106 protein-coding genes and 1 tRNA gene (2 of these 107 only partly in view) are annotated in these 113,699 nt (G+C 72.0%); 52 read left to right on the top strand and 55 right to left on the bottom strand.

Annotated features, from left to right (window positions below; all coding sequences use genetic code 11):
* Together Nocox_RS31470 and groL are read right to left on the bottom strand one after the other, a co-directional pair.
* On the bottom strand, positions 1-633 hold the 5' portion of the coding sequence (locus Nocox_RS31470) for an aldo/keto reductase (RefSeq protein ID WP_020544581.1). 279 nt of this gene lie to the left of the window's left edge; only the first 633 of its 912 coding nucleotides appear in the window; the start codon lies at positions 631-633; the stop codon falls past the left edge of the window.
* Positions 634-731: 98 nt separating this feature from the next.
* Entirely contained in the window at positions 732-2,351 is a 1,620-nt protein-coding gene (gene groL / locus Nocox_RS31465; protein ID WP_219495523.1) for a chaperonin GroEL, read from the bottom strand.
* 174 nt (positions 2,352-2,525) lie between these two features.
* On the opposite strand from groL, the gene Nocox_RS31460 reads away from it, so the two are divergent.
* The gene (locus Nocox_RS31460; RefSeq protein WP_020542025.1) at positions 2,526-3,149 is read left to right on the top strand and encodes a TetR/AcrR family transcriptional regulator; all 624 of its coding nucleotides are present in this window, start codon (positions 2,526-2,528) and stop codon (positions 3,147-3,149) included.
* Between the two features lie 394 nt (positions 3,150-3,543).
* Here the strand turns inward: Nocox_RS31460 and lexA are convergent, their stop codons facing one another.
* Positions 3,544-4,251, bottom strand: coding sequence for a transcriptional repressor LexA (gene lexA, locus Nocox_RS31455; RefSeq protein WP_020542024.1), 708 nt, complete (start codon positions 4,249-4,251; stop codon positions 3,544-3,546).
* Positions 4,252-5,687: 1,436 nt separating this feature from the next.
* On the opposite strand from lexA, the gene Nocox_RS31450 reads away from it, so the two are divergent.
* The 5 genes from Nocox_RS31450 to Nocox_RS31430 all read left to right on the top strand — a co-directional run bounded on the left by Nocox_RS31450 (position 5,688) and on the right by Nocox_RS31430 (position 11,647).
* On the top strand, positions 5,688-6,053 hold the full coding sequence (locus tag Nocox_RS31450) for a LysM peptidoglycan-binding domain-containing protein (protein ID WP_157382919.1): 366 nt from the start codon (positions 5,688-5,690) through the stop codon (positions 6,051-6,053).
* Positions 6,054-6,760: 707 nt separating this feature from the next.
* Entirely contained in the window at positions 6,761-7,216 is a 456-nt protein-coding gene (gene nrdR, locus Nocox_RS31445; protein ID WP_020542022.1) for a transcriptional regulator NrdR, read from the top strand.
* 59 nt (positions 7,217-7,275) lie between these two features.
* A complete protein-coding gene (locus Nocox_RS31440; RefSeq protein WP_020542021.1) occupies positions 7,276-10,053 on the top strand; it encodes a vitamin B12-dependent ribonucleotide reductase in 2,778 nt (925 codons plus the stop codon).
* 755 nt (positions 10,054-10,808) lie between these two features.
* Positions 10,809-11,225: a hypothetical protein gene (locus Nocox_RS31435; protein WP_020542020.1), complete on the top strand. Its 417-nt coding sequence runs from the start codon at positions 10,809-10,811 to the stop codon at positions 11,223-11,225.
* 218 nt (positions 11,226-11,443) lie between these two features.
* The gene (locus Nocox_RS31430) at positions 11,444-11,647 is read left to right on the top strand and encodes a hypothetical protein (protein ID WP_020542019.1); all 204 of its coding nucleotides are present in this window, start codon (positions 11,444-11,446) and stop codon (positions 11,645-11,647) included.
* A gap of 330 nt (positions 11,648-11,977) precedes the next feature.
* Here the strand turns inward: Nocox_RS31430 and Nocox_RS31425 are convergent, their stop codons facing one another.
* On the bottom strand, positions 11,978-12,832 hold the full coding sequence (locus Nocox_RS31425; protein WP_020542018.1) for a glycerophosphodiester phosphodiesterase: 855 nt from the start codon (positions 12,830-12,832) through the stop codon (positions 11,978-11,980).
* A gap of 214 nt (positions 12,833-13,046) precedes the next feature.
* On the opposite strand from Nocox_RS31425, the gene Nocox_RS31420 reads away from it, so the two are divergent.
* Genes Nocox_RS31420 through Nocox_RS31400 form a run of 5 tightly spaced genes read left to right on the top strand, consistent with a single transcriptional unit; the run spans position 13,047 to position 20,491 of the window.
* Positions 13,047-16,757, top strand: a complete 3,711-nt coding sequence (locus Nocox_RS31420) for a nitrate reductase subunit alpha (protein ID WP_020542017.1) — start codon at positions 13,047-13,049, stop codon at positions 16,755-16,757.
* The gene (narH, locus tag Nocox_RS31415) at positions 16,757-18,520 is read left to right on the top strand and encodes a nitrate reductase subunit beta (RefSeq protein WP_020542016.1); all 1,764 of its coding nucleotides are present in this window, start codon (positions 16,757-16,759) and stop codon (positions 18,518-18,520) included. The genes Nocox_RS31420 and narH overlap by 1 nt, the downstream gene beginning before the upstream one ends.
* Positions 18,520-19,200, top strand: a complete 681-nt coding sequence (narJ, locus tag Nocox_RS31410; RefSeq protein WP_051112496.1) for a nitrate reductase molybdenum cofactor assembly chaperone — start codon at positions 18,520-18,522, stop codon at positions 19,198-19,200. The genes narH and narJ overlap by 1 nt, the downstream gene beginning before the upstream one ends.
* Entirely contained in the window at positions 19,197-19,931 is a 735-nt protein-coding gene (gene narI, locus Nocox_RS31405; protein ID WP_020542014.1) for a respiratory nitrate reductase subunit gamma, read from the top strand. The genes narJ and narI overlap by 4 nt, the downstream gene beginning before the upstream one ends.
* Positions 19,928-20,491 carry an HPP family protein gene (locus Nocox_RS31400; RefSeq protein WP_020542013.1) on the top strand — a complete coding sequence of 188 codons (564 nt, stop codon included), beginning with the start codon at positions 19,928-19,930 and terminating at the stop codon, positions 20,489-20,491. Before narI ends, Nocox_RS31400 begins: the two co-directional genes overlap by 4 nt.
* Here the strand turns inward: Nocox_RS31400 and Nocox_RS31395 are convergent.
* Together Nocox_RS31395 and Nocox_RS31390 are read right to left on the bottom strand one after the other, a co-directional pair.
* On the bottom strand, positions 20,455-20,937 hold the full coding sequence (locus Nocox_RS31395) for a TIGR03618 family F420-dependent PPOX class oxidoreductase (RefSeq protein ID WP_020542012.1): 483 nt from the start codon (positions 20,935-20,937) through the stop codon (positions 20,455-20,457). The two genes, Nocox_RS31400 and Nocox_RS31395, sit on opposite strands and share 37 nt — an antisense overlap.
* A 29-nt stretch (positions 20,938-20,966) precedes the next feature.
* Positions 20,967-21,365: an ester cyclase gene (locus Nocox_RS31390; RefSeq protein ID WP_020542011.1), complete on the bottom strand. Its 399-nt coding sequence runs from the start codon at positions 21,363-21,365 to the stop codon at positions 20,967-20,969.
* Positions 21,366-21,402: 37 nt separating this feature from the next.
* On the opposite strand from Nocox_RS31390, the gene Nocox_RS31385 reads away from it, so the two are divergent.
* A complete protein-coding gene (locus Nocox_RS31385; protein ID WP_026214097.1) occupies positions 21,403-22,614 on the top strand; it encodes an amidohydrolase in 1,212 nt (403 codons plus the stop codon).
* 58 nt (positions 22,615-22,672) lie between these two features.
* A complete protein-coding gene (locus Nocox_RS31380; protein WP_020542009.1) occupies positions 22,673-23,755 on the top strand; it encodes a PrsW family intramembrane metalloprotease in 1,083 nt (360 codons plus the stop codon).
* 11 nt (positions 23,756-23,766) lie between these two features.
* Here Nocox_RS31380 and Nocox_RS31375 read toward each other — a convergent pair whose 3' ends face one another.
* Positions 23,767-25,113 (bottom strand): MFS transporter, encoded by a 1,347-nt coding sequence (locus Nocox_RS31375; protein WP_063711608.1) that lies wholly within the window; start codon positions 25,111-25,113, stop codon positions 23,767-23,769.
* A 47-nt stretch (positions 25,114-25,160) separates the two neighbouring features.
* On the opposite strand from Nocox_RS31375, the gene Nocox_RS31370 reads away from it, so the two are divergent.
* Together Nocox_RS31370 and Nocox_RS31365 are read left to right on the top strand one after the other, a co-directional pair.
* Positions 25,161-25,682 (top strand): winged helix-turn-helix transcriptional regulator, encoded by a 522-nt coding sequence (locus Nocox_RS31370; RefSeq protein ID WP_026214096.1) that lies wholly within the window; start codon positions 25,161-25,163, stop codon positions 25,680-25,682.
* 32 nt (positions 25,683-25,714) lie between these two features.
* A complete protein-coding gene (locus Nocox_RS31365; RefSeq protein WP_020542006.1) occupies positions 25,715-26,335 on the top strand; it encodes a pyridoxamine 5'-phosphate oxidase family protein in 621 nt (206 codons plus the stop codon).
* Position 26,336: 1 nt separating this feature from the next.
* Here the strand turns inward: Nocox_RS31365 and Nocox_RS31360 are convergent, their stop codons facing one another.
* From Nocox_RS31360 to Nocox_RS31350, 3 genes are all read right to left on the bottom strand, one after another.
* A complete protein-coding gene (locus Nocox_RS31360; RefSeq protein ID WP_169577011.1) occupies positions 26,337-26,507 on the bottom strand; it encodes a hypothetical protein in 171 nt (56 codons plus the stop codon).
* 108 nt (positions 26,508-26,615) lie between these two features.
* Positions 26,616-27,059 carry a carboxymuconolactone decarboxylase family protein gene (locus Nocox_RS31355; RefSeq protein ID WP_020542004.1) on the bottom strand — a complete coding sequence of 148 codons (444 nt, stop codon included), beginning with the start codon at positions 27,057-27,059 and terminating at the stop codon, positions 26,616-26,618.
* Positions 27,060-27,141: 82 nt separating this feature from the next.
* Positions 27,142-27,591 (bottom strand): hypothetical protein, encoded by a 450-nt coding sequence (locus Nocox_RS31350; RefSeq protein WP_157382917.1) that lies wholly within the window; start codon positions 27,589-27,591, stop codon positions 27,142-27,144.
* A 168-nt stretch (positions 27,592-27,759) separates the two neighbouring features.
* On the opposite strand from Nocox_RS31350, the gene Nocox_RS31345 reads away from it, so the two are divergent.
* Complete coding sequence (locus Nocox_RS31345) at positions 27,760-28,014, top strand: hypothetical protein (RefSeq protein ID WP_020542002.1); 255 nt, start codon at positions 27,760-27,762, stop codon at positions 28,012-28,014.
* Positions 28,015-28,025: 11 nt separating this feature from the next.
* On the opposite strand, the gene Nocox_RS31340 is transcribed toward Nocox_RS31345, so the two are convergent.
* The 8 genes from Nocox_RS31340 to Nocox_RS31305 all read right to left on the bottom strand — a co-directional run bounded on the left by Nocox_RS31340 (position 28,026) and on the right by Nocox_RS31305 (position 39,957).
* Entirely contained in the window at positions 28,026-29,120 is a 1,095-nt protein-coding gene (locus Nocox_RS31340; RefSeq protein WP_026214095.1) for a DNA glycosylase AlkZ-like family protein, read from the bottom strand.
* 51 nt (positions 29,121-29,171) lie between these two features.
* A complete protein-coding gene (locus Nocox_RS31335) occupies positions 29,172-30,866 on the bottom strand; it encodes an ABC transporter family substrate-binding protein (protein WP_026214094.1) in 1,695 nt (564 codons plus the stop codon).
* Complete coding sequence (locus Nocox_RS31330) at positions 30,863-32,938, bottom strand: dipeptide ABC transporter ATP-binding protein (protein WP_020541999.1); 2,076 nt, start codon at positions 32,936-32,938, stop codon at positions 30,863-30,865. Before Nocox_RS31330 ends, Nocox_RS31335 begins: the two co-directional genes overlap by 4 nt.
* Positions 32,935-33,843, bottom strand: coding sequence for an ABC transporter permease (locus Nocox_RS31325; protein ID WP_020541998.1), 909 nt, complete (start codon positions 33,841-33,843; stop codon positions 32,935-32,937). Before Nocox_RS31325 ends, Nocox_RS31330 begins: the two co-directional genes overlap by 4 nt.
* Entirely contained in the window at positions 33,840-34,826 is a 987-nt protein-coding gene (locus tag Nocox_RS31320; protein WP_020541997.1) for an ABC transporter permease, read from the bottom strand. The genes Nocox_RS31325 and Nocox_RS31320 overlap by 4 nt, the downstream gene beginning before the upstream one ends.
* Positions 34,827-34,904: 78 nt before the next feature.
* On the bottom strand, positions 34,905-37,250 hold the full coding sequence (locus Nocox_RS31315; protein WP_026214093.1) for an AAA family ATPase: 2,346 nt from the start codon (positions 37,248-37,250) through the stop codon (positions 34,905-34,907).
* Positions 37,251-37,296: 46 nt separating this feature from the next.
* Positions 37,297-38,211 (bottom strand): haloalkane dehalogenase, encoded by a 915-nt coding sequence (locus Nocox_RS31310; protein ID WP_020541996.1) that lies wholly within the window; start codon positions 38,209-38,211, stop codon positions 37,297-37,299.
* A gap of 15 nt (positions 38,212-38,226) precedes the next feature.
* The gene (locus tag Nocox_RS31305; protein ID WP_020541995.1) at positions 38,227-39,957 is read right to left on the bottom strand and encodes a CHAT domain-containing protein; all 1,731 of its coding nucleotides are present in this window, start codon (positions 39,955-39,957) and stop codon (positions 38,227-38,229) included.
* A gap of 260 nt (positions 39,958-40,217) precedes the next feature.
* Here Nocox_RS31305 and Nocox_RS31300 point away from each other — a divergent pair, with 260 nt between their 5' ends.
* Positions 40,218-41,747: an MFS transporter gene (locus tag Nocox_RS31300; protein WP_020541994.1), complete on the top strand. Its 1,530-nt coding sequence runs from the start codon at positions 40,218-40,220 to the stop codon at positions 41,745-41,747.
* Between the two features lie 35 nt (positions 41,748-41,782).
* A complete protein-coding gene (locus Nocox_RS31295) occupies positions 41,783-42,568 on the top strand; it encodes a DoxX family protein (RefSeq protein ID WP_169577010.1) in 786 nt (261 codons plus the stop codon).
* Between the two features lie 10 nt (positions 42,569-42,578).
* On the opposite strand, the gene sthA is transcribed toward Nocox_RS31295, so the two are convergent.
* Positions 42,579-43,991, bottom strand: a complete 1,413-nt coding sequence (sthA, locus tag Nocox_RS31290) for a Si-specific NAD(P)(+) transhydrogenase (protein WP_020541992.1) — start codon at positions 43,989-43,991, stop codon at positions 42,579-42,581.
* A gap of 60 nt (positions 43,992-44,051) precedes the next feature.
* Between sthA and Nocox_RS31285 the strand changes: the two genes are divergently transcribed.
* Entirely contained in the window at positions 44,052-44,882 is an 831-nt protein-coding gene (locus tag Nocox_RS31285) for a PhzF family phenazine biosynthesis protein (RefSeq protein WP_020541991.1), read from the top strand.
* A 9-nt stretch (positions 44,883-44,891) separates the two neighbouring features.
* Here Nocox_RS31285 and Nocox_RS31280 read toward each other — a convergent pair whose 3' ends face one another.
* From Nocox_RS31280 to Nocox_RS31260, 5 genes are all read right to left on the bottom strand, one after another.
* The gene (locus Nocox_RS31280; RefSeq protein ID WP_020541990.1) at positions 44,892-45,740 is read right to left on the bottom strand and encodes a 5-oxoprolinase subunit C family protein; all 849 of its coding nucleotides are present in this window, start codon (positions 45,738-45,740) and stop codon (positions 44,892-44,894) included.
* Complete coding sequence (locus Nocox_RS31275) at positions 45,737-46,357, bottom strand: 5-oxoprolinase subunit B family protein (protein WP_020541989.1); 621 nt, start codon at positions 46,355-46,357, stop codon at positions 45,737-45,739. Before Nocox_RS31275 ends, Nocox_RS31280 begins: the two co-directional genes overlap by 4 nt.
* Positions 46,354-47,109 (bottom strand): LamB/YcsF family protein, encoded by a 756-nt coding sequence (locus Nocox_RS31270; RefSeq protein WP_020541988.1) that lies wholly within the window; start codon positions 47,107-47,109, stop codon positions 46,354-46,356. Before Nocox_RS31270 ends, Nocox_RS31275 begins: the two co-directional genes overlap by 4 nt.
* Before the next feature lie 66 nt (positions 47,110-47,175).
* Positions 47,176-48,666, bottom strand: a complete 1,491-nt coding sequence (locus tag Nocox_RS31265; RefSeq protein ID WP_033408498.1) for a hypothetical protein — start codon at positions 48,664-48,666, stop codon at positions 47,176-47,178.
* A 135-nt stretch (positions 48,667-48,801) separates the two neighbouring features.
* Positions 48,802-49,026, bottom strand: a complete 225-nt coding sequence (locus Nocox_RS31260) for a hypothetical protein (protein WP_020541986.1) — start codon at positions 49,024-49,026, stop codon at positions 48,802-48,804.
* A 154-nt stretch (positions 49,027-49,180) separates the two neighbouring features.
* Between Nocox_RS31260 and Nocox_RS31255 the strand changes: the two genes are divergently transcribed.
* The 3 genes from Nocox_RS31255 (at position 49,181) to Nocox_RS31245 (ending at position 53,965) form a co-directional block, all read left to right on the top strand.
* Entirely contained in the window at positions 49,181-49,750 is a 570-nt protein-coding gene (locus Nocox_RS31255) for an HhH-GPD-type base excision DNA repair protein (protein WP_020541985.1), read from the top strand.
* 217 nt (positions 49,751-49,967) lie between these two features.
* Positions 49,968-52,064 carry a SpoIIE family protein phosphatase gene (locus Nocox_RS31250; RefSeq protein ID WP_219495521.1) on the top strand — a complete coding sequence of 699 codons (2,097 nt, stop codon included), beginning with the start codon at positions 49,968-49,970 and terminating at the stop codon, positions 52,062-52,064.
* 242 nt (positions 52,065-52,306) lie between these two features.
* A complete protein-coding gene (locus Nocox_RS31245) occupies positions 52,307-53,965 on the top strand; it encodes an RNA polymerase sigma factor (protein WP_084685458.1) in 1,659 nt (552 codons plus the stop codon).
* 74 nt (positions 53,966-54,039) lie between these two features.
* Here Nocox_RS31245 and Nocox_RS31240 read toward each other — a convergent pair whose 3' ends face one another.
* Positions 54,040-54,777, bottom strand: a complete 738-nt coding sequence (locus Nocox_RS31240; RefSeq protein ID WP_026214090.1) for a YaaA family protein — start codon at positions 54,775-54,777, stop codon at positions 54,040-54,042.
* Positions 54,778-54,841: 64 nt separating this feature from the next.
* On the opposite strand from Nocox_RS31240, the gene Nocox_RS31235 reads away from it, so the two are divergent.
* Positions 54,842-55,540, top strand: coding sequence for a GNAT family N-acetyltransferase (locus Nocox_RS31235; RefSeq protein ID WP_026214089.1), 699 nt, complete (start codon positions 54,842-54,844; stop codon positions 55,538-55,540).
* A 110-nt stretch (positions 55,541-55,650) separates the two neighbouring features.
* Here the strand turns inward: Nocox_RS31235 and Nocox_RS31230 are convergent, their stop codons facing one another.
* On the bottom strand, positions 55,651-55,881 hold the full coding sequence (locus Nocox_RS31230; protein ID WP_020541980.1) for a DUF7455 domain-containing protein: 231 nt from the start codon (positions 55,879-55,881) through the stop codon (positions 55,651-55,653).
* 246 nt (positions 55,882-56,127) lie between these two features.
* Here Nocox_RS31230 and Nocox_RS31225 point away from each other — a divergent pair, with 246 nt between their 5' ends.
* Positions 56,128-58,194, top strand: a complete 2,067-nt coding sequence (locus Nocox_RS31225) for a DNA gyrase/topoisomerase IV subunit B (RefSeq protein WP_026214088.1) — start codon at positions 56,128-56,130, stop codon at positions 58,192-58,194.
* A 135-nt stretch (positions 58,195-58,329) separates the two neighbouring features.
* Here Nocox_RS31225 and Nocox_RS31220 read toward each other — a convergent pair whose 3' ends face one another.
* Entirely contained in the window at positions 58,330-58,824 is a 495-nt protein-coding gene (locus tag Nocox_RS31220; RefSeq protein ID WP_020541978.1) for a beta-class carbonic anhydrase, read from the bottom strand.
* Between the two features lie 158 nt (positions 58,825-58,982).
* Here Nocox_RS31220 and Nocox_RS31215 point away from each other — a divergent pair, with 158 nt between their 5' ends.
* Entirely contained in the window at positions 58,983-59,291 is a 309-nt protein-coding gene (locus tag Nocox_RS31215; protein ID WP_020541977.1) for a hypothetical protein, read from the top strand.
* Positions 59,292-59,397: 106 nt separating this feature from the next.
* A complete protein-coding gene (locus tag Nocox_RS31210; RefSeq protein WP_020541976.1) occupies positions 59,398-59,772 on the top strand; it encodes a VOC family protein in 375 nt (124 codons plus the stop codon).
* Between the two features lie 10 nt (positions 59,773-59,782).
* Here Nocox_RS31210 and Nocox_RS31205 read toward each other — a convergent pair whose 3' ends face one another.
* The 3 genes from Nocox_RS31205 to Nocox_RS31195 all read right to left on the bottom strand — a co-directional run bounded on the left by Nocox_RS31205 (position 59,783) and on the right by Nocox_RS31195 (position 66,801).
* Positions 59,783-62,800, bottom strand: coding sequence for a glycoside hydrolase family 3 N-terminal domain-containing protein (locus tag Nocox_RS31205; protein WP_020541975.1), 3,018 nt, complete (start codon positions 62,798-62,800; stop codon positions 59,783-59,785).
* Between the two features lie 117 nt (positions 62,801-62,917).
* On the bottom strand, positions 62,918-64,195 hold the full coding sequence (locus Nocox_RS31200) for an alpha-amylase family glycosyl hydrolase (protein ID WP_020541974.1): 1,278 nt from the start codon (positions 64,193-64,195) through the stop codon (positions 62,918-62,920).
* A gap of 92 nt (positions 64,196-64,287) precedes the next feature.
* Positions 64,288-66,801, bottom strand: coding sequence for a DNA gyrase/topoisomerase IV subunit A (locus tag Nocox_RS31195; RefSeq protein ID WP_020541973.1), 2,514 nt, complete (start codon positions 66,799-66,801; stop codon positions 64,288-64,290).
* Positions 66,802-66,913: 112 nt separating this feature from the next.
* On the opposite strand from Nocox_RS31195, the gene Nocox_RS31190 reads away from it, so the two are divergent.
* Positions 66,914-67,735, top strand: coding sequence for a TauD/TfdA dioxygenase family protein (locus tag Nocox_RS31190; protein WP_020541972.1), 822 nt, complete (start codon positions 66,914-66,916; stop codon positions 67,733-67,735).
* A gap of 3 nt (positions 67,736-67,738) precedes the next feature.
* Here Nocox_RS31190 and Nocox_RS31185 read toward each other — a convergent pair whose 3' ends face one another.
* The gene (locus Nocox_RS31185; protein WP_020541971.1) at positions 67,739-68,491 is read right to left on the bottom strand and encodes a hypothetical protein; all 753 of its coding nucleotides are present in this window, start codon (positions 68,489-68,491) and stop codon (positions 67,739-67,741) included.
* Between the two features lie 107 nt (positions 68,492-68,598).
* Here Nocox_RS31185 and Nocox_RS31180 point away from each other — a divergent pair, with 107 nt between their 5' ends.
* Complete coding sequence (locus Nocox_RS31180) at positions 68,599-70,686, top strand: RecQ family ATP-dependent DNA helicase (RefSeq protein ID WP_033408463.1); 2,088 nt, start codon at positions 68,599-68,601, stop codon at positions 70,684-70,686.
* 162 nt (positions 70,687-70,848) lie between these two features.
* Here Nocox_RS31180 and Nocox_RS31175 read toward each other — a convergent pair whose 3' ends face one another.
* A complete protein-coding gene (locus Nocox_RS31175) occupies positions 70,849-71,742 on the bottom strand; it encodes a carbohydrate kinase family protein (protein WP_020541969.1) in 894 nt (297 codons plus the stop codon).
* A gap of 168 nt (positions 71,743-71,910) precedes the next feature.
* Between Nocox_RS31175 and Nocox_RS43390 the strand changes: the two genes are divergently transcribed.
* The 4 genes from Nocox_RS43390 to Nocox_RS43380 all read left to right on the top strand — a co-directional run bounded on the left by Nocox_RS43390 (position 71,911) and on the right by Nocox_RS43380 (position 77,928).
* The gene (locus Nocox_RS43390) at positions 71,911-74,952 is read left to right on the top strand and encodes a GNAT family N-acetyltransferase (RefSeq protein ID WP_020541968.1); all 3,042 of its coding nucleotides are present in this window, start codon (positions 71,911-71,913) and stop codon (positions 74,950-74,952) included.
* Positions 74,953-75,166: 214 nt separating this feature from the next.
* Positions 75,167-75,760: a DUF5998 family protein gene (locus tag Nocox_RS31160; protein WP_020541967.1), complete on the top strand. Its 594-nt coding sequence runs from the start codon at positions 75,167-75,169 to the stop codon at positions 75,758-75,760.
* Between the two features lie 225 nt (positions 75,761-75,985).
* Positions 75,986-77,110 (top strand): alkaline phosphatase family protein, encoded by a 1,125-nt coding sequence (locus tag Nocox_RS43385; RefSeq protein ID WP_033408462.1) that lies wholly within the window; start codon positions 75,986-75,988, stop codon positions 77,108-77,110.
* Positions 77,107-77,928, top strand: coding sequence for a sulfurtransferase (locus Nocox_RS43380; protein ID WP_020541965.1), 822 nt, complete (start codon positions 77,107-77,109; stop codon positions 77,926-77,928). Before Nocox_RS43385 ends, Nocox_RS43380 begins: the two co-directional genes overlap by 4 nt.
* A gap of 49 nt (positions 77,929-77,977) precedes the next feature.
* Here the strand turns inward: Nocox_RS43380 and Nocox_RS31150 are convergent, their stop codons facing one another.
* The 4 genes from Nocox_RS31150 to Nocox_RS31135 form a co-directional block, all read right to left on the bottom strand.
* The gene (locus Nocox_RS31150; protein ID WP_157382916.1) at positions 77,978-80,482 is read right to left on the bottom strand and encodes a CHAT domain-containing protein; all 2,505 of its coding nucleotides are present in this window, start codon (positions 80,480-80,482) and stop codon (positions 77,978-77,980) included.
* A 78-nt stretch (positions 80,483-80,560) separates the two neighbouring features.
* Positions 80,561-81,019, bottom strand: coding sequence for a hypothetical protein (locus Nocox_RS31145; RefSeq protein WP_020541963.1), 459 nt, complete (start codon positions 81,017-81,019; stop codon positions 80,561-80,563).
* Positions 81,016-81,555 carry an RNA polymerase sigma factor gene (locus Nocox_RS31140; protein ID WP_020541962.1) on the bottom strand — a complete coding sequence of 180 codons (540 nt, stop codon included), beginning with the start codon at positions 81,553-81,555 and terminating at the stop codon, positions 81,016-81,018. The genes Nocox_RS31145 and Nocox_RS31140 overlap by 4 nt, the downstream gene beginning before the upstream one ends.
* Positions 81,556-81,629: 74 nt before the next feature.
* Positions 81,630-82,643 (bottom strand): S8 family peptidase, encoded by a 1,014-nt coding sequence (locus tag Nocox_RS31135; RefSeq protein WP_020541961.1) that lies wholly within the window; start codon positions 82,641-82,643, stop codon positions 81,630-81,632.
* A 176-nt stretch (positions 82,644-82,819) separates the two neighbouring features.
* On the opposite strand from Nocox_RS31135, the gene Nocox_RS31130 reads away from it, so the two are divergent.
* A complete protein-coding gene (locus Nocox_RS31130) occupies positions 82,820-83,314 on the top strand; it encodes a DUF3145 domain-containing protein (protein WP_026214085.1) in 495 nt (164 codons plus the stop codon).
* Positions 83,315-83,443: 129 nt separating this feature from the next.
* Here Nocox_RS31130 and Nocox_RS31125 read toward each other — a convergent pair whose 3' ends face one another.
* From Nocox_RS31125 to Nocox_RS31085, 9 genes are all read right to left on the bottom strand, one after another.
* On the bottom strand, positions 83,444-84,868 hold the full coding sequence (locus Nocox_RS31125; protein ID WP_020541959.1) for an acyl-CoA carboxylase subunit beta: 1,425 nt from the start codon (positions 84,866-84,868) through the stop codon (positions 83,444-83,446).
* Complete coding sequence (gene fabF, locus Nocox_RS31120) at positions 84,869-86,101, bottom strand: beta-ketoacyl-ACP synthase II (RefSeq protein WP_020541958.1); 1,233 nt, start codon at positions 86,099-86,101, stop codon at positions 84,869-84,871. It lies immediately after the preceding gene.
* A 45-nt stretch (positions 86,102-86,146) separates the two neighbouring features.
* On the bottom strand, positions 86,147-86,386 hold the full coding sequence (locus Nocox_RS31115) for an acyl carrier protein (protein ID WP_020541957.1): 240 nt from the start codon (positions 86,384-86,386) through the stop codon (positions 86,147-86,149).
* Between the two features lie 76 nt (positions 86,387-86,462).
* A complete protein-coding gene (locus Nocox_RS31110; RefSeq protein WP_020541956.1) occupies positions 86,463-87,419 on the bottom strand; it encodes a beta-ketoacyl-ACP synthase III in 957 nt (318 codons plus the stop codon).
* Positions 87,416-88,312 carry an ACP S-malonyltransferase gene (locus Nocox_RS31105; RefSeq protein WP_026214084.1) on the bottom strand — a complete coding sequence of 299 codons (897 nt, stop codon included), beginning with the start codon at positions 88,310-88,312 and terminating at the stop codon, positions 87,416-87,418. The genes Nocox_RS31110 and Nocox_RS31105 overlap by 4 nt, the downstream gene beginning before the upstream one ends.
* A gap of 103 nt (positions 88,313-88,415) precedes the next feature.
* Complete coding sequence (locus Nocox_RS31100) at positions 88,416-89,540, bottom strand: PucR family transcriptional regulator (protein ID WP_020541954.1); 1,125 nt, start codon at positions 89,538-89,540, stop codon at positions 88,416-88,418.
* Between the two features lie 117 nt (positions 89,541-89,657).
* Positions 89,658-90,089 carry a DUF350 domain-containing protein gene (locus Nocox_RS31095; RefSeq protein WP_020541953.1) on the bottom strand — a complete coding sequence of 144 codons (432 nt, stop codon included), beginning with the start codon at positions 90,087-90,089 and terminating at the stop codon, positions 89,658-89,660.
* A 28-nt stretch (positions 90,090-90,117) separates the two neighbouring features.
* Positions 90,118-91,263, bottom strand: a complete 1,146-nt coding sequence (locus Nocox_RS31090; RefSeq protein WP_020541952.1) for a glutathionylspermidine synthase family protein — start codon at positions 91,261-91,263, stop codon at positions 90,118-90,120.
* A 3-nt stretch (positions 91,264-91,266) separates the two neighbouring features.
* Positions 91,267-91,662, bottom strand: a complete 396-nt coding sequence (locus Nocox_RS31085; protein ID WP_020541951.1) for a hypothetical protein — start codon at positions 91,660-91,662, stop codon at positions 91,267-91,269.
* A gap of 100 nt (positions 91,663-91,762) precedes the next feature.
* On the opposite strand from Nocox_RS31085, the gene Nocox_RS31080 reads away from it, so the two are divergent.
* Entirely contained in the window at positions 91,763-92,806 is a 1,044-nt protein-coding gene (locus Nocox_RS31080; RefSeq protein ID WP_020541950.1) for a PHP domain-containing protein, read from the top strand.
* On the opposite strand, the gene Nocox_RS31075 is transcribed toward Nocox_RS31080, so the two are convergent.
* Positions 92,796-93,086 (bottom strand): hypothetical protein, encoded by a 291-nt coding sequence (locus Nocox_RS31075; RefSeq protein WP_020541949.1) that lies wholly within the window; start codon positions 93,084-93,086, stop codon positions 92,796-92,798. The two genes, Nocox_RS31080 and Nocox_RS31075, sit on opposite strands and share 11 nt — an antisense overlap.
* 264 nt (positions 93,087-93,350) lie before the next feature.
* On the opposite strand from Nocox_RS31075, the gene Nocox_RS31070 reads away from it, so the two are divergent.
* On the top strand, positions 93,351-94,079 hold the full coding sequence (locus Nocox_RS31070; protein WP_020541948.1) for a helix-turn-helix transcriptional regulator: 729 nt from the start codon (positions 93,351-93,353) through the stop codon (positions 94,077-94,079).
* 397 nt (positions 94,080-94,476) lie between these two features.
* Here Nocox_RS31070 and Nocox_RS31065 read toward each other — a convergent pair whose 3' ends face one another.
* The 5 genes from Nocox_RS31065 to Nocox_RS31045 form a co-directional block, all read right to left on the bottom strand.
* Positions 94,477-95,250, bottom strand: a complete 774-nt coding sequence (locus tag Nocox_RS31065) for a maleylpyruvate isomerase family mycothiol-dependent enzyme (protein ID WP_020541947.1) — start codon at positions 95,248-95,250, stop codon at positions 94,477-94,479.
* A 10-nt stretch (positions 95,251-95,260) separates the two neighbouring features.
* The gene (locus Nocox_RS31060; RefSeq protein WP_020541946.1) at positions 95,261-96,766 is read right to left on the bottom strand and encodes an alpha/beta hydrolase; all 1,506 of its coding nucleotides are present in this window, start codon (positions 96,764-96,766) and stop codon (positions 95,261-95,263) included.
* A gap of 175 nt (positions 96,767-96,941) precedes the next feature.
* Positions 96,942-99,689 carry a pyruvate dehydrogenase (acetyl-transferring), homodimeric type gene (aceE, locus tag Nocox_RS31055; protein ID WP_020541945.1) on the bottom strand — a complete coding sequence of 916 codons (2,748 nt, stop codon included), beginning with the start codon at positions 99,687-99,689 and terminating at the stop codon, positions 96,942-96,944.
* A 357-nt stretch (positions 99,690-100,046) separates the two neighbouring features.
* Positions 100,047-100,739, bottom strand: a complete 693-nt coding sequence (locus Nocox_RS31050) for a response regulator (protein WP_026214081.1) — start codon at positions 100,737-100,739, stop codon at positions 100,047-100,049.
* Entirely contained in the window at positions 100,736-102,271 is a 1,536-nt protein-coding gene (locus Nocox_RS31045) for a sensor histidine kinase (protein WP_020541943.1), read from the bottom strand. The genes Nocox_RS31050 and Nocox_RS31045 overlap by 4 nt, the downstream gene beginning before the upstream one ends.
* Before the next feature lie 76 nt (positions 102,272-102,347).
* Here Nocox_RS31045 and Nocox_RS31040 point away from each other — a divergent pair, with 76 nt between their 5' ends.
* The 15 genes from Nocox_RS31040 to Nocox_RS30975 all read left to right on the top strand — a co-directional run bounded on the left by Nocox_RS31040 (position 102,348) and on the right by Nocox_RS30975 (position 109,743).
* Positions 102,348-102,572 carry a DUF1918 domain-containing protein gene (locus Nocox_RS31040; protein ID WP_020541942.1) on the top strand — a complete coding sequence of 75 codons (225 nt, stop codon included), beginning with the start codon at positions 102,348-102,350 and terminating at the stop codon, positions 102,570-102,572.
* A gap of 54 nt (positions 102,573-102,626) precedes the next feature.
* Positions 102,627-102,989: a YjbQ family protein gene (locus Nocox_RS31035; protein WP_020541941.1), complete on the top strand. Its 363-nt coding sequence runs from the start codon at positions 102,627-102,629 to the stop codon at positions 102,987-102,989.
* Positions 102,990-103,106: 117 nt separating this feature from the next.
* Positions 103,107-103,535 carry a DUF3052 domain-containing protein gene (locus Nocox_RS31030; protein ID WP_020541940.1) on the top strand — a complete coding sequence of 143 codons (429 nt, stop codon included), beginning with the start codon at positions 103,107-103,109 and terminating at the stop codon, positions 103,533-103,535.
* Between the two features lie 56 nt (positions 103,536-103,591).
* The gene (locus tag Nocox_RS31025; RefSeq protein ID WP_020541939.1) at positions 103,592-104,056 is read left to right on the top strand and encodes a peroxiredoxin; all 465 of its coding nucleotides are present in this window, start codon (positions 103,592-103,594) and stop codon (positions 104,054-104,056) included.
* Between the two features lie 26 nt (positions 104,057-104,082).
* Positions 104,083-104,406 (top strand): hypothetical protein, encoded by a 324-nt coding sequence (locus Nocox_RS31020; protein ID WP_020541938.1) that lies wholly within the window; start codon positions 104,083-104,085, stop codon positions 104,404-104,406.
* 64 nt (positions 104,407-104,470) lie between these two features.
* Positions 104,471-105,454: an ROK family protein gene (locus Nocox_RS31015; protein WP_020541937.1), complete on the top strand. Its 984-nt coding sequence runs from the start codon at positions 104,471-104,473 to the stop codon at positions 105,452-105,454.
* A gap of 17 nt (positions 105,455-105,471) precedes the next feature.
* Positions 105,472-105,546 (top strand) — tRNA-Val (locus Nocox_RS31010).
* A 113-nt stretch (positions 105,547-105,659) separates the two neighbouring features.
* Positions 105,660-106,109 carry a hypothetical protein gene (locus tag Nocox_RS31005; RefSeq protein WP_026214078.1) on the top strand — a complete coding sequence of 150 codons (450 nt, stop codon included), beginning with the start codon at positions 105,660-105,662 and terminating at the stop codon, positions 106,107-106,109.
* Between the two features lie 252 nt (positions 106,110-106,361).
* Entirely contained in the window at positions 106,362-106,601 is a 240-nt protein-coding gene (locus Nocox_RS31000; RefSeq protein WP_157382915.1) for an FXYD domain-containing ion transport regulator, read from the top strand.
* A 301-nt stretch (positions 106,602-106,902) separates the two neighbouring features.
* Complete coding sequence (locus tag Nocox_RS30995) at positions 106,903-107,229, top strand: hypothetical protein (RefSeq protein WP_157382914.1); 327 nt, start codon at positions 106,903-106,905, stop codon at positions 107,227-107,229.
* Between the two features lie 132 nt (positions 107,230-107,361).
* Entirely contained in the window at positions 107,362-107,778 is a 417-nt protein-coding gene (locus Nocox_RS30990; protein ID WP_020541932.1) for a hypothetical protein, read from the top strand.
* 214 nt (positions 107,779-107,992) lie between these two features.
* Positions 107,993-108,481, top strand: coding sequence for a sigma factor (locus tag Nocox_RS30985; protein WP_343224312.1), 489 nt, complete (start codon positions 107,993-107,995; stop codon positions 108,479-108,481).
* A 106-nt stretch (positions 108,482-108,587) separates the two neighbouring features.
* Positions 108,588-108,920, top strand: a complete 333-nt coding sequence (locus tag Nocox_RS43375) for a hypothetical protein (protein WP_246649618.1) — start codon at positions 108,588-108,590, stop codon at positions 108,918-108,920.
* Positions 108,848-109,471, top strand: a complete 624-nt coding sequence (locus tag Nocox_RS43370) for an NAD(P)/FAD-dependent oxidoreductase (RefSeq protein ID WP_246649617.1) — start codon at positions 108,848-108,850, stop codon at positions 109,469-109,471. The genes Nocox_RS43375 and Nocox_RS43370 overlap by 73 nt, the downstream gene beginning before the upstream one ends.
* 62 nt (positions 109,472-109,533) lie before the next feature.
* Entirely contained in the window at positions 109,534-109,743 is a 210-nt protein-coding gene (locus tag Nocox_RS30975; RefSeq protein WP_157382913.1) for a hypothetical protein, read from the top strand.
* A 147-nt stretch (positions 109,744-109,890) separates the two neighbouring features.
* Here the strand turns inward: Nocox_RS30975 and Nocox_RS30970 are convergent, their stop codons facing one another.
* Together Nocox_RS30970 and Nocox_RS30965 are read right to left on the bottom strand one after the other, a co-directional pair.
* Positions 109,891-111,150, bottom strand: coding sequence for an ATP-binding protein (locus Nocox_RS30970; protein ID WP_033408479.1), 1,260 nt, complete (start codon positions 111,148-111,150; stop codon positions 109,891-109,893).
* A gap of 142 nt (positions 111,151-111,292) precedes the next feature.
* Positions 111,293-112,030, bottom strand: a complete 738-nt coding sequence (locus Nocox_RS30965) for a LysR family substrate-binding domain-containing protein (protein WP_157382912.1) — start codon at positions 112,028-112,030, stop codon at positions 111,293-111,295.
* Positions 112,031-112,084: 54 nt separating this feature from the next.
* Between Nocox_RS30965 and Nocox_RS30960 the strand changes: the two genes are divergently transcribed.
* A complete protein-coding gene (locus Nocox_RS30960; protein ID WP_020541927.1) occupies positions 112,085-112,471 on the top strand; it encodes a DUF5997 family protein in 387 nt (128 codons plus the stop codon).
* 384 nt (positions 112,472-112,855) lie between these two features.
* On the opposite strand, the gene Nocox_RS30955 is transcribed toward Nocox_RS30960, so the two are convergent.
* Both Nocox_RS30955 and Nocox_RS30950 read right to left on the bottom strand, forming a co-directional pair.
* Entirely contained in the window at positions 112,856-113,164 is a 309-nt protein-coding gene (locus Nocox_RS30955; RefSeq protein ID WP_020541926.1) for a hypothetical protein, read from the bottom strand.
* A gap of 67 nt (positions 113,165-113,231) precedes the next feature.
* Positions 113,232-113,399, bottom strand: a complete 168-nt coding sequence (locus tag Nocox_RS30950) for a hypothetical protein (protein ID WP_157382911.1) — start codon at positions 113,397-113,399, stop codon at positions 113,232-113,234.
* Positions 113,400-113,537: 138 nt separating this feature from the next.
* Here Nocox_RS30950 and Nocox_RS30945 point away from each other — a divergent pair, with 138 nt between their 5' ends.
* Positions 113,538-113,699 carry the beginning of a hypothetical protein gene (locus Nocox_RS30945; RefSeq protein WP_211212568.1) on the top strand. 1,785 nt of this gene lie beyond the right edge of the window, so 162 of the gene's 1,947 nt are visible here — the first part of the coding sequence; the start codon lies at positions 113,538-113,540; the stop codon falls past the right edge of the window.

Raw genomic sequence — 113,699 nt, 5'->3', positions numbered from 1 at the left:
GATCGAGCCGCGGGCGATCGTGCCCGCACCGGCGGCCGCGGCCGCGGTGATGAGGTCGCCGTGGGACAGGTCCAGCGGAGAGTACGGCACGAGGTACACGTCGAACACGTCCATGGCGATGTGGTCCGGAAGGTGCGGCAGCTCGCCCGACATCCCCGTGAAGCGGATCGTGCCTTCGGCCTGGAGGGCGAGCATCTCGGCGATGGTGTCCTCGCTCCGCATGACGGCGACGCTGGGGCTCATGTGGACCATCAGGATGTCGAGGTGGTCGGTGCGCATGCGGCGCAGGCTCCGCTCGACGCCGGCGCGGATGTTCGTTCTGCTGTAGTCGTGCGGTGGCTGCGCTCGCGGGTCGCCGCCCGCGGACACCGGGCAGCCGCACTTGCTGGACAGGACGAATTCCGCACGTCTGTGGGAGATCCAGCGGCCGACGTGCTCCTCGGCGTCGCCGTAATCGGGTGAGGTGTCGATGAGGTTGATCCCCGAGTCGAGGACGGTGTTCAGCAGCGTGCCCGCTCGGTCGTCGGTGACCGGCGGGCCCCACGCCCGGGGCCCGCGGAGCTCCATCGCTCCGTAGCCGAGGCGGCTGACCTGGAGTCCGGTCCTGCCGAGGCCGGTGGTGGGCAGTGTCACGTCGGCACCCTCTCTTTCGTCGAAGCCCTCTCCGGAAGCCCCGGCCGGCCGCGCCGCGACGGGGGACGCGGCCGGCCGCGGGCCGGCCGTGGACGGGCTCAGTAGTCCATGTCGCCGCCACCCGGCATGGCGGGAGCGGCAGCGGCCTTCTCGGGCTTCTCGGCGATGACGGCCTCGGTGGTCAGGAAGAGAGCCGCGATGGACGCGGCGTTCTGCAGCGCGGAGCGCGTCACCTTGGCCGGGTCGATGATCCCCGACTCGAACATGTTGACGTACTCGCCGCTGGCGGCGTTGAGGCCCTCACCCGGAGTCAGGTTGCGGACCTTCTCCACCACGACGCCGCCCTCAAGACCGGCGTTGACCGCGATCTGCTTGAGCGGCTCTTCCAGAGCCTTCATGACGATCGCGGCACCCGTGGCCTCGTCGCCGGACAACTCCAGGAACGCCTTCGCGCCGGCCTGCAGCAGCGCCACGCCACCACCGGGGACGATGCCCTCCTCGACGGCCGCCTTGGCGTTGCGCACGGCGTCCTCGATGCGGTGCTTGCGCTCCTTCAGCTCGACCTCGGTGGCCGCGCCCGCCTTGATCACGGCGACGCCACCGGCCAGCTTGGCCAGCCGCTCCTGGAGCTTCTCGCGGTCGTAGTCGGAGTCGGTGCGCTCGATCTCGGCGCGGATCTCGTTGACCCGGCCGGAGATCTGCTCGGCGTCACCGGCGCCGTCGACGATCGTGGTCTCGTCCTTGGTGACGACCACCTTGCGCGCGCGGCCCAGCAGGTCGAGGGTGGCGTTCTCCAGCTTGAGACCGACCTCCTCGGCGATGACCTGGCCACCGGTCAGGATGGCGATGTCGTTGAGCATGGCCTTGCGGCGGTCACCGAAGCCCGGGGCCTTGACGGCCACGGAGCGGAACAGGCCGCGGATCTTGTTGACGACCAGGGTGGCCAGGGCCTCGCCCTCGACGTCCTCGGCGATGATCAGCAGCGGCTTGCCGGACTGCACGACCTTGTCGAGCAGGGGCAGCAGGTCCTTGTTGGCGGAGACCTTGCTGTTGACGATCAGGATGTAGGGGTCCTCGAGGACGGCCTCCATCCGGTCGGAGTCGGTGACGAAGTACATCGACACCATGCCCTTGTCGAAGCGCATGCCCTCGGTGAGCTCGAGCTCCAGGCCGAAGGTGTTGCTCTCCTCGACGGTGATGACGCCTTCCTTGCCGACCTTGTCCATCGCCTCGGCGATGAGCGAGCCGATCTCGGGGTCGGCGGCGGAGATGGAGGCGGTGGAGGCGATCTGCTCCTTGGTCTCCACGTCCTTGGCCAGCTTGGAGAGCTCCTCGCTGACGCGCTCGACGGCGGCCTCGATGCCCTTCTTCAGGGCCATCGGGTTGGCGCCGGCGGCGACGTTGCGCAGGCCCTCACGTACCAGCGCCTGGGCGAGCACGGTGGCGGTGGTGGTGCCGTCGCCGGCGACGTCGTCGGTCTTCTTGGCGACTTCCTTGACCAGCTCGGCGCCGATCTTCTCCCAAGGGTCCTCGAGCTCGATCTCCTTGGCGATGGACACACCGTCGTTGGTGATGGTGGGGGCGCCCCACTTCTTCTCCAGCACGACGTTGCGGCCCTTGGGGCCCAAGGTCACCTTGACGGCGTCAGCGAGCTGGTTCATACCGCGCTCGAGACCGCGCCGGGCGTCCTCGTCAAACGCGATCATCTTGGACGTCATTCCTGCTCCTGTGCTCGTGAATGGGGGAGGCCCGGGACGGCGCCCGCGACGGACGGCCCGTCGAGGGCGGCCGGCCTGCCCTCGAGACCTCGCCGTCCCGACTGCCGCCACTATAACCACATGTTGCGTGTCACGCACTATATGCGTGCCACGCAATGAATGTAGAGTTCTGCCATGAACGACGACGCCATGAACCTGCGGGCGCGCAACAAACAGGCCACGCGCGAGGCGATCAGTCACGCCGCGCTCCGGCTGGCCATCGACCAGGGGCCCCACGGGCTGGCGCTGGTGCGCGTCCAGGACATCGCCTCGGCGGCGGGAGTCTCACCCCGCACCTACAACAACTACTTCTCCAGCCGGGAGGAGGCGATCTGCTCCTTCCAGGCCGACCAGTCCAGGCGCGCGGGACAGGCGCTGTCCGCCCGCCCGGCCGAGGAGCCGCTGGATCGCGCCATCGTCGCGGCCATGGTGGAGCTGTACACCGACCCGGAGCCCGACAGGGCCGGCCTGCGGATGATCATGTCGACGCCGGAGCTGGAGGGCGAGGCGCTCAAGGCGTTCACCATGGCCGAGGGGCCGCTCGCCGAGGCGATCGCGGCCCGCGCGGGGATGGACATGGAACGTGACCTCTTCCCCGCCGTCACCGCCGCCGCGGTCGCCGGCGCCATCCGCGTGGCGGGGCGGCACTGGCTCGCCTCCAGCAGCTCCGCGTCCTTCGCCGACGTCGTGCGCGAGGCCCTCGCCTGTGTCGTTCCTCCCGCACCGGCCCCGCGGTCACGCCCCTCGTCGCCCGAGTAAGAATGGCTTCACCTCGACCTCGCCCCAGACGCCAGGATCGCCTTCGCCGACCGGCGAGGGCGTCCGGGCCGCCGGCGGACGTCGACGCCTGGCCGGCACCGTACGGGCGGTTGTGGAGCGATCGGCTGGGCGCGCCGGGAGGCCATCTCGACACCAGACCGGACGCCTGACTGGATTCCCGTCGCCACGTCGTGGCTTCCTCTGGCCTGTGGGCGGGCCGGGGTCGGCGGTGCGGTGCCGTACCCCGGTCTTCGGCCCCCGGCCCCGGTCCTCGGTCTCCGGTCGGGCTCGGGAGCATCATCCATCTTCAGGTGTGCGCCAGAACAGGAAAGGCCGCGGTGCCGCGCTGCGGCGGATGAGGTGCCCCGGCCCTCCGCCCGTTTCCCGCCGGCTGTCAGAGCCGGCGCAGGACCGCCACGACCTTGCCCAGGACGCTGGCCTCGTCGCCGGGGATCGGCTCGTAGTTCGCGTTGTGGGGGACCAGCCAGATGTGCCCGTCCTTGCGCTTGAACGTCTTGACCGTGGCCTCGCCCTCGATCATGGCGGCCACGATGTCGCCGCTCTCGGCGACCGGCTGCTGGCGTACGACGACCCAGTCGCCGTCGGCGATGGCGGCGTCGATCATCGAGTCACCGGCGACCTGCAGGAGGAACAGGGTGCCCTCGCCGACGAGCTGCTTCGGCAGCGCGAAGACGTCCTCGACGCTCTCTTCGGCCAGGATGGGCCCACCGGCGGCGATGCGGCCGACGAGCGGGACGTACGCGGCGGTGGGCCGGCTGACCGTCGGCTCCTCGTCGGTGGCGTCGGGGTCGACCCACATCACCGGCTCGCCCGGCAGACGCACCTCCAGAGCACGGGGGCGGTGCGGGTCACGCCTCAAGTAGCCCTTGCGCTGCAAAGCCGTCAGCTGGTGGGACACACTGGAGGTGCTCGTCAACTGCACGGCTTCGCCGATCTCCCGCATGGAGGGCGGATATCCGCGCTGCTGCACCGAGTCGCGGATCACTTCCAGGATCTTGCGCTGCCTGGGCGTCAGACCCAGGGAGTCACGTCGGCGCACCGCGAGGTCGCTGACCCCGTTCGCGTCATCCCGCTCGGTCATGCTGCTCCTCCTCGCCCGGATGCCTGCCTCACCGGCGAAGCTCCCGTTCTGTGGTCTTCATGTCGCACAACGCGACCGTATCTCGAATGAAGATCATCTTCAAACAATTGTTCGAGTCTTCCTCGAAATTGGCGCGAGTGTGGTGTACAACATCGTACGGGAGTTCGATCGACACCGTGTTCGATTTGCTGATCTTATTTGGCCTTTTCCTCGGGCCACACGGCGGGAGGTCAACCATGCGAACGACCACAAACACGGACACGACCAGCGAAGACGCCAAACGCCTCACGCTCATTGCCGATGTCACGCAGAGCAAGGACCGATGTCCAGACAATACGCGGGCAGAAGCCGGTGGCCGCGGCAATTCCGGCAAGAGGTTGGGGTTCCGTCCGGGGGGTTCGGGAAGGCGCGGTGGATCGTCGCCCGGTGGGGGCGACCGCGCCGTCCGGGGCGCCGGTTCTGGCGCCTTTCGCGAGGCTGGATCTGATGCCGAGGGCAGCGGCCCCGTCGGCGGCGCCCGTTCTGCCGGTGGCTCGGGGCAGGGGAGGCCGCGGCTGCGTCTGGTGCCGCCGCCCCGTCCGGACGAGGACGGCGCCTGCGAGGAGCCGCCCCCCGGTCGCGACGGCCGCCGGCGGGCGGGAGCCGAGGGCTCGTCCGAGGCTCGCGGCTCGCTGGAGGCGGTGAGGCGGGGGCCGCCGGCGGGCCGTCGTACGTCCGGCCCGAGGCGAGCGTACGGTGGCCCGGCCCCCGGCCAGGGCGCAACGGACGGGTCCGAGCGGGACGCCGAGCGCGAAGGACGGCGAGGATCCAGGGCCGGTACGGGTCGGGGAGGGCCTGGAACCGGCAGACGATTCCGCCTTGGCCTGAGACGCCGCCGCCGTTTCCAGAAGGGCGTGACCGCGTCGCCGCAGGAGCCGATCGGGTCCCGTGAGAGGGAGGCGGCGCCCGGTGAGCGCGGCGGCTCCGCGATGGCCGGACGACGTGCGCCGTCGGCTGGGCGTGACGGCGGCCGGTCGGGCGGACGGGGGCCGGGGGTGGGTGGCGGCGGTGTCGCGTCGATCGGGCGGGCCGGGCCGGGCGCTCCCGGCAGCGCCAAGGTGGCCGGACGAGGGGGTGCGCCCGGTGCGCGCAAAGCGTCCGGACGTGGTGGCCTCCGGGCGGCAGTTCGTCGGGCTCCTTCGCCGGGGAATGACGTTTCCTCGGCTGGGCGTGACGTCACATTCGCGGGAAGTGGCGGCTTTTCGGCGGACGGTGGTGTTCCTACGGGTGGGCGTGACGGGTCCACGACGGGCGCGGGCGTCTTCCCGGCTTCGGCGGGTGGTACGTCGGAGAGGCGTGGGCTCGTCCTGGCCGGGAGTGGTGCTGCGGCGGCTCGTGAGCTTCGGCAGGGGCGTTCGGCTGTGGGGGGTGGGCGTTCGAAGGCGCGGCGAGGGCGGTTGCGCCGGTTGCGCCGGGTGCGTCGGCGGGCGGAGGCGGCGGCGGCGCCGGTGCGGTTGACGCGGCGCGGGCGGGCCGTGGTGGTCGTGGCGATGGCGTTGTTGTCGCTCGGCGGGTTCTGGCTCGGGTCCCGGGCGGCCGGCCATGCGGCGGTGAAGGTCGTGGTGCCTGCTCACGCCGGGCTCCCGTGGGTGGAGGTTCGTGAAGGGGACACGTTGCGGGAGGTCGCCGACGCGCTGTCCGAGGGCGAGGATTCCCGGGCTGTGGCAGAGGCGATCATGCGCCTCAACGGTTTGTCCGACCTCGTCGTTCGGCCCGGCGACCGGTTGTACGTGCCCAGGGACGTGGCGGCAGTGGCCCGCTGAGCGGCCGGCGGCCGGCGGCCCGTTGTCCGGCTCGCGCCCGTTGAGAGGGGGCAACTCGGAGGGCGGACGCAGGGGGATGGGGATGGGTGCCCGGGCAGCATGCCGCGAACGGCGCGCCCCGGGCAACGCATCGGGAACCGCGCGTCCCGGGCAGCATGTCGGGAACAGCGCGCCCCGGGCCAGCCTGTCCCGGGCAGCCCGCCCCGGGCGGCGCCCTTCGCTCCTCGCCATTCACGGGTCGGCGCTTCTGGGGCAGGGGATTGACTGAAAGGGCGGGGGCGGGGGCGGCGGAGAAGGGGGCCGTGTGTGAGGAACGCCCATTTTGGATGTGTCTCGCGCCGTAAAAGGGCCTTTGACCAGGGGAAGTGGCGAGGCGCTCGGGCACGCTGAGGTGTCCGGTACCGTTGTGAGGTTTGTTCACCACCGTGGCGGTCAGCAAGAGGTGTGACGCTCTCCGAGGCGACACGCCGAGCCTCTCCGGGGACGCGGGTGCTGATCAGCGACTTCGGTGGGACGGTGCCGCTCAACTTGCGTTCATGGTCGCTCGCTTCTACGGTTGGACCACAACATCTAGTAGTTACACCGATGTAGTTCACCACACCTTGTGTTTCCGTGACCGCTCCATGGTTGTCCATGGGGTGTGCGCGAGCGTCCCGTCACGCCGGTCTGGCGGCGCGTTGTGGTGGCCGGGTCTAGGAGGCGAGCGCGTGCACTGTCCGTTCTGTCGCCACCCTGACACCAGGGTCATCGACAGCCGCTCCACGGACGACGGCGGGGCCATCAGGAGGCGCCGCACCTGTCCGGAATGCGGGCGCCGCTTCACCACCCAGGAGACCGTACTGCTCATGGTGAGCAAACGCAGCGGGGTGACGGAGCCGTTCTCGCGGGACAAGGTCGTCGCGGGCGTGCGACGGGCGTGTCAGGGCAGGCCGGTCAGTGAGGATTCACTGGCTCAGCTCGGGCAGCGGGTGGAGGAGGCCATCAGGGCCAAGGGCGCGGCCGAGATCCCGTCCAACGAGGTGGGCCTGGCCATCCTGGGCCCGCTGCGGGAGCTCGACGAGGTGGCGTACCTGCGGTTCGCATCGGTGTATCGCGGTTTCGAGAGCCTGGCGGACTTCGAGGCCGAGATCAGGCAGTTGAAGGCGGAGAAGGGGGAGTCGTGACGGAGACGGCCAGCGGTTCAGTGACGCGCGGGGGCAAGCGTCCGCGCAAGGGACTGAAGATGAAGCGGATCTTCACCAAGCCCGGCGTGCACCCGTATGACGAGATCCAGTGGGAGCGCCGCGACGTCGTCATGACCAACTGGCGCGACGGCTCGGTGAACTTCGAGCAGCGGGGCGTCGAGTTCCCCGAGTTCTGGTCGGTCAACGCGGCCAACATCGTGACCACCAAGTACTTCCGCGGCGCGGTGGGCACGCCGCAGCGCGAGTGGAGCCTGAAGCAGCTGATCGACCGGGTCGTGGGCGTCTACACCCGTACGGGCATCGAGCACGGCTACTTCGCCGGCGACGAGGACGCCGAGATCTTCGACCACGAGCTGAAGCACGCCCTGGCGCACCAGGTGTTCGCGTTCAACTCGCCGGTGTGGTTCAACGTGGGGACGCAGTCGCCGCAGCAGGTGAGCGCGTGCTTCATCCTCTCCGTGGACGACACGATGGAGTCGATCCTGGAGTGGTACAAGGAAGAAGGCGTGATCTTCAAGGGCGGCTCGGGGTCGGGGGTCAACCTGTCCCGGATCCGCTCGTCCAAGGAGCTGCTGAGCAGCGGCGGCACCGCCAGCGGCCCGGTGAGCTTCATGCGCGGCGCGGACGCCTCCGCGGGCACCATCAAGTCGGGCGGCGCGACCCGCCGGGCGGCCAAGATGGTCGTCCTCGACGTCGACCACCCCGACATCGAGGAGTTCATCGAGACCAAGGCGCGCGAGGAGGACAAGGTCCGCGCGCTGCGCGACGCCGGCTTCGACATGGACCTGGGCGGCAAGGACATCGTCTCCGTCCAGTACCAGAACGCCAACAACTCGGTGCGCGTCTCCGACGAGTTCATGCGCGCCGTGGAGAAGGGCGAGCGGTTCGGCCTGCGCGCCCGCCTCACCGGCGAGGTCATCGAGGAGATCGACGCCAGGGACCTGTTCCAGAAGATGGCGAAGGCCGCCTGGGAGTGCGCCGACCCCGGCGTCCAGTACGACGACACGATCAACGACTGGCACACCACCCCCGAGACCGGCCGCATCACCGCCAGCAACCCGTGCAGCGAGTACGTCCACCTGGACAACTCCTCCTGCAACCTGGCCAGCATCAACCTGCTGAAGTTCCTGAAGGACGACAACACCTTCGACATCGCCGACTTCGTCAAGCTGACCGAGCTGATCATCACGGCGATGGACATCTCGATCTCGTTCGCCGACTTCCCGACCGAGAAGATCGGCGAGACGACGCGGGCCTACCGTCAGCTCGGCATCGGCTACGCCAACCTGGGCGCGCTGCTCATGGCGACCGGCCACGCCTACGACTCCGACGGCGGCCGGGCCGTGGCCGCGGCGATCACGTCCCTGATGACCGGTGTGTCCTACCGGCGCAGCGCCGAGCTGGCCGGGGTCGTCGGCGCGTACGACGGCTACGCCAGGAACGCCGAGCCGCACAAGCGCGTCATGCGCAAGCACGCCGCGGCGAACGACAGCCTGCGCACGGTCGGCACCATGGACGCCAGGATCCACGCCGAGGCGTCCCACCAGTGGTCGGAGTGCCTCAAGCTGGGCGAGAAGAACGGCTACCGCAACGCCCAGGCCAGCCTGCTCGCGCCCACGGGCACGATCGGCCTCATGATGGACTGCGACACGACCGGCATCGAGCCGGACCTGGCGCTGGTCAAGTTCAAGAAGCTCGTCGGCGGCGGCTCCATGCAGATCGTCAACCAGACGATCCCGCGGGCGCTCAAGCTGCTCGGCTACCAGCAGGAGCAGATCGAGGCCATCGTCGAGTACATCGCCGAGCACGGCCACGTCGTCGATGCGCCGGGGCTGCGCAAGGAGCACTACGAGGTGTTCGACTGTGCGATGGGCGAGCGGGCGATCGCTCCCATGGGGCACGTGCGGATGATGGCGGCCACGCAGCCGTTCCTGTCCGGCGCGATCTCCAAGACGGTCAACCTGCCCGAGTCGGCGACGATCGACGACATCGCGCAGGTCTACATGGAGGGCTGGAAGCTCGGGCTGAAGGCGCTGGCCGTCTACCGCGACAACTGCAAGGTCGGCCAGCCGCTCTCGGTCGGCAACGGCGCCAAGAAGGAGGAGCCGGCCGCGGAGACGGCCGAGCCCGAGATCAAGGTCATCGAGGTCAACCGGCCGACCCGCCGGCGCATGCCCAACCAGCGGCCGAGCACCACCACCCGCTTCACGGTGGGCGGCGCCAAGGGCTACATGACCGCCTCGTCCTACCCTGACGACGGGCTCGGCGAGGTGTTCCTCAAGATGTCCAAGCAGGGTTCGACGCTGGCGGGCGTCATGGACGCCTTCTCGGTCGCGATCTCGATAGGGCTGCAGTACGGCGTGCCGCTGGAGACGTACGTCTCGAAGTTCGTCAACATGCGCTTCGAGCCGGCCGGCATGACGGACGACCCGGACATCCGGATGGCCGCGTCCGTCATGGACTACATCTTCCGCCGCCTGGCCCTCGACTACCTCCCGTACGACGAGCGGGCCGCCCTCGGCCTGTTCTCGGCGGCGGAGCGGGCCGCGCAGCAGCGCGGGGAGGACCCGGCGGCGCTGCAGGAGGCGGTGGACCGTGAGGCGCTGGCCCAGTCGGCGCCGATCGAGGAGAAGCAGAAGCCCGGGAAGGCCGCCGCGTCCGAGCGGGAGCCGGCGCCGGGCCAGGAGCTGACGCTGGAGAGCCACCGGCGCTTCGTCGCCGACGCTCCGCTCTGCATGACCTGCGGCACCAAGATGCGCCCGGCGGGCAGCTGCTACGTCTGCGAGGGCTGCGGCTCCACCAGCGGCTGCAGCTGATCAGGAGCCATGTTGTATCAAACGCAACATTCGGCTTGAGCGGCCACTGGCCATAGTGCCTGGCTGCGAGGGGGTTTCGAGAGGTTTCTCGGGACCCCCTCGACTTGTTTCCGCAAGTGGGTGGCTGGCGCAAATGAGGGGTCTATGGCTCAAGCTGCCGATTTGCCCGGTGCTGCGTCGCAGGCTGGAGACTGGTGCCTGCGAGCGATGACCTCGCCGACTACATGGTCCGCCCGTACAGCCATCGGGCGGTGCACACACTCACCAGGGACGTCGCCCCCACCATGCGAGTACTCACGGAGGAACTCGGCGTCGTCGAACGAGTTCCTCCAGAGGCTTCGGTGCAGGCTGTGGCTCGTTCCTTCGAGGATGCCCTGTCGCGGCCCTCGTTGGCACCGCTGTGTAGCGACCATGGCTATCAATGTGAAGACCGAGATCCCCGCCGGTGTCGCGGTGCTCGGCGGCGGTGCGCTTCTCGCCGGACACCCCGGTATCGCGGCAACGACGTCTGCAGCAATTGGCCTTGTCGGCTTGCGCCGCAGTGTCCAGGACAAGCGGGATGCCATCCTCCAGGCCGAACCAATCGACATCCCGAGGGCGAAGAGCGCAGGTTGGGGATATCTGCCTCCCCCTAGTGCCAGGGGCGCGGAGGCGAGAGATACGCGGTCAGCCACCCCCATGGCTAAGTACGTAACGTACTTGACGTACTTAGCCATGGGTGGCATTCTGAAGCGACTCTCGCTGGAGGTGCCGCCATGGCCGTCATTCACTTCGACAGCTACACCGAAGCCCGTACGCATCTCAAGGCCCTGCTGGATGCGGCGGAGCGGGGGCGCGTGGCCACAGTGCGGCGCGAGTCTGCGGTGACGGCCCTCGTGGACGTGGAAAGACTGCGTCACTACCTCGCGACGTGTATTCCTTCTCGTGCGCACGTAGTCCCTGAGGCGGGCGGTTGGTCGATCTTCATCCCGGGGCTACCCGTGGCTGCGGACGGTGCGACCTTCGATCAAGCCGTCGCGGAGATGGTCGAAGCGCTACGCGAGTACGCCGACGACTGGCAGGATCACCTGCTCGACGTTCCTAATCACCGCGAGAACTGGGGGGTCGTGCAGTTGATCAGCCTCAGTGATGATGATCAGTTGCGTGAATGGCTCGTAGGGGCTGTCCGGTGAGTTGGCCGCAGCCCACTCGTGAGCATCATGATTCCTTCTGTCGTATCGAGGGCTGGCGACAGGTAAGGAACGCTCGGGGAGGAACGGGCACTCACCACGTCACGTATGAGCTGGATCTTCCTGACGGCAGGATACTCAGGACCCGGATTTCTCATCCGGTCGATCGCAGCACCTACGGCCCGGGCATCTGGAGTCACATTCTCCGTGATCAGCTCCAGGTGGATGAGGCGACGTTCTGGGCGTGTGTTCAGAACGACGTGCGGCCCGATCGCGGCGTGCCCGAACCGTCGTCGGAAGCTTTGCCCGCCGATCTCGTCTACATGTTGATCTCAAGGGTGGGTCTTGACGAGGTCGCGGTCGCGGCGATGAGTAAGGACGAGGCCATCGTCAGACTGCAGAAGTACTGGATCGACGGCACCTGATCCGAGGGACCGCAGCACGCCCTCTCACCCTCAACGGCCTCGGCGAGCTGCTGGTCTGCGAGAGCGGCAACAGCCCGAGCCGCCTCGCCGACCGGCTGGTCACGGTCGGTCTGATCCGGAGGGACGTGCCCCCGTACGACCGCCGCGCCGTCGAGCTGTCCCTGACCGAGGAGGGGCCCGGCTGGGGCAGCGGATCGCGGAAATCGAGGAGGAGCTCTACCGATCCATCGGCGCCGCCGACGGGCGTGACCTGGAGCCGGTCCTCGGCTTCCTGCGCGCCTTCGTCGGCGACCTGCCCGCGGGACAGGCGCTCGCCCGCCCCTGATCAGGTCAGGAGTCCAGGAGTTCGCGGAGCACGTCGGGGCGGTTGGTGATGATGCCGTCCACGCCGTGGTCCAGCATGCGGCGCATCGCGCTCGGGCTGTCCACGGTCCAGGCGAGCGTGCGCATGCCGAGGGCGTGGACGCGCTCGACGTACGCGGCCGTGAGCGTGGTGTACGACGGGTTGACGAGGTCGGCGAACGTCGCGAGCCGCGGCAGTTCGGCGGCCGGCGGCGTGCCGAGGAGCCCGATCGGCACGTGCGGCAGGTGGCCGTGGAGGGTCCGCATGGACCGCCAGTCGAACGACTGCACGACCAGCAGGCCCGGCGCCTGCCAGGCGGGGTGGCGGCGGAGCTCGTCGGCGATGCGTCGCTCGATGCCCGGGTAGAGCTCCGGCGCCTTGACCTCCAGGAGGAGGCCCATGCCGGTGCCGGCCATGGCGTCGAGGGCGTCGCCGAGCGTGGGCACCGGCTCGCCGGCGTACCGCGGCCCGGCCCAGGAGCCGGCGTCGAGGCGGCGGATCTGGGCGAGCGTCAGGTCGCCGACCCGCCACGGCGACAGGCCGGGGTAGACGTCCTCCACGTCGGTGGTGCGGGACAGGGTGGTGTCGTGCATCAGGACCAGTTCGTGGTCCTTGGTCTCCTGGACGTCGAGTTCGAACAGGTCCGCGCCCAGGCGGGCGGCCAGCTGGAAGGCGGCGACGGTGTTCTCGGGGGCGTACGCGGACGCGCCCCGGTGCGCGACGTCGACGGGCCGCGTGGTGGCCGAGGCCCAGGTCCGGGCTTCGGCGCCGGGGGCGAGCGTGCCGAGGCCGAGCGCGATCCCGAGGGTGAGCGCGAGGGTGAGGGTGAGGTGTCGGGGCATGGGTCTCCTCTGTCGGGGAGAGGGCCTGTGCACCGACGGTGACAAACGTGGGTGACTACGGGTCGAGTGCAGAGTAGACCAGAGATGCCCAGGTGGTGAGCATCCGACACGCCGATGAGCAGATGAGGCGGGCGGACTCTGCGCAATCGAGTCGTTACTCTTCGCATAACGTTTTCATCGGTTGCTCTCGGTCACCGTTGGTAGATAACACGACATGGTCAATGAGCGAACGGCCGAGGAACCCAAGGAGGGGGCCGGGACGGCCCTCCTGCGGATCGGAGACTTCTTCAGCCGGGGCACTTACTCCGATGACCTGAGGGACGTGTCCTACCGTGGCGGGCGGGCGGGCGAGATCTTCTACCGCGACCGCTGGGCGCACGACAAGATCGTCCGGTCCACCCACGGGGTGAACTGCACGGGCTCCTGCTCGTGGAAGGTCTACGTCAAGGACGGGATCATCACCTGGGAGACCCAGGAGACCGACTATCCGACGGCCGGCCCCGACCGCCCCGAGTACGAGCCCCGCGGCTGCCCGCGCGGAGCGGCGTTCTCCTGGTACACCTACCACCCGACCCGGGTGCGTTACCCGTACGCGCGGGGCGTCCTCGTGGAGATGTACCGCGAGGCCCGCAGGCGGCTCGGCGACCCGGTCCTGGCCTGGGCGGACGTCGTGGGCGACCCGGAGCGGCGGCGCCGCTACCAGCAGGCGCGCGGCAAGGGCGGGCTGGTGCGCACCACCTGGGACGAGGCGCTGGAGATGATCGCCGCGGCCCACGTGCACACCATCAAGGAGCACGGTCCCGACCGGATCGTGGGGTTCACCCCGATCCCTGGACAGTCGATGCTGTCCCACGCGATCGGGACCCGGTTCCTGTCGCTGATCGGCGGCCAGGCGCTGTCGTTCTACGACTGGTACGCCGACCTGCCGGTCGCCTCCCCGCAGGTCTTCGGCGACCAGACCGACGTGCCGGTGTCCGGCGACTGGTGGGACGCGGCCTACCTGATGATGTGGGGCTCCAACGTCCCCGTCACCCGCACGCCGGACGCGCACTGGATGGTCGAGGCCCGCTACAACGGCCAGAAGGTGGTCGTGGTCTCTCCCGATTACGCCGACAACAGCAAGTTCGCCGACGACTGGCTGCATCCCCATCCCGGCACCGACGGCGCGCTGGCCCACGCGATGGGCCAGGTGATCCTGCGCGAGTGCTTCGTCGAGCGGCAGGTGCCGTACTTCCTCGACTACGTACGCCGTTTCACCGACATGCCGTTCCTCGTCCGGCTGGAGGAGAAGGACGGCGCGTACGTCCCGGGCCGGTTCCTGCGCGCGACCGACCTCGGCGGGGCGCACGCCGCGGCCGAGCACGCCGAGTGGCGCACGGCGCTGCTGGACGAGGTCACCGGCGACGTGGTCGTCCCCTCGGGCTCCGTCGCCGACCGCTGGTCGCACGAGGACGGACGCTGGAACCTCGACCTCGGTGGCGTCGTGCCCCGGCTCACCCTGCACGGCCTGCCCGGCGCCGTGGGCGCCGAGGTGCTGCTGCCCCGCTTCGACACCGCCGACGGATCGGGGGCGGTGCTCCGGCGCGGCGTCCCCGCCAGGCGGCTGACGCCCGGGGGCCCGCTGGTCACCACCGTGTACGACCTGATGCTGGCCCGCTACGGCGTCGGCCGCGACGGCCTGCCCGGCGACTGGCCGACCGGCTACGACGACGCGGCCTCCCCGGGCACCCCGGCCTGGCAGGAGTCGATCACCTCGGTGCCGGCCGCCGCGGCGATCAGGACCGCCCGCGAGTTCGCCACGACCGCCGAGAGCACCAACGGCCGCTGCATGATCCTCATGGGGGCCGGCACCAACCACTGGTTCCATTCGGAGACCACGTACCGCAACTTCATCACGCTGCTGCTGATCACCGGCTGCATCGGACGCAACGGCGGCGGCTGGGCCCACTACGTCGGCCAGGAGAAGTGCCGCCCGCTCACCGGCTGGACCACGCTGGCCACGGCGAACGACTGGAAGCGGCCGAGCCGGCAGATGATCGGCACCGGCTTCTACTTCCTCAACACCGACCAGTGGCGCTACGACCACTTCCGCGCCGACGCCCTGGCCTCGCCGCTCGGCAAGGGGCACTTCGCGGGGATGACGGCGGTCGACATCCTGGCCCAGTCGGCCAGGCTCGGCTGGATGCCCTCCTACCCGACCTTCGACCGCAACCCGCTGGACCTGGCCGACGAGGCCCGCGCCTCCGGCCGGGACCCGGGCGAGCACGTCGCGGGGGAGCTGGCGGCGGGCCGGCTGAAGTTCTGCGCCGAGGACCCGGACCATCCGGACAACTGGCCACGCATCCTCATCGCGTGGCGAGCCAACCTGCTGGGCTCGTCCGCGAAGGGCGCCGAGTACTTCCAGCGCCACCTGCTGGGCACGCACAGCAACCTGCGGGCCACCGAGGCGCCCGAGGACGTCCGGCCGCGCGACGTGCGCTGGCGCGACCCGGCCCCCGAAGGCAAGCTCGACCTGCTGCTCTCGCTGGACTTCCGGATGACGTCCACGACCCTGCTGTCCGACATCGTGCTGCCGGCCGCGACCTGGTACGAGAAACACGATCTGAACTCGACCGACATGCACCCGTACGTGCACTCGTTCAACCCGGCGGTGGAGCCGCCCTGGCAGGCCCGCACCGACTTCGAGATCTTCAACGACATCGCCGACGTCGTGTCCGAGCTGGCCGGCCGCCATCTGGGCACCCGGCACGACCTGGTGGCCACGCCCTTCCAGCACGACACGCCCGGCGAACTGGGCAACCCCACGGGGGTCGCGCAGGACTGGCGGGCCGACGGTTCGACCCCGGTCCCCGGCCGGACCATGCCGAGCGTGACCATCGTCGAGCGGGACTACACGGCGATCTCCGCCCAGATGCGCACCCTCGGCCCGCTCGCCGCGTCCAAGGGCGTGCCCTGCAAGGGCGTCACCTACCAGGTGGACCACGAGATCAGGCAGCTCGGCCTGGCGAACGGCGTCGCGCGCGGCGGCCCCGCCGACGGCCTGCCGCTGATCGACACCGGCAAGAAGGCGTGCGAGGCGATCCTGGCGCTGTCCGGGTCGACCAACGGGCGGCTCTCCGACCAGGGGTTCCACACCCTGGCCAGGAAGGTGGGCGGCAGCGGCGGGCTGGCCGGGCTCGCCGCCGCCGACGCCGGCCTTCGCATCAACTACGCCGCCACCCAGGCGCATCCGCAGACCACCATCACCAGCCCCGAGTGGGCGGGCATCGAGACCGCGGAACGCCAGTACAGCGCCTTCACCATCAACACCGAGCACGGCAAGCCGTGGCACACCCTGACCGGCCGGATGCACTTCTTCCTCGACCACGACTGGATCGCCGAGCTCGGCGAGAACCTGCCGACGTACCGGCCGCCGCTGAACATGCACCGGCTGTTCGGGGAGCCCGTCCTCGGCCCGGACGGCGCGCGGGAGGTGACCGTGCGCTACCTCACCCCGCACAACAAGTGGTCCATCCACTCGGAGTACCAGGACAACCTCATCATGCTGTCGCTGTCGCGGGGCGGTCAGGTCATCTGGATCAGCCCGCAGGACGCCGAGGCGATCGGCGTCGCCGACAACGACTGGATCGAGGCGGTCAACCGCAACGGCGTCGTGGTCGCCCGGGCCATCGTGTCCTACCGGATGCCGGCCGGCACGGTCTACATGCACCACGCCCAGGACCGCGTCATCGCCGTCCCGAAGAGCGAGACCACCGGACGGCGGGGCGGCATCCACAACTCGCTGACCCGGGTGCTCGTCAAACCCACCCATTTCATCGGCGGGTACGCCCAGCTCTCCTTCTTCCCCAACTACATGGGCCCGGTCGGCACCCAGCGTGACGAGGTCACGGTGATCCGGCGGCGGGCACAGAAGGTCGAGTACTGATGCGCGTCATGGCCCAGATCTGCATGGTGATGAACCTCGACAAGTGCATCGGGTGCCACACCTGCTCGGTCACCTGCAAGCAGACGTGGACGAGCCGCCCCGGCGTCGAGTACGTGTGGTTCAACAACGTGGAGACGCGCCCCGGGCAGGGCTACCCGCGCCGCTACGAGGACCAGGAACGCTGGCGCGGCGGCTGGAAGCTGACCGCGCGGGGCCGGCTCGTCCCCAAGGCGGGCGGCCGGGCGCGGCGGCTGGCGAGCATCTTCGCCAACCCGCTGCTGCCCAACATCCGCGACTACTACGAGCCGTGGACCTACGACTACAACGCCCTGTTCGACACCCCCGCCGGTGACGACTTCCCGGTGGCGGCGCCGCGCTCGCTCATCAGCGGCGAGAAGATGGACACCATCACCTGGTCGGCGAACTGGGACGACAACCTGGGCGGCATGCCGGAGCACGAGGCCGAAGACGTCGTCCTGCAGCGGATCCAGGACAAGGTGCGCATGGAGCTGGAACAGACCTTCATGTTCTACCTGCCGCGCATCTGCGAGCACTGCATCAACCCGTCGTGCGTGGCGTCCTGCCCGTCCGGCGCGCTCTACAAGCGCCTGGAGGACGGGATCGTGCTGGTCGACCAGGACCGCTGCCGCGGCTGGCGGATGTGCGTCACGGGCTGCCCGTACAAGAAGATGTACTTCAACCACCGCACCGGCAAGGCCGAGAAGTGCACCTTCTGCTTCCCGCGCATCGAGGTCGGCCAGCCCACCGTCTGCTCCGAGACGTGCGTCGGCCGGCTGCGCTACATCGGCGTGCTGCTCTACGACGCCGACCGGGCGCCGGCCGCCGCGGCCACCCCGCGCGAGCAGGACCTCTACCCGGCGCAGCTCGACCTGTTCCTCGACCCGCACGACCCGGACGTCCGGCGCGCGGCCGAGGCGGCGGGCATCCCGCACGACTGGATCCAGGCGGCCCGCCGCTCGCCCGTCTACGACCTCATCGCCACCTACGGCGTGGCGCTGCCGCTGCATCCGGAGTACCGCACGCTGCCGATGGTCTGGTACGTGCCCCCGCTGTCGCCCGTGGTCGAGGCGATCACCGCCTCGGGCCACGACGGCGAGGACCACCGGAACCTGTTCGGCGCCATCGACACGCTCCGCATCCCGGTCTCCTACCTGGCCGAGCTCTTCACGGCGGGCGACCCGGCCCCCGTCGAGCTGGCGCTGCGGCGGCTGGCCGCGATGCGCTCCCACCGGCGGCGGATCAACCTGGGCGAGCCGGTGGACCCGGAGATCGCCGCCTCGGTCGGGTTCGACGTCGAGAAGCTGGACAGCATGTTCCGGCTGCTCTCCCTGGCGAAGTACGAGGAACGCTACGTCATCCCGACCGCCGCGGCCGGGGACGTACGAAACCTGGAGGAGACCGCGCTGAGCGGATGCAGCCTCGACTACGAGGGCGGCCCGGGGATGGGCGGCACCGAGTCGTCGGGGCCGTTCGGCGAGGCGTCGGGCCGGCCGGCGCCCCTGTCCGTGGAGACCTTCCACGGCCTGCGCGAACGCCAGACCTCGGAGGAGGCCGCCGAGACCGGCGGCCACCGGGGCCGGATCAACCTGCTCAACTGGGACGGCCGCGGCCTTCCCGAAGGGCTGTTCCCGTACCGGTCGAAGGGCGGCGACGGGCACCGGGGCGGCCGGGTGGACAAGGGCGAGGGGCTGGGCGCAGAACCGGGCGAGATCAGCGAGCGACGCGAGCGCGGGGAGTCGTGATGAAGGCACCGTGGACCTCGCGGCGATCCTCGTTGTCCGCCGACGGCGTGGCCGTGGTGCGCCGGGCGGCCGGGCTGTGCCTGCGCTACCCCGACCGGACCCTGTTCGACCGGCTGCCGCTGATCAGGGCCGCGCTCGCCGAGACCGGCGCGCACCCGCCGGCGGCGGCCGTCGCCGCGTTCGCCGAGCACCTGGCGGGCCAGGAGCCGCTGCAGGCGGAGGAGCACTACGTGGCGGTCTTCGACCTGCGCAACCGCCGCTCGCTGTACCTGACCTGGTGGACCGACGGCGACACCCGCCGCCGGGGGTTCTCCCTCGCCGCGATCAAGGAGCGCTACCGGGCGCACGGCCTGACGCCGCCGGGCAGCGACGAACTGCCCGACTACCTGCCCGTCGTCCTCGAGTACGCGACCCTGGAGCGCGAGGACGGCACGAAGCTGCTCCAGGAACACCGGGCCGGGCTCGAACTGCTGAAGTTCGCCCTGGTCAAAGCCGCCACGCCGTACGCGGGCCTGCTCGAAGCGGTGTGCGGCACGCTGCCCGGGGCCTCTCCGCGCACCCCCGAGGAGGCCGCCAGGATGGCCCGCCGCCCGCTCGGCGGCGGTCCCGAACTGGTCGGGCTGGGCGCCGTCGGACTCCCCTCGCCGCATCCCGTCACCACCACCGGGGGTCTCCAGTGATCTCGCCCATCGACGTCTTCCTGTGGGGCGCGTTCCCCTACATCGCCGTGGCGATCCTCGTCACCGGCCTCATCTGGCGCTACCGCTACGACAAGTTCGGCTGGACGACCCGCTCGTCGGAGCTGTACGAGTCGCGGATGCTGCGGTGGGGCAGCCCGATGTTCCACGTCGGCCTGCTCATCGTGCTGATGGGCCACCTCCTCGGCCTGTTCATCCCGGCGAGCTGGACCGCCGCGCTGGGGGTCAGCGAGACGGTCTACAGCTTCATGGCGCTCTCGCTCGGCATCGCCGCCGGCGTGCTCACCTACGCCGGCATCGCCCTGCTCGTCTGGCGGCGGCGCACCACCGGGCCCGTCTTCCTGGCCACGACCGTCAACGACAAGATCATGTACATCTTCCTGGTCGCGGCGCTGACGCTCGGGCTGGCCACGACGCTGATCAACACCTCGACGCTGCACTACAACTACCGCATCGACGTCTCGCCCTGGGTGCGCAGCCTCTTCGTGTTCCAGCCCGAGGTGGCGCTCATGGCCCGCACGCCGGTCGAGTACCGGATCCACGCGATCTCCGGGCTGCTGCTGTTCGCGATCGTGCCGTTCACCCGGCTGGTCCACGCCTTCGCCGCGCCCGTGCAGTACCTGTTCAGGCCGTACATCGTCTACCGCGCCCGCGACCCGCGCAACATCGGCACCGCCGCGCTCCGGCCGGGATGGAAGCGGAGCGACGTATGACCCGGGGGGCGAAGCCCTACTACCTGGAGTCGCTGGAGGACCGGTATCCCAGGTGGGCGGTGCGTTCGCTCTACACGGGCGTCAACAGCTTCGTCTCGATCTTCCTCATGGCGATCATCGCCTACAACACCGACGCCCCGTTCGTCTTCCCGTCGCTGGGGCCCACGGCCTTCCTGCTCTTCCACACGCCGCTCGCGGCCGCCTCCTCGCCGCACAACGCCCTGGTCGGCCACCTCATAGGCGTCCTGGCCGGCTGGTTCTCGCTGGCGGTGACCGGCCTGCTCGCCGTGCCGCCCGACCTGGAGAAGATCGACTGGCAGCGGATCCTGGCCTGCGCCATCGCGCTCGGCCTGACCTGCGGGCTGATGCCGGTCTTCCAGGCCTCGCATCCGCCGGCCGGCGCGACCACCCTGATCGTCTCGCTGGGCCTGATCCGGACCCCGGAACACCTGCTGATCATGATGGCCGCGGTGCTCGTCATCGTCCTGCAGGGCTTCGTCATCAACCGGCTGGCCGGGCTGCCCTACCCGATCTGGCGCAAGCCGAGCGCCGTGCCGTAGAGGCGGGCCGCCCTGATCCTGATCACCAGCCGCCGGTCGGCGACCATCCGGCGCAGGAACGCCCCCTCGTCCGCCGGATCGGTCAGCCCCGCCTGCATGGCGAGCAGTTCCCTGCCCACCTCGTCCCCGGGCTCGCTGGTCACCGGTGACAGCTCCGCCGAGCCCTCGGCCACGGCGTACGCGCCGAAGTCGGTGCTGGCGACGTACAGCGCGCAGCGCGGGTCCCGGTGGAGCCGGCGCACCTTCGCGCGGTCGGCGAGGGTCGGGATGCGCACGACGCGCTGGTCGGCGTCCCAGCGGTAGAGCACGGTGGACAGGAGGGGGCGGCCGTTCTCCTCGCCGGTGGCCAGCGCGCCGAAGCGTTGCCGGCCGAGCAGCGCGGAGAGCTCGTCGTCGGCGAGCGCGCGGAACGCCTGGTCCGCGTCCGGCGCGTACTGCTCCGACACCTGCCACCCCCGTCCGCATTGCCCAGATATCACCCTATCCCTAGCTGCCGGTTCAACGTCTGGACATCGGAGATCACCCAGTATTCGGCGAACCTGCCGTTCTCGGCCCGGAGGAGGTCGTGGCCGCTGAAGGCGACCCGGGTGCCCGGCTCGGCGGTCGCTCCGGGCAGGCCGCCCCGGTACGTGCCGGCGAACGTCCACCGCGCGGCGACCTGGTCCCCGTCCACGAGCGGCCCCACGTCGAGGGTGACGGAGACGTCCTCGAACGGCGCGTGCCCCTGCCGCAGCGCCTCGGCCAGCCCGTCGGGGCCGTGGACGTCCATGCCGGGCCAGTGCCCGGTGAAGCCGGGGGTGACCAGGTCGTGGGCGAGCGCGAAGTCGCCGTTCCACAGGTCGAGCAGCCATCGTCGGTACAGTTCAGCGATCATGTGGGCCCCCTACCCGCATACCGATAAGTTACGAATCGTGAACCTTGCTATTACCAGCGGATATGTCGTACCTGTCGATGGCGATCCTATCGACGGCGGCACCGTCCTCATCAAGAACGGGAAGATCGCCGAAGTCGGCGCGGACGTCCGGATCCCCGAAGGCTGCGCGATCGTGGACGCCGCGGGCGCGTGGGTGCTGCCCGGGTTCGTCGAGGCCCACGGACACCTCGGCGTGCACGAGGAGGCCGAGGGGTGGGCCGGCAGCGACACCAACGAGATGACCGACCCCAACGGCGCCCGGCTGCGCGCGCTCGACGCGATCAACCCCGCTGACCTGGCCTTCGCCGACGCCCTGTCCGGCGGCGTCACCACCGCGGTGATCAAGCCGGGCTCCGGCAACCCGATCGGCGGCCAGACCGTCGCCGTCAAGTGCTGGGGCAGGTCCGTCGACGAGATGCTGGTCAAGGAGCCGGCGAGCGTCAAGAGCGCGCTCGGCGAGAACCCCAAGCGCGTCTACGGCGACCAGAAGAAGCTGCCCTCCACCCGGCAGGGCGTCGCCGCGGTGATCCGCGACGCGTTCATGAAGGCCCAGGACTACAGGGCGAGGAAGGACGCGGCGGCCCGCGAGGACAAGCCGTTCGACCGCGACGGCACGATGGAGGTCCTCGTCCGCGTGCTCGACGGCGAGCTGCCCTGGTGCCAGCACACCCACCGGGCCGACGACATCGCCACCGCGCTGCGCCTGGCCGACGAGTTCGGCTACCGGCTGATCATCAACCACGGCACCGAGGGGCACCTGCTGGCCGACGTCCTGGCCGAGCGGAACGTGCCGGTGATCATCGGGCCGCTGTTCACCAGCCGTTCGAAGGTCGAGCTGCGTCAGCGCTCGCTGCGCAACCCCGGCGTGCTCGCGCGGGCCGGCGTCGAGCTCGCGATCACCACCGACCATCCCGTGGTGCCGATCCACTTCCTCGTCCACCAGGCCACCCTGGCGGTCAAGGAAGGGCTCGACGCGGCCGAGGCGCTGCGCTCGATCACCGTCAACCCGGCCCGCATCATGGGCCTCGCCGACCGGGTCGGTGCGCTGCGCCCCGGGCTCGACGGTGACGTGGTGATCTGGTCCGGCGACCCCCTGGACGTGATGAGCCGGGCGCTGAGGGTGTTCATCTCGGGCCGGGAGGTGTATTCGTACACGGAGGGTGAGGCGACGGTGGCGGACCCGTACTACCGGGAATCAAGCGGCCGTTAAGCGCTTGTCGATGGGCGGAGCGCATAGTGGGCGGACCGATGGGAAGAGAGGCACCACCATGACAGCACCGACGCTCGCCCAGCGCCCCAGCAAAGCCCTGCTGATCGGACTGGTCGTCTCGGGGCTCCTCGCGCTCGTCACGCTGGCGGTCATGCTGGTCGCGGGCGGTCCCGTCGGGTTCGGGCTGTCCATGCTGCTCGCGCTCGCGCCCCTGCCGGTGCTGCTCGCCGCGGTGCTCTCCCTCGACCGGCTGGAACCGGAGCCGAAGCTGCACCTCGCCTTCGCGTTCGCGTGGGGCGCGGGGGTGGCGATCGTCCTCGGCATCGCCCTGACCTTCCTCGGCCAGGAGTGGGTGCGGACCGGTTACGGCAACGCGGTCGCGGAGAGCGTCGGCACCGTCTACCTCGCCCCCGTGATCGAGGAGGCGCTCAAGGGCGCCGCCCTGCTGCTGCTCCTGCGCCGCCGCCAGGAGATCGACGGCCTGACCGACGGCATCGTGTACGCCTCCATGACCGGCCTCGGCTTCGCCGCCGTGGAGAACGTCGGCTACTACCTGCTCGCGTTCGGCGCGGACGGGCCGGGCGCGGCGATCCAGCTCTTCGTGGTGCGAGGGCTGATCGACCCGCTCGGCCACCCGATCTACACCTCGCTGATCGGCCTCGGCGTCGCCTACGCGATCACCCGCCGCACGACCTTCAGGTACGCCATGATCCCGCTGGGCTACCTCGGCGCGGTCTTCCTGCACGCCCTGTGGAACGGCGCCGCCAGCACGGGCTCGCTCGCCTGGCTGGGCGGCGCCTACCTGGTGATCATGGCGACGCTCGTCACGCTGGTCGTCGTGACCGTGAACGAGCGCCGCCACCTCGTCGCCAAGATGGCCCTCTACCTGCCGATCTACCAGGACACCGGGCTGATCTCCGACGCCGACGTCCGCATGCTCACCACGCTCCCGGCGCGCAAGGCGGCCCGCAAGTGGGCCAGGCGGATGGGCCTCGGCCGGGCCATGGGCGACTACCAGCAGGCCGCGACCGAGCTGACCATGCTCCACCTGCGGGCCGAGCGGAGAGAGCTGGACCCGCTCAGGTTCCAGGTGGAGCGGGACGCCTACCTGGGGGTCATGGCCCAGGCGCGGCGCTGGTGATCAGGCTCCCGTCAGTGCCGGAGTGACCAGGCGGCGACGGCCGTCACGGCACTGAGCGCGACGCAGGCGGCCACCGCCACGGCCGCGCCGCGCGCCGGGCCCAGAGCCCCGACGACCGCGGCCACGCCGGCCGCGCCGAGGGACGAGCCGACGTACCTGGCGGTGTTGTTGGCCCCCGACCCCATGCTCACGCGGTGCGCCGGCACGCTCTCGACGGCCAGATGGGTGATCGCCGAGTTGATCAGGCCGGACCCGGCGCCGCTCACGGCCAGCCCGGCGACGACCAGCGGCAGCGACAGCGCCGCGCCCACGCCGAGCAGGGCGGCGAACCCGGCCGCCGTCAGCGCGAGCCCCAGCGCCAGCCGCGCGGCCGAGCCCAGCCGGACGTGCCGGGTCAGCAGCGAGCCCGCGAACGACAGCCCCGACCAGACCGCGAACAGCAGCGCCGTGTCCAGCGCCGTCAGCCCGTGCGCCACCTGCAGCACGGTCGGCAGGTAGCTGAGCAGCCCCACGATCGCCGCCCCGACGACCAGCGCCGACCCCGTGGCCAGCAGGAACGCCGGTCGCCGGAACAGCGCCAGGTCCAGCAGCGGCTCCGCCCGCCGCCGCTCCACCGCCACGAACGCCGCCAGCAGCAGCACCGCCAGCGCGAACGCGGCCGGCACCACGGGCCGCGCCCAGCCCGCCCGGCCCTCGGTCACCCCGGCGACCAGCGCCGCCACGCCCAGGCTGAGCAGCACCACGCCGGGCACGTCGAAGCGGCGCGGCGCGGGGGAGCGCGACTCCTCCAGCCGCCGGGCCGCGGTGACCGCCAGCGCCGCGGCCGAGAACGCCATCAGCGCGTAGGCCGCGCGCCAGCCGGTCAGCGCGGCGAGCGCGCCGGACAGCAGCGGGCCGAGCAGGGTGCCGAGGCCCATCATGGCGCCGTACCTGCCGGTTGCGTGCACCCGTTCCGGCCCGGCCGGGAAGGCGTGTCCGACGATGCCGAGGCTCGCGGCCAGCATCGCCGCGCTCGCCCCGCCCTGGACGAGCCGGGCGGCCACGAACACCGCCACCGACGGGGCCGCCGCGGCCACGGCGCTCGCGGCGGCCAGCGCGAGCGAGCCCGCGACGAGCACCCGCCTGCGGCCGTGGTCGTCGGCCAGCCCGCCGGAGACCAGCAGCAGCGACGACAGCCCGAGCGCGATCGAGCCGAGCATCCACACCGGCCCGCTCGGGCCCGCCTCCAGCTCCCGGGCCATCTCCGGCAGCGTCACCATCGGCAGCGTGAAGTTGGCCAGCACCAGCAGCGGCGCCGCCGAGGCCACGGCCAGGACGCCGGGCCGCGCGACCCTAGTCGGTTCGGTCAATGAACTCATAGCGCGGGACGGTATCACGGTTCGGTGAATGAACTAACATGGGCGGCATGGCGCTCGGCAAGAACTACGACGGCCAGGACTGCTCCTTCGCCAAGACCCTGGAGGTGCTCGGCGAGCGCTGGACGCTGCTCGTGATCCGCGACGCGATGTGCGGCGTACGCCGCTTCGCCGACTTCCAGGCCCATCTCGACATCCCCAAGGCCGTGCTGTCCCAGCGGCTGAGCGCGCTCGTCGAGGCCGGCGTGCTCGAACGGCGCCGCTACCAGGACGCGCCGCCCCGCGACGAGTACGTCCTGACCCCCATGGGCCGCGAGCTGTGGGTCCCGGTGCTGGCCCTCGCCCAGTGGGGCGAGCGCCACCTGGCCGCCCACGGCCCCCGGCGGCTCTACCACCACGTCACCTGCGGCTCCCTGCTGGAGCCCTGCTCGGTCTGCGGGACGTGCGGGCGGAGCGTGCCGCTGGAGGAGGTCGAGGTGCGGCCGGGGCCGGGGCTGCGCGACGACACGCGTACGGACCTGGTCAGTCTCGCCCTTCGGTCGCCCCACAGGATGCTCGCCCCGATCCCCTGACAAGATGGGGGAAACCCCCGAAGGGAGATCGCATGAGCTGGGCGGAAATCGGGTCGGAGGCCGAGCTGCGCGAGCTGCTCGGTGACGTCATGCCGAGGGCGGCGACCAAGGAGCGGACGCGGCTGCACGAACGCGACCGCCAGTGGCTGGCCGCCTCGCCGTTCTGCCTGATCGCCACCTCCGACGAGCGGGGCGCCTGCGACGTCTCGCCCAAGGGCGACCCGACCGGGTTCGTCCACGTGCTGGACGACACCACGATCGCCATCCCCGACCGGCCGGGCAACCGCCGCGCCGACGGCTTCCTCAACATCCTGCGCAACCCGCACGTCGGACTGATCTTCCTGATCCCCGGCCGCAACGAGACCCTGCGGATCAACGGCCGCGCCCGGCTCGTCCGCGAGGCCCCGTTCCTCGACGAGCTGGTCGTGAAGGGCCACCGCCCGCACCTGGCGATCGTCGTCGAGATCGAGCAGATCTTCTTCCACTGCGCGAAGGCGTTCCTGCGCTCGTCGCTCTGGAAGCCCGAGACCTGGGGCGACGACCTGCCTTCGCACGCGCGCATCGTCAAGGAGGTGCAGAAGGTGGAGGAGTCGCTGGAGGAGCTGGAGACCTACTACGGCCCGGGGTACGTCAAGAAGTTGTACGCCTCGTAGGTCAGGCGGCGGGCGCCGGGCCGCCGGGGAAGCGGATGACGTTGCGGCCGGTGTAGGCCCGCAGGTCGACGACCTTGGGATCGACGGGGGGCTTGCGGCGGCGGTCTGCCGAACGGATGTCGCGGACCTTGTGCCTGGCGATGTGTGGCGGCACCACCACAAGCCTCTTCATCGTCAACCCCCCGTGATGTTTTTGTTACTGATGTTGTCTACCGATACCCCCGTAAGTTCGGTGTAAGAAGGTCCGGCCGGCCGAAAGGCCGGCCGGGGCGCGGCGCGGTCAGGTGCCGGGCGTGAGCCGGGCGGTCACCCCGATCCGGTTCCAGGCGTTGATCATCGCGATCGCCGCGATCAGCAGCGCGAGCTGCTTGTCGTCGTAGTGCTCGCGGGCCTGCTCCCACACCGCGTCCGGCACGGCCTCCCGGTCGGGCAGCCGGGTGGCCTCCTCCGTGAGCGCCAGCGCGGCCCGCTCGGCCGGGGTGAACACCGTGGCCTCGCGCCAGGCGGCCACCATCCAGAGGCGCTCGTCGCTCTCGCCGGCCTTCTTCATGTCGCGGCTGTGCATGTCCACGCAGTAGGCGCAGCCGTTGATCTGGCTGGCCCGCAGCTTCACCAGCTCGAAGGTGGCGGTGGGCAGCTCGCTGCCGCGCAGGATCTTCTCCACCTCCAGGAAGTGGTGGTAGATGTCGGGCACGTGCTTGGTGAGATTGATCCGCTGGCTCATGGCCGGCCTCCCGTAGGTGTTTCGCGCTTACGGGTGGTGGACGGGACAGGCCGCCGCGATGTGACAACTCGGGCGGAAAATCCTAGCCCTTGCAGTTGCCCCAGCTCTGGCGGCCGCCCCACGCCTCGACGCGGTTGTCCGGGTCGCGGGTCCAGCCGGCGTAGCGGACGCACTTCCAGCTTCCCGCCAGGTGGCCGGTCTCGGCGTAGTAGCGGTATTTCTGCGCGTCCTGCGACCTGCCGCCGCCGCGCACCTCCAGGTACGCGCCGGTGACGGAGCGCACGCCCCGGTAGGCGGTCTTGATCGCGGCCACGCAGTTGTCGCCGCTGCGCTTGTTGTACATCAGGTAGACGTGCCCGAAAACGGCGCCGTCGCGCGTCTTCATCGCGCGGTGACCGTCCTTGACCCGGTGGAAGCCGGGGCCGCAGATCCGCTCCGGAGTGTACGGAGCCGCGGCGGCATAGGCGGAGGAGGGAAGCACGGCGAGCCCGGCGGCGGCCAGGGCGGCCGCGAGGACGGTACGTGTGAGCACGGTCATCCCTTCATCGGGAGAACAGGGTCGGCGACGATCTTTACTGCGTCTCGACCATGAAGGCAAACGGAGACCGGGGCAAAACAGCCCGAATATGGCGGTTCCTTGGGCAGGGCGTATGCCCTGACCGGGTAGTTCCCCGGCGGAGCGACTACGAGGGGAACCACCATGGCCATCTGCGAGACCTGCGGCAACGACTACGACATGGCGTTCGAGGTGCACGCGCAGGGAGCGGTGCACACCTTCGACTGCTTCCAGTGCGCCATCGAGTCGATGGCGCCGATCTGCGAGCACTGCGGCACCAAGGTGATCGGCCACGGCGTCCAGTCGGGCGAGCATTGGTACTGCTGCGCGCACTGCGCCCGCCAGGAGGGCAGCGAAGGCATCGTCGACCGGGTGATGGCGGGCAGCGCCACCCCCTGACCCCGCCCCGGCTACGGCAGCAGGGGACGCAGCCGCGCGACCGCCTCCGCCAGCGGCTCCGCCGGCACCGGAACGGCGAGGTCGAGCGTCACGTCGCCGTCCCGGTGCTCCCACACGCCCGCGACCCGCCCCTCGTGCACGACCACGGGGGAGATCCAGCCCGCCTGGCGGCTCACCCTGGCCTTGAGCTCCGGCGGGATGAGCGGGGCGAGCGTGCGCGGCGCGCCCAGAATGTACTGGTCGAACCCCGGCAGCAGGTGCACCGCCGCCGACGGGCGGCCCGCGGCCAGCTCGTCCACGTGCTCCGACAGCGCGAGCAGCGTGAGCCCGTCATCGGTCTCGACCTCGGTCAGCTCGGGCGCGAGCGCGCGGAACCAGCCCTTCAGCACCGCCTTGCGCGCCGTCCCGCCGAACAGCCACGAGTCGAACATCTCCGGCGTCGCCGGGCCGTGCGCGCCGAGGAAGGCGCGCGCCACCCGCACGCCGGCCTCCTCCTGCGGCGGCAGCTCGCCCGGCCAGCCCGGCAGCCAGCCGGCGGGGGTGGTGAAGGTCACCCTGCCCTCGCGCGGCGGGCCGTAGCACAGCTCGCCCAGGCGGCTGAGCGGCTTGAGCAGCGCGCCCCAGCCGGACCCCAGCGCCTCGCGCAGCCGGGTCCGGCCGGTCACCGTGACCACGGCCTCGACCAGCTCCTCCCGGGTCAGCGGCGCGCCCTTCAGCGCCTCGGGAACCGCCTCCATGATCGCGCCGACCTCGTCGGCCGTCACCCCGTGGCCCCGCTGCCACGACCCCTTCTCCCAGAACCGCAGCGTCGCGAGCGCCGCGCAGTAGGAGGCCAGCTCGTCGGCGGGCACCAGGTGGAGGGTGCCGCCGCGCATGAGCCAGGTCTTGGCCAGCGTGCGCTCGGACCACAGGGCGCGGGCCACCTCCCCGCGCTCCGGCTCCGCCTGCCGGACCGCCACCGCCAGCTCCGCCGACGAGGCCACCTGCGCCTGCACGCCGCACAGCCGCCGGGCCACGCTCACGGCGTCGCCACCGTCGGCGCCGCTCACGAACTGCCTGCGCAGCCGCCAGGCGAGGATCTGCCCCCAGCTCACCCGAGTCGTCATCCGCCTTTTCTACCGGACCCCGCCGGCATCCGGCGCGGCGGGAGCACGGGGTCAGGCCGTGAAGCCGATGTTCTCGTAGCGCAGGTCGTAGAAGCCGCGCGCCCCCACGTTGGCCAGCGTCTCCTTCACGGCCACGTTCTGCGGGCGCTGGTAGAGGGGCAGGACGTTGACCTCCTGCCACAGCAGCCGGTCGGCGGCGTTGGCGAGCGCGCGTCCCTCGGCCGGGTCCAGGCTCTGCGCGGCCCGGCTCATGGCCTCGTCGATGGCCGCCGATCCGGTGCGGCCGAAGTTGGCGTTCCACGTCTTGCCGTCGGGCGCGTTCGCGTAGATGCCGTAGCTGCTGGACACGGGGTAGGGCGTGCCGATGTAGGAGAAGGGCGTGATGTCGAAGTTGCCGGGGATGACGTAGCTGGTGAAGAAGTCGGCGCTGGGCACCGACCGGATGGTGAGCTTCACCCCGATCTGGGCGAGCATGGTCTGCGCCAGCTCTCCCTCCTGCTTGCTGAGCTGCACCCCGGACGGCACCACGAAGCGCAGCTCCAGCGGCTTGCCGTTCTTCTGCCGCACCGCGCCGTTGAGCCGCCAGCCGGCCGCGTCGAGGAGCTGCCGCGCCCGCGCGGGGTTGTAGGCCCCGTGCTCGCCGGCGTTGTCCTGGTAGCCCTCCTGGGTGTTCATGAAGAAGTGGTTGTCGAGCAGCGTGATCGGCCAGTCGAGGCCCTGCAGGTCGGACTGCGCGATCGCCTGCCGGTTGATGCCGAGCTGCACCGCCCTGCGCACGTCGCGGTCGCGCAGCAGCTCGCTGGAGCCGTTGAAGGTGAAGTGCCGGAAGTCGGGCCCGGCCGCCTGCCGCACCTGCGCGCCCGAGGTGGCCCTGGCCCGCGCGTAGTCGGGCGCGGACGGGCCCACGTCGATGACGTCGAGCTCGCCGTTGCTGAACGCGCCGATCAGCGAGTCCTGCTCCGCCGCCCGGTAGATGATCCTGTCGAGCTTGGCCCGGTCACCCCACCAGGCGTCGTCCCGCACCAGCGTGACCGTCTTGGCCGTCTGGTCGAACCCGCCGAACTTGAACGGCCCCGCCGTCACCGGGATCCTGTTGAGCCACCCGGTGTTGAACGCCTCCGGCGAGGAGTTGGCGGAGGCCGGCAGCAGCGGCGCGAACAGCGACTGCCAGTCGCCGAACGGCCGCGCGAACGTCACCACCACCTCGTGGTCGTCCTTGCCCCGCGCCACCTCCGCGATGTCCTGGTAGCCGGTCGCCGAGGCGATGCGGTAGGCGGGGTCCTTGCCGTTGAGCGCCCGCCACTGGGCCTGGTAGTCGGCCCAGGTGATCGGCTTGCCGTCGGACCAGCGCGCCTTCGGGTTGAGCGTGTAGGTGACGACCTGCCGCGGCCGCCGCGCCGTGACCTCGGCGTCGAGCACGTAGTTGCGGTCCGGCGCGATCTCGGCCTTCTCGTCGGAGACGAACGGCGTCGGCAGCAGCGCGTTGCTGACCGCCGCCGCCACCGCCAGGTTGCCGTCGACGTGGTTGCGGTTCCACTGCGCGGGCAGCTCGTTGATGCCCCACCGCAGGGTGCCGCCCTCCCTGACCTGCGCGCGCGGGCGCGGGTTGATGTCGAACGCCCTGATCGTACGGTCGTCGCCGGGACCTCGGGCGCCCCCCGCGCCGCCGCCAGGGCGCTCCCCGCAGCCCGCCAGGGCCAGCGGCGCGGCCACGGCCAGGGCGAGGACGAGACGTGCTGCTTTCATCGGGCGTTCCTCCTGGTCTGGACGACGACACGCCTCTCGGCGTAATGGCAGGCCGCGCCGTGGTCCTCGCCCAGCGTCCGCACGTCGGGCTCCACCTGGACGCAGAGCCCGCGCTCGTCGTCGGTGAGCTCGGCACGGAACTTGGGGCACCGGGTGCGGAAGCGGCAGCCCGTCGGAGGGTCGGCGGGGCTGGGCAGGTCGCCCTCCAGCAGGATCCGCCGCCGGGAGCGCTCGCGCGCCGGGTCGGGCAGCGGGATCGCCGACAGCAGGGCCTGGGTGTAGGGGTGCAGGGGGGCGCGGTAGACGGCGTCGACCCGGCCGATCTCGGCGATCCTGCCGAGGTGCATCACCGCCACCCGGTCGGCCAGATGCCGCACCACGGCCAGGTCGTGCGCCACGAACAGGTAGGACAGCCCGAGCCTGGCCCGCAGCGCGCCGAGCAGGTTGATCACCCCGGCCTGGATCGACACGTCCAGCGCCGAGACCGGCTCGTCCAGCACCAGCAGCCGGGGCTCCAGCGCGAGCGCCCGCGCGATGCCGACGCGCTGCCGCTGCCCGCCGGAGAAGTCCTGCGGGTAGCGGGCCGCGTGCCCGGGCTCCAGCCCGACCAGCGCCAGCAGCTCGGCCACCCGCCGGCCCGGCTGCCGCTGCCCGTGCGCGCGCAGCGGCTCGGCCACGATGTCGTGGACGGTCATGCGCGGGTCGAGCGAGGCCAGCGGGTCCTGGAAGACCACCTGGAGGTCGCGCCGGATCGCGGTGCGCTCGCCCCGGCCGAGCCGCGAGGTGTCGCGGCCGAGCACGACGATGCGCCCGGCCTGCGGGGCGGCCAGCTCCAGGATCTGGGTCAGCGTCGTGGTCTTGCCGCTGCCCGACTCGCCGACCAGGCCCAGCGTCTCGCCCTCGCGGATGTCGAAGCCGACCCCGGCCACCGCGTGCACGGTGCCCACCCGCCGCCTGAACACCGCGCCCTTGACCAGCGGGTAGTCCTTGACCAGGCCGCTGACCTCCAGCACCGTCCGCCGGTGCCGCGCCCGCGCGGCGGGAAGCCCGGCGTCGTCCGCGCCGCCGTCCCCGCCCGGCCCGGCGGGCTCGGCGCGGACGACGGGCCGGACGGCGGGGCGGACCTCCTCCCAGCGGATGCACGCCGCGCGGTGCCCCTCGCCGACCTCGTACAGCGGGGGCTCGCGCTCGTCGCAGGCGGCCACGCGCAGGGGGCAGCGCGGCGCGAACGGGCAGCCGGGCGGAAGAGCGCCGGGGGAGGGCGGGCTGCCCTCGATCGGCAGCAGCCGCCCGCCGTCGTGGTCCACCCGCGGCACCGAGGCCAGCAGGCCCGCGGTGTAGGGCATGCGCGGCCGGTAGTAGACGTCGTCGACGGCGCCGACCTCGACGGGGCGGCCGGCGTACATGACGAGCACCCGGTCGGCGAAGCCGGCCACCACCCCGAGATCGTGCGTGATCATGACGATCGCCGCGCCGGTCCTGCGCTGCGCCGTCTTCAGCACCTCCAGCACCTGCGCCTGGACGGTGACGTCGAGCGCGGTGGTCGGCTCGTCGCAGATGATCACGTCGGGGTCGTTGGCGATCGCCATCGCGATCATGACGCGCTGCCGCATGCCGCCGGAGAACTCGTGCGGGAAGGCGAGCGCCCGCTCGTCCGGCCGCGGGATGCCGACCAGCTCCAGCAGCTCCACCGCCTTGACCAGGGCGTCTTCCTTGCTGACGCGCTGGTGCACGCGCACGGCCTCCGCGATCTGGTCGCCCACCCGGTAGACCGGCGTGAGCGCCGACAGCGGGTCCTGGAACACCATGGAGATCGTCCGGCCGCGCAGCGCGTCGAGCTCGCGGGCGGGCGCGCCGATCAGCTCCTTGCCGTGCAGCCGCACCGACCCGGTGACGCGCGCTCCCGGCGGCAGCAGGCCCATGACGGCCGCCGAGGTGACGGACTTGCCCGACCCCGACTCGCCGACGATGGCCAGCACCTCGCCGGGCCGCACCGCGTAGCCGACGCCCCGCACCGCGGGCACGCCGCCGAAGGTGACGCCGAGGTCGGTGACCTCCAGGACCGGTCTCATCGCGCCCTCCTCGCCGCCGGGTCGAACGCGTCGCGCAGCGCGTCGCCGACGAGGTTGACCGCGAGCACCGTGACCACCAGCAGCCCGGCCACGAACCAGAACGTCCACGGCGCGTACATGGCCGTTCTCGACCCGTCGGCGATCAGCGTGCCGAACGACACGTCGGGCGGCTGGATGCCGAACCCGAAGTAGGACAGCGACGTCTCCGTCAGGATCGCCGCGCTGACGTTGAGCGTGGCGTCCACGATGAGCAGCGACGACAGGTTGGGGATCACGTGCCGGAAGACGATGCGCACCGGCGGCACCCCCATGTAGCGGGCGGCCTGGATGAACTCCCGCTCCTTCAGCGAGATCGTCATGCCCCTGACCACCTTGGACGTCACCATCCACAGGAACAGCGCCAGCATGACGACGAACAGCACCCACTGCCCGGCCCCGAACAGCGGCGACATGATCGCCAGCACGAGGAAGGCGGGCAGCACGAGCAGCAGGTCGGTCACCCAGCTCAGCACGCGGTCGGTCCAGCCCAGGAAGTAGCCGGCGAACGCGCCGGCGAGGGCCGCGAGCGCCGTGGAGACCAGCGCCGCCAGCAGGCCCACCACCAGCGACTTCTGCATGCCGCGAAGGGTGAGGGCGAAGACGTCGGCGCCCGTCTGGAGCGTTCCGAACCAGTGCTCGGCGGAGGGCGGCCGCAGGAACGCGGTGAAATCCTTGTCGGTGTAGCTCCACCGGCTGACCAGCGGCCCGGCGAAGGCCAGCAGGAACATCGCCGCCAGCACCGCGAAGCCCGCGACCCCCTGCCGGGAGCGGAAGAACCGCCCGGCCACCACCCGCAGCCGCGAGGGGACCCGCGCCGCGCCGCCGTCGCTCAGCTCCTCGGCCAGCTCCTCCTGCGACAGCGTCATGCCGACCGCACCCTCGGATCGAGCGCCGCGTGCAGCAGGTCGGCGGCGAGCGAGGCGCACAGCACCGCGACGCCCGCGAGCAGCGAGATGGCGGCGACGGTGTTGACGTCGTTGCTGAAGATCGAGTTGATGAGCTGCTCGCCCAGACCGTGCCAGCCGAAGATCTTCTCGGTGAACGTGGCCCCCGTCAGCAGCGCCCCGAACGTGAACGCGAAGTAGGTGGCCACCGGGATCAGCGCCGTGCGCAGCGCGTGCCTGACCAGCGCCCTGCGCCGGCTCAGCCCCTTGGCCACCGCCGTGCGCACGAAGTCGGCGCCGAGCACGTCGAGCATCATGTTGCGCTGGTAGCGGCTGAAGACGGCGGCGAGCCCGACGGACAGCGAGACCGTCGGCAGGACGAGGTGCTGCACCCGGTCGACGGCCTCGCCCCAGAACCCGGTGCTCAGGCCGTCGCTGTGCTCGCCGCTGACCAGCAGCACCTGGTGGCCGAAGACCCGCTCGTTGGCCCAGGAGGCCAGCAGGATCAGCATGTTGGCCACCACGACCACCGGCACCGCGAGCACCACGAACGACAGGCCGGTCGAGAGCCGGTCGAACCAGCCGTACTGGCGGACCGCGGCGAGCGCCCCGGCCAGCACCCCGATCAGGCTGCCGCAGAACACCCCCAGGATCACCAGCCGGAACGTCACGCCCATGCGCCGCCTGAGGTCGTCGGCGACCGGCGAACCGGTGATCGTCCTGCCGAAGTCGCCCCGCACCACCCCGCCCGCCCAGGTGGCGTAGCGCTGCAGCAGCGGGACCTTGTCGTTGAGGTTGAGCGCGGAGAGCTGCGCGTCGACCACGGCGGGCGGCGGCTTGGGCGTGCGGTCGGCGTAGTTGGAGCGCGGGTCGAGGGCGACGGCGGCCAGCAGATAGGAGAGGCTGGCGGCCACCGCGACGAGCACGGTGTAGCCGAGCAGCCTGCGGACCAGGAACCCGGCCATCGCCCTCCCTCCGCCGAGCACGCTACGCAGTCATATAGCTACACCATGCGACGGGTGGGCGCACGCAGCAGGAAGAAGTCAGCGGCCGGAAAGTTCGTCCACGGCGGCGGCGACGTCCTCGCTCGTGATCGTGGTCAGCTCGGCGGCGCTGGCCGCCGACCCCGCGCCGGCCTGCCCGGCGAGGCGTACGTCGCGGCGCATCGCGGCGCGCTCGAACAGGGAGCGGGCGAAGCGGCCGTTGCCGAGGCCGTCGATCAGCCGCTCGGCGCAGACCCAGGTGAAGACCTCGTCGAGGTTGCGCAGCGCGCCCTCGTCGAAGGTGTCGCCCGCCTTGCCCGCGAGCAGGACCGCGATCTCGCTCAGCTCGGCGGGGGAGTAGCTGGGGAAGGCCACGCGCTGGTTGAACCGGCTGGCCAGGCCGGGGTTGGTGGAGAGGAAGGCGTCCATCTCGCGCTCGTAGCCGGCCAGCACGACGACGAGCCGGTCGCGGTCGTCCTCGGCCCGCTTGAGCAGCGTCTGCACGGCCTCCGCGCCGAAGGCGTCGCCGCCCTGGTAGCCGGGGTTGACCAGGCTGTAGGCCTCGTCGATGAACAGCACGCCGCCGAGCGCCCGGTCGACCAGCTCGTTGGTCTTGATCGCGGTGGCGCCGAGGTGCTGGCCGACCAGGTCGGCGCGGTGCGCCTCGACCACGTCGGGCCTGGCCAGCAGGCCGAGCGCGGCGAAGACGCGGCCGAGCACGCGCGCGACCGTGGTCTTGCCGGTGCCGGGCGGGCCGACGAAGACGAAGTGGCGCATCTGCTGCGGCGTGGGCAGCCCGCGCTCCTGCCGCATGCGGGCCACCTGGAGCTGCGCGGCGATGGCGTGCACCTGCCGTTTGACCGGGGCCAGGCCCGCCATGCGGTCGAGGTCGGCGAGCGCCTCCTCCAGTGTGGGGGTGGCGACGTAGCCGCGGAAGCGGGCGGTGAGGTCGTCGAACGCCTTGGTGACGTCGGGCGTGGTGGTGGTGACGAGGTCGGCGGTGGTCGGCGTGCCGCCCGCGCCCACCACGCGCACGTCGCGGGCCTGCGCGGCGGCCTCGACCAGGCTGCGGGCGAAGCGGGCGTTGCCCAGCTCGTCGACCAGGCCGCGGCGGTGCACGTCGTCGTAGAGGCCGAGCAGGACGCGCCGGGTCTCGGTGCTCATCTGGTCGCCCCGCCGCCGCTGGAGCAGCTCGGTGACCTCGACGAGCTCCTGCGGGGAGTAGCCGGGGAAACGCACGCGGGTGGCGAAGCGGCTGGCCAGGCCGGGGTTGCTGGACAGGAAGCCGCTCATCTCCTGCTCGTAGCCGGCCAGGATGATGATCACCCGGTCGCGGTCGTCCTCGGCCCGCTTGAGCAGCGTCTGCACGGCCTCGGCGCCGAACCGGTCGGGCTGGCCGTCGGAGGAGTTGACCAGCCCGTACGCCTCGTCGATGAACAGCACGCCGCCGAGCGCCCGGTCGACCAGCTCGTTGGTCTTGATCGCCGTCGCGCCCAGGAACTCGCCCACCAGGTCGGCCCGCTGCGCCTCGACCACGTAGGGGGTCTCCAGCAGGCCGAAGGCGTAGAAGATCTTGGCGAGCGCGCGGGCCACCGAGGTCTTGCCGGTGCCGGGCGGGCCGACGAAGACGAAGTGGCGGGTGGGCCGCTCGCTGACGTAGCCCGCCTCGGCGCGCAGCCGGGACGCCTCGATGGAGGCGGCGATCGAGCGCACCTGCTCCTTGACCGGGGCCAGCCCGACCATGCTCTCCAGCTCGGCGAGCGCGTCCTCGACGGAGATCTGCGGCGGGCCGCCGGGCTTGTCCTGGGCGGTCTCGGGGCGGCCCTCGCGGGCCCTGACCCTGACCTGCTCCTCCACCGCGCTCTCGGCCCTGGTCCTGCGGGCCAGCAGGAAACGCTGGACGAGGACGGCGAGCGCGGCGGCGTACGCGACCCAGACCGAGATCGTGGCGGAGACGGGCGACAGCGCCGCGGCGAGCAGCCCGGCGGGCAGGAGCGCCGTCAGCGTGGTCACCCACGGGGTGACCCAGCGGATGAGGTGCGCGGCGGCGGCGACCGGCAGGGCCAGCCCGACCATCAGGTGCACGGCGGGCGAGCCGGCGGGATAGAGCCGCGCGAACGCCTGCAGGGCGAGCACCGCCCAGCACACCACCACCAGCGTGGTGGCGGCGGCGCGGGGGAAGCGCATGGTGAGCGCGACGAAGGCGAGCGCCAGCAGGACGAGGGGGAAGGTGCTCAGCAGGTCCCAGCCGAGCGCCGCGCCCACCCCCATGGCCGCGACGAGCACCACCACGTAGAGCACCCGCCGCACCCCAGGGGGGATCCGGAAGTAGCGCTCCCGCACCTGTTCGAACAGATCCCGCGCTGCGGCCCGCCCCGCGGCCTGGGCCCTGCCGGACTCACGCATCACGCCTCCCCGGTCCGCCCCCGGTTATACCGCACCGGACGGGCGATTAGGCGTTTCTGACACGCTGGGCCGAGGTCACGAAAGCGGCGATCTGACGGCCGAGCTCGGCGCCGGCGTCCTCCTGGAGGAAGTGCCCCGCGCCCTTGATCACGGGGTGCTCCAGGCCGGAGGCTCCCGCCATCGTCTTGAGCAGGATCGGCCGCATTCCTCCGGTGATGGGGTCGCTGTCGGAGAAGGCCACGAGGAACGGGCGCTCCAGCGTGGTGAGAACCTGCCAGGCAGCGCGGTTGGCGGGCGCGGCGGGATCGTCGGGGGAGGTGGGCACCAGCCCCGGCATGGCCCGCGGGCCCGCCTTGTACGTCTCGTCGGGGAACGGCGCGTCGTAGGCGGCCCGCACCTCGGGCGGCAGCGGGGTCCTGCACCCGGCCTGGACGAACCGGGCGACGTCGAGCGCCGGCGCGTGGAGCACGGACTCGCGGAAGCGGTGCCAGACCTCGGGCATGGGAATGTCACCGGTCGGCAACCCCGTGTTGGCGGCCACGATGCGGGCCACCCGCTCGGGGTGCTCGGCGGCGATCCGCAGCCCGATGAGGCCGCCCCAGTCCTGGCCGACCACCGTCATGCCGCGCAGGCCGAGCGCGTCGAGCAGCAGGGCCCGGGTCCACTCGACGTGCCGGGCGTAGGTGTGGTCGGCGAGGTCGGCGGGCTTGTCGGAGCGGCCGAAGCCGATGAGGTCGGGCGCGATCGCCCGCAGGCCGGCCGCGGCCAGCTCGGTCATGACGTGGCGGTAGAGGAAGGACCAGCTCGGCTCGCCGTGCAGCAGCACGACCGGCTCGCCGCCGGCCGGTCCCGCCTCGACGTACGCCATCCGCAGGCCGTCGCCCACGTCGGCGTAGCGGGGCTCGTAGGGGAAGTCGGGCAGTCCGGCGAAGCGCTCGTCGGGGGTACGCAGGATCCGCATAGAACAAAACTCTAGTCACCGCCGCTGGTGCCGCCCAGGGAACTCGCCCACCAAGACCTTTTTGGGCGTCACCCGCAGCACGCCGGCGTCGGCGAGCGCGATGCCACGCACCTCCACCCAGAACCGCCGCTGGACCGGGTCGGCGGCGAACACCGCCACGCGCGGGTCGGCCTCGATCGCCTCCCACGCCTCGGCCCCGGCGATCAGGCGCAGCTCGCCCGTGGAGGTGACGGAGGCCGCCGCGCCGGCGACCCGGGGGCCGAGGGCGTCGCCGTAGGACAGGACGACGCCGCGGGCGTAGGAGATGGCCCGGCGCGCCTCGGCGGTCAGCGTGACCGACGGCCCCGATCCCATGGGCGCGTCGTACATGATCAGCGCGGCCCGCCACGGCCCGGCGCCGCCCCGCCACCAGGCCCGCGCCGCCCGCGCCGCGAACACCGCCACCGCCGCCGCCAGCGCTCCCAGCCCGGCCCGCCAGGCCCACGCCGAGCCCAGCAGCCCGCCGGCCGCGCAGGCCGCGGCGGCGAGCACGACCAGCAGCGTCGCGGCGAGGAGCCACCGGTCGTCCCGGTAGCGGGCGCGCAGGCAGCCGCGCACCACCGGGTACGGCACCGCCAGCGCCGCCACGGCCGCCCGCGGCTCGACCACGAGCGCCCCGCCCACCAGCGGCACCAGCACCGACCACGTCCTGACGAGGACGATCCAGAGCGTGATCCCCGCGTCGCGCCTGGCGGTGCGGTCGGCGCCGGCGAGCAGCGCCTGCTCCAGCGCGCGCAGCGGCCGGCCGCGCCAGGACTCCGCCAGCGCCCGCACGGCGGCGAGCGCCGGCCAGCCGAGCACCACGACGCCCGCGAGCCCGGCCCACACCGGGTCGAGCGCGCGGGGCACGGCGGGCGCGGTCCCGAGCACCAGCCAGGCGGCGAAGGCCGGCACCGACACCACGGCGGCCACGACGCCCGCGCCGAGCCACGGGTCCCGTCCGAACATGGCGGGCACGTACGACCAGACCTGGACCCGCCGCGCCTGCCGCACCGTGAGCGGCACCAGCAGCGCGAGCACCGCGAACCCGGCGAGCCGCGCCCGCGTCCCCCAGTCGAAGGCGAGCGCCGCCGCCGCGATGGCGACGGCGGCCACGGCGACCAGCAGCCGGGCCTGCCGCGACCAGACCTCCAGCGCCCGCCTGGCGCGGCCGGTGTCGCGGGGGTCCACGGGCCAGGCCGGATCGTGGTGGGGGCGGGGGCGTTCCCAGCGCAGCAGCGCCAGCGCCAGGTTCACCCGGGCCTGCGGATGGCCGGGGCGGACGGCCAGCGCCGCGCGGTAGCGGTCCGCCGCGCGGGCGTGGTCGCCGCGCAGCAGCGCGAGGTCGCCCAGCAGGACCTCGGGGTCGGGCTCCTCGGGTGCGAACGTCCTGGCCCGCCCGGCGTGCTCGACCGCCTCCTGCCACCGGCCGGGCCGGCGGCGCAGGACCGCGGCGAGGCGCAGGCGGGCGAGCCAGGAGCCGGGCGCCAGCGCCACGGCCCGCTCGGCGGCGGGGAGCGCGTCGGCGTCGCGGCCCAGCCGCTCGTGGGCGAGGCTGATCAGCCGGTGGGCCCACTCGGCTCCGGGATCGAGGTCGGCGGCGCGGCGGGCGGCCTCCAGCGCGGATTCGGGGCGGCCGGCGTTCAGCCTGGTCAGCGCCTCGTCACACCACTCGCGAGAGGACCTATCCTGAATGTCATCGTTCTTACCACTTGGATCGGTCCCCACACAGCCATGATCGGTTGGGGGACTGGAGTTGGATAGATACCGACATATGGCTGTATCTCTCTAGAGAGGTGCGCCAGACCGTGGATCAGGCGATACCGCTATGACAAGCGCGTGGCATGGCCTAAGCTGCCACGCAAGCCGGAGCGCACGAGCCGGGGCGTCACCGTCCGACACGAGGACGGGCGCGAAACCGCGGCGCGCGAGCGGCCGACCACCTGCACGTGCGGGCCCTGTCAGCGGATCGGCCTGCAAGGAGGCCCATGACCGTCACACAGGCCGCACCGCTCGTCAAGACCCCCGCGAGCCGGCCGGGCGACCGACGCTGGTCCGTTCTGGCGCTGCTCTGCCTGGCGTTGCTGCTCATCACGGTGGACGCGACGGTCCTGCACATCGCGGTGCCCGCGCTCACCGCCGCCCTCGAACCGAGCGCGGTGCAGCTCCTGTGGATCATCGACGTCTACTCGCTCGTCGTCGCGCCGCTGCTCATCATGTTCGGCACGCTCGGCGACAAGTACGGACGCAAACGCCTGGTCCTGTGCGGTTTCGTGCTGTTCGGCCTGGCCTCGGCAGGGGCCGCGTTCGCCCCGACGCCGCTGACGCTGATCCTGGCCAGGGCACTGCTCGGCATCGGCGGCGCGATGATCATGCCGGCCACGCTCTCGCTCATCCGCCAGGTCTTCACCGACCGGCGCGAACGGGCGATCGCGCTCGGCGTCTGGAGCGCCGTGGCCGCGGCGGGCGCCGCCGTCGGGCCGCTCGTCGGCGGCCTGCTGGTCGGCTTCTGGTGGGGCGCGGTCTTCCTGATCAACGTGCCGATCCTGCTCGTCCTGCTGCCCGCCGCCGTCCGCCTGCTGCCCGACTCGCCCGTACGCCGGGACCGCCCCTGGGACGCCGCCGGCGCGGCGCTGTCGGTGGTCGGCATCCTGGCGCTCGCCTTCGGGCTCAAGGAGGCGGGCTCGGGCACCCTCATGCCGATGTGGGCGTCGGCGCTGGTGTTCCTGACCGGCGCCGGGCTGCTCGTCGCCTTCGTCCGGCGGCAGCGGCGGCTCACCGTGCCGCTGCTGGAGCTCGGGCTGTTCAGGCGGCGCGAGTTCACCACCGGGGTCACCGGCGTGCTGCTCGGCGTCTTCGCGCTGGTCGGACTCCAGCTCATGCTCGCGCAGTACCTGCAGCTCGTGCTCGGCGACAGCCCGGTGCGCGCGGCGGTGCGCATGCTGCCGCTGGTGCTGTCGGCGATCTGCGGCGGGCTCGCGGCGGCCCACATCCTGCCGCGCCTCGGCATGCGGGCCACGATGAGCGGCGGGCTCGGGCTGGTCGCGCTGGCCCTCACCCCCACGCTGGGCTGGGGCGTCGAGGGCCACCCCGTGATGCTGGCCGTCTGTTTCGTCGGCATCGGGTTCGGGGTGCAGGTGGCGCTGCTGGCCGCCTCCGACACCATCATGTCCGCGGTCCCCGAGTCCCGGGCGGGCGGGGCGGCGGCCATCGAGGAGACCGCGTACGAGCTGGGCGCCGGCCTCGGCGTCGCGGTGCTCGGCACGATCACCACCGTCGCCTACGCCCCCGGACTGTCCGCCGTGCCCGGGGTGCCCGCGGCCGGCATGGACGAGGCCCGCCAGTCCCTCGCCTCGGCCGCGCACGTCGCCCACCAGGTCGGCGGCAGCGCGGGCGACGCGCTGCTCGACACCGCCCGGTGGGCCTTCGTCAACGCCCTGCACACGACCGTCGTCGTGAGCGTCGTCCTGCTGAGCGTGACCGCCGTCGCGGTGGCCGTGCTGCTCCGCCGTGATTGAGGTGTGTCATGTCCCGTACCGGGCAGTCATCTAGCGTGAAACAGGTCTCCCGTGATGTCGCGGCCTTAGTCGCCCGCCTGTGCGTGGGCGGGATCTTCTTCGCCAACGGATGGGCCAAGCTGGAGGACGGCCTGAAGCTCACCGGCGCCAAGTTCCTGGAGCAGGGCGCGCCCGCGCCGCAGGCGTGGGCCACGGTCACGATGCTCGCCGAGCTGATCGGCGGGGCCCTGCTGATCGCCGGGCTGGCGGTCTCCGTCACGGGCCTGGTCCTCTTCGCCGAGGCGCTGGCGGTCTTCCTCGTGGCGCCGCCGCTCAACCCGATCACCATGAACGAGCTGATCCTGCTCGGCGCGGCGTCGCTGCTGCTGGCCGTGGTGGGCGCCGGGCGGGTGTCGGTCGACCACATGGTGGTGATCCGGCGGCGGGAGGCGGAGGCGGCCGACGAGTTCGCCGCCGACCACGACGCCGAGCGGGTCATCGCGTCCTTCCGCGACCCTGACGCCCCGCCCAGGCCCGACGGGGAGGCCGGCGAGACCGTGGAGTCCCACGCCCCCGCCGCCGGCCAGGAGCAGGCCCCGCCGAAGAGCCCGCCGAAGAACCCGTCCAAGAACCCGTCCAAGAGCCCGGCCGAGAGCGCGCCCGAGAGCCTGCCCGCGGACCCGCCGCCGGGAAGCTCCGCCGCCGAGGACACCGCGCCGCACCCGCGCCCGCGCGCCGCCGCGCCCGAACGCTCGGAGGAGCCGACGCCCGCCCCCGGCGACACGCTGGTCGCCGGGCGCAAGAAGCCCGCCCCCCGGAGCAGGCGCACGGCCTCCGAGTGAGGACAAGGGGTCACATCTCCGCGGTGAGGCGGGCCACCACCCGCATCTTGTTCATCGCGTCCAGCGCCGCCACCTTGTACGACTCCGCCAGCGTCGGATAGTTGAACACCGCGTTCACCAGGTAGTCCACGGTGCCGCCGCACCCCATGACGGTCTGCCCGATGTGCACCAGCTCCGTCGCGCCCGTGCCGAACACGTGCACGCCCAGCAGCCGCCGGTCCTCCGAGGACACCAGCAGCTTGAGCATGCCGTACGAGTCGCCGATGATCTGCCCCCTGGCCAGCTCCCTGTAGCGGGAGACGCCCACCTCGAACGGCACCTTCTCCCGCGTCAGCTCGTCCTCCGACTTCCCGACGAAACTGATTTCCGGGATCGTGTAGATGCCGATGGGCGTCAGCTCGGCCAGCTCCTCGACCGGCTCGCCGCAGGCGTGCTGGGCGGCCACCCGGCCCTGCTCCATCGAGGTCGCCGCGAGCGCGGGGAAGCCGATCACGTCGCCGACGGCGTAGATGTGCGGGACGGCGGTGGCGTAGTTGTCGTCCACCTCGATCCTGCCGCGCCGGTCGGCCGCCAGACCCGCGGCCTCCAGGCACAGCTCGGCGGTCTTGCCCTGGCGGCCGGCCGAGTACATCACGCAGTCGGCGGGGATCCTCTTGCCGCTCTCCAGGACGGTCAGCGCGCCGCTGCCGCGCCGCTCGACGGCCGCCACGTTCTCGCCGAACCTGAAGGTGACCGCCAGGTCGCGCAGGTGGTACTTCAGCGCCTCGACGATCTCCAGGTCGCAGAACTCCAGCATGCGCTCGCGCCGCTCCACCACCGTCACCTTCGTGCCGAGCGCGGCGAACATGGAGGCGTACTCGATGCCGATCACGCCCGCCCCGACCACGACCAGCGTCTCCGGCACCCGCTCCAGGCGCAGGATCGCGTCGGAGTCGATCACCGTGCGGTCGTCGAACTCCACGCTGTCCGGCCGGGCCGGCGAGGTGCCGGTGGCGATCACGATCCGGTCGGCGGTGATCTTCTTCTCGGCGCTGCCGTCGTCGCCGGACACGCCGATGGTGTGCGGGTCGAGGAAGCGGCCGGTGCCGTGCAGCACCGTCACGTGGTTGCGGGCGAGCTGGCTGCGGATCACCTGGATCTCGCGGCCGATCACGTGCTGGGTGCGCATGCCGAGGTCGGTGACCGTGATCTCGTCCTTGACGCGGTAGCTGGCGCCGTACAGCTCGCGCTGGTTGAGCCCGGTGAGGTAGAGCACCGCCTCGCGCAGCGTCTTGGAGGGGATCGTGCCCGTGTTGATGCACACGCCGCCGATCATGTGCCGTTTCTCGATCACGGCGACCCGCCGGCCGAGCTTCGCCGCGTCGATCGCGGCCTTCTGCCCACCGGGGCCGGAGCCCAGGACAACTACGTCAAAGTCCGCCACATCGTCCAGTGTGGGGTCCCCCTGCCGGCACGGAAAGCCCTGTCTGCCAGACTCCGGAGTATGTCGCGTGCCTTCACCCAGGTCGACGTGTTCACCGCCACCCCCTACCTCGGCAACGCGCTCGCGGTCGTGCTGGAGGCCGAGGGGCTCGGCACCGAGGAGATGCGGCGCTTCGCCGCCTGGACCAACCTGTCCGAGACCACGTTCGTCCTGCCGCCCACCCACCCCGGCGCCGACTACCGGGTGCGGATCTTCACCCCTTCCCAGGAGCTGCCCTTCGCCGGGCACCCCACGCTCGGCACCTGCCACGCCTGGCTGGAGGCCGGGGGGACGCCGCGTGACCCCGGCGAGATCGTCCAGGAGTGCGGGGCGGGGCTCGTACGGGTGCGGCGGACCGGCGACGGCCTGGCGTTCCAGGCGCCGCCGCTGATCCGCTCGGGCCCGGTGGAGGAGCCGCTGGTGGCGAGCATCGCCGAGGCCCTCGGCATCCCCAGGGACGCCGTCGTGGACGCCGAGTGGGCCGACAACGGCCCCGGCTGGGTGGCCGTGCTGCTCGCCGACGCCGAGTCGGTGCTCGCGCTGCGGCCGGGCACCGTGCCGTGCGACGTGGGCGTGGCCGGGCCCCACCCGGAGGGCGCGGACGTCGCGTACGAGGTGCGCGCCTTCTTCCCGCTCCAGGGCGCCACCGTCGAGGACCCGGTCACCGGCAGCCTCAACGCCTCGCTCGCCCAGTGGCTGCTGCGCACCGGCCGCGCCGAGGCCCCGTACGTCGCCGCCCAGGGCACCGCGATCGGCCGCGCCGGCCGGGTGCGGATCGACGTCGACGACAGCGGGAACGTGTGGGTCGGCGGATCGACCGTCACCTGCGTCACCGGCCGCGTGGAGCTGTGACCGGACGCCTCAGCGTCCGCGCCGGATGGTGAAGCGCACCTCGTCGCCGGGGCGGAGCTGCGCGGCCACCGCCAGGTCGGCCGCGCGCAGCACGGCGATCACCGGGTAGCCGCCGGTCGGCGGATGGTCGGCGAGGAAGACGATCGGCTGCCCGCTCGGCGGCACCTGGACCGCCCCCGTCACCATCCCCTCGCTCGGCAGCTCGCCGTCCTTCGCCCGCACCAGCTCGGGGCCGCGCAGCCGCACGCCGATCCGGTTGCTGTCCTGGCTCACGACGTACGGGGCCGCGCACAGCTCCTCCAGCGCCTCCGGCACGAACCAGTCGTCGCGCGGCCCCGGCAGCACCCGCAGCACGGCGGGCCCGAGCTCCGGCAGCGGCGCGAAGTCCGCCACGAGCCCGCCCCCGGCGGCCCCCACGGGCAGCAGCGTGCCCGCCCGCAGCGGCTCGGGGCCGAGCCCCGACAGCGAGTCGGTGGACCGGCTGCCCAGCACCGGCGGCACCGCGATCCCGCCCCGCACCGCGAGGTAGGTCCGCAGCCCCCGCCACGGCGCCCCCAGCCGCAGCTCCGCCCCGGCCGGCACCCAGAACGGCGCTCCCATGGCCGCCCCGCGCACCGGCCCCGCCGGCAGCGGGGCGCCCGCCAGCGCCGCCCACGCGCCCGTGAGGAAACGCAGCCGCGCCGAGCCGAAGGTCAGCTCGATGCCCGCCAGCCCCTCGGGGTTGCCCACCAGCCGGTTGGCCAGCTTGAGACTCGCGGCGTCGGCCGCCCCGGAGCCGGGCACCCCCAGGTGGGCGAAGCCGGGCCGGCCGAGGTCCTGGACGGTCGCGTACGGGCCGGGCGCGATGACCTCGATCACGCGGGCTCGAACCGCACGCGCGTGCCGGGACGGAACGGCGACGGCGGATCGGCCGCCACGTCCCACACCCGCAGCGTGGTGTGCCCGAGCAGCCGCCAGCCGCCCGGGGACGCGCTCGGGTAGACCGCGGAGTAGGGCCCCGCGACGGCGACGGACCCGGCGGGCACCGAGGTGCGCGGCGTGCCCAGCCTGGGCACGTGCAGCACCGGGTCCAGCCCCGTCAGGTAGGCGAACCCCGGCGCGAACCCGAGCCAGCCCACCACCAGCTCGCGCCCCGCGTGCCTGGCGATCACCTCGTCCACGCCGACGCCCGCCAGCTCCGCCACCGGCTCCAGGTCGGCCCCGTCGTAGACCACGGGGACGGTCACCACCGGCGCCGCGGCGGCCGGCCCGGCGGCGAGGGTGGTGGCACGTTCCCGGGCCAGCACGTCCGCCAGCCGCTCGCGCAGCCGCTCGCGGTCGCCGCCCGGAGCCACCACCAGCACGGTGCCGGGCCCGGGGACGATCTCCACGACCCGGTCGGGCCGCTCGCGCCGCAGGGCGGCGTCCAGTCGGTGCGACAGCTCCAGGGAGCCCGTCTCGACCAGCAGCCCGTGCTCGCCCGCCAGGCGGATCATGTGAACGCCTGCAGGACCACCCCGGCCGCCAGCAGGCCGTCCCGCACCTCCTGCGCCAGCCGGATCGCGCCGGGCGTGTCGCCGTGGATGCAGATCGAGCGCGCGCCGATCGTCACGGAGCTGCCGTCGACGGCCGTCACGGCGCCCTTGAGCGCCATCCGCAGGGCGCGCGCGGACACCTCCGCCGGGTCGTGGATCACCGCGCCCTCCTCCCTGCGCGGCAGCAGCGTCCCCTCCGGTGTGTACGCCCGGTCGGCGAACGCCTCGTTCACGGTCGACACGCCCGCGGCGGCGGCCACCTCGTGCACGGCCGAGCCGGGCAGCGTGAGCACGGGAAGCGCGACGTCGTAGTCGGCCACCGCGTCGACCAGGGCGGCCGCCTGCTCCCGGTCGCGCACGACCCGGTTGTAGAGCGCGCCGTGCGGCTTGACGTACGACACCCGGCCGCCCATCGCCCTCGCGATGCCGTCGACCGCCGAGAGCTGGTAGAGGACCTCCGCGCACAGCTCCTCGGGCTCGACGTCCATGGCCCGGCGGCCGAAGCCGGCGAGGTCGCGGTAGGACACCTGGGCGCCGATCGCCACGCCCCGGTCGACGGCCGCCGCGCAGGTGCGCCTGATCGTCACCGGGTCGCCCGCGTGGAAGCCGCAGGCCACGTTGGCGCTCGTGACGATGTCGAGGAGCGCGAGGTCGTCGCCGAGCCGCCAGATCCCGAAGCTCTCGCCGAGATCGGCGTTGAGGTCAATCACCATGGCCCTATCATGCTAATCCGTGGCCGCCCCGGCGGGCCGAACGCGGACGCTGACCTGCCCCTGATGTCAGATCTCGTCCGGGATGTCGGCGATGTCGTCGAGGGCGGCGGCGAGCTCGTCAGGGTCGCCGCCGATCCGCTCGGCGATCTCGATGAGCACGTGCAGCACGTCGTGCCGGTCGTGGCCGAGGTCGAGCAGGCGCTGGGCGGCCTCCCAGAGCTGCGGCGGGTCGCCCTCCCACAGCCGGGTCGCGATCTCCTCGTGCCAGGCCAGGTGCTCCTGGTCGATCAGGCCGCCGTGGTCGATCTCCAGCAGCGTGCGCCGGTCGGCCTCGTCGGAGGGGTTGAGCCGGTCGAGGTCGATGCCGTTGTGGACGCCCTGCAGATAGGGGAAGGCGAAGGCGCGCCTGGCCAGGGCCGACAGGTCGCCGTCCGGCAGCAGCCGCTCCAGCAGCGGCCGGTCGAGCCCGAACGAGGTCGGGTCGCGGTAGGCCTCGGGGAACTTGCCCGTCGCCTCCCACACGGCGTCGAGCGTGGCCCGCAGCCCCTGCTCGGGCAGGGCCGTGCGGCGCGCGGCGAAGCGCACCCACGCCGACAGCACGTGCGGCATCGCCTCCTGCTCGGCGACGCTCAGCATGACCTTGCGCGGCAGCCAGTCGAGCAGGAACGTCTCGCACTTGGTCGGGCTGACCCGCAGCGGCCGGTTGAAGTCCTGCTCGCAGCCGTAGTCGATGATGTGGTCGGCGCAGCGCGAGGCGGCCGACGGGTCGGACAGGTGCTCGGCCGCGTCGGAGGCCAGGAACTCGGCCGCCAGCATGGCCCGGCGCTCCCTGCTGTAGGGGGCCTCGATGTGCAGCGGCGCCGGGCGCTTGCGGCCCGGGGGCAGCGCCTTCAGCCGGGCGCGGGCGAAGGCGTGGTAGGCGCTGTAGCTGTCGCTCACCGGCGGGGGGGTCTTCGGCTCCCTGGTGGCCTTCATCGCCGACTCCAGCAGCGCCCTCGCCTGCTCGGGCTGGATCTCCTCGAACAGCAGCATGGGGTTGCCCGCCGCCTCGATCCTCGCCTGCTCCAGCAGCTTGTCGACTTGAGAGGACACCCAGGCGTCGCGGGCCATGCCGCTCATGTTGTAGTCGACGACCACGACCAGCGCGTGCCGGTCGGTCGGCCGGGATGCCTCGTTCCAGCGGTAGGCGAAGGTGCAGATGACGGTGTCCTGGTCGCCGTAGGCGTCGCGGGAGACGTAGCAGCCGGCCGGCTTGACCGCGCCCACCTTGTCGGCCCAGCCGGGCCGCGCCACGCCCGACTCCATCATCGCCAGCGCCGCGCCCTCGGCCTTGGCGCCCTGACGGGCGGTGCCGAGATAGGCGAGGCAGATCAGCAGCGTCAGCGAGGCTGGGGTGCCGGCCTTGGCGGCGTAGTCGACCAGCCCCTCGCCGAGCACCTGCTCCACGTCGCCGCCCCGGACCCGCCTGCCCCACCAGGCCCCGATCATGTCGGAGACCATCAGCTCCGCGTCGAGCGGTGTGCGCACGGCCAGCAGCTCGCGGGCCGCCGTCACCATCTCCTGGAACACGTCGTCGGGCGGGGTGCTCTCCCGGGGATCTCGTCGGTGTCGGCGCACACCCTCACTCTCTCGTATTCCAGGCGCAAACGGTGCGGAGAACTCGGCCTGGTAACCCCGATGTTATCGGGAGTCTCAACGCGGGACGCGCGGCGGCGGCGCCGAGTTGACGATGGCGAGCAGGCGCTCGCGCGCGATGCGTTCCACGATCTCGGGCGTCGCGGAGATGCCCAGGTGCTGCGCGCACGCGCAGACGTCGGCCACGCAGCGGTCGATCGTGTCCACGGGTACGGTCAGGAACTCTTCGGCCAGCCGGAGACTGACCGGTTCGCGCAGGAACCGTGTGGCCAGAGCGAGCATAGATGTCAGATTCCTCTGGAAGCCCGGGGGCAAACCCTCAGGAACGTGTGCTGGGCGACTTGCGCTCTCATTTCATCCTTTCTCGGACGGGTGTCAAGCCTCCACGACGCCTGTGTTCACTTCACCCGGCGCCCATCCATGCCAAGCTGTCTCCATGCGCATCCAGCTCGCCCAGAAGAGCGAGGCGGACGAGCTCCTCGGCCGCAATCCGCTCGCCCTGCTCGTCGGCATGCTCCTCGACCAGCAGATCCCCATGGAGTGGGCGTTCACGGGGCCGCACACCATCGCCGAGCGGCTGGGAGGCGACCTGACGGCCGAGCGCGTCGCCTCGTATGATCCTGAGGCGTTCGCCGCGCTGCTCGCCGAGAAGCCGGCCGTGCACCGCTACCCCAAGGCCATGGCGGCCAGGGTCCAGGCGCTCGCGGCCTACCTCGTCGAGCACTACGACGGGCGGCCCGAGAACATCTGGGCCGGGGCACCCGACGGCAAGGAGTTGTTGAAACGACTCATGGCCCTTCCGGGATACGGCAAGCAGAAGGCCCAGATTTTTTTGGCATTGCTGGGGAAGCAGTTGGGTGTTCAACCTTCAGGCTGGCGTGAGGCGGCCGGGGCCTACGGCGAGGAGGGTTCACACCGGTCGGTGGCCGACGTCGTCGACGCCGAGAGCCTGGTCCGCGTACGTGCCGCCAAGCAGGAGGCCAAGCGCGCGGCCAAGGCCGAGTAGCTGCGCTGTAACCTGATCTTGCTGCGCGACGTGGAGCGATTTTGACAGGATGCGTTGACCTTAGGGGCGACCGGGCCGCGGCGGGGGCTTCCGTCCGCACATGCCCATCGCCGATGATGTACTGCAGGATCCGGTCGCCCGGAGCTGCGCTACACCAAGACACGACTATGGAGATGTGCCGCGTGGGAGACCCTGGCACGCGACGGAGGTGCGGACGATGAGCGCCGAGACCTCCGTTCCCCGTCCCCGGGAGTCGGATGTGGACATCTCAGACTCCGCCCTGTTCCAGGGCATGCTGTCCGAGGCCGAGTTCGCCTTCGCGTTCTTCGACGGCGACGGCCGCGTCCAGCGCGTCAACGACGTCTTCTGCGGCGTCGTCGTCAACGTGCCCGAGGAGCGCCTGATCGGCCGGCAGCCGGTCGAGGTGCTGACCGCCGACCTCAGCCAGATCATCACCCACGCCGTGCAGGCCGTGGTCGAGACCGACGCGCCGGTCACCGAGGGGCGCGTGCGCGTGCGCTCGGCCGAGGGCGACACCCGGCACTGGTCGCTGTCGTTCTCGCCGGTCCACGACGACTCGGGCGAGCTGCGCGCCGTCGCGCTCGTCGGCATGGACGTCACCGAGAGCCGCCAGACCGAGGAGGCGCTGCGCCGCAGCGAGGAGCGTTACCGCTCGCTGGTCGAGGCGCAGTCCCAGCTCGTCTGGATCACCTCGCCCACGGGCGCCGTCGTCGAGGACGCGCCCCAGTGGCGCGCCATCACCGGCCAGGGCCTGGAGGAATACCTCGCCAACGGCTGGCTGGAGGTCGTGCACCCCGAGGAGCGCCAGCAGACCGAGGAGGCGTGGCGCGAGGCGCTGCGCGGGCGCACCATGTTCGAGTGGAACTACCGGGTGCGCACCCGGGCCAGCGGCTACCGGCACTTCGAGGTGCGGGCGGTGCCGATCATCAGGCACGGCAGGGTCGTGGAGTGGGTCGGCGCCAACACCGACGTCACCCCGCAGCGCGAGGCCGAGGAGATGCGCGGCAGGCTGACCGACCAGCTCGGCGCCGCCGCCCTGCGCACCGCCCGGCTGCAGGGCGCCACCGCCATGCTCGCCGAGGCGCTGACCGTCGAGCAGGTCGTCCAGGTGATCATCGACGTCGGCCGCACCGCCCTGGCCGCCGACCGCTCGGCCGTGGCGCTGCTCGACACCGACCGCGCCGCGCTCAAGCTCATCAACGGCGAGGGCATCCCCGAGGCGTCAGGCGCCTCGGGCGAGGAGATCCCGCTGTCGAGCTCCAGCGTCATGACCATGGCGGTCAACAGCCGCCGGCCGGTCTTCGCCGAGTCGCCCGACAGCCTGCGCGCCCAGCTCCTGGAGGCGGGCGGCGACGAGGAGGTGCTGGCCAACTACCTCGCCAGCAGCGACGAGCGGGCCTGGGTGGGCCTGCCGCTGCTCGCCGCGGGCCGCGCGCTGGGAGCGCTCCGATTCTCCTTCACGCGCTCGCAGAAGATCTCCCAGGAGGACGGCGTCTTCCTGGAGGCCCTGGCCGGCCAGTGCGCGCTGGCGGTCGAGCGGGCCACCCTGTTCGAGCGCGAGCACCGCACCGCCGAGACGCTGCAGCGCAGCCTGCTGCCCGACCGGCTGCCCGTGGTCAAGGGCCTGGAGCTGGCGCAGCGCTTCCGCTCGGGCAGCCGCCACGTCCAGGTCGGCGGCGACTGGTACGACGCCTTCGTGCTGCAGGACGGGCGGGTCGCGGCGGTCGTCGGCGACGTCATGGGCAAGGGCGTCAAGGCCGCGGCCGGCATGGGCCGCATCCGCAACGCGATGCGCGCCCTGGCGCTGACCAACCCGCCGCCCGCGGCGGTGCTCACCGGGCTCGACCGCGTCTTCGAGGCGACCGAGGAAGAGGAGCAGGTCACGACCCTGGCCTACATGGTCGTCGAGCCCGTCACCGGCGAGGGCACGCTGGCGCTGGCCGGCCACCCGCCGCCCGTGCTGGTCTCGCCTCAGGGCACCGCGATCCTGACCGACGGCGAGCCCGGCACGCCGCTGGGCTGGCCGACGAGCCGCAGGCAGTTCCGGTTCGTGGTGCCGCCCGGGCACACCGCCGTGCTCTACTCCGACGGCCTCGTGGAGAACCGCAAGCGCGGGCTGGACGCCGGACTCGCGGACCTTTGCAGTGTTGTGACCGAAGCGCCGCCTGAGGTGGTGAAGAGTCCTCACATGTTGCTGGACTTCCTGGTTGACCGGATGTTGTCTGGATATGAACAGGATGATGACGTTACCGCGCTCGCAATTCACGTTCCGCCAGCCACGAAGAGTGACTGAATGAAACAGTCATAACGGTTGCTTTCGGGTATCAGTGCCCCGCTTACGTACGCACTACTGCTTTGGTCGGCCTAGGGTGGAGGTCAACCGCCGGGAGGTGGCCGTATGGAGTGCGGGGTCGTGCCACAATGCTGTGCAGGTCCGTCGCGGTCCGCACGGCCTCACCGATCTCCGAGAGAGGCAACAGCCCCCCAGCGGGCATCTGGGTCCATTGTCGCCACGCGTTCGTTCGAGAGGTGTTCGTGTCGCCTGCAAGTTCGACTCGCTCGAAGCCACAAGAGCTGAACGAGCCCGTCATTCAGCGACTGCTCGAGCGTGGGCGCTCGCAGGGTTTCCTCGAGTCTGAGGATGTCCGTCAGGCCTTCGAGGAGGCGGACATCCCCATGTCGCACGCCGCCGCGTTCTTGCGGAACCTCAGCAAAGAGGGCGTGACCGTGGTGGTGACCGCCGCGGATTCGGCTGCGCCGAAGAAGTCTCGTGGTCCAGCAAAGCGCCGCACCGCCGCCCCCGTCAAGACCAAGACGGCGGCGGCCGCCAAAGAGCAGCAGCCCGAGACCGTGACCGCGGTCGTCGGCGCCGCCGAAGCCGAGCCGGTCGCCAAGAAGGCGGCCCCCGCGAAGAAGGCCGCTCCGGCGGCCAAGAAGGCCGCGGCTCCCGCCGCCGCCAAGAAGGCCGAGCCGAAGAGCGCCGCTGGGCCTGCCGAGACCAAGCCGAAGGCGACCGACGCCACGCGCGGCGAGTCCGACGAGGTCGAGGACCTCGAGCTCGACGCCGACGTGGAGCTGGAGGACCTCGAGGACCTCGACGTCGAGGTCCTCGTCGAGGAGGACTCCGACGCCGAGGGCGAGACCGAGGACTCCGACGACGACGACACCGACGAGCCCAAGGCCGCCGAGATCGCCGCGACGCAGAAGACCGAGGACGAGGTCCTCATCCTCTCCGACGACGACGATGACGCCCCCGTCGCCCAGGTGGCGGCCGCCGGCGCCACCGCCGACCCGGTGAAGGACTACCTCAAGCAGATCGGCAAGGTCCCGCTGCTCAACGCCGAGCAGGAGGTCGAGCTCGCCAAGCGCATCGAGGCCGGCCTGTTCGCCGAGGAGCAGCTCGGCAGCGGCGAGACCGACGGCCTGCCTGTCGACGTCCGCGCCGAGCTGGAGTGGATCGCCGAGGACGGTCGCCGCGCCAAGAACCACCTGCTGGAGGCCAACCTCCGGCTCGTGGTCTCGCTGGCCAAGCGCTACACCGGCCGCGGCATGCTCTTCCTCGACCTGATCCAGGAGGGCAACCTCGGCCTCATCAGGGCCGTCGAGAAGTTCGACTACACCAAGGGCTACAAGTTCTCCACCTACGCCACGTGGTGGATCCGGCAGGCGATCACCCGGGCCATGGCCGACCAGGCGCGGACCATCCGCATCCCGGTCCACATGGTCGAAGTGATCAACAAGCTGGCCCGCGTCCAGCGGCAGATGCTGCAGGACCTCGGCCGCGAGCCCACCCCGGAGGAGCTGGCCCGCGAGCTGGACATGACGCCCGAGAAGGTCGTCGAGGTCCAGAAGTACGGCCGCGAGCCCATCTCCCTCCACACGCCGCTGGGCGAGGAGGGCGACAGCGAGTTCGGCGACCTCATCGAGGACTCCGAGGCGATCGTCCCGGCCGACGCCGTCAGCTTCACGCTGCTCCAGGAGCAGCTGCACTCCGTTCTCGACACCTTGTCGGAGCGGGAGGCGGGCGTCGTGTCGATGCGCTTCGGGCTCACCGACGGGCAGCCCAAGACGCTGGACGAGATCGGCAAGGTCTACGGGGTCACCCGTGAGCGCATCCGCCAGATCGAGTCCAAGACCATGTCGAAGCTCCGCCACCCGTCCCGCTCCCAGGTGCTGCGCGACTACCTGGACTAGAGCGTCACGACCGTGAAGGGCCTTCGCCGGACTGCTCCGGCGGGGGCCCTTTCTCGTCCCGCGCCTCCACCGGATCAGGGGAGGCGCACGTCCAGCGTCCAGGGGCGGCCGGGCCGCGGCGGGGGAGCGAGCTCGACGGCGTGGCCGAGGCCGGTGAGGGTCTTGGCCAGCTCCTCGGGCGACGACGGGACGGTGTCGTGCAGGAGCAGGGCGCGGGCGATCTCGCCGCGGGTCGCCTTGGCCATGTGGCTGACGACCTTGCCGGCACGGAAGACGCGCACCGCCGCCGACCGCTCGCCCGGCTGCCACGCCCCCGCGTACGTCGCCGAGCGCATGTCCACGACCAGCCCGGGCACCGGATCGAGCGCCTTGGCGAGCAGGGGCCGCCAGAAGGCCGCGAGCCCGCCGAGCGGCGGCAGGTTCACGCCCATCGACAGCCGGTACGGCGGGATCCGGTCGCCGATCCGCAGCACGCCCCACAGCCCCGAGAAGATCAGCACCGACTCCTCGGCCCGCCGGCGCGCCTCGCCCTCCAGGGTGCCGAGCCCCAGGTTGTCGTAGAGGACGCCGGTGTAGAGCTCGGCGGCGGGCAGCGTGGGGGCGGTCTTCAGCGCGGTGTTCTTGTCCAGCTCGCCGGCCAGGCCGGGCGTCAGCCCGAGCACGTCGAGGGCGTCGCGGCGTTTGGAGGCGCGTACGAGCGCGTTCAGCACCCGCCGGCGGGCCCGGTCGAGCGCGGGGAAGGACAGCTCGCCGACGGGCGGGCCGCTTCCCTCCTGGGCCTTGCCTTCGGACGGGGGCAGCAGTATCAACACAGGTCAGTAGCTTATGGGCGACCTGGTCCGCCCCCGGTAGTGACCCGTCGGCTACGCTGCGCGGGTGGATTTCGACCGACTTGTCCATGAAGCGTGGCCGGCGTACGAGCAGCGCGAGCACGACGGGTGGGTGCTGCGGTACGCGGGCGGCGTGACCAAGCGGGCCAACTCGGTGCTGCCCCTCGGCCGTCCGGCGGACCTGGTCGCCGCGATCGAGGCGGCCGAGGCGTTCTACGGCGACCGCGACCTGCGCCCGGCCTTCTCCATGGGGCCCGGCGCCACGCCCGGCCTGGACGAGGAGCTGGAACGCCGGGGATACGAGCTGGTCGATCCCACCCTCGTGATGACCGCCGGGTCCCTCGCTCCCTGGCGGGGCGAGCGGGTCAGGATCGAGGACCAGCCGTGGGCCGACTGGCTGGACACCTGGTGGGCCGTGGACGGCCGGTACGAGAGCGGCCTCGCCCACGCCGCCCGCGTCTGCGCGGGCGTCCCGGCCTGGTACGCCGCCTACGAGGAGAACGGCGAGACGCTGGCCGTCGGCAGGGCCGTCCCCCAGGGGAGCACGCTCGGCGTCTACTGCATGGCGACCCGCCCGGAGGCGCGGCGGCGCGGTCTGGCGCGCGTGATCCTGCGGGCGCTCGGCCACCACGCGCGGACCGGTTCTGCGTACCTGGTGACCACCGCTCCCAACGAGGCCGCCCAGGCGTTGTACCGCAGCGAGGGGTTCGAGGTGGCGGCGCGCTACCACTACCGCGTCCGCTGAACCCGGATGTGACAAGGATCACACGAACGCAGAACGGCCACCCCGAGCAGGCTCAGGGTGGCCGTTCTGCCGTTCATATGCGGTTATGTCGACACGACGGGCGTTGTGGATCAGCGCTCGCCGTCGGGGGCATTCATCGGGGTCTTGCTGAGTCGAGCCGACTCGTCCAGGATGTCGGCGCCCTTCTCACGCAGTGCCGCGATGTGCTGACGCCCGTGGTGAGCGCAGAACAGCAGCTCCCCGCCTATCGGCAGGGTCGCGCGAATGTAGGCCTGGGCGCCGCAACGGTCGCAGCGGTCGAGGGCCGTCAGCGGCTTAACGGGGGCGAGTGCTCCAGTCACGTATCGCCTTTCGGGTCACCCCCGCCGAAGCGAGGATCTGGCGTCAGTCACTTGGAACAACATCTAACCGGACGTGGGCCTTCCCAACCTCCCCCGCTGTACGCCCAGAGCGGAATGTGTCCGAAAGTAATGAGGATCAGCCGGTTGGTAACGACAAACATGCCGCCATGGCAAGCTTGTACGCGTGCGCAAGGGAAGAACGGTAAGCTGCGCACACGTGTTCGATGCTCAACCCGGGGAGCTGGAGTGACGCTAGTGGAGGCGGGTTACACGGCTCGTCACCTGTCGGTGCTTGAGGGCCTTGAAGCGGTCCGCAAGCGCCCGGGCATGTACATCGGGTCCACCGACAGTCGCGGGCTGATGCACTGCCTCTGGGAGATCGTGGACAACGGCGTCGACGAGGCGCTGGCGGGCTACTGCGACCGCATCGAGGTCGAGCTCTACGCCGACGGCTCGATAGAGGTCCGCGACAACGGCCGCGGCATCCCCGTGGACGTCGAGCCCAAGACCGGCCTGGCCGGCGTCGAGCTCGTCTACACCAAGCTGCACGCGGGCGGCAAGTTCGGCGGCGGCTCCTACGGCGCCTCCGGCGGCCTGCACGGCGTCGGCGCCTCGGTGGTCAACGCCCTGTCGGCGCGGCTCGACGTCGAGGTCGACCGCGACGGGCGGGTCCACGAGATCAGCTTCAGGCGCGGCGTCACCGGCGTCTTCGACGGCGACGGGCCCACGGCGAAGTTCAGGAAGAAGTCCGGCCTGCGCCTCGGCGGCGAGCTCCCCGCCAAGGTCACCGGCACCCGCGTGCGCTTCTGGGCCGACAAGCAGATCTTCCTGCCCGACGCCGAGGTCTCGCTCGACGAGATCCACGTGCGGCTGCGGCAGACCGCGTTCCTGGTGCCCGGCCTCACCCTGGTGGTCTACGACAGCAGGCACGAGGAGCGCACCGAGGAGGAGTTCCGCTTCGAGGGCGGCATCTCCGAGTTCGCCGAGTTCCTGGCCCGCGACGAGGCGGTCTGCGACGTGCTGCGGCTGCAGGGCGTCGGCCACTTCCACGAGACCGTGCCGGTCCTCGACGACCAGGGCCACATGACGCCCACCGAGGTCCAGCGCGAGCTGAGCGTCGACGTGGCGATCCGCTGGGGCAAGGGCTACGAGTCCACCGTGCGCTCGTTCGTCAACGTGATCGCCACCCCCAAGGGCGGCACCCACCTCACCGGCTTCGAGCGCGGCCTCGTCCGCACCGTCAACGAGGTGCTGCGCGAGACCCGGCTGCTCAAGAACGGCGACGACCCCGTCACCAAGGACGACATCCAGGAGGGCCTGACCGGCGTCGTCACGGTCCGGGTGCCCGAGCCGCAGTTCGAGGGCCAGACCAAGGAGGTGCTCGGCACCTCGGCGGCCACGCGCATCGTCTCCCATGTGGTCTCGCGCGAGCTCAAGGAGCTGTTCGCCAACCCGCCGCGCGGCTACAAGCAGCCGCTGCGGGCCGTGCTTGAGAAGATCGTCGCCGCCGCCAAGGCGCGCATCGCCGCCCGTGAGCACCGCGACAACCAGCGCCGCAAGAGCGCGCTGGAGAGCTCGGCGCTGCCGGCCAAGCTGGTCGACTGCCGCAGCGAGGGCGTCGACCGCAGCGAGCTGTTCATCGTCGAGGGAGACTCCGCGCTCGGCACCGCCAAGCTGGCCCGCGACTCGGAGTTCCAGGCGCTGCTGCCGATCCGCGGCAAGATCCTCAACGTGCAGAAGGCGTCGGTGAGCGACATGCTCAAGAACGCCGAGTGCGCCGCCATCATCCAGGTCGTCGGCGCGGGCTCGGGCCGTTCCTTCGACATCGAGGCCGCCCGCTACGGCAAGGTCATCCTCATGGCCGACGCCGACGTCGACGGCGCCCACATCCGCTGCCTGCTGCTCACCCTCTTCTACCGCTACATGCGGCCGATGGTGGAGGCCGGACGGGTCTTCGCCGCGGTGCCGCCGCTGCACCGCATCGAGCTCACCAACCCGGGGCGCGGCAAGGACAAGTACATCTACTGCTACTCCGACGCCGAGCTGCAGAAGGTGCTGCGCGACCTGGAGCGGCGCGGCAAGCGCTGGAAGGACCCGGTGCAGCGCTACAAGGGCCTCGGTGAGATGGACGCCGACCAGCTCGCCGAGACCACGATGGACCCGCGCCACCGCATCCTGCGCCGGGTGCGCATCGAGGACGCCGAGGCGGCCGAGCGCATCTTCAACCTCCTGATGGGCAGCGACGTCGCGCCGCGGCGCGAGTTCCTCGTCACCAGCGCGGCCGAGGTCGACCGCGACGCCATCGACGCCTGAAAGCCCCTTCAGGTCGTCCGGAAAGCCACGGCCCCTCCCCGGTGCGGCGAAGGGGCCGTTCGCGCGCCCACGACGCCCTGACGGCCCCGCCCGGCGCTCCCCGGCACGCCCGTCCGTGGCCTCGTACGGCGTCTTTCAGTATTCGACCGGGGAGAGCCGGCCGGTGCGGACGTCGTAGACGGCGCCGGTCACCGGCATGCCGGGCGGCAGGAACGGGCTGGTCCTGATGCGGGTCAGGTCGTGCCGCAGCGCCGCCCACTGGTCGGGCACCGTGTGGAAGTCGAGGCTGCGGGTGTCGACGCCGCTCTGGGCGGTGAGGTCGTGGATGTCGGCGTCGGTGACCTTGGTCATCCCGCAGTCGGTGTGGGGCATGACCAGCACGCGCTCGACGCCGAGCACGTAGACGCCCACCACGAGGGTGCGCAGCACGTCGTCGGTGACGCGGGCGCCGGCGTTGCGGAGGATCTTGGCATCGCCTGGCCGGAGCCCGAGCAGCCCGAGGGGGTCGATGCGGGAGTCCATACAGGTCACCACGCCCAGACCACGGGCGGCGCGGCCGGTGAGATCGGAGCTTCCGAACTCCTTGGCGAACTCAGCGTTGGCGGCATACAGGTCGTCGAACGCACTCATGGCACCGATGATCCCCCATGTCAGGAGGGTCGTCGCCACCGGGGGGCCGGCGACACGCGCCCGACTTCGCGAACCTCCGGGAAAAATCTGTCACCATGCGTGATGATGTCGTAGCCCAAAGTGGGTGGCTCAATGTCCGCGATCGAAGAAGGTCTGTCGTGAGTAGGTCAGAATCGCTCGCCGCGTATCTCCGTGCCCAGGCCCGGCGGAGCCTCGACCGGGTCGAGGCCAACGACGGCGGCCGCAACGCCCGGTGCGCGCTGGCCCTCCTCGACTGCGCCGTCTACGCGGCCGGCCTGCCCGAGGACGACCCGCTGCTGCTCCGGCTGGAGGAGGCGGGCTGCTTCGGCCCCGGGGGAGGCGAGGAGTTCGATCCCGGCGAGGCCGGCACCAAGCTGGTCCGGCGCTGGGAGGGCGGCGAGCCGCGGGAGCTGCTGCTGTCCCTTCCCGCCGCGATCGCCGTCTGAGCGGGCGTTCTCGTCAGGGGGGTCCGCCCGGCGAGGTGTGCCGGATCATCGGCCGGGTAACGGTTCCCGTCTCCGAGGGACCCCCTTCGACGCCTGAGAGGTGACCATGAGCGGCATCGCGCAGTTCCGCACCGTCGTGCTCGACACGCCCGACCCCAAGGGCCTGGCCGCGTTCTACTCCCAGTTGCTGGGCTGGCCGATCACGTCCGTCGAGGACGACTGGGTGGTGATCAGCGACGGCGGCGCGCCCAAGCGCATGGCCTTCCAGCTCGCCCCCGACCTGCGGCCCAGCACCTGGCCGGACCCCGAACGGCCCCAGCAGATCCACCTGGACCTCCTGGTGGACGACCTTGACGAGGCCGAGAAGCGGGTGCTGGAGATCGGCGCGGTCAAGCACGAGCACCAGCCGGACGAGGAGGACGACGACTTCCGCGTCTTCCTCGACCCGGCCGGGCACCCGTTCTGTCTCTGCGTGAGCTGAGCCAGCGGCCTCAGCGGGCGGCCCGCGCCAGCAGGTCCACCGCCTTCCTCAGGTGGCCGGCGGCCAGCTCGTGGTCCGCCGCCGCCTGGAGGTCGGCCCGCCGGTCCGCGTCCTGCGCCAGGTCCCTGGCCACCGAGACGACGGCGTCGGACTGGGCGAAGGCGGCGGTGCGGGAGCGTTCGAGCAGCGTGGCCGCCGTGCCCACGGCGGCGAGGACCGCGCGGGCGTCACGGACCGACCCGCCGGCCGTCCAGTTCCGGCCCGCCAGGGCGGGCGTCAGCGCCGCCGCCGCGGCCCTGGCCGGGCCGTCGCCGGTGGCGAGCCGGTCGCGCGCCGCCTTGAGCCGGTCGCGGGCCGGATCGGTCCGCAGTCCCCACCCGTATGGGAACAGCGGGTCGTAGGCGGCGTCGCCCACGTTGATCGGGATCTGCTCCGCCGTGCGGAACCAGGTGAACGGCAGCCGCCCGGTGTACGGCACCGCCCCGAACAGCGGATCGGCCACGCCGGCGCCCTCGGTGCCCGGCAGCCAGGCCGCCACCACGGCCTCCACGCCCGACAGGTCGCCCAGCAGCATCGGCCGGCCGGAGACGACGAGCACGACGCACTTCATGGCCCCGCACACCCGGTCCACCGCGGCCCGGTCGGCGGCCGACAGCTCCAGCGTGCGGCCCTGGCGGCCGACGTCGCCGAAGCCCTCCGCGTACGGGGTCTCGCCCACGACCACCACGCCCACGTCGTGCCCGGCCAGGCCGGCCGAGGCGTCGGGCGAGTAGGTCACGGAGGCGGCGCGGTCGCGGATCGCCTCCAGGATCGTCGTGCCGGGCGTGATCGGCCCGGACGAGCCCTGCCAGCTGATCGTCCAGCCGCCGCTCTGGTTGCCGACGTCGTCGGCGTTCGAGCCGGCCACGTACACCTTGGACGTGCGGCTGAGCGGCAGCAGGCGGCCGTCGTTCTTGAGCAGCACCTGGGACTTCGCGGCGGCGGTGCGGGCCACCGCGCGGTGCGCCGCGGAGCCGACGTCGCCGAGGTGGGTGCGGTCGGCGTACGGACGCTCGAACAGGCCCAGGCGGAACTTCTGGGTCAGGATGCGGGCCACGGCGTCGTCCACCCGCGCCATGGGCACCCGGCCGGCCTCGACCTCGGCCCTGAGCGTGCCGGTGAACTCCGGGTAGGCGTACGGCACCATGACCATGTCGACGCCGGCGGTCACCGAGGTGCGCACGTCGCTCGCGTAGTCGCCGGGGATCTGGTCGATCGCCTGCCAGTCCGTCACCACGAAGCCCTTGAAGCCGAGCCGGCCCTTGAGCACGCCGGTGAGCAGCTCCCGGTGCGCGTGCATCTTCACCGGCCCGGCGCCCAGGTCCACGCTGGAGAACGACGGCATGACGGTGGCGACCCCACGCCGGACCGCCACGGCGAACGGCGCCAGGTGGACGTCCTCCAGCTCCTGCCGGCTGACCCTGGTGACGCCCTGGTCGATCGTGTAGTCGCCGGTCGTGGAGGAGCCGTAGGCGGTGCCGCCGTCACCCACGTAGTGCTTGGCGGTGGCCAGCACGCCGTTGTCCTGGAGGCCGTCGATGACCGTGGCCATGCGGGAGACCAGGGCGGGGTCCTCGCTGAACGACTCGTACGCGCGGCCCCAGCGGTCGTCGCGCGACACGCACAGGCACGGCGCGAAGTTCCACGGGACGCCGGTGGCCCTGACCTCGCGGGCGGTGACCTCGCCCGCCTTCTCCACCAGGCCGGGGTCGCGGGCGGCGCCCAGGCCGACGTTGTGCGGGAAGATCGTCGCGCCGGCCACGTTGTTGTGGCCGTGGACGGCGTCCACGCCGTAGATCAGCGGCACCTGCAGCCGGGTACGGCGCGTCTGGAGCTGGAAGGCGTCCACCATGTCGGCCCAGGCGCGCGGCGTGTTGGGCGTGGGCGTGGACCCGCCGCCGGACAGCAGCGAGCCGAGGTGGTAGGCGGCGATGTCGCTCTGCCTGGCCAGCGCCATGCGCTCGGCCTGCGTCATCTGGCCGGCCTTCTCCTCCAGCGTCATCCGGCCGAGCAGGTCGGCGACGCGCTCGCGTACGGGCCTGCGCGCGTCCAGGTACGGCAGCCCGTGCGCGTCGATCACGATGACCGGGGCCTCGGCGGGCGGCCGGACGCCGGCGCCGGACAGCTCGACCGGGATGGTCTCGGCCACCTCGTCGGCGCCGTCCCTGAGGATCGTGACGGTGAACGAACGGGACGAGCCGGACGCCGTGCCGGCGGGGAAGGTCAGGGTGCCCTCGGCGGGCGTGTAGTCCGCGCCGGGGGTGGCGGTGCCGGAGCCGGTCCGGTACGTGACGGCGAGCCCGTCCGCGAGCGGCGCGCCGGTGGCGGTGGTGACCGTGACGCTCACCTTCGCCTCGGACCGCTCGCCGACGGGGTAGACCGGCCGGTCGGTGCTCAGCCGGGCGGGCCGCGGGGGAGCGGTGCCGTACAGCTCGACCTGGTCCCACTCCAGGGAGCCGGCGGCGGTGGGCAGGCGCATCCCGTAGCCCCACATGGCGAGGAGGTCCAGCTCGCCGTCCGTGGGTGCGCCGCCCGGCTGGTAGTCGGCGCGGCGGGTGAAGTCCGCGAACGGCACCTTGACCTGCCGCCAGCCGGCGGCGTCGTCGGTGAACGACGACTCGAACAGCTCGGCCGCGCCGGGGCCGGAGCCGCCGTCCTTGATCTCGAAGAAGATCCGCCGGCCGGAGCCCTCGCCGTTCACCCAGAAGGAGAAGCCCTCGTACGGGGACCAGTCCTGGGTGGCCGTCAGGTCCTGCGACCAGCCGCCCCACTGGCTGATGGCGTAGCCGCTCCTCAGCACCCGGTTCGCGGCCGGGGCGCCGGGGCGGGCCGCGCCGGGCTCGATCGTGAGCGTGGGGGTGGAGGCGGCGTCGTTGCCCCAGGCGTACACGCCGGAGGGGACGGCGTCGGACTCGAAGTCGGCGAGGACCGGCAGGTCGGCGGCGGCCCGCGCGGGGGCGGCCGGCGCGGCGAGAAGCGGGACCAGCAAGGCCAGGGCGGTCGCCCATAAGGGGGGTTTGCTGCGGAACACGGGGATACCTCCCGATTTGGAGAGCGCTCTCTCCCTCTGTGATCGGTGGCCGCCCCGGTTTCATAACAGCCTGAGTCAGGACAGAGTGAGGATTTTCCACCCGTGCGCGGGGACGAGACACGGGTCGCCGCCGGTCGCGGGCCCGTCCGAGGACTCCGCGACGGCGAGGCCCGCCGCCTCCAGCGGGAACCGGCAGGGCTCGCCGCCCACGTTGAGCAGGGTCAGGACGCGGCCGGGGCCCGCCGCCTCCAGCGCGACGGCGGTGTTGGTGAGATGGAGCAGGTTCGTACGCGCCCGCGCCAGCCACGGATGACGGCGGCGCAGCCCGATGAGCCGCTGGTGCAGCCGGTAGACCGGCCACCCCGCCGGGTCCAGTTCCTCGGGCCGCCCTGGGAAGGCGGGCCTGACCGCGTCGTCGCCGCCGGGCCGGTCCTCCTTGACCCCGCGAAAGCCCTGCTCGTCGCCGTAGTAGACGCTCGGCAGCCCGGCCACCGTGAACAGCACGGCCAGCGCGTGACCGACGTGACGCCCGTCGTCGAGGCGGCTGGCGAGCCGCGTCACGTCGTGGTTGCCGGCGAACGTCAGCGGCGTGAACGTCTCCAGCAGCTCGTCATGCCGCTTCAGCGCCCAGGCCAGCTCGAAGAAGTTGCCGTCGTTGAGCGAGCTCCAGAGCGCCTTCCACAGCTCGTACTGGGTGACCGAGTCGAGGCCGCTCTCCGCCACGTAGGCGGCGTAGTCGCCGTGGATCACCTCGCCGCCGAACCACGCCTCGGCATCGCGCGGGCGCACCCGCGCGAGCGCCCGCCGCCAGAACGCGGCCGGCATCGCGTACGCGGCGTCCAGCCGCCAGCCGGACGCGCCGCGCCCCAGCCAGTGGTCGAGGACGCGGACGACGTGGTCGAGCACGTCGGGATGCTCGTGGTCGAGCGTCACCAGCCCGTGGTGACCCTCGAACGTGCGGTGCCCCTCCCCTTCGGGGACGAACCAGTGGGCGTGGGCCGGATCGCCGAACAGCGGATGGCCGCGGCCCACGTGGTTGAACACGCCGTCGAGGACGATCCGCAGCCCGCGGGCGCCGGCGGCGGCCACCAGGCGGTCGAAGTCGGCGTCGTCGCCGAGGCGGGGGTCGATGCGGAAGTGGTCGATCGTGTCGTAGCCGTGGGTCTCCGAGGCGAAGATCGGGCCGAGCTGCAGGCCCGAGCAGCCCAGCTCGACGGCGTAGTCCAGCCAGCCCTCCAGAGCGCGCAGGCGGTGGCGTACGGGCGCGCCGGGCGGCAGGGCCACGGGCTCGGCGCCGGTGAAGCCCAGGGGGTAGACGTGCCACCAGATCGCATGCTCTTTCCACGACGTCACCCCAGTGAGCCTAACTCTGCCCATGGGGTGACCCGGCGGCCCTCACCCCGGGGGCCGGGGCCGCCCCCTGGCCCGGCCGCCGGGCGGCCCGCCTACTCGTCCTCCTCCTCCGCCGGCCTCGCGTCCGAGGCCGGGCGGCCGGGGCCGGGGCCGGCGGCGAGGGCGCCGCCGACGGCGCCGATGGTGTGGGTGAGGCGGATGCCGGAGCCGTCGCGCCGCCCCAGCTCGTCCGGCAGCGGCACCGGCTTGCCCACGGACGAGACCGCCTTGGCCGGTGCGGGCCCGGCCCAGGCCAGCAGCAGCTCGTCCTCGCCCTTGAGGAAACGCTGCGCCCGCACGCCGCCCGTGGCCCGCCCCTTGGCGGGGAACTCCGCGTAGTCGGACATCTTGCCGCCGCCGACCTGCGTGCCCGGCAGCGCCGTGGACGAGCCGGCCACGGTGACCACCACGGCGGGCCGTTCGGGATCGACCGCTCCGAACCAGATCACCCGGGAGCCGCCGTCCAGGCGGATGCCCGCCATGCCGCCGGCCGGGCGGCCCTGCGGGCGTACGAGCGAGGCCGGGTAGCGCAGCAGTTGCGCGTCGGAGGAGATGAACACGAGGTCGTGCGACTCCGACTCCAGCTCGACCGCGCCCACCACGGTGTCGCCGTCCTTGAGGGTGATCACCTCGAAGTCGTCGCGGTTGGCCGGATAGTCGGGAACCACCCGTTTGACCACGCCCTGCTGGGTGCCGAGCGCCAGCCCTGGCCCGTCGGGATCGAGCGAGCCGAGCCCGACGACCCGCTCGTCGGGCTGCAGCGAGACGTACTCGGAGACCGGGTGGCCGCCGGACAGCGACGGCGGGGCGCCCGTGGCCGGCAGCGTCGGCAGGTCCACGACCTGCACCCGGATCAGCCGGCCGAGCGAGGTGACCACGCCGACCTCCCCGCGTACGGAGGTGCGCACCGCCGAGACCAGCACGTCGTGCGCGGACCGCTCGCCCTCGCCGGGCAGCGGCGTGGCGTCGGCGGTGCGGGCCAGCAGGCCGGTGGACGACAGCAGCGCCAGGCACGGGTCGTCGGCGACCTGCAGCTCGACCACCGCGGTGCGGCTGACGCCCGCGGCGTCCAGCAGGACGGTGCGGCGCGGCGTGCCGTATTTCTTGGCGACGTCGGCCAGCTCGCCGGAGACGACCTGGCGCAGCTTGGCCTCCGAGGACAGGATCTCGGTCAGCTTGGCGATCTCGCCGGTCAGCGTCTCCTTCTCGGCGTCGAGCTCCAGCTTGTCGTAGCGGGTCAGGCGGCGCAGCGGCGTGTCGAGGATGTAGGCGGCCTGGATCTCGGTGAGGTCGAAGACGTCCATGAGGCGGGTGCGCGCCTGCGCGGAGTCGTCGGAGGAACGGATGACCTGGATGACCTCGTCGATGTTGAGCAGCGCGACGATGAGGCCGTCGACCAGGTGCAGGCGCTCCTCGCGCTTGCGGCGCCGGAACTCCGAGCGGCGGCGTACGACCTCGACGCGGTGGTCGACGTAGACCTGCAGCAGCTCGCGCAGGCCCAGCGTGCGCGGCTCGCCGTCGACGAGCGCGACGTTGTTGATGCCGAACGACTCCTCCATCGGCGTCAGCCGGTAGAGCTCCTCCAGGACGGCCTCGGGGATGAAGCCGTTCTTGATCTCTATGACCAGGCGCAGGCCCTTGTGCCGGTCGGTGAGGTCCTTGAGGTCGGCGATGCCCTGGAGCTTCTTGCTGGTCACCAGCTCCTTGATCTTGGTGACGACGCGCTCGGGGCCCACGTTGTAGGGCAGCTCGGTGACGATGATGCCCTTGCGCCGCGGCGTGATCTGCTCGATCGTGCACTTGGCCCGCATGCGGAAGGTGCCGCGCCCGCTCTCGTAGGCGTCGCGCACGCCCTGGAGCCCGATGATCGTGCCGCCGGTCGGCAGGTCGGGGCCGGGCACGAACTCCATCAGGTCGTCGAGCGTGGCGTCCGGCTTCTTGATCAGGTGGCGGGCGGCGGCGACGATCTCGACGAGGTTGTGCGGCGCCATGTTGGTGGCCATGCCGACCGCGATGCCGCTGGTGCCGTTGACCAGGAGGTTGGGGAAGGCCGACGGCATGACGACCGGCTCGGTCTCCTGGCCGTCGTAGTTGGGCTTGAAGTCGACGGTGTCCTCGTCGATGGACTCGACCATGAGCATCGCCGCCGGGGCCAGCCTGGCCTCGGTGTAACGCATGGCGGCCGGCAGGTCGTCGGGCGAGCCGAAGTTGCCGTGGCCGTCGACGAGCGGCAGGCGCATGGAGAAGGGCTGCGCCAGGCGGACGAGGGCGTCGTAGATCGCCGAGTCGCCGTGGGGGTGCAGCTTGCCCATGACGTCGCCGACGACGCGCGAGGACTTGACGTGACCGCGGTCGGGGCGCAGGCCCATCTCGGCCATCGAGTAGAGGATGCGCCGCTGCACGGGTTTGAGGCCGTCACGCGCGTCGGGCAACGCCCGCTGGTAGATCACCGAGTAGGCGTACTCCAGAAAGCTCGTGCGCATCTCGGAGGAGACGTCGATGTCGACGATGCGCTCCTCGAAGTCCTCTGGCGGGGGTGCTGTCGTGCGTCGGGCCATGTCGAACATTGTGCCGAAGGTATTCGGGTGCCCGCGACGGGTGCGCGGGACGAGCGCCCTTGACCAAGCAAGCGCTTGGGTCGTACGTTCGGGACACCGGATCCCCTGACTCGGAGACGTCATGATCGAGTTCCGTCCCGTGACCAAGCACATCGGCGCCGAGGTCACCGGGGTCGATCTGCGCAAGCCGCTGTCGCAGGAAGAGGTCGCGACCCTGCGCGAGGGCTGGCTCAGGCACCTCGTGCTGTTCTTCCGCGACCAGCACATCGACGACGAGCAGCACCTGCAGTTCGCCCTGAACTTCGGCACGCTCAACCACCCCGCGTTCAAGAAGGACGCCGGCAGCCCCATCCACGTGCTCGACCAGACCTCGCCCAAGGGCGAGGGCGGCGACGAGTGGCACAGCGACAACACCTTCGAGCCCACCCCGCCGATGGGCTCCCTGCTGCGCTGCGTCCAGCTCCCGGGCGTCGGCGGCGACACCTGCTGGGCGAACACCTACCTCGCCTACGAGTCGCTCTCGAAGCCGCTCCAGCGCCTGTGCGACGAGCTGACCGCCGTGCACGACATCACCATGTCGATGAGGAAGGCCATCTCCAAGGGGCATCCGTTCGACCTGGCCGAGGTCCAGGCCAAATGGCCGCCGATCGAGCGGCCGGTGGTGCGGGTGCACGCCGAGACCGGCAGGAAGGCGCTGTTCGTCAACCGCGCGTCCACGACCCGGCTGGTCGGCCTCACCGACCGCGAGAACGAGGCGCTGCTGCCGCTGCTGATCGACCACATCCGCTCGCCCGAGTTCCAGTGCCGCCTCCAGTGGCGTCCAGGCACGCTCGCCTTCTGGGACAACCGCCCCACCCAGCACTACGCGGTCGCCGACTACACCGAACGCCGCCGCATGCACCGCGTCACCATCAACGCCTTCCCCGAGCACGCCGACGGGTAGGGGCTAGAACAGGCGCGTCACCCAGCGCAGGATCCTCGGGAGGAAGGGGATCGCCAGGATCTCCAGGCCGTAGGCGATGTTGCGCCCGGCCGGGCCGTAGAACATGTACGCGGCCCCGGCCAGCGCGCACCCCACTGTCAGGAGCGCGTCCAGCAGGCCCAGGGCGATCGCCAGGGCCAGCCGGATCACGAACCAGACGAAGTCGAAGAAACCGTCCACCGGGGAGTCGTCGTAGGCCCAGCTCGCCAGCGCCAGTGGCGTGTACCAGCAGTCCTCCCAGTACTTCCGCCACTGCTCGGCGAAGTGGTTCGCCCCCTGCCGGGCGGCGGCCGGGGCGGCGGGCCGGAACTCGATCGACTGGATCTCGCCCCGCGTGGCGTCGAGGAACACCTGGCGGCCGGCGACCCGGACGACGGTGGTGCCGTTCACCAGCACGTCCACCGCGCTGCCTGGCTCGTCCACCCGGTACACCAGGTCGCGCGGACCGTCCGGGGTCGCCTGCCGTACGACGAGCAGGAAGGAGTCCCCGGCCGCCGGCGGCAGGTCGGCCCCGATCGTGAACGCGCCGAGCGGGGTGACGACCTTGGCCTCGGGCGTGATCTGCAGCCCGTCGGGCCCCCACTCCAGCGACAACGGCAGCCCTGGCGGCTCGTACTCGCCCTTGCATCCGCCGAGGACCAGGACGAGGACGGCGATCAGGGCCGTCGTCCAGACGAGAGGAGCACCGGGGAACCGAGCGGGGATGCCTGGATGCATGTCGCCACCTGGTGGACGGGGGGTTCGTGCACATCAACGTCCGGCGCGGCGGTCCTGTTCCGGCGTGGAGGCGCGAAACGTCGGAGGGAGCTGGTAACAAGGAGGGCATGATTGATGCCCCCGATGCCGAGGTGCTGCGCGACGAGGCCGAGGAGCGCCTGCGCGCGCTGGCCGGCGAGCACGCCGTGCTCCGTGACGACCAGTGGGCCGCCATCGAGGCGCTGGTCGTCGACCGGCGGCGGGTGCTCGTGGTGCAGCGCACCGGCTGGGGCAAGTCGGCCGTCTACTTCGTGGCCACCGCGCTGCTGCGCGAGCTCGGCGAGGGGCCGACGGTCATCGTCTCGCCGCTGCTCGCGCTCATGCGCAACCAGATCGCCGCCGCCGAGCGCGCCGGCATCAGGGCCGTCACCATCAACTCCGCCAACCCGGAGGACTGGGAGGAGATCTACGGCCAGGTCGCCGACGGCCTGGTCGACGTGCTGCTGGTCAGCCCCGAGCGGCTCAACAACCCCGACTTCCGCGACAACGTGCTGCCCGAGCTGGCCGAGAGCGCCGGGCTGGTCGTGGTGGACGAGGCCCACTGCATCTCCGACTGGGGGCACGACTTCCGGCCCGACTACCGCAGGCTGGCCCAGCTGTTCGAGGAGCTGCCGCCCGGCATCCCCGTGCTCGCCACCACCGCCACGGCCAACGCCCGCGTCACCCGCGACGTCGCCGAGCAGATGGGCGAGGACACGCTGGTGCTGCGCGGCCCGCTGGAGCGCGAGAGCCTGCACCTGTCCGTGGTCCGCCTGCCCACCGCCGAGCAGCGCCTGGCCTGGCTCGCCCAGACGCTGCGCGAGCTGCCCGGCTCCGGCATCGTCTACACGCTGACGGTGGCCGCCGCCCACGAGGTCGCGGGCCATCTGCGCGAGCAGGGCCACGAGGTGGCCGCCTACTCGGGCCAGACCGATCCGGCCGAACGGCTCGCGGCCGAGGAGGCGCTGCTCAACAACAAGATCAAGGCGCTGGTGGCGACGAGCGCGCTCGGCATGGGGTTCGACAAGCCCGACCTGGGGTTCGTCGTGCACGTGGGCGCGCCGCAGTCGCCGGTCGCCTACTACCAGCAGGTCGGCCGGGCCGGTCGCGGCGTCGAGCGGGCCGAGGTCATCCTGCTCCCCGGCGCCGAGGACCGCGACATCTGGGCCTACTTCGCCTCGCTGGCCTTCCCGCCCGAGCCCGTCGTCCGCGCCACCCTGGCGGCGCTGGAGGAGCGCGGCGTCATGTCCACGCCCGCGCTGGAGACCGCCGTCGACCTCAGCCGGAGCCGGCTGGAGATGATGCTCAAGGTGCTCGACGTCGACGGCGCCGTCCGGCGGGTCAAGGGCGGCTGGGAGGCGACCGGCGAGGAGTGGGCGTACGACACCGAGCGCTACACCCGCATCGCCGCCGAGCGCCGCGCCGAGCAGGAGGCCATGCTCGGCTACCTCACCACCACCGAGTGCCGCGAGCACTACCTCCGCCGGCACCTCGACGACGACACGGCCGGCCCCTGCGGCCGCTGCGACAACTGCACCGGCAGGCACCGCTCGCCCGACATCGCCCCCCAGGCCGTCGAGCAGGCCCGCGAGCGGCTGAGCCGCCCCGGCGTCGAGCTGGAGGCGCGCCGGCAGTGGCCGACCGGCCTGCCCGACCTGTCCGGCCGGATCAAGCCCGAGCTGGGCGCCGAGCCGGGCCGGGCGCTCGGCCGGCTCACAGACATCGGATGGGGCAACCGGCTGCGCGAGCTGTTCCACGGCGACGACGGCCCGGTGTCCGACGACCTGCTGCGGGCCGTGGTGCAGGTGCTGGCCGCCTGGGACTGGCGGGAGCGGCCGGTCGCCGTGGTCAGCCTGCCGTCGGCGTCGCGGCCGCAGCTCGTACGCTCCTTCGCCGAACGTCTGGCGCAGATCGGCCGGCTGACCTACCTCGGGGAGCTGGGCTACCGGGCGGGCTCGCCCGGGCAGCAGTTCAACAGCGCCAAGCGGGTGCAGGCGATCCGCGCCACGCTCGCCATGCCCAAGGACCTCGCGGGGCGCGTCGCGGAGTGCGGCGGCCCGGTGCTGCTCGTGGACGACCGCGTCGACACCGGCTGGACGATGACCCTCGCCACGGCCCTGGTCCGGCACGCGGGGGCGCCCGCGGTGCTGCCGCTGGCCCTCGCCACGGTCAGCTGACACCGCCGCTCCCGCCGCCCTCCGCACGGGGGGCTGGGCGGCCGTTGGCAGGGCCTCGAAGGGCGGGAACGCCTCGAAGGGAGAGAGCGGCTAGAGGGGAGAGAGCGGCTCGAAGGGCGGGAACGGCTAGCGGGGAGAGAGCGCCTCGAAGGGCGGGAACGGCTAGAAGGGCGGGCGGGCGCCGAGGTGCATGATCGCCTTGGCGGCCAGCCGGCAGCCCGAGGCCAGCGACTCGGCCGGCGGCTTGCCCTCCAGCCACGGCGGCAGGAACCCGGCGCAGAACGCGTCACCCGCGCCCGTGCCGTCCACGATCTTCTCGACCGGCTCGGCGGCGGCCCGCACGGGGTCGGGGCGGCCGTTGCTGTACCACAGCGCGCCCTCCTTGTTCATCTTGATCACGACCTGCGGGAACCACGCGGTCAGCACCTTGGCCGCCGCCTCGGCGTCGTCGCGGCCGGTCAGCACCTTGGCCTGGTCGATGTTGGCGAACAGCAGCTTGGCGCCGTTGGTCCACTCCAGGAACGGCTCGGCCCCGGTGCGCTCCAGCGGCGCCGACGAGGCGCAGTCTACGGAGATCGACATCCCGGAGCGCCTGGCCATGTCGAGCGCGGCGAAGCCCGCCTCGCGCGAGCCCTCGTTCATCAGCGTGTAGCCGGACAGGTGCAGGTGGGCGCCCGAGGTGAACAGGTCGCGCGGCAGGTCCTCGGGGGACAGCGCGGCGTTGGCGCCGGGGTCGGAGAGCATGGTGCGCTCGCCCTTGTGCGTGACGAGCACCACGCAGGTGCCGGTGGGCCGCTCGGGATCCATGACCAGGCGCGCGTCGACGCCGTAGCCCATCAGCTCCATGTCGCGGTTGCGGCCGGTGATGTCGGCGCCCCTGCGGCCGATGAAGGCGACCTCGGCGCCCTCGACGGCAAGCCAGGAGGAGATGTTGGCCCCGGACCCGCCGCCGTGCATGGTGACGACCGCCGGGGTGTCGCTCGCTCTGGCGAGCGCATAACGGGCGCGCGCCACCGCGTCGGTCATGAGATCGCCCACCACGACGACCCGCGTCATGATGCCACCACCTTGCTGCCTTCAGAACGACCCTGGCCACGGCAAAACTAACAGCTTCCAGGCCGACCGTGGGGCTGACCGGCGACACGAGGTGGGAGTCGATGCACAAGCGTTGCCCAAAACGCCCTCCGGTCTTGGCATTTGGGATGCGGGTTTACGCTCGTTGCTGTGGAGGCACAATATCCGGCCCACTGGGAGGCCGACGTCGTCCTGGCCGACGGCGGCACCGCGCACGTACGCCCCATCCGGCCCGCCGACGCGGACCGCCTTCGCTCCTTCTACTCGCGCCTGTCCGACGAGTCGATCTATTTCCGGTTCTTCGGCCCGCGGCCGCGCCTGTCCGACCGCGACGTGGAGCGCTTCACCAACGTCGACTACGTCGACCGCGTCGCGCTGATCGCCACGATCGGCACCGAGATGGTGGCCGTCATCCGCTACGACAAGACCGGCCCGGGCGAGGCCGAGGTCGCCTTCCTCGTCGAGGACGCCCACCAGGGCCGCGGCGTCGCCTCCGTGCTGCTGGAGCACCTGGCCGCCACCGCCCGCGAGCACGGCATCGAGACCTTCGTCGCCGACGTGCTGCCCGCCAACATGCGCATGATGGGCGTGCTGCGCCAGGCGGGCTACACCGCGCAGAGCCGGTTCGCCGACGGCGTCGTCCGCATGACGCTCGACCTGACCCCCACCGAGACCTCCGCCGAGGTGACCACCGCCCGCGAGCACCGCGCCGAGTCCCGTTCCATCGCCCGGCTGCTCACGCCCGGCTCGGTGGCCGTCATCGGCGCCTCCCGCGAACCCGGCGGGGTCGGCCAGACCGTGCTGCGCAACCTGCTGGCCGCCGACTTCACCGGCCCCGTCTACCCGGTGCACCGCGAGGTGCGGGCGGTGGCGGGCGTACGCGCCTACCCGAGCGTCACCGCGATCGACGGCGACGTCGACCTCGCCGTGGTCGCCGTGCCCGCGGAGAGCGTGCTCGACGTCGTCGAGGAGTGCGCGGAGAAGGGCGTGCACGGGCTGGTCGTGGTGTCGTCGGGGTTCGGCGAGACGGGCGCGGAGGGCCGCGAGCGGCAGGACGAGCTGGCGCGCACCGCCCGCTCCTACGGGCTGCGCGTGGTCGGCCCCAACTGCCTCGGCATCGCCAACACCGACCGCGCCGTGCGGCTCAACGCCACGCTCGCCGCCACCGTCCCCGGCCGGGGGAAGGTCGGCTTCTTCAGCCAGTCGGGCGCCCTCGGCACCGCGCTGCTGCAGCGCGTGGCGCAGCGCGGCATGGGCATCTCGTCGTTCGTCTCGGCGGGCAACCGGGCCGACGTGTCGGGCAACGACCTCCTGCAGTACTGGGAGGAGGACGACGCGACCGAGGTGATCCTGCTCTACCTGGAGTCGCTGGGCAACCCGCGCAAGTTCACCCGCCTGGCCCGGCGCATCAGCCGCGGCAAGCCGGTCGTGGTGGTCAAGAGCGGCGGCACGCCCTCGGGGCACTCGGCAGAGGAGCTGGGGCTGCCCGACTCGGCGATCAGCTCGCTGTTCGCGCAGGCGGGCCTCATCCGGGTGGACGACCTCATCCAGCTCTTCGACGTGGGGCAGCTCCTCGCCTACCAGCCGCTGCCCGCCGGGCCCAGGGTCGCGCTGGTCACCAACTCCGACGCGCTCGGCCTGCTCGCCGCCGACGCCTGCCTCGCGGCCGGCCTCGAACCGCGTCCCCCCGTCAACCTGGGGGCCGCGGCGGGGGCCGCCGAGTTCGGGGCGGCGCTGGAGGGGGAGCTGGCCTCCGCCGGCGTGGACGCCGCCGTCGTGATCTACATGCCGCCGCTGCCGGGTGACGCCGAGGCCGTGGCGGCCGAGCTGCTGCGGGTGTCCGAAGGCAGCGGCAAGCCGGTGCTGACGACGTTCGAGGGGCATCTGGGGATGCATCCGGCACTCCAGGTGACCGAGCCGGGGTCCCCGCGGGAGCGGCCGGCGCCGGCGCGGGGGTCCATCCCCTCGTACGCGGCCCCGGAGGAGGCGGTCCGCGCCCTCGCCCAGGCGGTCAGGTACGCGGCCTGGCGAGCCCAGCCCGCCACCCCGCCGCCCGCCCTCGACGATCTCGACCCCGACCGCGCCCGCACCCTGATCCACACCCTTCTGACCGCCTCCGAGCCCACTCCCACCCCCGAGCCGGTTCCCGAGCCCGCCGCCGTGCCCGGCCCCGCCCTCGCCCCCGCCCCAGCCCCCGCAGCTGGGCCCGGGTCCGCGCCCGCGTCCGAGGCCGCCACCGCGCCGGCGCCTAGGGCCGAGCCCACCACCGAGTCCGAGCCCACCACCGAGTCCGGGCCCACGCCGGGGTCGGAGCTCGCGCCGGGTTCCGGGCCCGTTCCCGCGCCCGATTCGGAGCCTGTCTCCGAGGCCGGTCCCAGGCCCCTTCCGGAGCCCGCGACGGAACCCGCCGTGGAGCCCGCGACGGAACCCGCTGCGGAGGCCGCGGCGGAGGCCACTGGGGAGGCCGTTGTGGAGGTCGCTGGGGCTCGGCGTGGGGTGCGTTCGGCCGCGTTCGCGGAGCCGGGGCCGCCGGTCGAGATCGACGCGGCCGAGCTGCTCTCCTGCTACGGCCTGACCGTGTGGCCCTCCGAGGTGGTGCATTCGCCCGACGAGGCCGCGGCCGCCGCCGAACGCCTCGGCTGGCCGGTGGTGCTCAAGGTGGCCGACCCCGGGGCCTCCCGCCGGGCGGGCACCGTACGCCTCGGCCTGACCGGCCCCGAGATGGTCCGGCACGCCTACGCCGAGTTCGCCGACCAGCTCGGCGCGAAGGTGCTGGCCGTCCAGCGGATGGCGCCGCAGCCCGCCGTGCCCACGGTGGTGGGGGTGGTCGAGGACCCGGCGTTCGGGCCGGTGGTGTCGTTCGGGCTGGGCGAGGTGACCGCGCGGCTCCTGCAGGACCAGGGCTACCGCCTGGCGCCGCTCACGGCGGAGGACGCCACTGCCCTCGTCCGGTCGGTGCGCGCCGCCCCGCTGCTCTTCGGCGAGTACGGCTACCCGCCCGTCGCCGTCGACGCCCTGGAGGACCTGCTCGTACGTGTCGGCCGCCTGGCCAACGACCTGCCCGAGGTGGCCCGCCTGGATCTCGACCAGGTGCTGGTCGGCGAGTCGAGCGTGATGATCCTCGGGGCCCGCGCGACCCTCCGCACCCCGGCGGGGCCGCGGCTCGACGGCGGTCCGCGCAGGTTGTCGTGATCCGTGCTGTCCCGCTCGCCCCTGTCGTCCCGGTGATTCCGGTGGTTCCGGTCAGCCGGGCCGTCAGGGCCGTCAGGGCCTGCCGTGGGCGCGGACGTCTTCGGCTTGCGGCGAAACACGCGGCCGATGTGCCCCTTGCTGCCTGTCCGAAAGACGTTATAGAGCGTTATATCCGGGCGGTGAGTGCACGGCCGACCCCTGGCAGGATGGAGCCATGAGGGAAACCCGAGTCTCAGCCGCGGGCCTGCGTGAAGCGATCGAGCGCAGCGGCTACTATCCCGACCTCGTCACCGATGCGGTCGAATCCGCGCTGGGCAAGGAGGCCGTGACCGCGTTCGTGGTGCATCACGAGGCCACGTTCGATCCTGCCATGGAGGTGCGCAGGCACGTCACGGTCCTGGTGCTGACGGCGACGCGGCTGCTGGTCTGCCACACCGACGAGCATCCGGCGGTCGAGGGCGTCTCGACCTCCCACGCCTCGACCACCACGGAGGCCGTCCGGCTGAGCCGCGTCCAGTCGGTCGCCGTCACCCGCGTGGTCCCCGACCCCGCCTCCTACGTCCCGGGCGTGCCGCCCACCGAGGTCACGCTCACCATCGGCTGGGGGGCCATCTCCCACGTCGATCTCGAACCCGCCACCTGCGGTGACGAGAACTGCGAGGCCGACCACGGCTACACCGGCGCCATCACCGCCGACGACCTGTCCCTCCGGGTCAGCGAGGCGGCCGACGGGCCGGAGGCGGTCGCGCACGTCCTGGCCTTCGCCAAGGCCCTGTCCGAGGCCACCGCCCGCACCGCCGGCGCCTGACCTCGCCCCCGAGCCCGGGGGCCCGGCTCCGCCGCCCGCCGCGCAACGTCGTCGCGCTCGGGGGCCCGCTCTGTCGGACGGGCGCGCAACATGGCCGCGTTGGCCGTGTTCGCCACGTTCGGGAGCCCGTCTGCCGCGCGCCGCCGAATGCCGCCGTGAGCAGCAGTCCTGGCCTGCCCGGGTCGTGTCCCTGGCCGTCTCCCCCCGTACGGCTAGGATGTGGGCATGCTGCTGCCAGGCTACGGCGGGGGGTCGCTGGCCGACCTGCCCGGTGCTCTGCTGGCCGCCTTGGGAGTTCCCGAGTCCGCCCGTCCTGAGAACGCTCGCCTTACTCTTGCGCCCGCCGAAAGCGTCTGCCTGTTCCTCGTGGACGGCCTGGGCGCCGACCTGCTGCGCGCTCACCCCGAGGCCGCCCCGTTCCTGTCCTCCCTGGCCGGACGCACACTCACGGCCGGATTCCCGGCCACCACCGTCACGAGCCTGTGCTCGCTCGGCACCGGGATGACGCCCGGCGAGCACGGCATGCTGGGCCTGACCCTCGCCGTCCCCGGCACCGGCCACCTGTTCAACTGCCTGCGCTGGACTCTCCCCGGCGGCCTGACGATGGACCCCGAGCAGTGGCAGCCCGCCAAGACCGTCTACCAGCGGGCCGCCGAGGCCGGCGTCCTGCCGAGCTACGTGGCCCCCGCCGAGTTCGAGGGCACCGGCCTGACCAGGGCCGTCTTCCGCGGCGTCCGCTACCTCGCGGCCGACACCGTCGACGAGCGGATCGCCCGGGTGCACGAGGCCCTGCGCGAGCCCCACGCCCACGTCACCGTCTACTACGGCGACCTCGACTCCGTCGGCCACATGGTGGGCTGGGGCAGCGACGAATGGCTGCGTCAGCTCGCCCTCGTGGACGACATGGCCGTCCGGCTGGCCGAGGGCCTGCCGCCGGGCTCCGCCCTTTACATCACCGCCGACCACGGCATGGTCAACGCCACCGAGAAGGTGGATGCCGAGCAGGTCCCCGAGCTGATGGAGGGCGTCGCGCTGCTCGGCGGCGAGGCGCGCGCCAGGCACGTCTACGCCGAGCCGGGCGCCGCCCGCCACGTGCTGGAGGCGTGGGCCGAGACCTTCCACGGCAAGGCGTGGGTGGTCTCGCGCCAGGAGGCGGTGGATTCCGGCTGGTTCGGCCCCCGCGTACGCGAGGAGTGGCTGGAGCGCATCGGCGACGTCGTGGCCGTCCCGCACGACGGCCTGGCCATCACCGCCCCTTCCCGCCACCGCATCGAGGCGCTGTTCACCGGCTACCACGGCTCGATGACCGCCGCCGAGCAGAACGTCCCGCTCCTGGAGGTACGCCCGTGACTGGCCCGCTGATCACCGCCGCCGACCTCGCCGCGCTCGGCCACGACGTCACGTTGCTGGACGTACGCTGGCGGCTCGGCGGCCCGCCCGGCGTGGAGCTCTACCGCGAGGGCCACCTGCCGGGCGCGGTCTTCTGCGACCTCGACCGCGACCTCGCCGCCACGCCGGGCGGTGGCGGACGTCACCCGCTGCCGCACGCGGACGCGTTCCAGGCCGCGATGCGCCGCCTCGGGGTGCGCGACGGGCGGCCGGTCGTGGTCTACGACGACGCCGGCTCCACCTCCGCCGCCCGCGCCTGGTGGACGCTGCGCTACTTCGGTCACCAGGACGTACGCGTGCTCGACGGCGGTCTGCCCGCCTGGACGGCTGCCGGCCTGCCGCTCACCAAGGAGGCCCCCGGTGCGGCCGAGGGTGACTTCACCGCCCGGCCCGGCGGCCTGCCGGTCCTGACCGCGGAGGAGGCCGGGGCGCTGGCCCGCGCCGGTGTGCTGCTCGACGCCAGGTCGGGGGAGCGGTTCAGGGGCGAGGCCGAGCCGGTCGATCCGATGGCCGGGCACATCCCGGGCGCGGTGAGCGCGCCGACCACCGAGAACGTCGGCCCCGACGGCAGGTTCCTCGACCCCGCGGCGCTGCGGGCCCGCTTCGCCGGGCTCGGGGCGGGGGAGGGCGTACCGGCCGGGGCCTACTGCGGTTCGGGCGTGATGGCTGCCCACGAGGTGCTGGCCATGGAGCTGGCCGGGCTGCCCGCCGCCCTCTACGTCGGCTCCTGGTCCCACTGGGTGACCGACCCCACCCGCCCGATCGCGACCGGCGCGTAGCCAGGACGGACCCCTGCCTGGGCGGCCTCAGGGAGCGGCGGACGGCCGGTCAGTAGAGTGGCCGGTCGCCGGCGCCGAAGCAGGTGAACTCGTACACGCCGGTCTTGGCCGCGGCGGCGGCCAGGGCCGCGTCGGGCGGCTGCCCGACCGCGACGAGTTCGTGGAAGGCGCTCATCACCGCCCGCGCCGCCTCGTCCTGCACCGGCACCATCCCGGCGATCACGCACGCCGCCCCCTGCGCCAGGAACGTTCCCGGCAGGCCGAGGGGCGCCCCCTCGACCGGCGCCCGCGACATGCCGGAGTTGCACGCCGACAGCACGACCAGCTCCGGCGCCCGCTCCAGGGTCAGCAGGTCGTAGGCCATCAGCAGCCCGTCGTCCAGGGTGATGCCGGACATCAGGGGGCTGCGGGCGTGGAAGACGCCGTGCGCGGCCAGGTGCAGCACGTCCACGCCGTCGAGGGCGTCGAGGACGGCGCCGCTGCGCGCGGGGATCTCGGCGGTGTCGCGATGGCAGGCCAGGACGTGCGTCACCTCGGCGTGCGCGTGCGTCAGCCCGGGCCCCGCCGCCGCGACGACCCGGGGGACGCCGTCGCCGCGCCGGCCCTGCCGTGCCCGCGCCCGCAGCCAGCCGGCGGCGCTCGCCGCCACGCTCACCGGGCGTTCGCGCAGGGAGGGCAGCGCGCTCCAGGGCAGCGTGTGCAGGGCCCCGACCGGAACCACCACGAGCGCCGCGCCGTCCAGCTCGGCGTCGAGCGGCCGGAACAGCAGCCGGTCCACCTCCTGCGCCGCCACCTCCAGGTCGTTGCCGCCGTCACCGTCCGCGGAACCGGACCAGTCGCGCCGCTCGCCGTGCCGCCGCAGCGCGTAGCGCAGCCGTACGACCGCCTCCTCGACCGCCCGCACCGCGCCCAGCCACCGCAGCAGCACCCGCTCCCCGCTGACCAGCACCGCGAGCAGCGACTCCCCGTCGATCACGAACTCGACCAGGGCGCCCGAGCCCAGCTCCGCGCCCACCCGCCGGGGATCGATCGCGGGGGAGCCGTGCGCGGGCGCGGTGACGGCCCGCCACCGCTCGGCCCACTCGAACACGTCGCGGGGAAGCCCGTTCCGCACCGCCAGTGAGAGCCCGAACGCCGCCAGCCGCTCCCCGGCCCGTGCCGCGTGGGCCCGCAGCGACGGGTCGTCGAAGCCCTCCACGCCCTCGCCGACCTCGGCCAGCCCTTCGTGCACCGCGTGGAAGGCGCCGGGCACGTCCTCGCGCAGCGCGGCCTCCAGCGCGAGCGCGTGCTGCCGCACCGGGGCGGGCACCTGCCACTCGCCGGCCAGCCGCCCGCCGGGGAACGGCTCGTCGGGCCGCTCGTCCACGGCCGCGTGCCGGGTCAGGCGGGCGAGCTGCGCCGACGCCGCAGGATGGTCGTCGACCGCGAGCGCCGCCTCGGCCGCCGTGAGGCGGAGCGCCGCCGCCCCCGGGAGCTGGGCGAGGCCGTCCTCCAGCTCGTCGGCGCAGGCGATCAGGCCGGACACCAGCTCGGGCGTGACGGGCCCGAGGGCGAGGCGCGAGCGCAGCACGACCTCCCTGGCCAGCGGCAGCCACGACGTGCGTTCCTGGTCGGCCAGCTCCTGCGCCGCCTGCTCGCCGACCTGCAGCGCCCGGTGCGGGTCGCCGGTCAGCAGCTCGACCTGGGCCAGCTTCAGCCGCGCCTCGGCGAGCGCCACCCGCCCGCCGCTCGCCTCCAGGTCGGGCACGGCCAGGTTGAGCATCGCCCTGGCCTCGCCGGGCAGGTGGGCCGCCAGCAGGGCGCCGGCGAAGTCGGCCCGCATGGTCGCCAGGCGCTCGGGATAGCCGAACAGCGTGTCCTCGGCCTCCCGGTAGTGGTGGAAGGCGCCGGCGATGTCGCCCCGGCGTACGGAGAGGAACGGGAGGTTGGCGGCCGAGAGCCGGGCGAGGTGGTGCAGGCCCGCGTGCTGGGAGATCTCCAGGCAGGCGGTGAGGTCGCGCATGGCGGCGTCCCACTCGCCCCGCCAGCAGCGGACCAGGCCGCGGTTGAGCAGCCCGCCGGCGAGGAAGCGGCGGTCGTCGACGGTGCCCGGCGCGTGCACCAGGGCGCGCAGCGCCCGGTCGCAGGAGGCGATGGCCTCCTGGTGGCGGCCCAGGTGGGAGAGCGCGACGGCGCGCTGGGTGTCGAGCTTGGCCCGGTCGAGCGGGCGCAGGTAGGCCCAGGCCAGGGCGGCCAGGCGGAGGGCCTGGAGGGGGTGGCCGAGTTCGGTGCGTACGGTGACCAGCGACAGCCGCGCCTGCGCCACCCGCTCGCGCGGCGCGCCCGGCACGGCGATCGCGGCCCGCAGGTGGTGCTCGGCGCTGTCGAGGTCGCCCAGCTCGCGGTCGGCCAGCGCCATGGCGCGCAGCGCCACGGCCTCGGCCTCGTGGGCGCCGGCCCGGCGGGCGGCGGAGAGCACCGCGCCGGCGGCGCGCAGGGCGTGCTCGGGATCGACCAGCGAAAGCAGCATGGCGGCCTCTGCCGCCTCGACGAGAGGACAGGGGCCGTCGCTCATGGCCGGCCCTGAGGGGAACGGTCGGTTAAGGACATGTCCCTCCCGTCAGGGCTGCGGGAATCGGGGCTGCCGGGCGGATCACGGGCGGATGCGCACCCAGCGGGTCTGTACGGGCGCCTGCCCCGGCCGGTGGCACACCACGCTGAGCCAGCCCGGCGGCAGCCCGGTGGCGGCGAAGCAGCCGTTGGGGCTGATCGGCCGGGACAGCGTGAGGTGCGGCGTGCGCACGTCGACGAACGCGCCCTCCCCGGGGCAGGGGAACACCTGCCCGGCCACGTCGATGAGCCCGTCGCCGACCGTCACCTCCAGGTCGAACGTGAGCCCGTCGGCGACGAACCGCACCAGGTGCGAGCCGTCGTCGCCGCGCGTCCCCGCGCCGGCCCGGACGGTCGCCGCCTCGGCGGCCGGGGCGGCGGTCAGCGAGCCCGCGACTCGCAGGCCGTAGACCTCGCGGGCGGCGGCGGACACGTGGGCCGGCGGCGGATCGGCTCCGGCGGCCAGCCGGAGCGCCGCCAGGACATATTCGTCGTTGATCATCGCGCCATCTCCTGCGTCGAGATCAGAGTGCGCAGTTTCTCCAGGCAGCGGGCCCGGGTGGGGCCGACGCTGCCGATGGGCAGCCCGAGCCGGGCCGCGGTCTGCCGGCTCCCGAGGTCGATCGCGACGAGCTGGAGCAGCGTGCGGCAGGGCTCGTGCATGGTGGAGACCGCCTTCCAGAGGAGCTGACGGTCGTCGTCGCCGAGGACGGCGGCGCCCGGCTCGGGCTCCTCGGCCACGGCCAGGGCGTGGACGCCGGAACGGCCGCTCTCGCGCAGGAGCTGCAGCGCCTCGCGGCGCACGACCGTGGCCAGCCAGGCGCCGACCCGCTCGGGCTCCCTGATGTCCTCCATGCGCTGCAGCAGCCGCAGCCAGCCGCCCTGCACCACGTCGGCCGCGTCGGCGGCGCCGAGCCCGGTGGCGCGGGCCACGGCCCACATGAGCGGGCCGAACTCGGCCTCGAGCGCGTCCCACGCCGACCGGTCTCCGTCGGCGGCGGCTCGCAGCAGCTCCGCCGGGGCGCGCTGGGCGTGCACGAGGCCTCCCTCACGTCAGGGACGAGGAGGCGATCACGCCTCACCGTGATGGACCGTGGACTGAGAGTGAAACTCTACAGACTCACGGGAACGACAACTCCCAGATCGGGAAAGTGCCGGGCGTCCTCCGCGTCGAGCAGCCGCCGCACCACCTCCTTGGCCGGCTCGGCGGCGGCCCCGGCCGCGATCGTCCCCGACACCAGCGCCGCGGCGAACGACGTGCCGCTCCACGTCGCGAACCCGCCGAACTCGCCGAGGTCCAGATAGCTGCTCTCCAGCCAGTCGCCGCGGGCGCAGGCGTCCACCCATGTGCCGTACCCGGAGTAGGCGGCCCGCTGCCGCCCCGTCGCCTCCAGCGCGGCCACGCCGACCACGGCGGGCAGCGCCGCGGGCCAGAACGGGCGGTCGGAGGCGGTGTTGCCGGCGCAGGCGACCGTCACGGTGTCGCTCAGCGCCGCGATGGCGTCGTTGAGCAGGGGCGGCGGCCGGTCGTCGAAGGTGTGGCCGCCGAAGGACAGGTTGATCACGTCGGGCGGGTCCTCCCGCATACGGTGCAGCGCGCGGATCACGCTCGCCTCGTCGCCGATGCCGTCGCCGTCCAGCACCCGCCGCACGCGCAGCGACACGCCGGGGGCCAGGCGCGCCAGCATTCCCGCGACGAACGTCCCGTGCCCCGCCTGCTGGCCCTCGCCCGCGTCGGCGTCCTCCGGGCCCACGCGGGAGTACCAGTCCGTGCCCGACCACCAGGGGTGCTTGACCACGCCGGTGTCGAGCACCGCCACCGTCGCCGCGGAACGGTTCCTGGCCGGCCGGTACGCGATCGGCTCCACCGGGAACGGCCGCGACGCCGGGCCGCCGAAGAACAGCGGCTGCCCCCTGAACACGTGGTTGGGCGAGGCCCGCAGGCCCCTCGCGGACAGCTCGGCGGCGAGCTCGCAGGGGTCCACGCCGGGGGCCAGATGCGCGACGCAGACCCCGTCGGCCTCGGAGACGGCCTGGGTCCAGCGGGCGACGGCGGCCAAGGTGCTCCGGTCGGCCAGGAGCTGACCTGGCCGGATGAGCGCCTCGCCGACAGATTGGAAGTTCATGGCGACGTATGTTTCCCGCCCGCACCAGGTGTCACGCGACACTCCCGCACCAACTTGGTATGGCCCCCCACTGGTGCCGGATGGCGACCGACGGTAGTCTCTCCCTAGTCACTTGTGATCATCCCTATGTACGAGGCCGTTGGGGAAGGCGCACCTCGTACCGAACGGGAGGTCCGGTGTCTGCACGTGGCGTCCTTTACGTCCACTCGGCTCAGCCCGCGCTGTGCCCTCATATCGAATGGGCGGTCGCGGGTGTCCTTGGCGTGCCCGTCGACCTGACGTGGACGCCGCAGCCCGCCGCGCCCAACGTCGTGCGGGCGCAGGCCGAGTGGGAGGGCAGGCCCGGCATCGCGGCCGCCATCGCCTCCTCCCTCATGGGCTGGCAGCGGCTCAGGTTCGAGATCACCGAGGACGCCTCGCCGGGCGTGGACGGGTCCCGCCACGCCTACACCCCGACCCTGGGCGCCTTCACGGCCGTCATCGGGGTCAACGGCGACATCATGGTCCCCGAGGACCGCCTCAGGGCCGCCATGATGCTGGCCGCCCAGGGGCGCTGCGACCTCGAGGAGGAGCTCGACAAGCTGCTCGGGCGGCCGTGGGACGAGGAGCTGGAGCCCTTCCGCTACGCCGGGGACGGCGCTCCCGTCCGCTGGCTGCACGCCGCCGTCTGAGCGGCCCCACACCACCTCCCCCTGAAAAGGCCCCCACCGGCTCCGGTGCGGGGCCTTTTGGGCTGCTGAGGAAAGCCGGAGGCCCCGTACCCAGGCGGTGGGTACGGGGCCTCCGAGAGGAATGCGGTGTTACAGGGGGATGTTGCCGTGGGCGCCGCGCGCGGGGGTGGCCTGGGCGAGGACCTTGGCGATGGCGCCGCGCGTCTCCCCGGGACTGATCACCTCGTCGATGACCCCGAGCTGCTGAGCGCGTTCGAGCCCGCCGGCGAGCTTCTGGTGCTCCTCGGCCAGCCGCTCCTCCAGCGCCGCCCGCTCCTCCTCGGGCGCGGCGGCCAGCTCGCGCCGCTTGAGCACGCGCACCGCCGCCACCGGCCCCATGACCGCGATCTCGGTGGTCGGCCAGGCGAAGACCTTGGTGGCGCCGAGGGCGCGGGAGTTCATCGCGATGTACGCCCCGCCGTACGCCTTGCGCGTGACGAGCGTGACCCGCGGCACCGACGCCTCGGCGAAGGCGTGCAGGAGCTTGGCTCCCCGCCGGACGACGCCGTCGTGCTCCTGCCCGACGCCCGGCAGGTAACCGGGAACGTCCACCAGGACAACCAACGGCACGCCGAAGGCGTCACACATGCGTACGAACCGGGCGGCCTTCTCGGCGGACGTGGCGTCGAGGCAGCCGCCGAGCCGCATCGGGTTGTTGGCGATGACGCCGACGGTCCGGCCCCCGAGGCGGCCGAGCGAGGTGACGATGTTCGGCGCCCACTTGGGGTGCAGCTCGATGCCGGCCTCATCGAGCAGGCCGTTGACGAGCGGCTTGACGTCGTAGGCCCGGCGCGGGGACTCCGGCAGCAGCGTGGAGAAGTCCACTTCCTCGATTTCTCCCGCGCGCACCCGCCCCTGGTGGCCGAGGAGCGTGGCGAGCTGGCGCGCCCTGACGTAGGCGTCGGTCTCGGTCTTGGTGACGACGTGCACGACGCCGCTGCGCTTGCTGTGCGGCTCGGGCCCGCCGAGGGCGGCGGCGTCGACGTTCTCGCCGGTGACGCTGCGGACGACGTCGGGACCGGTGACGAAGATGCGGCCGGTGTCGGCCAGGATGACCAGGTCGGTGAGCGCCGGCCCGTAGGCGGCGCCGCCCGCGGCCGGGCCGACGACCACGGAGATCTGCGGGACGACGCCGGACGCCTTGGTCATGGCGGCGAAGACCCTGCCGACCGCGTGCAGCGACTCGACGCCCTCGGTGAGCCGCGCGCCGCCGGAGTGCCAGACGCCGATGACCGGCACCCGCTCGCGTACGGCGACGTCGTAGGCGTGGACGATGTGCTCGCAGCCTTCGCTGCCCATCGCGCCGCCCTGGAAGCGGGCGTCACTGCAGAAGGAGACGACGGGCACGCCCTCGACGCGCCCCATGGCGGCGAGGACGCCGCTCTTGTCCTCCGGGGTGATCAGCCGCAGCGAGCCCTCGTCGAGCAGCGCGGACAGGCGGACGAGTGGGTCACGGGGATCGGCGGGCTCCTGTTCGGAGCCGGGCGTCACCACCCCGTTGTCGAGCACGGTCATCTAGGCCCCCTTGAACACGACGGACACGTTGTGCCCGCCGAAGCCGAACGAGTTGTTGACCGCGGCGATGTCGCCGTCCGGCAGCTTGCGGTTCTCGCCGTGGACGAGATCCACCTCGATGCCGTCGTCGGGGTTGTGCAGGTTGATGGTGGCGGGGACGATCCGGTCCTGCAGCGCCTTGATCGTGAAGACGGACTCGATGCCGCCCGCGCCGCCGAGCAGGTGCCCGGTCATGGACTTGGTCGAGGTGACCAGCGGGTGCGTGCCGATGGCCTTGGCGATCGCCTGGACCTCGCCGACGTCGCCCGCGGGGGTGGAGGTGGCGTGCGCGTTGACGTGCTTGACGTCGAGCCCGGACACGCCCGCGTTGGTGAGCGCCTGGGTCATCGCCATGATGATGCCCCGGCCCTCGGGCTCGGGCTGGGTGATGTGGTGCGCGTCGGCGGAGTAGCCGACGCCCGCGCAGTAGGCGTAGATGCGCGCGCCGCGCGCCCTCGCGTGCTCCTCGGACTCCAGCACGACGATGCCGGCGCCCTCGCCGAGCACGAACCCGTCACGGTCGCGGTCCCACGGGCGGGACGCGCCGGCCGGGTCGTCGTTGCGGGTGGACATGGCCCGCGCGGCGGCGAAGGCCGCGATGTTCAGGCCGTGGATGGCGGCCTCGGTGCCGCCGGCCACCACGACGTCGGCGCGGCCGACCCTGATCATGTCCATGGCGCTGCCGATGGCCTCGGCGCCGGAGGCGCACGCCGAGACGGTGGCGTGCACGCCCGCCTGAGCGCCCAGGTCGAGGCCGATCCAGGCGGCCGGGCCGTTGGGCATGAGCATGGGCACGGTGAACGGCGACAGCCGGTTCCAGCCCCGCTCGCGGTAGGTGTCGTAGGCGTTGAGCGTGGTGGTGATGCCGCCGATGCCGCTGGAGACCACCACGCCCAGCCGCTCGGGGGCCACCTCGGGGGCGCCGGCGTCCTGCCAGGCCTCCCGGGCCGCGACCATCGCGAACTGCTCGCTGCGGTCGAGCCTGCGGGCCTCGGGCCGCGGCAGCACCTCGGCCGGATCGACGGCGGCCGTCCCCGCGAACTTCACGGGGACGGTGTCGATCCAGTCCGCGGTGAGGGTCTCGACACCCGACTGACCGGCGAGGAGCGCCGCCCAGGTCGAGGTGACGTCTCCACCGACGGGCGTCGTCGCGCCAAGCCCGGTGACGACGACACGTACCCGGTTCGCACTCACGTTTCGCGCTCCTTGCTGATGATCAGTTGCGTCTTGCGGTGGTTTTCAGCCCTGGATGAAGTTGAGGACGTCCTTGACCGTCTTCAGGTTCTTGAGCTGGTCGTCGGGGATCTCGACGCCGAACTCGTCCTGGGCGGCCACGGCGATCTCGACCATGGACAGGGAGTCGATGTCGAGGTCGTCCACGAAGCTCTTCTCGGGGGTCACCTCGGAGGCCGGAATGCCGGTGATCTCGTTGATGATCTTGCCGAGGCCCGCGAGGATGTCCTGCTCGGTGGCAGCCATGTCGTTGTTCTCCTTTGATTTTCCTTGGAACTGCACGGCCCGTGGACCGCGCAAGCGAGTGGTGCGGACGGTGATCCTACGGAATCTCGATCACTTGGCCCGCGTACGTGAGCCCAGCGCCGAAACCCAGCACGAGGGCCAGCCCGCCGGACTGCACCTCGCCGCGCTCCAGCATGCGCGAGAGCGCGAGCGGGATGGACGCGGCCGAGGTGTTGCCGGCGGTGACGATGTCACGCGCCACCGCGGCCTTCTCGGCGCCCAGCTTACGGGCGATCGCCTCGATGATGCGCAAGTTGGCCTGATGGGGGACGAAGGCCGACAGCTCGGACGGGTCGACACCCGCCCGCTCGCAGGCCTCCAGAGCCACCGGGTGCAGCGCGGTGGTGGCCCAGCGGAAGACCGTCTGCCCCTCCTGGTGGAGGAACGTCGTGCGGTCCTGGATCTGGATGGCCTCGAACTTGTCGCCGGCGCTGCCCCAGACCACGGGGCCGATGCCGGGGGTCTCGGCGGGGCCGACGACCGCGGCGCCCGCGCCGTCCGCGAAGATCACGGCGGTGGAGCGGTCGGTCCAGTCGACCCACTGCGACAGCTTCTCGCTCCCGATGACCAGCACGTTCCTGGCCGAACCGCCGCGTACGGCGGCGCTGGCGGTGGCGAGCGCGTAGCAGAAGCCGGCGCAGGCGGCGTTGACGTCGAACGCGCCGGGCGACCTGATCCCGAGGCGGTGCGCCACGATGGCCGAGGCATTGGGGATCTGCGTCTCCAGCGTGCAGGTGGCGACGATCACCAGGTCGACGTCGTCGGGCGACAGCCCGCTCGCGGCGAGCGCCTTGCCGCCCGCGATGGCGGCCATGTCCTCGACCGACTCGCCCGCGGGAGCGACCCGGCGCTCCTTGATGCCGACGCGGGACTGGATCCACTCGTCGTTGGTCTCCATGGTCCTGGCGAGGTCGTCGTTGGTGACGACATTGGCCGGCTGGTAATGGCCGAGCGCCAGCACCCGGGCGCCGGGGGCGATGTCGGGAATCCTCACTTGATCAGCTCCCTGGCCGCGTCGAGGTCGTCTGGGGTCTTCAGCGCCACGGTCGCGACGCCGCGCAGCCCGCGCTTGGCGAGGCCGGTCAGCGTGCCGCCGGGCAGCAGTTCGATCATCCGGGTGACGCCGAGCCCGGCCATGGTCTCCATGCAGGCGTCCCAGCGGACGGGGCTGCTGACCTGCTTGACCAGGCGTTCGACGAACTCGGCGCCGCCGGCGACCGGCCGGCCGTCGGCGTTGGACAGCAGCGTCACCCGCGGGTCGGCGGGCGTGACGCCCTCGGCGGCGGCGCGCAGGCTCTCCACCGCCGGCGCCATGTGCCGGGTGTGGAAGGCGCCCGCCACGGACAGGGGGCGCAGCCGGGCGCGGGCCGGGGCGTCCTCGGCGAAGGCCGCGAGCTCCTCCAGCGTGCCCCCGGCGACGATCTGACCGGCGCCGTTGATGTTGGCGGGCGTGAGCCCGTGTCTGTCGATGGCGGCCAGCACCTCGTCCTCGGCGCCGCCGAGCACGGCGGTCATGCCGGTCTCGGTGATCGCCGCGGCCTTGGCCATGGCCTGGGCCCGCTCGCGGACGAGGGCGAGCGCCTGCTCGGCGGTGAGCACCCCGGCCAGCGCGGCCACGGCGAACTCGCCCACGCTGTGGCCGGCGAGCACGTCGGGCCGCACGCCCAGGGCCTCGGCCGAGGCGAGCGCGGCGGCCACCAGCAGCGGCTGGGCGACGGCCGTGTCACGGATCTCGTCGGCGCCGGCGGTCGTGCCATAGGCGATCAGGTCGATCCCGGCGACCTCCGACCAGGCGCCGAGCCGGTCGGCGAGGCCGGGCAGCTCGAGCCAGGGAGCGAGGAAGCCTGGAGTTTGGGCACCTTGGCCCGGAGCGACGAGTACTAGCACGCATTCCACCATGCCCTGTAGAGGTTCGACACGCGGCTGGAGATCCATACGAACTTTGTCCAGGCTTATTTGTAGGAACCCCACAGTGGGGATTTCGGGTCGATTACGTTAGGGGTCTCCATGTAACAGCCGCTTCCGCGAGCCTGCCGAGGATCAGGCCGACCTGGAGCGTGAACGCCGAGCGGCCCTCCGTCGGCTGGTAGCCGGTCAGCTCCGTGATCTTCTTCAGCCGGTAGCGCACGGTGTTGGGGTGGACGAACAGCAGCCGCGCGGTCGCCTCCAGCGACGTGCCCTGCTCCAGGTACGTCGCCAGCGTGTCGAGCAGCGGCGTGCCCGCCAGCGGCAGGTAGACGTTCTCGATGAGCTGCTCCCTGGCGTCCTCGTCGCCGTCGAGCGCCCGCTCGGCCAGCAGGTCCTCGGCGTGCACGGGACGGGGCGCGTCGGGCCAGCCGGCGGAGGCCTTCAGCCCGGCCAGCGCGGCCCGCGCGGACCGGGGGGCGGCGTGCAGGTCGGGCACCTCGGGGCCGATCACGACGGGCCCCATGCCGAAGCGGGCCACGACCTGCTTGCCCGCGGCGTTGACGTTGTCGGCACCGCCGACGATCACCACGAGGCGGTCGGCCTGCACCCCTGCCAGCAGGTCCATGCCGATGCGGCGGCCCCGCTCGCGCAGCCCGTCGATGACCGAGCGGGGGTCGCCCTCGGGCGCGTGGCCGGCGATGACGACCACGGGGGAGGAGGTCCAGCCGAGCGCCGCCGCCCAGGAGTGGAGGCCGTCGTCGACCTCGCCGCGGACCAGGGCGTCCACGATCAGCGCCTCCAGCCGCGCGTCCCACGAGCCGCGCGCCTCGGCCTCGCGGGCGTAGACGTGGGCGGCGGCGAAGGCCACGTCGCGGGTGTAGCGCAACATGGCCTGCTGGAGCTGGTCCTCGCCGCCCGGCGAGGCCAGCTCGTGCGTCTGCGCCTCGACGACCTCGACCACCACGCGCACGATGTCGACGGTCTGCTGCAGCGAGATCGAGCGCTTGAGCTCGCGCGGCGCGGTGCCGAAGAACTCGATGCTGGGCGTCGGCCGGTCCTCCCCGGCGGTCGAGAACCACTCGACGAACGCCGCGATGCCGGCCTGCGCCACGAGCCCCACCCAGGAGCGGTCCTCGGCGCTGAGCGCGCGGAACCAGGGAAGCTGCTCGTCCATGCGGGCCATCGCCGCGGTGCCGAGCGAGCCCATGGCCCGCTCGAGCCTGCGCGTGGTGTCCTCCCGGGTCCGGTCTGTCACGCACTCTAGAGTGCCAGGTGGCTCGCGATGACCGCGACGCCGGACCGCGCGCCCCGCCGGGCCTGTCGCTCAGATCACGGCGACCGCGGTGATCAGGCCGATCGCCACGTGCGTCACCGCCAGCAGCCGCGCGCCCGGCTGCAGCTCGGGCTCCTGGACGAGGTCGCGTACGGAGACGCCGACGATGCGGTCGAAGAGCAGCATCGCCACGGTCTGCACCACGATGCCGACCAGGCCGAACACCGCGGTGCCCGCCAGCCCTTCGGCCAGCCGCCCGCCGGAGGACCAGATGGAGGCGGCCACGATCAGGCCGACCGCGGCCATGGCGGAGGCCGCCAGCAGGGTGGCGTTGGGGTTGCGCTCGCTGCGGATGATCTCGCTGAGCTTGCCCGGCGTGGCCCAGTCGATCACGTAGAAGCCCACGATCATGAGCAGGACGCCGACGGCGGCGTACGAGGCGATGGCGCCGGAGCCGCGGGCGAGGGTTTCCAGAAGGGTCACGTCTGTTCCTTGGTTCTGTGGGGGGATGTCAGTCGGCGATGCGGTGCGGGACGAAGGAGGAGGTGTCGTCGGTGATCAGTCCCGTGCTCTCCCTGATGCCGAGCCCGGCGGCCTCGTCGGCGACCACCCAGGCGCCGAGCACCGGACGCTGGCCGCCGAAATCGGGCAGCGCCTCGAAGCCCTGATGGACGTAGCCCTCGCGGCCGTAGCGGCCGGGCGTCTCCGCCGTGCCCTCGGGGGTGACGATCCTCATGGAGGCGCCCTCCCTGCCGAGCAGCGGCTTGGAGATGTACGAGGTCAGCTCGCGCGGCCCGTCGAGATAGGCCGGCAGCAGCGAGGGATGCCCGGGATGGAGCTCCCACAGCACGGCGAGCAGCGCCTTGTTGGACAGCAGCGCCTTCCACAGCGGCTCGATCCAGGTGGCGTGCCGCACGGCGTGGCGGCCGAAGTCGTCCGAGAGCATCCACTCCCACGGATAGAGCTTGAACGCCGAGCGGATCACCTGGTCGCCGGCGTCCACGAAGCGGCGGCCGAGGTCGTCCCAGCCGATGTCCTCCATGGCGACCGAGATCGTGGCGTGTCCCGCCTGCTCGGCCGTCTCCTGGAGGTAGGCGACCGTCATGGCCTCCTCGCCGGTCTCGTCGGCGTTGGTGAACGCGAAGTGCACCGGGCCGGGCGGCAGCCGCAGCGCGCGCCAGCGGTCGATGAGCCGCTCGTGCAGGGAGTTCCACTGGTCGTCGCCGGGGTGGACGTCCTGCAGCCAGAACCACTGCACGACCGACGCCTCCACCAGCGAGGTCGGCGTGTCGGCGTTGTACTCCAGCAGCTTGGCCGGGCCGGTGCCGTCGTAGCGCAGGTCGAAGCGGCCGTACAGGTGCGGGTCACGCCGCTCCCAGGAGCGCGCGACCTCCTCCCACGCCCACTCGGGCACGGCGAAGTCGGCGAAGCGGCCGGTGCTCACCACGTGCTCGACGGCGCGCAGGCACATGCCGTGCAGCTCCTCGACCTGCTCCTCCAGCGCCTCTATCTCCTCCATCGAGAAGACGTAGTGCACCGACTCGTCCCAGTAGGGCCGGGTGAGGCCCGTGGGGTGGGCGGCGCGGTGGTAGGCCAGGCCCTGCCCCTCGATCGTCTTCTCCCAGCCGTCCCTGGGAGTGCCATGTTCGCGGCGCACGTCTCAGCTCCCGCCGCTCCAGCTCTTGCCGAACCCGCCGCGCTGGATGGACTTGCCGCTGCGGGAGGAGATGTCCACGTTGGACGGCCGGTAGGTGGTGCCGCCCCGGATCTTGTTGCCGGAGCGGGTGCCGCCGTAGTACCACATGTACGCCCCGCGCGATCCGCCGTAGTAGTGCGTGTGGCCGTCGTCGTCGTCGCAGTAGTCGTCGTCCACGACCTCGTACGTGCCGTCGGCGAGTTGCACCACGCAGTCGGCGGTGACCTCGTCGTCGTCGGCGGTGGCGGCGCAGTAGCCGACGAGGACCACGGAGATGACGCCCAGGATGGTGAGCTGGACGACTTTGGAGGATTTCCGGTCCTGCGGCGGCTTCGACTTGTTTTGGGGCGGTTTTGCCATGTAGCTCCTGCTTTCAGTGGCCGATCAGCCTACCGGTGGCTCTCGGCCGCGTTCAATCGGCAGACGCACCCCGTTCGACGCCGTCGGGTAGAAGGGATCCATGGACCCGGTCGAGGCGTTGCGCGAGATCGCCTTCCTGCTCGAACGCGCCGGTGAGCCGGCGTACCGCGTGCGTGCCTTCCGCCGCGCCGCCGCGGTCGTCGCCGAGCTGCCAGGGGAGGAGCTGCTGCGGCTGGCCCGCGACGGCGGGCTCGGCGACCTGCCCGGCATCGGGAAGGTCACCGCACTGGTGGTCAACGAAAGCCTCGACGGCCAGGTTCCGACGTATTTGCGGCGTATGCGAGCCACCGAGGGGGTCGAGCTGGACGCCGAGACCGCCGCGCTGCGGGCGGCGCTCAAGGGCGACCTGCACAGCCACTCCGACTGGTCCGACGGCGGCTCGCCGATCGAGGAGATGGCCGAGGCGGCGCGCTCGCTCGGGCACGAGTACTGGGCCCTGACCGACCACTCGCCGCGCCTGACCGTCGCCAAGGGACTGTCGGCCGAACGGCTGGAGCGCCAGCTCGACGTGGTGGCCGCGCTCAACGAACGGCTCGCGCCGTTCAGGATCCTCACCGGCATCGAGGTGGACGTCAACCTCGACGGCACGCTCGACCAGGAGCCCGAGCTGCTGGACCGGCTCGACGTGGTGGTCGCCGGCGTGCACTCCAAGCTGCGCATGAGCGGCGAGGAGATGACCCGCCGCATGGTCACCGCGGTCGCCGACCCCCGGGTGGACGTGCTCGGGCACTGCACCGGGCGGGTGGTGCGGGGCGGCGGCGAGCGGGGCGTGAAGCGGCCGGAGTCGGAGTTCGAGGCGGAGCTGGTCTTCGAGGCGTGCCGCAGGTTCGGGGTGGCGGTCGAGATCAACTCCAGGCCCGACCGGCTCGACCCGCCCAAGCGGCTGATGCGGCTGGCGTACGAGATGGGCTGCCTGTTCGCGATCGACTCCGACGCGCACGCCCCCGGCCAGCTCGACTGGCAGAGGCACGGCTGCGAGCGGGCCGCCCGATGCGGGATCGAGGCGGAGCGCGTCGTCAACACCTGGCCGCTGGAGCGGCTGCTCGACTGGACCCGCGCCCGCCCCGAGCCGCTCAGCAGGTGACCGTGCGGTTGTAGGACCCGGTCTTGTACGTCCACTCGCGCGAACGCCCGTCGGCCAGCGTGACGCAGTCGGTGTCGCGGGCCCAGTCCATGATGACCTTGACCCGCATGGTCCTGCCGCAGCCGTTGCGCACCCACACGATCAGGCCGTGCGGCTGCTCGTCGGCGATGCGGGCGACGCAGGAGGGCGCGGTGCCGCGGGCCGCCGCGGCGGAGGGGACGGCCGGGACGAGCAGCGCGCAGCCGGCCAGGACAGTGATGAAAATCGTTCTCGGGCGCATGCCCTGGACGTTACTACTTCTCGCGGCCGTTCGATAACGGACGGTTATCGAGATGTCACCCCGCCGCCCGGCCGGCCGGCGCGGGGCGGGCGGAAAAGGCGGCCAGGTTTGCCCGATGGGAAAGGCGCCCGGTCCGGGGAGCGGCTCGGAAGGCCGGGAACGGTGGCCGGCGCGGTGACAAAGCCGTCGCCGCGCGGACAGGAGGCTGTGGCGGGGGAGCGCCTGGAGCCGCGATTGTCGGTGGCGGCACGTAGCGTCACGGCTGTGAACCGTACCGACCGGCTCTACGCGCTCGTCGAGGACCTGCGCGCCATCGCGCCCCGCTGCCGCTCCGCCCGCGCGCTCGCCGAGCGGTTCGAGGTCAGCGTACGCACGATCGAGCGCGACATCACGGCGCTCCAGGAGTCGGGCGTGCCCATCTACGCCGAGCCGGGCCGCAAGGGCGGCTACGCCATCGACAAGAAGATGTCCCTGCCGCCGCTCAACTTCAGCCCCGCCGAGGCCGTGGCCATCGCGGTGGCGCTCAGCCAGGCGGGCGAGCAGCCGTTCGGCCGCCACGCCCAGAGCGCCCTGCGCAAGGTCGTCGCCGCCATGCCGGGGCCGGAGGGCGAGCTGGCCCGCGAGCTGGCCCGCCGGGTGCAGCTCGTCCGCCGTCCCGGCGAGGGCGCAGGGGAGGTCCGGCCGCTCGGCGCCGAGCACGTCTCGCGCGCCATCGAGGAGGCGCTGCTGCGGCGGCGGGTGCTTCGGCTCGACTACGCCGACGCCAAGGGCGCGCTCACCTCGCGCGACGTCGAGCCCGGCGTCTTCCTCGGCGGGCGCGGCGGGTTCTGGTATCTCGTGGGCTGGTGCCGGCTCCGCGACGACGTGCGGGTCTTCCGGCTCGACCGCATCGCGGCCGCCGCCGTCACCGCCGAGCGCTGCCCCGACCGGCCGCTGGAGGGCTTCGCCACCGACGTCCCCGAGATGGTCGCGCACGGCACGCTCCTCGACTAGGTCACCCAGATGTTCGAAAAGTCAAGAGGAAACACCGACATAGGGTTGTCGCTCCACGGATGGATCGTTGTCTTGTTCGAGAAAGAGGGAGACGGCGATGGACGGCATGGTGACCTGGTCCGAGGGCGGCCACGGGCGGGCTCCCCAGCTGTCCCCGCCGGGGCTCGGCCGGGCTCTTCCGGATCTTCCACCGCAGGTGATGGCCCGTGCGCCGGCCGGGGGAAGCGCCTTCCCCGCCGATCCCGGCCGCCACGGGGCCGCGCCGGCCCGCCGCACCCCTCAGGGCTCACAACCAGGGGTTGCGCGGGCGGCGCGTCGTCACCCCGCGCCCTGGACACGCCGCCGATCGCCGAGCGGCGGCGCGTCCAGGGCCCTGACGTGAACGCCAGGGCGCGGGTCAGAAGGCCGCGGCGGTGAGCCAGCGGGTCAGGAGGTCGCGGTCGCCGTGGAGGGTGAGCGCGTCGGGCGAGCGGCGGCCGTAGAGCAGCAGGAGCAGGTCCGCGGCCGGGCCCCGCACGGCGACGTCGCCCTTGGCGTGGCCGCGCGTCCACTCGACGCGCCCCGCGGGGCCCTGCGTGATCGTCCACTCGCCCTGGGCGCCCCCGGACCCCGGGACGGCGCCGGCGGGGTCGGTGGCGTGGAGGTGGATCGTGGCCCCCTCCACGCCGAGCTCCGCCAGCGGCCGGGTGACCCACACCGCGGACGGCAGATTGTGCAGGAACTCCTCGACGCCGTCCACGGCGGTCGCCGCCGGGATCACCGGGTCGACACCGAGCGCGAGCTCGGCGTCGACCCGGTGCACGACCAGCTCGTACGCCATCCGCCGCGGCCACCAGGCCGCCCGCCCGTCCGGTCCCCAGGTCCAGACCGGCAGGTCCGGGTCGGTCTCGCGCAGCGTGCGCACCAGCTCGGCCGCGCCAGCCCGCAGCCACTCCGCGTCCCCGTCGCGCCCCTCGGGCAGCCCGCTCGGCACCTGGCGCGACCACACGCGCTCCTGCACCTGGTTGCGCAGCATGTGCACCGCCCAGCGGTGCGTCTGCCCGACGTGCGTGACCAGCTCGGCCATCGTCCACCCCGGGCAGGAGGGCACGGGCGCGGACAGGTCGCCCGCGAGCTCGGCGAGCTCGGCGAGGCGTTCGGTTTCCTGCTCGATCAGCGGCTCGTAGTTCACCCGCCCCAGACTAGGCCGCCGGGCAGGTGGCGCCCTTCTGGGGCACTTTTCCGTTGATGAGATAGGTGTCCACGAGCCCCTGGATGCACTTGCTGCCGGACAGGTAGGCGCCGTGCCCCTCGCCCTCGTACGTCACCAGCGTCGCGGTCTTGAGCTGCTCCGTCAGCTTGGGCGCCCACTCGTACGGCGTGGCCGGGTCGCCCTTGCCGCCGATCACCAGGATCGGCGCGGAGCCGGTCGCGTTCACGTGCCGCGCCTGGTCGCTGCCCTTGACCGGCCACACCCGGCACAGCCCGCCGGACCCCTCGCTGCCGAACAGCGGCGAGATCCGCATCGCCTGCTGCTCGGTGCGCCGCAGCTCGGCCTCGCTCGGCCGTTCGGCGGTGTCCACGCAGGTGATGGCGGGGAAGCTGGTCATCTGCGTCGAGTAGCTGCCGTCCGTGGACCGCCCGGTGTAGGTGTCGGCCAGGTAGAGCAGCGCCTCGCCGCGGCCGTGCAGCGCCTCGCTGAGCGCCTGCTCCAGGAACGGCCAGGTCAGCTCGGAGTACAGCGCGGCGGCCACGCCCGTCGAGGCGAGCCCCTGGGTGAGCTCGCGGTCGCCGACCTTGATGGGCTTGGCGGTCAGCTCGTTCATGAGGTTCTCGACGTTGGTGTTGGCCGTCGCCACGTCCTTGCCGACCGCGCACGTGCCGTCCTTCACGCACGCCTTCAGGAAGCTGTCGTAGGCGTGCTGGAAGCCGCGCGTCTGCGCGATCGTACGCTGCTCGAAGGTGATCGTCGGGTCGAGCGGCGCGTCCAGCACCATGCGGCCCACGTTCTTGGGGAACAGGGTGGCGTAGACGGCGCCGAGCTGGGTGCCGTACGACATGCCGACGTAGTTGAGCTTGGGGTCGCCCACGGCGGCGCGGATGCGGTCCATGTCACGGGCGGCGTTGACGGTGCCGACGTAGGGCAGGATCTTGCCGGAGTTCTTCTCGCACAGGGCGGCGAACTGCTTGTTCATCTGCGCGCCCTCGCGGTGCGTGCGGTCGTCGGGCGGCAGCGTGTCGAGGGCGGTGAAGCGATCCATCTGGGCGCCGTCGCCGCACCGCACCCCGGAGCTGCGCTCGACGCCACGCGGGTCGAAGCTGACCAGGTCGTAGCGGGTGCGCAGCGGGGCGAGGGCCTTGCCCGCCTGGTCCAGCGTGTCCACGCCGGAGGCTCCCGGGCCGCCGAAGTTGAACACCATCGAGCCGAGCCGCTGCCCAGTCGCCGGCATCTTGATCAGCGCCAGATCGATCTTCTCGCCGTCCGGCTTGTCGTAGTCGAGCGGCACCGCGAGCTTGCCGCACCGCACCGAGCTGTCCTGACGGGCCGGCGGCTCGCCGTCAGGGCGCTTGATGTCGGTGCACGGACCCCATTCGACCTGGGCGGCGCTGCCCTGGAGCCCTGTGGCGGACCGCACGGCGGGGTCGGCTGGAACGGCGGAACAGCCGGCGGCCGCGACGAGCAGCGCGGCGGCTAGGACACCTCGCATGGCACAAACTTCCCCTCGTCTACTCCGGGGGAAGAGTGCCCACAATACGCGACGTCGCACCAAACGTGGGTGAGGCGGCCCGTACCCCTCCTAACGTGCCGCCTCACCCGTCCGTCCCCCGAACACAGGGACGCTCCCGCGAATGACCTCCGCGGGAGCGTCCCTGACCGATCTGTCAGACGCCCATCGACTGGGTGTCGTTGCTCTCCGCGCCGCCGGCCTCGGTGACGCCGTTCTTGAGGTGGTAGCGGGCGATGGCCTCGCGCAGCACCTCGCCGTCGAGCTCCTTGCGGCGTACGAGCTGGGTCAGCACCGCCAGCGTGATCGAGGCCGCGTCCACGTGGAAGTGGCGGCGCAGCGCCGAGCGCGTGTCGGACAGGCCGAACCCGTCGGTGCCCAGCGAGGACCAGTCACCCGGCACCCACTGCGCGATCTGGTCCTGGACGGCCTTCATGTAGTCGCTGACCCCCACGAACGGCCCCTGGGCGCCGGACAGCGCCTGGGTGACGTAGGGGACGCGCTGCTCGGCCTCCGGGTTGAGCAGGTTGTGCTCCTCGCAGGCCAGCGCCTCGCGGCGCAGCTCCGACCAGGACGTGGCCGACCACACGTCGGCGGAGACGCCCCAGTCCTCGGCGAGCAGGCGCTGCGCCTCCATCGCCCACGGGCCGGCCACGCCCGAGGACAGGATGTTGGCCTTCGGGCCCTCCGTCCGCGGCCCCTCGGCGAACTTGTAGAGACCCTTGAGCAGGGCCTGCACGTCGAGGTTCGCCGGCTCGGCGGGCTGCAGGTAGGGCTCGTTGTAGACGGTCAGGTAGTAGAAGACGTCCTCCGGCTGGTCGCCGTACATGCGCCGCAGGCCGTCCTTGACGATGTGGGCCACCTCGAACGCCCATGACGGGTCGTAGGAGATCGCGGCGGGGTTGGTGGAGGCGATGAGCGGCGTGTGGCCGTCCTCGTGCTGCAGGCCCTCGCCGTTGAGCGTGGTGCGGCCGGCCGTGGCGCCCAGCAGGAAGCCGCGGGTCATCTGGTCGCCCATCTGCCACATCTGGTCGCCGGTGCGCTGCCACCCGAACATCGAGTAGAAGATGTAGATCGGGATCATGTGCTCGCCGTGCGTGGCGTAGGAGGTGCCGGCGGCGATCGCCGAGGCCATCGAGCCCGACTCGCTGATGCCCTCGTGCAGGATCTGGCCCTGCACGGCCTCCTTGTACGACAGCAGCAGCTCCCGGTCGACGGCCTCGTACGTCTGGCCGTGCGGCGAGTAGATCTTCGCCGACGGGAACATGGCGTCCATGCCGAACGTGCGCGCCTCGTCGGGGATGATCGGCACGAACCGGTGGCCGATCTCCTTGTCGCGCATGAGGTCCTTGAGCAGGCGGACGAACGCCATGGTGGTGGCCACCTGCTGCTTGCCGGAGCCCTTGCCGAAGGACTTGTAGACCTCGTCGCCCGGCAGCTTGATCGGCTTGGCCCGCTGGACGCGCTTCGGCAGCACGCCGCCGAGCGCGGCCCGGCGCTCCTTCATGTACTGGATCTCGGCGTCGTTCTCGCCCGGGTGGAAGTAGGGCGGCAGGTCGCCTTCCAGCGCCGAGTCGGGGATCGGCAGGTAGAGCCGGTCCCTGAACTCCTTGAGCTCGGCCTTGGTGAGCTTCTTCATCTGGTGCGTGGCGTTGCGCGCCTCGAAGTCCTTGCCGAGGGTCCAGCCCTTGATGGTCTGGGCGAGGATCACGGTCGGCTGGCCGACGTGCTCGCGGGCCGCCTTGAAGGCCGCGTAGACCTTGCGGTAGTCGTGGCCGCCGCGCGACAGCTTGCGGATGTCGTCGTCGGACAGGTGCTCGACCATCTTGCGCAGGCGCGGGTCGGAGCCGAAGAAGTGCTCGCGGATGTAGGCGCCCGACTCGACCGAGTAGGTCTGGAACTGGCCGTCGGGCGTGGTGTTCATCTGGTTGACCAGCACGCCGTCGACGTCGGCGGCGAGCAGCGGGTCCCAGTCGCGGCCCCAGACGACCTTGATGACGTTCCAGCCGGCGCCGCGGAAGTAGGACTCCAGCTCCTGGATGATCTTGCCGTTGCCGCGTACGGGGCCGTCGAGCCGCTGCAGGTTGCAGTTGATGACGAACGTGAGGTTGTCCAGCTCCTCGCGGGCGGCCACGCCGATGGCGCCGAGCGACTCGGGCTCGTCCATCTCGCCGTCGCCGAGGAAGGCCCACACGTGGCTGCGGCTGGTGTCCTTGATCTGGCGGTTGAGCAGGTAGCGGTTGAACCGCGCCTGGTAGATCGCGCCGATCGGGCCGAGGCCCATGGAGACGGTCGGGAACTCCCAGAAGTCGGGCATGAGCCGCGGGTGCGGGTAGGAGGGCAGGCCGTGGAAGCCGTGCGACAGCTCCTGGCGGAACGCGTCGAGCTGCGACTCGTTGAGCCGGCCCTCCAGGAAGGCGCGGGCGTAGATGCCCGGCGCGGCGTGGCCCTGGAAGAAGACCTGGTCGCCCGACTCGCCGTGGTCCTTGCCGCGGAAGAAGTGGTTGAAGCCCACCTCGTAGAGCGACGCGGCGGAGGCGTAGGTCGCGATGTGACCGCCGACGTTGGTGCGGGCGTTGGCCCGGGACACCATGACCGCCGCGTTCCAGCGGATGTAGGCACGGATGCGGCGCTCGACGTGCTCGTCACCCGGGAACCAGGGCTCGCGCTCCGGCGGGATGGTGTTGATGTAGTCGGTGCTCCGCAGGCCCGGCACGCCGACCTGGTGCTCGCGGGCCCGCTCCAGCATGCGCAGCATCAGGTAGCGGGCTCTGGTGCGGCCTTCGGTCTTGACGACGTTGTCGAGAGACTCGAGCCACTCGTTGGTCTCACTGGGATCGACATCAGGCAGCTGGCTGGGTAGGCCGTCGCTGATGATCGAGAATCGCTGGCGTCCGGAAGCCACTGGGTCTCGCCTTCCGAGAATGACTGATGTCTGGGTCTGGTCGTCTTCCATCCTGGTCTCTAGCCGTAGAAAACGCATCTCTACTGGCCGGTAACCAGCGTGTCCCTGCTGGCAGGGACTTTTCGATGGCCTAGACCACCGATGGTAGGACGATTCGCAGTCAAAGGTTACATCCCGGGAGCATTTTAACAAGACAGCAAAATGAACGAAATTTCGCTCGCGTGTCCCGGTGCTGCTCCACGGGGCCCCTGCCTGCCGTGCCCGGCCCTCCCACGAGGGGGCAGGGCGTCACCGGGCGGCCGGCCGAGTCTAGCGGTCACGCCTCCCGCGGCCCGCCGCAGGGCTGCCGCCGAGGCGTCAAAGAGCCTCGTCGAGCGGCACGAGCCCCTGCTGGAGGGCGTAGATGGCGGCCTGCGTCCGGTCCGACACGCCGAGCTTGGCGAGGATGCTGCTGACGTGCGACTTGACGGTCTCCCTCCCCATGCGGAGGTCGCGGGCGATCTCGGCGTTCGAGCGGCCACGGGCCAGCGCCCCCAGCACGTCGCGTTCCCTCGGGGTGAGCGTGTCGAGCGGCCGGGGGCGCCCGGCGCGCCCCACCTGGCGCACCAGCAGCGCCGCGATGCCCGGCTCCAGCACGCTGCCGCCGCCGGCGGCCGCGCGCACCGCCTCGACCACCCGGTCCACGGCGCTTGTCTTCGACAGGTACGACAGCGCGCCCAGGCGCACCGCCTCCACCACCTGGTCCTCCTCCTGGAACGACGTCAGCACGATGACCGCGGGCGCGGGTCGGTCCGGTCCGCCCGGTTCGCCCGGTCCGCCCGGTCCGTCACTGGCCTCCCTGAGGGCCCGTAGCGTCCCCAGCCCGTCCGTTCCTGGCATGACGAGGTCGAGGAGCACCACGTCCGGCCGCAGGGCGCGTACGGCCCGCAGGGCGGCCTCGCCGTCGCCCGCCTCGCCCGCGACCTCGATCCCGTCCTCCTGCTCCAGGACGAAGCGCAGCCCCTGCCGCACCACCTCGTGGTCGTCCACGATCAGCACCCGGATGCTCACGCGCGCCCCACCGCCCCCGCCGCCGCCCCCGCCCCTGTCAGCGTCGCCGTCACCGTCGTCCCGTTCGCGTCGCTGCGGACGTCGAGGCGCCCGCCGAGCTCCGTCACCCGTTCCCGCATCAGCGTCAGCCCCATGCCGTGCCGCCCGGCGACGTCCGCCGGGTCGAAGCCCGAGCCGTCGTCCGACACCGAGACGGTGACCGCGCCGTCCGCGCCGCGCCCGAGCCGCACCTCCACCCGGGAGGGGGCGGCGTGCTTGACCGCATTGCCCAGCGCCTCCTGGACCAGCCGCAGCACCGCGTGCTCGGCCGCCGCTTCCAGCGCGACCTCCTCCAGCGCCGCCTCGACCCGGACGCCGAGCCTGGTCTCGTACGCCCGGCACAGCTCCTCCAGCGCGGGCAGCAGTCCCGCGTCCTCCAGAGCCACCGGCCGCAGCTCCAGCAGCAGCGCCCGCATCTCGCGCATCGCGCGGGCGGAGGCCCGCTCCATCGCCTCCGCCTGGCCGCGCAGCTCCTCGGGGGCGGCCCTGCGCATGCCCGCGGCCAGCAGGCTCAGCGAGAACAGGTCCTGGGAGATCGAGTCGTGCAGCTCCCGCGCGATCCGGCCGCGTTCGGCCTGCCGCGCCTCGGTGCGCGCGGTGAGCCTGGCCGACTCGACGGCAGCGCCCAGCCGGTCGGTCATGACGTTGAACGACTGCTCCAGCGTGCTCACCTCGTCCGAGCCCGAGACCTCGACCCGGGGGCGGAAGTCGCCCGCCGCCACCGCCGTCGTGACCGCGGCCAGCCGGCGCAGGCGGCCGATCAGCCGCCGGGTGCTCAGCAGCCCGAACACCAGTCCCACCGGCAGCACCAGGCCGAGCACCAGCAGCGTTGGGACGATCATGGGCGCGAGGCTGGGCGCGGACTCGACCTCGGCGTCGGCCGGGGCCTGGACGTGCACGTACCCGATCACCTCGACCCCGAGCGGCCCCACCTGCTCCTTGCGGAGGATCGGGCTGACGTGCCAGACCGCCGGCCCCGCCGTGGTGCGGCGCTCGCCCGCGTTCTCCCGGCCGAGCGGCGGCAGCGGCACGTCCAGCTCGGTGCCCAGGGGGTGGATGCGGGGGGCGGAGGCCGCCAGGATCACGCCGTCCACGCCGACGACGGTCTCCAGCATGGCGAGGCCGGGCTCGGCGTGCGGCCGGGCGCCGCCCGCGAGCGTACGTCTCCCTGCCGCCGCCACGGCCGCCCGCAGCAGCTCGCGGTCGCCCGCCCCGGCACGGCCCGGCAGGTCGGGAAGGTCCGGGACGTCCGGAACGTCGGGGACGGCGGGTCTGTCGCCGACCCGGCCGGGGACGCTCAGCCTCGCCACCTCCAGGCCGATCACCTGCGCGTCGCTCGACGCCTGCTCCTGCAGCACCGCGGCGAGGTCGGAGGCGTTGGCCTGCGGGATCAGGAACGTCGCCGCGATCACGGCCTCGACCAGGAAGACGGCGGTGGTCGTGACCAGCACGTACGAGGCCGCCATCCGCCCGCGCAGCCCGGAACCCCACACCCGCGCAGCGTAACGTCCCGGTCAGTCCCGGGTCCTCCCCCAGAAGAGGGAGGTAAAAATCACCTGTTCTAGGGACATGGTCTTTTCGTCCGGCTTTCCGGGGGCCAAGGTGGGAGGTATGAAGGCAACGGCAGGAGACCGTCTCCTGGCCCACGCCGGCGGCGTGGAGGAAAAGGACAGGAGCGGCGTCATCACGGAGGCCCAGGGCTCGTACGGGGAGCAGCCCCGCGTGGCGCGCTCCGGCGGCGGGCACAGCGGGCCGGAGTTTCCCGGCCCTGATGCCGTCGATGTGCCTACGTAAGATCAGTTCGTGAGATCAGAAATCATCTCTGTGGCCACAGGTTCGCGAGAGACCGTGCACGACATCACCGGCCAGTGCGCCGAATTCGTCCGCGGTCAGGGCGGGGACGGCCTGCTGCACATCTTCGTGCCGCACGCCACCGCCGGGGTCGCCCTGCTGGAGCTGGGCTCCGGCAGCGACGACGACCTGCTCGCGGCGCTGCGGGAGCTGCTGCCGGCCGACGACCGATGGCGGCATCGGCACGGCTCGCGCGGTCACGGCAGGTCGCACGTCATGCCCGCGCTGATTCCGCCGTACGCGACCGTACCGGTGCTCGGCGGGCGGATGGCGCTCGGCACGTGGCAGTCCGTCGCCCTTGTGGACCTGAACGTCGACAATACGCAACGTCAGGTTCGCCTGTCGTTTTTGTCGCATTGAAACTGGCCGACTACGGCCGTACCCGTGGCGACCGTTGACGACTGAGGGTCACAGCGTGTGGACTGTCCCGAAGCGATAAACCGCATAAGCGGGGCCACTCAAGCAGGAGGGATAAACGTGAGCGCGACCGCGGGTCAGGCGCAGGGCGAGCGCGGCCTGGCCGAACGACTCGGCCTCAAGCCGGGTCAGGTGGTGCAGGAGATCGGCTGGGACGAGGACGTCGACGACGATCTCCGTGACTCCATCGAGAACCTGACCGGCACCGAACTGCTGGACGAGGAAAGCGACGAGGTCGTGGACGTGGTGCTGCTGTGGTGGCGCGACGGCGACGGAGACCTCTTCGACACGCTGACCAACGCCATGCGTGCACTCGCCGAGGGCGGCCAGATCTGGCTGCTCACCCCCAAGGCCGGACGCGAGGGCCACGTGGAGCCGAGCGACATCGGGGAAGACGCCGCGACCGCGGGTCTGTCGCAGACCAGCAGCGTCTCCGCAGCCCCCGACTGGTCCGGCACCCGGCTCGTGACGCCCAAGGGCCGGAGGTAAAGGACCCGCAGAAAGCATCGACCCAAGGAGTCACGGCGCCCGCCATACGGCAGGATATGGGCGTGAACGCACATCCTGTCGAGGTCGGCGCCCCGGCTCCGGACTTCGAGCTGCAGGACCAGCACGGCGCTCCGGTGCGCCTGTCGCGGCTCAGGGGCCGCAAGGTCGTGCTGGTCTTCTATCCGCTTGCCTTCAGCGGCATCTGCGGCAGCGAGCTGGACGCGCTGCGCGACACCGCGTTCGGCGACGACGTGCGGGTGCTGACGGTCTCGGTCGACTCCGTCTTCACCCTCCGCGCCTGGGCGGATCGCCAGGGTTACCCCTTCTCGCTGCTCTCCGACTTCTGGCCACACGGACAGGTCGCGCAGGCGTACGGTGTGTTCGACGAGACGAAGGGGCTCGCACGCAGGGGCACCTTCATCATCGACGGCGAGGGCGTGACCCGATGGTCGGTGATCAACCCGATCTCCGCCGCGCGCGACGTCGCCGACTACGTCAAGGCGCTCGCCGACATCCACTGACCCCGGCACTGACTTCGGAGGCAACGATGCCCTGCTACCGCTGCGGGGCCCGGCAGACGGACCCGGTCCGCGGCTCCAGCCCGTGGCAGCGCGGGGTGCGCGAGGAGTCCCAGGTGCTGATCTGCCCGGACTGTCAACGCCTGCACGACCTCGACCTGGACCACTGCGGCACCTGCGGGTCCACGGCGCTCATCTGCCGGCTCGGCGAGGTGGAGTGCCGGGCCTGCGGAGCCGTCCGGATGGCCCGCTCGGGCAAGGGACCGACCTGCTCGTCCACGACGCAGGCGCCGCCTGCCGGACTGTCGGCGGAGGTGGAGGCCGCGCTCAACCGCGTGCTCGGCCGCGCCTGACCTCCCGCAGGGGGCTTTCCCGGCCACCGGATGAGCTGCGCTATCGTCTCCTACCGTGTCCGCATTGAGGAGTACGCCGAGCAGCAGGCCGAGCAGCACGCCGGGCGGCTCGTCGTTCGTCGTCGCGCTCGACGTGGGTGGCACGTCCATGAAGGGCGGCCTGGTCAGCGACTCCGGCAAGGTGCTGCTGAGCGAGCGGCGCCCCACCCCGCGCACCGAGGGCGGGGACGCGGTCGTGGCCGCCATCTCCGACTTCATCGGCCACCTCGCCGCCGCCGGCGACGGGGAACCGGCCGGCGTGGGCCTCGCCGTGCCCGGCCTGGTCTCCGAGCACGCCGCCATCTACGCCACCAACCTCGGCTGGCGGGACGTCCCCGCCTCGGCGTTCACCACGCTGGACATCCCGGTCATGCTGGGCCACGACGTCCGTACCGGCGGCCTCGCCGAGAGCGTCCTCGGCGCCGGCCGCGACGTGGCCGACTTCCTCTTCCTCCCCATCGGCACCGGCATCGCCGGCGCCACCGTCATCCGTGGCGAGCCGTACGGCGGCTCCTCCGGCTGGGCCGGCGAGATCGGCCACACCCCCGTCTTCCCTGACGGCGAACAGTGCGCCTGCGGCCAGTTCGGCTGCCTGGAGACGTACGCCTCGGGCGCCTCCGTGGGCCGCCGCTACAGCCGGCGGGCCGGCGTCGAAGGCGTCAGGGCCGAGCAGGTGGTCACCTCCGACGACCCCATCGCCATCGAGATCTGGGACGAGGCCGTCGAGGCGCTGTCGCTCGCGCTGGCCACGTACACGCTGCTGCTGGACCCCTCCGCCATCGTCCTCGGTGGCGGCCTCGCCGAGGCCGGGCCGGCGCTGTTCGACCCCGTCCGTACGCGCCTGGTCAAGCGCCTGGCCTTCCGCGACGCCCCGCCGCTGATCCCGGCCGCGCTCGGCGTCGACGCCGGCATGCTCGGCGCCGCCCTCCTGGGCTGGCGCGCCGCCGGCCGCCCGGACCTGGGCCCCGGGTGGGCCGTGGATGTGCGATCGGCCCCCTTGGTGTCGTAAGGTGTAGTGCCGATCAGGGGCGGTTAGCTCAGCGGTAGAGCACTCGCCTTACAAGCGAGGGGTCACTGGTTCGAACCCAGTACCGCCCACCAGCATCAGGAGCCCTGCAGCGGTCGCGCCACGGGGCTGTCGTCCCGTCACGTGGGAGAGTATCCCTGAAGGTCCATCTTCGTCGTCCGAGTCGCAGGTGTTGATCTTGTCGTTCATGAAGATCTCGCCGGAGCTGGCTGATCACGAGGGAACGCCGATGTACGTGAGGTTCCAGAGCCCCACGCCGAACAGCCGCGGAACCCACCCCGGCGTGTTCGGCCTGCTCAACAGCCTCGCCGGACAAGGACGCCTGTCGGATGAGGAAGAGGCGTTCAGACGCGAGAACAACGCCTGGTACGAGGCCAACTTCACCGACCCCGCGACCGTGGACGCCACTGTCTACGATCGCGGCATCAATCCGGGAGCGGCGGCTTGGTTCAAGGCGTCAGCCGGCCACCTCATCCAGCGGGTGCCGGGCTACCTGGCCATCCTCGCCGCCCACGGCGTGAAGTGCGTACGCCTCGAATCGGCGGACCCAGGCAGGATCATCTACGAGGACGAAGATCAAGTGGTCGTCGTGCCTCACACGATCGGGCAGGCGTCTTCCAGCTCGTGCCGATCGTAGGTAGCAGGACCTGAACGACCGTCAGCGGCCGGCCGGAGGCGTCACGCACCGTGTCGAAGACCGCCAAGATCGGCACGTTCTTCGGCATGCCCAACTGCTTGGCCTCCTTGGCCAAGGGCATGCGCGCGGGAGACGCTGAACTCCTGAATGTCCGGTAGGGCGCGCCCACCACACTGGGCATCGAGCCGATCGATCCGCAGAACTGTCGACAGGGATCCCTGTCGTTCGGTCCCATATGGGATGCTCTCCGCCGTGACTGAGCCTGAGGGTCCCCAGCCCAACCGTTCGCCGGCCGATGCTCCCAAGGACTATGAAACGGTCAGAAACATCGGGACTGTCGCCATGGTCGCCGGCGTCGCCATATCGTTCGGGATTCTGATCTTCGATGAGCGATCCCCCTCGTGGCCGTGGCTCGTTGGTCTGTGGATCATGGCCCTGATCGGCGTTGGGCTGCGGATCGAGGCGGGGATTCGTGAGCGTCGACGCTCTTGAGTATCAGCGTGCCATCAGGCCACATCGAGCGGGCCTCAGGCCGCGAGGCCGCCTGCGCTCCATCACGGCCCCGGTGCCGGGCGTGCGGCCGGGCGGGCCTAGGCGGATGCCTGGGAGTGGGCCGTAGCCGATGGTCCGGCCCGTAGGACAGGATGCGACTCATGTCGATCACTGTGTTGGGTCGCTCACCACGGCTTCGTCCGGCGCTGTTCGTGTTGGCACTGGTGCTCCTCATCTACGCGATCTTCTGGGCACCTGCCTGGATGCACGACTTCAGTTGTCGCGACTCGTGGATCGGGTGGTGCAGTACCCGATGCCGCCGGGAGGCTCGGCGCCCAGCTTCTACGGGCCGCAGTCCAAGGTGAGCGGTGATTCGGGTGACTGCCTCTTCCACGTGCGTTTCGACGTGGTCACGGACAGGCCTGTCGAGGAAGTGCTGAAGCATTACGAGACCGCCAGGATCGCCAGGGATGACGAGATCGACGCCGACTTCTCAATCGATGCCTGGGTGCGACACGGGTATCCGCAACCGACGCGTCGTGAAGCCGGATACGAATACCAGACCGTGATTGTCGACTTGGACGCCCAGTACCTCGGACGCAGCCTTTGGGACCCCAGGTGTTGGTGATGTCTCGTCTCTTTGACGGCCACTGTTGTCAGGGTTGAAGCGTCCGCCAACCGCTGCAGATCGTGGGATACTCCAGGCCCTTCCTGGACGGTCTCGGTGCAATGCTCGTCGTTCGCGATGAAAATGCATGGCATGCGTGACCAGCCGAACGAAAGAGTTGCCGTGGTCGATCCCTTGTCTAAGCGCAGCCCCTCCAGGTCGCGGGTCAAGCTGCTGACGATGCTGGTCATCGCACATGTCCTGACAGGTGCGTTCGTGGCTTTCGTGACGTACGACCCTTACGGCAAGCGTGATATCTCGTTCATTCTTCGCGAGGTGCGTGAAGGCAGGGTAAGCGAAGCGACTCTTGTCGCCGACGAGCAACGCATCTCCGTCTCCACGATCGATGGTCAGAAGTGGTACGCCCGCTATGGGCCGCCCGGCCTCTCCCAGGAGGCACTCATGGAGGAGCTGAGCAGGGCTGACCCGCTCGGCAACCTCAAGGTCACCGTTGAGGTTTCCGTGTGGGGCATGAGACCCCGCAGCACGACTCGGACAGCACCGGTCTGAGGGGCTCAGACTTTCTTTCGAGGCGACAGTGCTCCGCCGCGCGGCTCGGGCGGCTGGCCTCCGCGCCGCCGAGATGGGTGTCCCGGACGTGGGTGCCGGCTGGTGTCGTCCGGCTCTCGCTGGGGACGGGCAACGATTCGGCAGAGATGTCGGCGGCTTGCCCCGTGTTCGAATCACGTGGACGCGGCCTGCGCGCATGGCCGATCACGGGGCAATGTCGCTCCGCACGTACGAGGCCGAGCTGTTCGAGAGCTTCAGGGGCCGTCTGGAAGCGATCGCCTACCGGCTGCTCGGGTCGGCCTGTGATGCGGAGGACGCGGTGCAGGACACGTACCTGCGCTGGCACGCGGCGGATCGGGAACGGATCGAGACGCCCGAAGCGTGGCTGACGAAGGTGCTCACCAACCTCTGCCTCAACCAGCTCGCCTCGGCGCGGGCCAGGCGGGAGACGTACGTGGGGCAGTGGCTTCCTGAGCAGGTGCTGGACGGGGATCGGATGCTCGGTCCCGCCGACACCTTCGAGCAGCGCGAGTCGGTCTCCATGGCGATGCTCACCCTGATGGAGGCGTATCGCGCGCCAGTGGGCGGTCGCCGGACCCCATCGCCCGCTCCCGGCGCGCTGGTGACCCACATCACACCTGGTCCCTGTCAGGGATCGCGCGCCTGTCCGGTTCAGGAGGTGGAAGCAACCAGACAGGAGTGAGCCATGAAGCACCGCATCGTCGTCCTGGGAGCCGGGTACGCCGGAGCCAACACGGCCGGTCGCCTCGCCAGGAGGCTGGCACCGCGACGACGTCGAGATCACCCTGGTGAACGGCGACCCGGAGTTCGTCGAACGGATCCGCCTGCACCAGCTCGCGAGCGGGCAGGACCTGCGGCCCCGCCCCCTGCGCGACCTCAACGCGGGCACCGGCGTACACGTACGGACCGCGCGGGTCACCGCCGTCGACGTGGAAGGCAGGACCGTCGAGCTCGGCGGTGAGACCCTCGCCTATGACACCCTCGTGTACGCCATGGCAGCGCCGTCGCCGTTCACGGCGTCCCCGGCGTCGCGGAGCACGCCCACGACGTGGCCGGCAGGCAGGCCGCCCTCCGGCTGCGGGCGCGCCTGGGCGAGGTGGAGCCCGGCGGGACCGTGCTGATCGTGGGCGGCGGCCTGACCGGCATCGAGACCGCCACCGAGATCGCCGAGGCCCACCCGGACCTTGAGGTCGCGATCGCCGCCCGCGGGCGCGTCGGCGGCCGGCTCAGCGACAAGGCCCAGCGCCACCTGCGCGGCGCCCTGGACCGGCTCGGCATCACGGTTCACGACCATGCCGACATCACGTGCGTCGAGGCGAACGGCGTGGTAACCGCCGCGGGCGGCGAGATCCGGGCCCAGGTGACCGTGTGGACCGCGGGTTTCACCGTGCACCCGCTCGCTGCCGCCACCACCCTGAAGGTGTCAGGAACGGGCCGGATCATCGTCGACGCCGGCATGCGATCGGTCTCGCACCCCGACGTGTACGCGGTCGGCGACGCCGCGCTCGCCGAAGGAGCCGGTGGCAGGCCGCTGCGGATGTCCTGCGCCTCGGCGAATCCGATGGCGTGGCTGGCGGCCGACGTCATCGCCGCGCGCCTGACCGGCCGCAAGGGGGGGAACCCGGCCCCTCGCGCGGTCATGACGAAGAGCGTCGCCGGGCGAGCGTATTGAGGGTGGCAGGCTTCGGCAGACGGTGGGACCGTAGGGGGCAAGGCGACCTGCTGGAGGAAATCGTGACCCACCCCGAGTTGACCACGGACATCGTCCTCGCCGCCATCCGGGACCACGGATTCGCAGCTTATGACGTCCTGGTCAAGGAGTTCCCGTCAGAGAGGGTCATCGCAGGGTTCACAGAGGCGGCCAGGTCAGGCTTCACCACCTTCGGCGTAGCAGTGCACCTGGCGTCGTTGACGGACAAGGGGCGCGAGCGCGTCGGCTCCTGAACGGCGCGGCCGGCGGCGGTTGACGCGGGCGATCAGCCCGTCATCCGTGGACACGCCGGCCGACACTCGACCGGGTGCTCGCCGGGATCGGCCACCGTCCGGCTCCGGGCTGCCTGCCCACGCGCGATCGAGCAGGCGCCCTCCCGCTCATGCCGTTGTCTCCCACAGGGCGCCGACCGGGACGGCCAGCATCCGATCGCCGAAGGAGAACGTCTGCGTGCCAGTGTGCAGGACCAGACCGGCGACGAAGTCGGGGCCCACCCGTTCCGCAAGGTGACGGAGCCCTTTGAAGTCGTCCGGTCGTACGGTGGAGGCGGCTTTGACCTCGATGCCCACGACCAGGCCCTGACGGCTCTCCAGGACGGCGTCCACCTCGACCTTGTCCTTGGTCCGGTAGTGGTACAGGTCGACCAAGGTGTCCGTCCAGGTCGCCTGCCGGGCCAGCTCCATCAGGACGAAGCCCTCCAGCAGCGGCCCGAACGCGGAACCAGGCCGGAGGAGGCTGTGCGCGTCGACGCCCAGCAGGTTCGCGGCCACTCCTGAGTCGACGAAGGCGACCTTGGGGGTGTGGATGGCCCGGCTGCTGATGTTCTTCGACCAGGCGGGGACGCGTTTGATGAGGAAGACCTCTTCCAGCAGCGCCAGGAATCTGGCGGTGGTGGTGCCGGGCAGGCCGAGGTCACGGCCCAGCGCCTGAACGACGAGGAGTTGCCCGGACCTGGCCGCCAGGGACCTGACCAACGCGCGTAGCTCCGCGGTGCGTTCTATCTCCGACAGCTGCCTCACGTCACGGTTGATCAGATCGCCGACGTAGGAGTCGAAGAAGCGTTGCCTGCGTCGAGGGTTGGTGCGGGCCACGGCCTCCGGGTAGCCGCCGCGGACCAGGCGGTCCGCGTAGTCGGCCCGGGTGAGCCGGGAGGTGTGCCGGATGCTCGGGCCGTGCGTGAACACCGCGTCGATGAAGGCGTCAGGAAGGCCGTCGATCTCGCCCTGGGCGAAAGGCCACAGTTCGATGGTTTCCATTCGCCCGGGCAGGGTGTCCGGCAGGCCACGCAGGGCGAGCAGCCGGGAGGAGCCGGTGAGCAGGTATCTGCCGGGTCTCGGGTCGGCGTCCACTTGGGATTTGATGGCGAGCAGCAGTTCCGGGGCGCGCTGGATCTCGTCGATGACCATGGGCTCAGGGAAGTCGACGAAGCCGCTGGGGTCGCTCAACGCGGCTCGAAGGGTCAGTGGATCGTCGAGGTCACGCCACTCGGTGCCGTCTGCTCTGGCGAGCCGCCGGACCAGCGTGCTCTTGCCCGACTGCCGCGCGCCGTTGACCAGGACGACGCGCGTGTCGGCCAGTGCGTCCTCGACTCTCTGCTCCGCGTGACGGTGGATCAGGCGTCCGAGCGGGGTGGTGACCATGCACTCCATCATGACAGCTCGTGGTGAGCCAGTCGCTGATGTCGTGGTGAGTTGGTCGCGACACTCATGGGGAAATGGTCGCGACTCGCTTGGTGTGACGGTCGCTCGCACAGGGGTCGGATGCTTCTCGCCGCCGTGCGGGTCAGCGGCTTCGCTTGCCCTTCCTCCCGCGGCTCGGCGGCGGAGGTGTGGCGCGGCGGCCGGAGGCGGTCCGGTCGGGCTTGCGTTCCTTGCGGCGCTGGGCCGGCTTCTCGGGGGCGGGGGCGGGGATGCGGCCTCGGGAGCTGTTGACCGTGCGGCCTCGTACGATGCCGATGAAATCCTCCACCAGGTCCGTGGTCGCGTCGGTGGGCCAGGCCAGGCCGACCTGCGACTGCGGCGCGTCGAGCAGCGGCCGGTACGTGAGGTCCCTGCGGTGGTGGAGGCGCGCCAGCGACTGCGGCACCACCAGGAGCCCGGCGCCGCTCGCGACCAGCTCGACCGCCTCGCCCGTCGTGGCCGGGCGGGTGAACGCGGGCAGCCCCGGCAGAGCCGTCCACTCCAGGGCGTCGTCCAGGGGGTGGAGGATCTCGTCGTCGGCCAGGTCGGTGAGGGTGACCTCGTCGGCGGCGGCCACCGCGTGGTCCTTGGGCACCACGACCACCGTGGTCTCCACGTAGAGGGGGATCACGCTGAGCACGTCGCGGTCGGCCGGCATCCGGACGAATCCGGCGTCGGCGCCGCCGTCCCGCAGGAGCGCCACCACCTCGGCGGCGGGGACCGCGACCAGGGTCAGTGGTACGTCGGGCAACCGCTCGGCCCAGATGTTGGCCCATTTGGCGGGTGTCACCCCGGGCGCGTACGCCAACCGGAACGCCCTGCCACTCTCACCATCGGTCACCGCCTCAGCGTACCGATGTCAGGGAACCCCTTCCGACTGGCTACGCTTGGCGTCATGCCGTCGCCCAAACCGAAGACCGTCCAGACGATGAAGCCCGAGACCGCGGCGAAGAAGCTGGGGGTCCTCCTCTCGGCCACTCCCGCCGAGTTCCGGGCCGGGCCGGTCTCCAGGGACGAGCTGAACGCCCTGCAGGCGAAGCCGCCCGCCTGGCTCGCCGACCTGCGCCGCAACGGCCCGCACCCCAAGCAGGTCGTGGCCGCCAAGCTCGGGGTCTCCATCTCCGGGCTGGCCAGAAGCGGCATCACCGAGCCGCTCACCACCGCCGAGATCGACGAGATCAAGGCGGAGAACCCGGCGTGGCTGGAGCACGAGCGGTCCGTCCAGGCCGAGGCCCGCAAGGAGGCGCTCCGCCTCAAGCAGCAGCGGGCGCAGGAGGGCTGAGCGCCCACCCGCGCCGGTCCTCCTTAAGCGTTCCCGAGCGTCCACAGGGCTGAGATGGGTAGGGCCCGCAGCTTCTCGCCGAACGCCGGCGCCTGCTCCCCGGCATGGAGCACGAACCCCGCGCGAAACCGCGCGCCGAGCCGGTCACCTCGCTGGGGACGAAGTTCTCCAGCAGGGGGCCGATAGCTGACGCGCGTCGGCGACGTGGTCGGCGATCAGTGCCGCCAGCGTGCTCTTGCCGGCCTGCCAGGCGCCGTTCAGCACGACGACTGTACGTCACGGTCTCGCAGATTACCGCAGGTAGAGGTGGCTGTGTGGGCGTTCTGCCGGAGGGTGTGTGGGCGTTCTGCCGCCGCCTCTGTGGGCGTTCTGCCGCTGCTTTCCTCAGGGCCGGCGGTGGGGGGCCATCGCGGCGCAGAGGGAGCAGATCCCGGCCACCAGGCAGCCGGCCGATGCGAAGAACACCACGTGGTACAGCGCGGACGACGGGCTCGCCAGGGCGCTGGACAGTGGCAGGAGGGCGAGGCCGAGCCCCATGAGGAGCTGGCCCAGGCCGCGCGGGCGTGGCCGGAGCCGCGCGCGCCGGCGTTTCGACCCGTAGGAGAGCCGCCCGGTGACCAGTGTGTGGACGCCGAGTGCGGCCAGGGCGCATCCGGCCACGGCCATGAAGACCGACGGTCCCGACATGTCCATGTGGGCGGGCTCCTCGAGTCAGACATGAGTCATGATGACGGACGGGGCCGGAGGAGGGCCGGGAGGGTCAGACGGCGGCGGCCAGGGCGGGGGCCGGCTGCTCGCCGGCGCCGGCGAGGGCGCGGAGCTGGTCGGCGAACGCGAGAGCCTGGTCGGGGGTCATGCGGGGCTCGGAGCCCACGTAGAAGACGACGATGTCGCCACCCGGGGAGAGCATGGCGTTGAAAGGAATCATGGTGCTCCGCATTCTTCCGTGCGGCACCGACAGTTTCGACTCGATTGAACCGCGGGGGAATCTTCGACGTCCAAACCCTCGAACGGTATTCGGGGGGCCGTTCGCAGGCTCAGCCCAGAGGACCGACAGGAGCGGAGTGTGGGCGTAGCACAACGGCCGGAGGTGCTGCCGGCCCCGGGTCTCGATGCCAGGCTGGCGCTCGTTCTGGGCGAGCGGGCGCTGCACGTGAACGGAGATCTGCAGACCGCGCGGCGCTGGTTCGACGCCGCCTACCGTCAGGCCGAGCAGTCCGGGGACCCG

This window comes from Nonomuraea coxensis DSM 45129, assembly GCF_019397265.1.
GTDB lineage: Bacteria > Actinomycetota > Actinomycetes > Streptosporangiales > Streptosporangiaceae > Nonomuraea > Nonomuraea coxensis.
The sequence above is the reverse complement of the archived record's forward strand: the minus strand, read 5'-3'. Positions and strand labels throughout refer to the sequence as shown.

What these genes read in the sequence shown, in the direction of transcription:
- groL (WP_219495523.1), bottom strand. Translation starts at nt 2,351, where the DNA reads ATGACGTCCAAGATGATCGCGTTTGACGAGGACGCCCGGCGCGGTCTC.
- Nocox_RS31460 (WP_020542025.1), top strand. Translation starts at nt 2,526, where the DNA reads ATGAACGACGACGCCATGAACCTGCGGGCGCGCAACAAACAGGCCACG.
- lexA (WP_020542024.1), bottom strand. Translation starts at nt 4,251, where the DNA reads ATGACCGAGCGGGATGACGCGAACGGGGTCAGCGACCTCGCGGTGCGC.
- Nocox_RS31440 (WP_020542021.1), top strand. Translation starts at nt 7,276, where the DNA reads ATGAAGCGGATCTTCACCAAGCCCGGCGTGCACCCGTATGACGAGATC.
- Nocox_RS31435 (WP_020542020.1), top strand. Translation starts at nt 10,809, where the DNA reads ATGGCCGTCATTCACTTCGACAGCTACACCGAAGCCCGTACGCATCTC.
- Nocox_RS31425 (WP_020542018.1), bottom strand. Translation starts at nt 12,832, where the DNA reads ATGCCCCGACACCTCACCCTCACCCTCGCGCTCACCCTCGGGATCGCG.
- Nocox_RS31420 (WP_020542017.1), top strand. Translation starts at nt 13,047, where the DNA reads ATGGTCAATGAGCGAACGGCCGAGGAACCCAAGGAGGGGGCCGGGACG.
- narH (WP_020542016.1), top strand. Translation starts at nt 16,757, where the DNA reads ATGCGCGTCATGGCCCAGATCTGCATGGTGATGAACCTCGACAAGTGC.
- narJ (WP_051112496.1), top strand. Translation starts at nt 18,520, where the DNA reads ATGAAGGCACCGTGGACCTCGCGGCGATCCTCGTTGTCCGCCGACGGC.
- Nocox_RS31400 (WP_020542013.1), top strand. Translation starts at nt 19,928, where the DNA reads ATGACCCGGGGGGCGAAGCCCTACTACCTGGAGTCGCTGGAGGACCGG.
- Nocox_RS31390 (WP_020542011.1), bottom strand. Translation starts at nt 21,365, where the DNA reads ATGATCGCTGAACTGTACCGACGATGGCTGCTCGACCTGTGGAACGGC.
- Nocox_RS31380 (WP_020542009.1), top strand. Translation starts at nt 22,673, where the DNA reads ATGACAGCACCGACGCTCGCCCAGCGCCCCAGCAAAGCCCTGCTGATC.
- Nocox_RS31375 (WP_063711608.1), bottom strand. Translation starts at nt 25,113, where the DNA reads ATGAGTTCATTGACCGAACCGACTAGGGTCGCGCGGCCCGGCGTCCTG.
- Nocox_RS31370 (WP_026214096.1), top strand. Translation starts at nt 25,161, where the DNA reads ATGGCGCTCGGCAAGAACTACGACGGCCAGGACTGCTCCTTCGCCAAG.
- Nocox_RS31365 (WP_020542006.1), top strand. Translation starts at nt 25,715, where the DNA reads ATGAGCTGGGCGGAAATCGGGTCGGAGGCCGAGCTGCGCGAGCTGCTC.
- Nocox_RS31360 (WP_169577011.1), bottom strand. Translation starts at nt 26,507, where the DNA reads ATGAAGAGGCTTGTGGTGGTGCCGCCACACATCGCCAGGCACAAGGTC.
- Nocox_RS31355 (WP_020542004.1), bottom strand. Translation starts at nt 27,059, where the DNA reads ATGAGCCAGCGGATCAATCTCACCAAGCACGTGCCCGACATCTACCAC.
- Nocox_RS31345 (WP_020542002.1), top strand. Translation starts at nt 27,760, where the DNA reads ATGGCCATCTGCGAGACCTGCGGCAACGACTACGACATGGCGTTCGAG.
- Nocox_RS31340 (WP_026214095.1), bottom strand. Translation starts at nt 29,120, where the DNA reads ATGACGACTCGGGTGAGCTGGGGGCAGATCCTCGCCTGGCGGCTGCGC.
- Nocox_RS31335 (WP_026214094.1), bottom strand. Translation starts at nt 30,866, where the DNA reads ATGAAAGCAGCACGTCTCGTCCTCGCCCTGGCCGTGGCCGCGCCGCTG.
- Nocox_RS31330 (WP_020541999.1), bottom strand. Translation starts at nt 32,938, where the DNA reads ATGAGACCGGTCCTGGAGGTCACCGACCTCGGCGTCACCTTCGGCGGC.
- Nocox_RS31325 (WP_020541998.1), bottom strand. Translation starts at nt 33,843, where the DNA reads ATGACGCTGTCGCAGGAGGAGCTGGCCGAGGAGCTGAGCGACGGCGGC.
- Nocox_RS31320 (WP_020541997.1), bottom strand. Translation starts at nt 34,826, where the DNA reads ATGGCCGGGTTCCTGGTCCGCAGGCTGCTCGGCTACACCGTGCTCGTC.
- Nocox_RS31315 (WP_026214093.1), bottom strand. Translation starts at nt 37,250, where the DNA reads ATGCGTGAGTCCGGCAGGGCCCAGGCCGCGGGGCGGGCCGCAGCGCGG.
- Nocox_RS31310 (WP_020541996.1), bottom strand. Translation starts at nt 38,211, where the DNA reads ATGCGGATCCTGCGTACCCCCGACGAGCGCTTCGCCGGACTGCCCGAC.
- Nocox_RS31300 (WP_020541994.1), top strand. Translation starts at nt 40,218, where the DNA reads ATGACCGTCACACAGGCCGCACCGCTCGTCAAGACCCCCGCGAGCCGG.
- Nocox_RS31285 (WP_020541991.1), top strand. Translation starts at nt 44,052, where the DNA reads ATGTCGCGTGCCTTCACCCAGGTCGACGTGTTCACCGCCACCCCCTAC.
- Nocox_RS31275 (WP_020541989.1), bottom strand. Translation starts at nt 46,357, where the DNA reads ATGATCCGCCTGGCGGGCGAGCACGGGCTGCTGGTCGAGACGGGCTCC.
- Nocox_RS31270 (WP_020541988.1), bottom strand. Translation starts at nt 47,109, where the DNA reads ATGGTGATTGACCTCAACGCCGATCTCGGCGAGAGCTTCGGGATCTGG.
- Nocox_RS31265 (WP_033408498.1), bottom strand. Translation starts at nt 48,666, where the DNA reads ATGGTGACGGCGGCCCGCGAGCTGCTGGCCGTGCGCACACCGCTCGAC.
- Nocox_RS31260 (WP_020541986.1), bottom strand. Translation starts at nt 49,026, where the DNA reads ATGCTCGCTCTGGCCACACGGTTCCTGCGCGAACCGGTCAGTCTCCGG.
- Nocox_RS31255 (WP_020541985.1), top strand. Translation starts at nt 49,181, where the DNA reads ATGCGCATCCAGCTCGCCCAGAAGAGCGAGGCGGACGAGCTCCTCGGC.
- Nocox_RS31250 (WP_219495521.1), top strand. Translation starts at nt 49,968, where the DNA reads ATGAGCGCCGAGACCTCCGTTCCCCGTCCCCGGGAGTCGGATGTGGAC.
- Nocox_RS31220 (WP_020541978.1), bottom strand. Translation starts at nt 58,824, where the DNA reads ATGAGTGCGTTCGACGACCTGTATGCCGCCAACGCTGAGTTCGCCAAG.
- Nocox_RS31210 (WP_020541976.1), top strand. Translation starts at nt 59,398, where the DNA reads ATGAGCGGCATCGCGCAGTTCCGCACCGTCGTGCTCGACACGCCCGAC.
- Nocox_RS31195 (WP_020541973.1), bottom strand. Translation starts at nt 66,801, where the DNA reads ATGTTCGACATGGCCCGACGCACGACAGCACCCCCGCCAGAGGACTTC.
- Nocox_RS31190 (WP_020541972.1), top strand. Translation starts at nt 66,914, where the DNA reads ATGATCGAGTTCCGTCCCGTGACCAAGCACATCGGCGCCGAGGTCACC.
- Nocox_RS31185 (WP_020541971.1), bottom strand. Translation starts at nt 68,491, where the DNA reads ATGCATCCAGGCATCCCCGCTCGGTTCCCCGGTGCTCCTCTCGTCTGG.
- Nocox_RS31180 (WP_033408463.1), top strand. Translation starts at nt 68,599, where the DNA reads ATGATTGATGCCCCCGATGCCGAGGTGCTGCGCGACGAGGCCGAGGAG.
- Nocox_RS31175 (WP_020541969.1), bottom strand. Translation starts at nt 71,742, where the DNA reads ATGACGCGGGTCGTCGTGGTGGGCGATCTCATGACCGACGCGGTGGCG.
- Nocox_RS31160 (WP_020541967.1), top strand. Translation starts at nt 75,167, where the DNA reads ATGAGGGAAACCCGAGTCTCAGCCGCGGGCCTGCGTGAAGCGATCGAG.
- Nocox_RS43385 (WP_033408462.1), top strand. Translation starts at nt 75,986, where the DNA reads ATGCTGCTGCCAGGCTACGGCGGGGGGTCGCTGGCCGACCTGCCCGGT.
- Nocox_RS31150 (WP_157382916.1), bottom strand. Translation starts at nt 80,482, where the DNA reads ATGAGCGACGGCCCCTGTCCTCTCGTCGAGGCGGCAGAGGCCGCCATG.
- Nocox_RS31145 (WP_020541963.1), bottom strand. Translation starts at nt 81,019, where the DNA reads ATGATCAACGACGAATATGTCCTGGCGGCGCTCCGGCTGGCCGCCGGA.
- Nocox_RS31135 (WP_020541961.1), bottom strand. Translation starts at nt 82,643, where the DNA reads ATGAACTTCCAATCTGTCGGCGAGGCGCTCATCCGGCCAGGTCAGCTC.
- Nocox_RS31125 (WP_020541959.1), bottom strand. Translation starts at nt 84,868, where the DNA reads ATGACCGTGCTCGACAACGGGGTGGTGACGCCCGGCTCCGAACAGGAG.
- Nocox_RS31115 (WP_020541957.1), bottom strand. Translation starts at nt 86,386, where the DNA reads ATGGCTGCCACCGAGCAGGACATCCTCGCGGGCCTCGGCAAGATCATC.
- Nocox_RS31100 (WP_020541954.1), bottom strand. Translation starts at nt 89,540, where the DNA reads ATGGGCTCGCTCGGCACCGCGGCGATGGCCCGCATGGACGAGCAGCTT.
- Nocox_RS31085 (WP_020541951.1), bottom strand. Translation starts at nt 91,662, where the DNA reads ATGGCAAAACCGCCCCAAAACAAGTCGAAGCCGCCGCAGGACCGGAAA.
- Nocox_RS31080 (WP_020541950.1), top strand. Translation starts at nt 91,763, where the DNA reads ATGGACCCGGTCGAGGCGTTGCGCGAGATCGCCTTCCTGCTCGAACGC.
- Nocox_RS31075 (WP_020541949.1), bottom strand. Translation starts at nt 93,086, where the DNA reads ATGCGCCCGAGAACGATTTTCATCACTGTCCTGGCCGGCTGCGCGCTG.
- Nocox_RS31060 (WP_020541946.1), bottom strand. Translation starts at nt 96,766, where the DNA reads ATGCGAGGTGTCCTAGCCGCCGCGCTGCTCGTCGCGGCCGCCGGCTGT.
- Nocox_RS31040 (WP_020541942.1), top strand. Translation starts at nt 102,348, where the DNA reads ATGGTCTTTTCGTCCGGCTTTCCGGGGGCCAAGGTGGGAGGTATGAAG.
- Nocox_RS31025 (WP_020541939.1), top strand. Translation starts at nt 103,592, where the DNA reads ATGGGCGTGAACGCACATCCTGTCGAGGTCGGCGCCCCGGCTCCGGAC.
- Nocox_RS31020 (WP_020541938.1), top strand. Translation starts at nt 104,083, where the DNA reads ATGCCCTGCTACCGCTGCGGGGCCCGGCAGACGGACCCGGTCCGCGGC.
- Nocox_RS31005 (WP_026214078.1), top strand. Translation starts at nt 105,660, where the DNA reads ATGAAGATCTCGCCGGAGCTGGCTGATCACGAGGGAACGCCGATGTAC.
- Nocox_RS30990 (WP_020541932.1), top strand. Translation starts at nt 107,362, where the DNA reads ATGCGTGACCAGCCGAACGAAAGAGTTGCCGTGGTCGATCCCTTGTCT.
- Nocox_RS30985 (WP_343224312.1), top strand. Translation starts at nt 107,993, where the DNA reads ATGTCGCTCCGCACGTACGAGGCCGAGCTGTTCGAGAGCTTCAGGGGC.
- Nocox_RS30970 (WP_033408479.1), bottom strand. Translation starts at nt 111,150, where the DNA reads ATGGTCACCACCCCGCTCGGACGCCTGATCCACCGTCACGCGGAGCAG.
- Nocox_RS30960 (WP_020541927.1), top strand. Translation starts at nt 112,085, where the DNA reads ATGCCGTCGCCCAAACCGAAGACCGTCCAGACGATGAAGCCCGAGACC.
- Nocox_RS30955 (WP_020541926.1), bottom strand. Translation starts at nt 113,164, where the DNA reads ATGGACATGTCGGGACCGTCGGTCTTCATGGCCGTGGCCGGATGCGCC.
- Nocox_RS30950 (WP_157382911.1), bottom strand. Translation starts at nt 113,399, where the DNA reads ATGATTCCTTTCAACGCCATGCTCTCCCCGGGTGGCGACATCGTCGTC.